General features: G+C 71.8%; 109 protein-coding genes, 1 pseudogene and 1 riboswitch (2 of these 111 running past the window's edge). Of the genes and pseudogenes, 57 read left to right on the top strand and 53 right to left on the bottom strand.

The features are described 5' to 3' along the window. The 3 genes in view from K2F47_RS35955 to K2F47_RS35945 are tightly spaced (at most 40 nt apart) and all read left to right on the top strand, a layout consistent with a single transcriptional unit that may run on beyond the window. Window positions 1-435, top strand: partial view of a response regulator transcription factor gene (locus K2F47_RS35955; protein ID WP_242910639.1) — the 3' portion only. 246 nt of this gene lie to the left of the window's left edge; 435 of the gene's 681 nt are visible here — the last part of the coding sequence; the start codon falls outside the window, past its left edge; the stop codon is at window positions 433-435. After that, a complete protein-coding gene (locus tag K2F47_RS35950; RefSeq protein ID WP_242910638.1) occupies window positions 428-1,573 on the top strand; it encodes a sensor histidine kinase in 1,146 nt (381 codons plus the stop codon). The genes K2F47_RS35955 and K2F47_RS35950 overlap by 8 nt, the downstream gene beginning before the upstream one ends. Before the next feature lie 40 nt (window positions 1,574-1,613). Next, window positions 1,614-2,777 (top strand): ABC transporter substrate-binding protein, encoded by a 1,164-nt coding sequence (locus K2F47_RS35945; RefSeq protein ID WP_242910637.1) that lies wholly within the window; start codon window positions 1,614-1,616, stop codon window positions 2,775-2,777. Here the strand turns inward: K2F47_RS35945 and K2F47_RS35940 are convergent. Next, entirely contained in the window at window positions 2,765-3,916 is a 1,152-nt protein-coding gene (locus K2F47_RS35940) for an MFS transporter (RefSeq protein WP_242910636.1), read from the bottom strand. The genes K2F47_RS35945 and K2F47_RS35940 overlap by 13 nt on opposite strands. Before the next feature lie 111 nt (window positions 3,917-4,027). Between K2F47_RS35940 and K2F47_RS35935 the strand changes: the two genes are divergently transcribed. After that, window positions 4,028-4,438, top strand: coding sequence for a MarR family winged helix-turn-helix transcriptional regulator (locus K2F47_RS35935; RefSeq protein WP_242910635.1), 411 nt, complete (start codon window positions 4,028-4,030; stop codon window positions 4,436-4,438). Window positions 4,439-4,441: 3 nt separating this feature from the next. Here K2F47_RS35935 and K2F47_RS35930 read toward each other — a convergent pair whose 3' ends face one another. Both K2F47_RS35930 and K2F47_RS35925 read right to left on the bottom strand, forming a co-directional pair. Further along, window positions 4,442-4,861 (bottom strand): nuclear transport factor 2 family protein, encoded by a 420-nt coding sequence (locus tag K2F47_RS35930; protein ID WP_242910634.1) that lies wholly within the window; start codon window positions 4,859-4,861, stop codon window positions 4,442-4,444. Continuing rightward, the gene (locus K2F47_RS35925) at window positions 4,858-5,796 is read right to left on the bottom strand and encodes a zinc-binding dehydrogenase (RefSeq protein WP_242910633.1); all 939 of its coding nucleotides are present in this window, start codon (window positions 5,794-5,796) and stop codon (window positions 4,858-4,860) included. The genes K2F47_RS35930 and K2F47_RS35925 overlap by 4 nt, the downstream gene beginning before the upstream one ends. A gap of 115 nt (window positions 5,797-5,911) precedes the next feature. Between K2F47_RS35925 and K2F47_RS35920 the strand changes: the two genes are divergently transcribed. Continuing rightward, entirely contained in the window at window positions 5,912-6,862 is a 951-nt protein-coding gene (locus K2F47_RS35920; RefSeq protein WP_242910632.1) for a LysR family transcriptional regulator, read from the top strand. Here K2F47_RS35920 and K2F47_RS35915 read toward each other — a convergent pair. Then, the gene (locus K2F47_RS35915; protein WP_242910631.1) at window positions 6,849-7,679 is read right to left on the bottom strand and encodes a helix-turn-helix transcriptional regulator; all 831 of its coding nucleotides are present in this window, start codon (window positions 7,677-7,679) and stop codon (window positions 6,849-6,851) included. The genes K2F47_RS35920 and K2F47_RS35915 overlap by 14 nt on opposite strands. Before the next feature lie 130 nt (window positions 7,680-7,809). On the opposite strand from K2F47_RS35915, the gene K2F47_RS35910 reads away from it, so the two are divergent. The 4 genes from K2F47_RS35910 to K2F47_RS35895 all read left to right on the top strand — a co-directional run bounded on the left by K2F47_RS35910 (window position 7,810) and on the right by K2F47_RS35895 (window position 10,361). Next, complete coding sequence (locus K2F47_RS35910; RefSeq protein ID WP_242910630.1) at window positions 7,810-8,250, top strand: nuclear transport factor 2 family protein; 441 nt, start codon at window positions 7,810-7,812, stop codon at window positions 8,248-8,250. Beyond that, window positions 8,250-9,113, top strand: coding sequence for a Rossmann-fold NAD(P)-binding domain-containing protein (locus tag K2F47_RS35905; RefSeq protein ID WP_242910629.1), 864 nt, complete (start codon window positions 8,250-8,252; stop codon window positions 9,111-9,113). The genes K2F47_RS35910 and K2F47_RS35905 overlap by 1 nt, the downstream gene beginning before the upstream one ends. Window positions 9,114-9,204: 91 nt before the next feature. Further along, window positions 9,205-9,840 (top strand): RNA polymerase sigma factor, encoded by a 636-nt coding sequence (locus K2F47_RS35900; protein ID WP_242910627.1) that lies wholly within the window; start codon window positions 9,205-9,207, stop codon window positions 9,838-9,840. Beyond that, entirely contained in the window at window positions 9,837-10,361 is a 525-nt protein-coding gene (locus K2F47_RS35895; RefSeq protein WP_242910626.1) for a hypothetical protein, read from the top strand. The genes K2F47_RS35900 and K2F47_RS35895 overlap by 4 nt, the downstream gene beginning before the upstream one ends. A 25-nt stretch (window positions 10,362-10,386) precedes the next feature. Here the strand turns inward: K2F47_RS35895 and K2F47_RS35890 are convergent, their stop codons facing one another. Beyond that, complete coding sequence (locus tag K2F47_RS35890; RefSeq protein WP_242910625.1) at window positions 10,387-10,983, bottom strand: beta/gamma crystallin family protein; 597 nt, start codon at window positions 10,981-10,983, stop codon at window positions 10,387-10,389. A 210-nt stretch (window positions 10,984-11,193) separates the two neighbouring features. Between K2F47_RS35890 and K2F47_RS35885 the strand changes: the two genes are divergently transcribed. Continuing rightward, window positions 11,194-11,721 (top strand): SigE family RNA polymerase sigma factor, encoded by a 528-nt coding sequence (locus K2F47_RS35885; protein WP_242910624.1) that lies wholly within the window; start codon window positions 11,194-11,196, stop codon window positions 11,719-11,721. A gap of 68 nt (window positions 11,722-11,789) precedes the next feature. On the opposite strand, the gene K2F47_RS35880 is transcribed toward K2F47_RS35885, so the two are convergent. Further along, window positions 11,790-12,734 (bottom strand): LysR family transcriptional regulator, encoded by a 945-nt coding sequence (locus K2F47_RS35880; protein ID WP_242910623.1) that lies wholly within the window; start codon window positions 12,732-12,734, stop codon window positions 11,790-11,792. 132 nt (window positions 12,735-12,866) lie between these two features. Between K2F47_RS35880 and K2F47_RS35875 the strand changes: the two genes are divergently transcribed. Then, on the top strand, window positions 12,867-14,132 hold the full coding sequence (locus K2F47_RS35875) for an MFS transporter (RefSeq protein ID WP_242910622.1): 1,266 nt from the start codon (window positions 12,867-12,869) through the stop codon (window positions 14,130-14,132). Window positions 14,133-14,140: 8 nt separating this feature from the next. Here the strand turns inward: K2F47_RS35875 and K2F47_RS35870 are convergent, their stop codons facing one another. From K2F47_RS35870 to K2F47_RS35850, 5 genes are all read right to left on the bottom strand, one after another. Beyond that, entirely contained in the window at window positions 14,141-14,746 is a 606-nt protein-coding gene (locus K2F47_RS35870) for a TetR/AcrR family transcriptional regulator (protein WP_242910621.1), read from the bottom strand. Window positions 14,747-14,883: 137 nt separating this feature from the next. Continuing rightward, complete coding sequence (locus tag K2F47_RS35865; protein ID WP_242910620.1) at window positions 14,884-15,309, bottom strand: hypothetical protein; 426 nt, start codon at window positions 15,307-15,309, stop codon at window positions 14,884-14,886. A 48-nt stretch (window positions 15,310-15,357) separates the two neighbouring features. Then, window positions 15,358-15,942 (bottom strand): isochorismatase family protein, encoded by a 585-nt coding sequence (locus K2F47_RS35860; RefSeq protein WP_242910619.1) that lies wholly within the window; start codon window positions 15,940-15,942, stop codon window positions 15,358-15,360. A gap of 53 nt (window positions 15,943-15,995) precedes the next feature. Next, on the bottom strand, window positions 15,996-16,748 hold the full coding sequence (locus tag K2F47_RS35855; RefSeq protein ID WP_242910618.1) for an SDR family oxidoreductase: 753 nt from the start codon (window positions 16,746-16,748) through the stop codon (window positions 15,996-15,998). A 14-nt stretch (window positions 16,749-16,762) separates the two neighbouring features. Next, window positions 16,763-17,269 (bottom strand): carboxymuconolactone decarboxylase family protein, encoded by a 507-nt coding sequence (locus K2F47_RS35850; protein WP_242910617.1) that lies wholly within the window; start codon window positions 17,267-17,269, stop codon window positions 16,763-16,765. A gap of 235 nt (window positions 17,270-17,504) precedes the next feature. Here K2F47_RS35850 and K2F47_RS35845 point away from each other — a divergent pair, with 235 nt between their 5' ends. Next, window positions 17,505-18,383, top strand: a complete 879-nt coding sequence (locus K2F47_RS35845) for an RNA polymerase sigma-70 factor (protein ID WP_242910706.1) — start codon at window positions 17,505-17,507, stop codon at window positions 18,381-18,383. Between the two features lie 71 nt (window positions 18,384-18,454). On the opposite strand, the gene K2F47_RS35840 is transcribed toward K2F47_RS35845, so the two are convergent. After that, window positions 18,455-19,426: an ArsR/SmtB family transcription factor gene (locus tag K2F47_RS35840; RefSeq protein ID WP_242910616.1), complete on the bottom strand. Its 972-nt coding sequence runs from the start codon at window positions 19,424-19,426 to the stop codon at window positions 18,455-18,457. Between the two features lie 58 nt (window positions 19,427-19,484). Here K2F47_RS35840 and K2F47_RS35835 point away from each other — a divergent pair, with 58 nt between their 5' ends. From K2F47_RS35835 to K2F47_RS35820, 4 genes are all read left to right on the top strand, one after another. Continuing rightward, a complete protein-coding gene (locus K2F47_RS35835) occupies window positions 19,485-20,663 on the top strand; it encodes an MFS transporter (RefSeq protein WP_242910615.1) in 1,179 nt (392 codons plus the stop codon). A 119-nt stretch (window positions 20,664-20,782) separates the two neighbouring features. Then, window positions 20,783-22,369 (top strand): ABC-F family ATP-binding cassette domain-containing protein, encoded by a 1,587-nt coding sequence (locus K2F47_RS35830; protein ID WP_242910614.1) that lies wholly within the window; start codon window positions 20,783-20,785, stop codon window positions 22,367-22,369. A gap of 147 nt (window positions 22,370-22,516) precedes the next feature. After that, window positions 22,517-23,722: an MFS transporter gene (locus tag K2F47_RS35825; RefSeq protein WP_242910613.1), complete on the top strand. Its 1,206-nt coding sequence runs from the start codon at window positions 22,517-22,519 to the stop codon at window positions 23,720-23,722. A 69-nt stretch (window positions 23,723-23,791) separates the two neighbouring features. Further along, window positions 23,792-24,292 (top strand): MarR family winged helix-turn-helix transcriptional regulator, encoded by a 501-nt coding sequence (locus tag K2F47_RS35820; RefSeq protein ID WP_242910611.1) that lies wholly within the window; start codon window positions 23,792-23,794, stop codon window positions 24,290-24,292. Between the two features lie 101 nt (window positions 24,293-24,393). Here the strand turns inward: K2F47_RS35820 and K2F47_RS35815 are convergent, their stop codons facing one another. Beyond that, entirely contained in the window at window positions 24,394-25,377 is a 984-nt protein-coding gene (locus K2F47_RS35815) for a helix-turn-helix transcriptional regulator (RefSeq protein WP_242910609.1), read from the bottom strand. Window positions 25,378-25,424: 47 nt separating this feature from the next. After that, entirely contained in the window at window positions 25,425-26,123 is a 699-nt protein-coding gene (locus K2F47_RS35810; protein WP_242910608.1) for an aspartate/glutamate racemase family protein, read from the bottom strand. A gap of 79 nt (window positions 26,124-26,202) precedes the next feature. Between K2F47_RS35810 and K2F47_RS35805 the strand changes: the two genes are divergently transcribed. Together K2F47_RS35805 and K2F47_RS35800 are read left to right on the top strand one after the other, a co-directional pair. Next, a complete protein-coding gene (locus K2F47_RS35805) occupies window positions 26,203-27,177 on the top strand; it encodes a LysR family transcriptional regulator (RefSeq protein ID WP_308198528.1) in 975 nt (324 codons plus the stop codon). Next, entirely contained in the window at window positions 27,174-27,629 is a 456-nt protein-coding gene (locus K2F47_RS35800) for a pyridoxamine 5'-phosphate oxidase family protein (RefSeq protein WP_242910606.1), read from the top strand. The genes K2F47_RS35805 and K2F47_RS35800 overlap by 4 nt, the downstream gene beginning before the upstream one ends. A gap of 24 nt (window positions 27,630-27,653) precedes the next feature. Here K2F47_RS35800 and K2F47_RS35795 read toward each other — a convergent pair whose 3' ends face one another. After that, window positions 27,654-29,930 (bottom strand): ATP-binding cassette domain-containing protein, encoded by a 2,277-nt coding sequence (locus K2F47_RS35795; protein WP_242910605.1) that lies wholly within the window; start codon window positions 29,928-29,930, stop codon window positions 27,654-27,656. Between the two features lie 75 nt (window positions 29,931-30,005). On the opposite strand from K2F47_RS35795, the gene K2F47_RS35790 reads away from it, so the two are divergent. Further along, window positions 30,006-30,791, top strand: coding sequence for a TetR/AcrR family transcriptional regulator C-terminal domain-containing protein (locus K2F47_RS35790; RefSeq protein ID WP_242910604.1), 786 nt, complete (start codon window positions 30,006-30,008; stop codon window positions 30,789-30,791). 104 nt (window positions 30,792-30,895) lie between these two features. Here the strand turns inward: K2F47_RS35790 and K2F47_RS35785 are convergent, their stop codons facing one another. Together K2F47_RS35785 and K2F47_RS35780 are read right to left on the bottom strand one after the other, a co-directional pair. Then, window positions 30,896-31,813 carry a branched-chain amino acid transaminase gene (locus K2F47_RS35785; RefSeq protein WP_242910603.1) on the bottom strand — a complete coding sequence of 306 codons (918 nt, stop codon included), beginning with the start codon at window positions 31,811-31,813 and terminating at the stop codon, window positions 30,896-30,898. Continuing rightward, the gene (locus tag K2F47_RS35780) at window positions 31,810-32,457 is read right to left on the bottom strand and encodes an O-methyltransferase (RefSeq protein WP_242910602.1); all 648 of its coding nucleotides are present in this window, start codon (window positions 32,455-32,457) and stop codon (window positions 31,810-31,812) included. Before K2F47_RS35780 ends, K2F47_RS35785 begins: the two co-directional genes overlap by 4 nt. A gap of 79 nt (window positions 32,458-32,536) precedes the next feature. Between K2F47_RS35780 and K2F47_RS35775 the strand changes: the two genes are divergently transcribed. Then, window positions 32,537-33,481, top strand: a complete 945-nt coding sequence (locus K2F47_RS35775) for a D-2-hydroxyacid dehydrogenase (RefSeq protein WP_242910601.1) — start codon at window positions 32,537-32,539, stop codon at window positions 33,479-33,481. Here the strand turns inward: K2F47_RS35775 and K2F47_RS35770 are convergent. From K2F47_RS35770 to K2F47_RS35745, 6 genes are all read right to left on the bottom strand, one after another. Beyond that, window positions 33,453-34,454, bottom strand: a complete 1,002-nt coding sequence (locus K2F47_RS35770; RefSeq protein WP_242910600.1) for a DMT family transporter — start codon at window positions 34,452-34,454, stop codon at window positions 33,453-33,455. The two genes, K2F47_RS35775 and K2F47_RS35770, sit on opposite strands and share 29 nt — an antisense overlap. Before the next feature lie 70 nt (window positions 34,455-34,524). After that, on the bottom strand, window positions 34,525-35,427 hold the full coding sequence (locus tag K2F47_RS35765; protein WP_242910599.1) for an iron-containing redox enzyme family protein: 903 nt from the start codon (window positions 35,425-35,427) through the stop codon (window positions 34,525-34,527). A gap of 113 nt (window positions 35,428-35,540) precedes the next feature. Beyond that, the gene (locus K2F47_RS35760; RefSeq protein ID WP_242910598.1) at window positions 35,541-36,671 is read right to left on the bottom strand and encodes a Glu/Leu/Phe/Val dehydrogenase dimerization domain-containing protein; all 1,131 of its coding nucleotides are present in this window, start codon (window positions 36,669-36,671) and stop codon (window positions 35,541-35,543) included. Window positions 36,672-36,971: 300 nt separating this feature from the next. Continuing rightward, window positions 36,972-38,339 (bottom strand): FAD-binding oxidoreductase, encoded by a 1,368-nt coding sequence (locus tag K2F47_RS35755; RefSeq protein WP_242910597.1) that lies wholly within the window; start codon window positions 38,337-38,339, stop codon window positions 36,972-36,974. A 217-nt stretch (window positions 38,340-38,556) separates the two neighbouring features. Beyond that, a complete protein-coding gene (locus K2F47_RS35750; RefSeq protein ID WP_242910596.1) occupies window positions 38,557-39,108 on the bottom strand; it encodes a cob(I)yrinic acid a,c-diamide adenosyltransferase in 552 nt (183 codons plus the stop codon). Beyond that, window positions 39,105-39,878, bottom strand: a complete 774-nt coding sequence (locus tag K2F47_RS35745; protein WP_242910705.1) for a helical backbone metal receptor — start codon at window positions 39,876-39,878, stop codon at window positions 39,105-39,107. Before K2F47_RS35745 ends, K2F47_RS35750 begins: the two co-directional genes overlap by 4 nt. A gap of 130 nt (window positions 39,879-40,008) precedes the next feature. Here K2F47_RS35745 and K2F47_RS35740 point away from each other — a divergent pair, with 130 nt between their 5' ends. Together K2F47_RS35740 and cobM are read left to right on the top strand one after the other, a co-directional pair. After that, complete coding sequence (locus K2F47_RS35740; RefSeq protein ID WP_242910595.1) at window positions 40,009-40,575, top strand: hypothetical protein; 567 nt, start codon at window positions 40,009-40,011, stop codon at window positions 40,573-40,575. Window positions 40,576-40,730: 155 nt separating this feature from the next. After that, window positions 40,731-41,483, top strand: coding sequence for a precorrin-4 C(11)-methyltransferase (gene cobM / locus K2F47_RS35735; protein ID WP_242910594.1), 753 nt, complete (start codon window positions 40,731-40,733; stop codon window positions 41,481-41,483). A 40-nt stretch (window positions 41,484-41,523) separates the two neighbouring features. On the opposite strand, the gene cobF is transcribed toward cobM, so the two are convergent. The 9 genes and pseudogenes from cobF to K2F47_RS35690 all read right to left on the bottom strand — a co-directional run. Continuing rightward, on the bottom strand, window positions 41,524-42,291 hold the full coding sequence (cobF, locus tag K2F47_RS35730; protein WP_242910593.1) for a precorrin-6A synthase (deacetylating): 768 nt from the start codon (window positions 42,289-42,291) through the stop codon (window positions 41,524-41,526). 43 nt (window positions 42,292-42,334) lie between these two features. Then, on the bottom strand, window positions 42,335-43,339 hold the full coding sequence (locus K2F47_RS35725; protein WP_242910592.1) for an LLM class flavin-dependent oxidoreductase: 1,005 nt from the start codon (window positions 43,337-43,339) through the stop codon (window positions 42,335-42,337). Window positions 43,340-43,421: 82 nt separating this feature from the next. After that, window positions 43,422-44,672 (bottom strand): preATP grasp domain-containing protein, encoded by a 1,251-nt coding sequence (locus K2F47_RS35720; RefSeq protein WP_308198526.1) that lies wholly within the window; start codon window positions 44,670-44,672, stop codon window positions 43,422-43,424. Next, on the bottom strand, window positions 44,669-45,685 hold the full coding sequence (locus K2F47_RS35715) for a cobalamin biosynthesis protein (RefSeq protein WP_242910591.1): 1,017 nt from the start codon (window positions 45,683-45,685) through the stop codon (window positions 44,669-44,671). Before K2F47_RS35715 ends, K2F47_RS35720 begins: the two co-directional genes overlap by 4 nt. Further along, window positions 45,682-47,541, bottom strand: coding sequence for a cobyric acid synthase (locus K2F47_RS35710; RefSeq protein ID WP_242910590.1), 1,860 nt, complete (start codon window positions 47,539-47,541; stop codon window positions 45,682-45,684). Before K2F47_RS35710 ends, K2F47_RS35715 begins: the two co-directional genes overlap by 4 nt. Window positions 47,542-47,792: 251 nt before the next feature. Continuing rightward, window positions 47,793-49,331 carry a precorrin-2 C(20)-methyltransferase gene (locus K2F47_RS35705; protein WP_242910589.1) on the bottom strand — a complete coding sequence of 513 codons (1,539 nt, stop codon included), beginning with the start codon at window positions 49,329-49,331 and terminating at the stop codon, window positions 47,793-47,795. Then, a complete protein-coding gene (locus K2F47_RS35700) occupies window positions 49,328-49,954 on the bottom strand; it encodes a precorrin-8X methylmutase (RefSeq protein ID WP_242910588.1) in 627 nt (208 codons plus the stop codon). Before K2F47_RS35700 ends, K2F47_RS35705 begins: the two co-directional genes overlap by 4 nt. Further along, complete coding sequence (locus K2F47_RS35695; protein ID WP_242910702.1) at window positions 49,951-50,790, bottom strand: ferredoxin-like domain-containing protein; 840 nt, start codon at window positions 50,788-50,790, stop codon at window positions 49,951-49,953. The genes K2F47_RS35700 and K2F47_RS35695 overlap by 4 nt, the downstream gene beginning before the upstream one ends. A gap of 192 nt (window positions 50,791-50,982) precedes the next feature. Continuing rightward, window positions 50,983-51,195 (bottom strand): annotated as a pseudogene (locus tag K2F47_RS35690) (ferredoxin-like domain-containing protein); the annotation flags it as partial. Between the two features lie 141 nt (window positions 51,196-51,336). On the opposite strand from K2F47_RS35690, the gene cobA reads away from it, so the two are divergent. Together cobA and K2F47_RS35680 are read left to right on the top strand one after the other, a co-directional pair. After that, window positions 51,337-52,503: a uroporphyrinogen-III C-methyltransferase gene (gene cobA / locus K2F47_RS35685; RefSeq protein ID WP_308198523.1), complete on the top strand. Its 1,167-nt coding sequence runs from the start codon at window positions 51,337-51,339 to the stop codon at window positions 52,501-52,503. After that, complete coding sequence (locus K2F47_RS35680) at window positions 52,496-53,851, top strand: cobyrinic acid a,c-diamide synthase CobB (RefSeq protein ID WP_242910586.1); 1,356 nt, start codon at window positions 52,496-52,498, stop codon at window positions 53,849-53,851. The genes cobA and K2F47_RS35680 overlap by 8 nt, the downstream gene beginning before the upstream one ends. Here the strand turns inward: K2F47_RS35680 and amcG are convergent. Genes amcG through amcH form a run of 7 tightly spaced genes read right to left on the bottom strand, consistent with a single transcriptional unit; the run spans window position 53,814 to window position 59,725 of the window. Next, window positions 53,814-54,365 carry a cispentacin moiety biosynthesis protein AmcG gene (amcG, locus tag K2F47_RS35675; protein WP_242910585.1) on the bottom strand — a complete coding sequence of 184 codons (552 nt, stop codon included), beginning with the start codon at window positions 54,363-54,365 and terminating at the stop codon, window positions 53,814-53,816. The two genes, K2F47_RS35680 and amcG, sit on opposite strands and share 38 nt — an antisense overlap. Then, window positions 54,362-55,504, bottom strand: a complete 1,143-nt coding sequence (amcF, locus tag K2F47_RS35670) for a cispentacin biosynthesis acyltransferase subunit AmcF (protein ID WP_504913498.1) — start codon at window positions 55,502-55,504, stop codon at window positions 54,362-54,364. Before amcF ends, amcG begins: the two co-directional genes overlap by 4 nt. Continuing rightward, a complete protein-coding gene (gene amcE / locus K2F47_RS35665; protein ID WP_242910583.1) occupies window positions 55,501-56,007 on the bottom strand; it encodes a cispentacin biosynthesis cyclizing decarboxylase AmcE in 507 nt (168 codons plus the stop codon). Before amcE ends, amcF begins: the two co-directional genes overlap by 4 nt. Further along, entirely contained in the window at window positions 56,000-56,488 is a 489-nt protein-coding gene (locus tag K2F47_RS35660) for an acyl-CoA thioesterase (protein WP_242910582.1), read from the bottom strand. The genes amcE and K2F47_RS35660 overlap by 8 nt, the downstream gene beginning before the upstream one ends. Beyond that, window positions 56,455-57,813: an amipurimycin biosynthesis protein AmcC gene (gene amcC / locus K2F47_RS35655; RefSeq protein WP_242910581.1), complete on the bottom strand. Its 1,359-nt coding sequence runs from the start codon at window positions 57,811-57,813 to the stop codon at window positions 56,455-56,457. The genes K2F47_RS35660 and amcC overlap by 34 nt, the downstream gene beginning before the upstream one ends. Window positions 57,814-57,856: 43 nt before the next feature. After that, window positions 57,857-58,123, bottom strand: a complete 267-nt coding sequence (gene amcB, locus K2F47_RS35650) for a cispentacin biosynthesis acyl carrier protein AmcB (RefSeq protein ID WP_242910579.1) — start codon at window positions 58,121-58,123, stop codon at window positions 57,857-57,859. A gap of 42 nt (window positions 58,124-58,165) precedes the next feature. Beyond that, window positions 58,166-59,725 carry an adenylate-forming 2-oxoglutaryl-ACP ligase AmcH gene (amcH, locus tag K2F47_RS35645; protein ID WP_242910578.1) on the bottom strand — a complete coding sequence of 520 codons (1,560 nt, stop codon included), beginning with the start codon at window positions 59,723-59,725 and terminating at the stop codon, window positions 58,166-58,168. Window positions 59,726-60,065: 340 nt separating this feature from the next. Here amcH and K2F47_RS35640 point away from each other — a divergent pair, with 340 nt between their 5' ends. Together K2F47_RS35640 and K2F47_RS35635 are read left to right on the top strand one after the other, a co-directional pair. Next, window positions 60,066-60,845, top strand: a complete 780-nt coding sequence (locus K2F47_RS35640; RefSeq protein WP_242910577.1) for a 2OG-Fe(II) oxygenase — start codon at window positions 60,066-60,068, stop codon at window positions 60,843-60,845. 30 nt (window positions 60,846-60,875) lie between these two features. Beyond that, window positions 60,876-62,069, top strand: a complete 1,194-nt coding sequence (locus K2F47_RS35635; RefSeq protein WP_242910576.1) for a cytochrome P450 — start codon at window positions 60,876-60,878, stop codon at window positions 62,067-62,069. A 9-nt stretch (window positions 62,070-62,078) separates the two neighbouring features. Here K2F47_RS35635 and K2F47_RS35630 read toward each other — a convergent pair whose 3' ends face one another. The 6 genes from K2F47_RS35630 to K2F47_RS35610 form a co-directional block, all read right to left on the bottom strand. Next, window positions 62,079-63,452, bottom strand: coding sequence for an MATE family efflux transporter (locus K2F47_RS35630; RefSeq protein ID WP_242910575.1), 1,374 nt, complete (start codon window positions 63,450-63,452; stop codon window positions 62,079-62,081). Further along, a complete protein-coding gene (locus K2F47_RS35625; protein WP_308198522.1) occupies window positions 63,449-64,471 on the bottom strand; it encodes an LLM class F420-dependent oxidoreductase in 1,023 nt (340 codons plus the stop codon). Before K2F47_RS35625 ends, K2F47_RS35630 begins: the two co-directional genes overlap by 4 nt. Before the next feature lie 34 nt (window positions 64,472-64,505). Continuing rightward, window positions 64,506-66,623, bottom strand: a complete 2,118-nt coding sequence (locus K2F47_RS35620; RefSeq protein WP_242910572.1) for a YcaO-like family protein — start codon at window positions 66,621-66,623, stop codon at window positions 64,506-64,508. Between the two features lie 118 nt (window positions 66,624-66,741). Beyond that, window positions 66,742-66,864 (bottom strand): hypothetical protein, encoded by a 123-nt coding sequence (locus tag K2F47_RS41120; RefSeq protein ID WP_272497912.1) that lies wholly within the window; start codon window positions 66,862-66,864, stop codon window positions 66,742-66,744. A gap of 334 nt (window positions 66,865-67,198) precedes the next feature. Next, complete coding sequence (locus K2F47_RS35615; RefSeq protein WP_242910571.1) at window positions 67,199-67,879, bottom strand: (2Fe-2S)-binding protein; 681 nt, start codon at window positions 67,877-67,879, stop codon at window positions 67,199-67,201. Window positions 67,880-68,247: 368 nt separating this feature from the next. Continuing rightward, window positions 68,248-68,447, bottom strand: a riboswitch (cobalamin riboswitch). Between the two features lie 171 nt (window positions 68,448-68,618). Beyond that, on the bottom strand, window positions 68,619-69,740 hold the full coding sequence (locus K2F47_RS35610) for a prenyltransferase/squalene oxidase repeat-containing protein (RefSeq protein ID WP_242910570.1): 1,122 nt from the start codon (window positions 69,738-69,740) through the stop codon (window positions 68,619-68,621). A gap of 1,194 nt (window positions 69,741-70,934) precedes the next feature. Between K2F47_RS35610 and K2F47_RS35605 the strand changes: the two genes are divergently transcribed. From K2F47_RS35605 to K2F47_RS35540, 14 genes are all read left to right on the top strand, one after another. After that, complete coding sequence (locus K2F47_RS35605; protein ID WP_242910569.1) at window positions 70,935-72,029, top strand: SIS domain-containing protein; 1,095 nt, start codon at window positions 70,935-70,937, stop codon at window positions 72,027-72,029. A gap of 100 nt (window positions 72,030-72,129) precedes the next feature. Beyond that, window positions 72,130-72,891 carry an SDR family NAD(P)-dependent oxidoreductase gene (locus K2F47_RS35600; protein WP_242910568.1) on the top strand — a complete coding sequence of 254 codons (762 nt, stop codon included), beginning with the start codon at window positions 72,130-72,132 and terminating at the stop codon, window positions 72,889-72,891. A 28-nt stretch (window positions 72,892-72,919) separates the two neighbouring features. Further along, entirely contained in the window at window positions 72,920-74,071 is a 1,152-nt protein-coding gene (locus K2F47_RS35595) for a pyridoxal phosphate-dependent aminotransferase (RefSeq protein WP_242910567.1), read from the top strand. Continuing rightward, window positions 74,068-74,799, top strand: coding sequence for a DUF554 domain-containing protein (locus K2F47_RS35590; protein WP_242910566.1), 732 nt, complete (start codon window positions 74,068-74,070; stop codon window positions 74,797-74,799). Before K2F47_RS35595 ends, K2F47_RS35590 begins: the two co-directional genes overlap by 4 nt. Before the next feature lie 131 nt (window positions 74,800-74,930). Further along, complete coding sequence (locus tag K2F47_RS35585; protein WP_242910565.1) at window positions 74,931-75,680, top strand: LuxR C-terminal-related transcriptional regulator; 750 nt, start codon at window positions 74,931-74,933, stop codon at window positions 75,678-75,680. A 200-nt stretch (window positions 75,681-75,880) separates the two neighbouring features. Beyond that, complete coding sequence (locus K2F47_RS35580; protein ID WP_242910564.1) at window positions 75,881-76,516, top strand: gamma carbonic anhydrase family protein; 636 nt, start codon at window positions 75,881-75,883, stop codon at window positions 76,514-76,516. Between the two features lie 13 nt (window positions 76,517-76,529). Then, window positions 76,530-78,527, top strand: a complete 1,998-nt coding sequence (locus K2F47_RS35575; protein ID WP_242910563.1) for an alkaline phosphatase family protein — start codon at window positions 76,530-76,532, stop codon at window positions 78,525-78,527. Continuing rightward, window positions 78,524-79,615 (top strand): class I SAM-dependent methyltransferase, encoded by a 1,092-nt coding sequence (locus K2F47_RS35570; RefSeq protein ID WP_242910562.1) that lies wholly within the window; start codon window positions 78,524-78,526, stop codon window positions 79,613-79,615. The genes K2F47_RS35575 and K2F47_RS35570 overlap by 4 nt, the downstream gene beginning before the upstream one ends. Next, a complete protein-coding gene (locus K2F47_RS35565) occupies window positions 79,612-81,012 on the top strand; it encodes an alkaline phosphatase family protein (protein ID WP_242910561.1) in 1,401 nt (466 codons plus the stop codon). Before K2F47_RS35570 ends, K2F47_RS35565 begins: the two co-directional genes overlap by 4 nt. Further along, the gene (locus K2F47_RS41605; RefSeq protein ID WP_242910560.1) at window positions 81,009-82,220 is read left to right on the top strand and encodes a peptidogalycan biosysnthesis protein; all 1,212 of its coding nucleotides are present in this window, start codon (window positions 81,009-81,011) and stop codon (window positions 82,218-82,220) included. The genes K2F47_RS35565 and K2F47_RS41605 overlap by 4 nt, the downstream gene beginning before the upstream one ends. Further along, window positions 82,217-84,838, top strand: coding sequence for an amino acid--tRNA ligase-related protein (locus K2F47_RS35555; RefSeq protein ID WP_242910559.1), 2,622 nt, complete (start codon window positions 82,217-82,219; stop codon window positions 84,836-84,838). Before K2F47_RS41605 ends, K2F47_RS35555 begins: the two co-directional genes overlap by 4 nt. Further along, window positions 84,835-85,356 carry a hypothetical protein gene (locus K2F47_RS35550; RefSeq protein WP_242910558.1) on the top strand — a complete coding sequence of 174 codons (522 nt, stop codon included), beginning with the start codon at window positions 84,835-84,837 and terminating at the stop codon, window positions 85,354-85,356. Before K2F47_RS35555 ends, K2F47_RS35550 begins: the two co-directional genes overlap by 4 nt. Before the next feature lie 51 nt (window positions 85,357-85,407). Next, entirely contained in the window at window positions 85,408-86,358 is a 951-nt protein-coding gene (locus K2F47_RS35545) for a GNAT family N-acetyltransferase (RefSeq protein WP_242910557.1), read from the top strand. Between the two features lie 8 nt (window positions 86,359-86,366). After that, complete coding sequence (locus tag K2F47_RS35540) at window positions 86,367-87,788, top strand: FAD-binding oxidoreductase (RefSeq protein WP_242910555.1); 1,422 nt, start codon at window positions 86,367-86,369, stop codon at window positions 87,786-87,788. A 55-nt stretch (window positions 87,789-87,843) separates the two neighbouring features. On the opposite strand, the gene K2F47_RS35535 is transcribed toward K2F47_RS35540, so the two are convergent. Further along, entirely contained in the window at window positions 87,844-88,500 is a 657-nt protein-coding gene (locus tag K2F47_RS35535) for a class I SAM-dependent methyltransferase (protein WP_242910554.1), read from the bottom strand. Between the two features lie 242 nt (window positions 88,501-88,742). Between K2F47_RS35535 and K2F47_RS35530 the strand changes: the two genes are divergently transcribed. The 9 genes from K2F47_RS35530 (at window position 88,743) to K2F47_RS35490 (ending at window position 98,055) form a co-directional block, all read left to right on the top strand. Continuing rightward, window positions 88,743-89,615 (top strand): alpha/beta fold hydrolase, encoded by an 873-nt coding sequence (locus K2F47_RS35530; protein ID WP_242910553.1) that lies wholly within the window; start codon window positions 88,743-88,745, stop codon window positions 89,613-89,615. Window positions 89,616-89,633: 18 nt separating this feature from the next. Further along, the gene (locus tag K2F47_RS35525; RefSeq protein ID WP_242910552.1) at window positions 89,634-91,184 is read left to right on the top strand and encodes a peptide ABC transporter substrate-binding protein; all 1,551 of its coding nucleotides are present in this window, start codon (window positions 89,634-89,636) and stop codon (window positions 91,182-91,184) included. Further along, window positions 91,181-91,354, top strand: a complete 174-nt coding sequence (locus tag K2F47_RS35520; RefSeq protein WP_242910551.1) for a hypothetical protein — start codon at window positions 91,181-91,183, stop codon at window positions 91,352-91,354. Before K2F47_RS35525 ends, K2F47_RS35520 begins: the two co-directional genes overlap by 4 nt. Window positions 91,355-91,388: 34 nt before the next feature. Then, complete coding sequence (locus K2F47_RS35515) at window positions 91,389-93,143, top strand: carbamoyltransferase family protein (protein WP_242910550.1); 1,755 nt, start codon at window positions 91,389-91,391, stop codon at window positions 93,141-93,143. Next, a complete protein-coding gene (locus K2F47_RS35510) occupies window positions 93,124-94,131 on the top strand; it encodes an SGNH/GDSL hydrolase family protein (RefSeq protein WP_242910548.1) in 1,008 nt (335 codons plus the stop codon). The genes K2F47_RS35515 and K2F47_RS35510 overlap by 20 nt, the downstream gene beginning before the upstream one ends. After that, window positions 94,128-94,295: a hypothetical protein gene (locus tag K2F47_RS35505; protein WP_242910547.1), complete on the top strand. Its 168-nt coding sequence runs from the start codon at window positions 94,128-94,130 to the stop codon at window positions 94,293-94,295. Before K2F47_RS35510 ends, K2F47_RS35505 begins: the two co-directional genes overlap by 4 nt. Before the next feature lie 19 nt (window positions 94,296-94,314). Then, entirely contained in the window at window positions 94,315-95,190 is an 876-nt protein-coding gene (locus K2F47_RS35500) for a lasso peptide biosynthesis protein (RefSeq protein ID WP_242910546.1), read from the top strand. Further along, the gene (locus K2F47_RS35495) at window positions 95,187-96,965 is read left to right on the top strand and encodes an asparagine synthase-related protein (RefSeq protein WP_242910545.1); all 1,779 of its coding nucleotides are present in this window, start codon (window positions 95,187-95,189) and stop codon (window positions 96,963-96,965) included. The genes K2F47_RS35500 and K2F47_RS35495 overlap by 4 nt, the downstream gene beginning before the upstream one ends. 64 nt (window positions 96,966-97,029) lie before the next feature. Continuing rightward, complete coding sequence (locus tag K2F47_RS35490) at window positions 97,030-98,055, top strand: NAD-dependent epimerase/dehydratase family protein (protein ID WP_242910544.1); 1,026 nt, start codon at window positions 97,030-97,032, stop codon at window positions 98,053-98,055. Here the strand turns inward: K2F47_RS35490 and K2F47_RS35485 are convergent. Both K2F47_RS35485 and sigK read right to left on the bottom strand, forming a co-directional pair. Next, window positions 98,036-98,755, bottom strand: coding sequence for an anti-sigma factor (locus K2F47_RS35485; RefSeq protein WP_242910543.1), 720 nt, complete (start codon window positions 98,753-98,755; stop codon window positions 98,036-98,038). The genes K2F47_RS35490 and K2F47_RS35485 overlap by 20 nt on opposite strands. Beyond that, window positions 98,752-99,330 carry an ECF RNA polymerase sigma factor SigK gene (gene sigK, locus K2F47_RS35480; protein WP_242910542.1) on the bottom strand — a complete coding sequence of 193 codons (579 nt, stop codon included), beginning with the start codon at window positions 99,328-99,330 and terminating at the stop codon, window positions 98,752-98,754. The genes K2F47_RS35485 and sigK overlap by 4 nt, the downstream gene beginning before the upstream one ends. A 128-nt stretch (window positions 99,331-99,458) precedes the next feature. Here sigK and K2F47_RS35475 point away from each other — a divergent pair, with 128 nt between their 5' ends. The 3 genes from K2F47_RS35475 (at window position 99,459) to K2F47_RS35465 (ending at window position 102,377) form a co-directional block, all read left to right on the top strand. After that, window positions 99,459-100,970: a molybdopterin-dependent oxidoreductase gene (locus K2F47_RS35475; RefSeq protein ID WP_242910541.1), complete on the top strand. Its 1,512-nt coding sequence runs from the start codon at window positions 99,459-99,461 to the stop codon at window positions 100,968-100,970. A 63-nt stretch (window positions 100,971-101,033) separates the two neighbouring features. Continuing rightward, the gene (locus K2F47_RS35470; RefSeq protein ID WP_242910539.1) at window positions 101,034-101,666 is read left to right on the top strand and encodes a fasciclin domain-containing protein; all 633 of its coding nucleotides are present in this window, start codon (window positions 101,034-101,036) and stop codon (window positions 101,664-101,666) included. Window positions 101,667-101,720: 54 nt separating this feature from the next. Continuing rightward, window positions 101,721-102,377, top strand: coding sequence for a carbonic anhydrase (locus K2F47_RS35465; protein ID WP_242910538.1), 657 nt, complete (start codon window positions 101,721-101,723; stop codon window positions 102,375-102,377). A 25-nt stretch (window positions 102,378-102,402) separates the two neighbouring features. Here K2F47_RS35465 and K2F47_RS35460 read toward each other — a convergent pair whose 3' ends face one another. Together K2F47_RS35460 and K2F47_RS35455 are read right to left on the bottom strand one after the other, a co-directional pair. Next, the gene (locus K2F47_RS35460) at window positions 102,403-103,584 is read right to left on the bottom strand and encodes a DUF1990 family protein (RefSeq protein WP_242910537.1); all 1,182 of its coding nucleotides are present in this window, start codon (window positions 103,582-103,584) and stop codon (window positions 102,403-102,405) included. Then, the gene (locus tag K2F47_RS35455; protein ID WP_242910536.1) at window positions 103,581-105,113 is read right to left on the bottom strand and encodes a DUF1990 family protein; all 1,533 of its coding nucleotides are present in this window, start codon (window positions 105,111-105,113) and stop codon (window positions 103,581-103,583) included. Before K2F47_RS35455 ends, K2F47_RS35460 begins: the two co-directional genes overlap by 4 nt. Window positions 105,114-105,272: 159 nt before the next feature. Here K2F47_RS35455 and K2F47_RS35450 point away from each other — a divergent pair, with 159 nt between their 5' ends. Genes K2F47_RS35450 through K2F47_RS35440 form a run of 3 tightly spaced genes read left to right on the top strand, consistent with a single transcriptional unit; the run spans window position 105,273 to window position 107,237 of the window. Further along, entirely contained in the window at window positions 105,273-106,331 is a 1,059-nt protein-coding gene (locus K2F47_RS35450) for an iron-containing redox enzyme family protein (RefSeq protein WP_242910535.1), read from the top strand. Then, window positions 106,328-107,017: a HemK2/MTQ2 family protein methyltransferase gene (locus K2F47_RS35445; protein WP_242910534.1), complete on the top strand. Its 690-nt coding sequence runs from the start codon at window positions 106,328-106,330 to the stop codon at window positions 107,015-107,017. Before K2F47_RS35450 ends, K2F47_RS35445 begins: the two co-directional genes overlap by 4 nt. After that, a complete protein-coding gene (locus K2F47_RS35440; protein ID WP_242910533.1) occupies window positions 106,992-107,237 on the top strand; it encodes a CDGSH iron-sulfur domain-containing protein in 246 nt (81 codons plus the stop codon). The genes K2F47_RS35445 and K2F47_RS35440 overlap by 26 nt, the downstream gene beginning before the upstream one ends. Window positions 107,238-107,259: 22 nt before the next feature. Here K2F47_RS35440 and K2F47_RS35435 read toward each other — a convergent pair whose 3' ends face one another. The 3 genes from K2F47_RS35435 to K2F47_RS35425 form a co-directional block, all read right to left on the bottom strand. Beyond that, window positions 107,260-108,210 (bottom strand): sigma-70 family RNA polymerase sigma factor, encoded by a 951-nt coding sequence (locus K2F47_RS35435; protein ID WP_242910532.1) that lies wholly within the window; start codon window positions 108,208-108,210, stop codon window positions 107,260-107,262. Window positions 108,211-108,220: 10 nt separating this feature from the next. After that, window positions 108,221-109,438 carry an NAD(P)/FAD-dependent oxidoreductase gene (locus K2F47_RS35430; RefSeq protein WP_242910531.1) on the bottom strand — a complete coding sequence of 406 codons (1,218 nt, stop codon included), beginning with the start codon at window positions 109,436-109,438 and terminating at the stop codon, window positions 108,221-108,223. A 131-nt stretch (window positions 109,439-109,569) separates the two neighbouring features. Further along, window positions 109,570-110,631, bottom strand: a complete 1,062-nt coding sequence (locus tag K2F47_RS35425) for an alcohol dehydrogenase catalytic domain-containing protein (RefSeq protein WP_242910530.1) — start codon at window positions 110,629-110,631, stop codon at window positions 109,570-109,572. Window positions 110,632-110,736: 105 nt separating this feature from the next. Between K2F47_RS35425 and K2F47_RS35420 the strand changes: the two genes are divergently transcribed. Continuing rightward, window positions 110,737-111,342 carry a CGNR zinc finger domain-containing protein gene (locus K2F47_RS35420; RefSeq protein ID WP_242910529.1) on the top strand — a complete coding sequence of 202 codons (606 nt, stop codon included), beginning with the start codon at window positions 110,737-110,739 and terminating at the stop codon, window positions 111,340-111,342. A gap of 79 nt (window positions 111,343-111,421) precedes the next feature. After that, a protein-coding gene (locus K2F47_RS35415; protein ID WP_242910528.1) for a hemerythrin domain-containing protein crosses the window boundary here: on the top strand, window positions 111,422-111,520 show its 5' end (the start). 546 nt of this gene lie beyond the right edge of the window; 99 of the gene's 645 nt are visible here — the first part of the coding sequence; it begins with the start codon at window positions 111,422-111,424; its stop codon lies beyond the right edge, outside the window.

Here is a 111,520-nt window from a genome sequence, read left to right as displayed (position 1 = left end):
CGGATCGACGACAAGGCGTCCGGATTCGAGCTCGGCGCCGACGACTACCTCACGAAACCGTTCGAGCTCCGGGAACTCGTCCTGCGGCTGAGGGCGCTGGACCGCCGCCGCGCCCACGCCCGGCCCCCGGTCAGCGAGATCGCGGGCATCCGGCTGGACCCCTTCCGCCGCGAGGTCTTCCGCGACGGACGCTACGTCGCGCTCACCCGCAAGCAGTTCGCCGTGCTCGAAGTCCTCGTCACCGCCGAGGGCGGGGTCGTCAGCGCCGAGGAGCTGCTGGAGCGGGCCTGGGACGGGAACGCCGACCCCTTCACCAACGCCGTCCGGATCACCGTCTCCGCGCTGCGCAAACGCCTCGGCGAACCGTGGATCATCGCCACGGTGCCCGGCGTCGGCTACCGGATCGACACCGAGCCCGGCAGCCCCGATGAATAGACGTCCGGGGCTCAGCGCCCGGCTGAAGCTCACGATCAGCTATGTCGGGTTCCTACTGATCGCCGGCGCCCTCCTGCTGGCCGTCGTGTGGGCGTTCCTGCTGCGCTACGTCCCGGACACCACGCACTACGGGCCCGGCGGGTTCAGCCCGAGCCGCACCGACCTCACGCGCGCCTTCACCCCCGCCGCCATCACGGCGATGCTCCTGCTGCTGGTCTTCGGCTCGCTGGGCGGGTGGGTCCTCGCCGGCCGGATGCTCTCCCCGCTCCAGCAGATCGCGGACGCGGCGCGCCGGGCCGCCAAGGGGTCGCTGTCCCACCGCATCCGCATGCGCGGCCCCCGGGACGAGTTCCGCGAACTCGCGGACGTCTTCGACACCATGCTCCAACAGCTCGAATCCCACGTCGCGCAGCAACGGCGCTTCGCCGCGAACGCCTCCCACGAACTCCGGACCCCGCTGGCGATCTCGCGGACGCTGCTGGACGTCGCCCGCAACGATCCCTCGCGCGACAACGGCGAACTCATCGAGCGCCTGCACACCGTCAACACGCGCGCGATCGACCTCACCGAGGCACTCCTGTTGCTCAGCCGGGGCGAGACCGGGAGCTTCAGCCGCGGGCCCGTCGATCTGTCGCTCGTCGCCGAAGAGGCCGCCGAAACGCTGCTTCCGCTCGCCGAACATCGGCAGATCTCCCTCACCGTCACCGGCGAGAAGGCGCCGACCGTCGGCTCGCCCGAACTGATCCTGCGGATGGTGACCAACCTCGTCCAGAACGCCATCGTCCACAACCTCCCGACCGGCGGCACCGTGCGGGTCCATACCGAATCGCGGTACGACGCGGGCGTGCTGAATGTCGAGAACACCGGGCCTTCTCTTCCGCCGGAACTCGTGCCGACGCTCACCGAGCCTTTCCAGCGCGGAACGGAACGAGCCCGCACCGACGAACACGCGGGCGTCGGCCTCGGATTGGCCATCGTCCACAGCGTCGTCCGAGCGCACTACGGGACGCTCACCCTCACGCCCCGTCCTGAGGGCGGTCTCCTCGTGATGGTTCGCCTTCCCAAGACGCCGCACGCGTCGCTCTCGTCCGGGGCCTCCAAATGGCTGGCCGGAGACCCGGTGCCCGCACCGGAATAGCCCAACTCGGGTTCGGAGGCGCGCGGTGTCGAGGATGTGATTGGATCGGCGTCCGCCGGGAGACGCCACCGAATCGTCAGACGGGAGACGCCAGCGCATGAGTACGTCACCATCCGGAGCGGGCCAGGCTGACGGATCGTCCATCCGGATCGGTGCCCTCGTTCCGCTGACCCGGCCCGGCTGGGTCGAGGCGGGCCGGCATCTGCTCGCGGGACTCGAACTGGCGGTCGGCGAGGTGAACGACGCCGGCGGGGTCGCCGGACGGCCGGTCGAGCTGGTGGTCCGCGATACCGCGGCCGACCCGGACAAGGCATCGGCGGCCGTAGAGGAACTCGCTCATCTGGGCGTGGTCGCGTTGGTGGGGGAGTACCACAGCGTCGTCGCCCGCGCCGTCGCCACCAAGGCCGACGCCCTCTCCCTGCCCTATCTCTGTTCGTCGGCGGTTCTCGACGCGCTCACCGAACAGCCGACGGAATGGGTCGCGCGTCTCGCTCCGGCGCAGTCCCGTGGCTGGCGCGTCTACGCGGATTTCCTGCTCGGCGCGGGGCACAGTCGCATCGCCGTGGCCACCGATTCGAGCGTTTACTGGACGGCCGGGACGCGCATTCTGCGCGACCACCTCGCTCCACACGGCGGCACGGTCATCGAACTCGACATGCGCGCGCTCACGCCCGCGGAACTGTGCGACGGGCTTGCCGGCAGCGGTGCGACGGCCCTTCTCCTTCTGGTCGGCAATCCGGAACCGGCGGTGCCGATCGTGACGGCCGTCCGCCGCGATCGGCGTCTCGCCGAGGTCGTGATCGGTGCTCCGGCCGGGCAACCGGAGTTCCCCGAATGGACGAGGCTGCTGGGCGGCGACGGCGCCGCGATCCCGTTCCTGCGCTATCTGCCCGAGCGTCTCGGCTCACTCGGTGCGCGAGTCGAGACGGCCCTCCAGGAACGGCTCGCCGAAACCCCTTCCTTCGTCGCCTTCGAGGGCTACGACGCGATCAGCGTCCTCGCCGGAATTCTGGGCGAGTACGGGACCGGCAGGCGGAGCGTCGCCGAGTCGTGGCCGCGCGTCTCGGTCGAGGGCACTCGCGGGCCGATCCGGTTCTCCCGCACGCCCGGAATCAGCGTCTGGCAATGGGCGTGGGCGCCGATCCACGTCGCCGATCGGGACCCTTCAGAACCCGATCGCTTCCGGATTCGTCACGCGGAGTGACCCGACCGGTCGCGGCGCATCGAGTAGAGCGCGACGGCCAGGCCCACGGCGGTGAGGGCGGCGGCGGCCGGGTAGATGGAACGCGGCCCCGGCCCGTCGATGATCCGTCCGCCGAGCCACCCGGCGGACGCGGCGGCCAGTTGGAAGCCGGAGGCGTTGACGGCGACGGCCAGGGTCGGGGCGGCCTGAGCGGTGGTCATCACCCGGGTCTGGAGGCCCGGAACGATCGCGAAGGCGAGGACGCCGAGCACGAACCACAGCACGGCGGACGGCGCCGCGTGGACGCTGGCCGTCCAGCCCACCGCGAGGACGCCCGCCAGCACGGCGAGCAGGCCGGCGAGCGAGGGCATGAGTGCCCGGTCGGCCAGCCACCCGCCCAGGAAGTTGCCCGCGACCGCGCCGGTCCCGTACACCAGCAGCAGGATCGGCAGCGCGCCGCCGGAGAAGCCGCTGACGTCGGTGGCCAACGGCGCCAGGAAGCTGAAGACGGTGACGGCCCCGAGGTTCCCCACGGCCGTCAGGACGATGGCGAGCACGACGTCCGGACGGGTGAACACGCGCAACTCGCCGAGCAGCGAGCCGACGCGGGGCGCGGGCCCGCCGGGGACGGACCGCAGCACGAGCACCAGGGCGACCGCGGTGAACACCGCGATCGCGGCGAAGGGCGCCCGCCAGCCGAGGTGGTGGCCGATGAGGGTGCCGAGCGGGGTACCGGCGACGATCCCCAGGTTCATCCCGAGCGTCAGCCGCGCCACCGTGGACGCCTGTCGGCCCGGCGCGGCGGTGGCGACGGCCGTGGAGATCGCGACGGCGAAGAAGGTGGCCACCACCAGCCCGGCGAGGAACCGCGAGACCAGCAGGACCGCGTAGCCGGGGGCCAGGGCGGACGCCGCGTTCCCGGCGATCGAGGTGCCCACGAGCCCGGTGACGAGCGGGCGGCGGGGCAGCCGCGCGGTCAGCGTCGTGACCACCGGCCCTCCGACGATCATGCCGAGCGCGTACGCGCTGACCAGCAGGCCCGCCGCCGGGATCGAGACCGACAGGCCGTCCGCCACGTCCGGCAGGATGCCCGCGATCACGAACTCTCCGGTGGTCAGGCCGAAGACCACGAGCATGAGCGAGAAGACCGGACGTGACATACCGCCGCCTAATAGTTCGAGTTCGAATGATGCGAGTCATAACTATCATGACTCGAAACACTGTCGCTAGACTCGGGGCATGCCGAACAGTCCTTCGCGGTGGTGGGGCCGGTGACGGAGCCGCAGGGGATCGACCGGGAGGTGTGCAAGCTCGTCCACCGGTTCGTCCAGCGGCTGGAGGCGCATGTGCGCCGCGCCGCCGACGACCTCGGCCTGACCCCCACGCAGGTGGTGGCGCTGCGGGAGCTCTCCGAGCCGATCACCGCGCGGGAGCTGGCCGACCGGATGGCGTGCGAGGCGTCCAACGCGACCTTCGTCATCGACCGGCTGGAGGAGCAGGGGCTGGTCGAGCGGCGGCCGCATCCGACCGACCGGCGCGCCAAGCGGATCGTGCTCACCCCCGCGGGCGAGCGGCGGAGGGGCGAGGTCCTGGAACGGCTCGGGACCTACTCGCCGCTGACCGCGCTCAGCGAGAGTCGGCAGGAGTCCTTGCGCGACCTGCTCCGCGACCTCGTCGTCTGACGCTCACACACGAGCGTCATGGTCCGGGAAGAGGACCGTGGCCGCATGCCGGGTGTCGGTGTACTCGACGACGGACGCGATGCGCCCGTCGCGGACGGTGAAGACGCCGGCGCAGCGGTTGTCATAGGCGGCGCCGTGGACGGTCCTGGCCCTGGACGTCCACTCGGCGACCACCCGGTCGCCCTCGGCGGTCGTGCCGACCAGTTCGATCTCCAGCGTGCCGGGGACCAGCAGCGGCTCCATGCCGCCCAGGAACTCGTCGACGATCGCGTCGCGGCCCCGCCACACCTTCGAGATGGGCAGGTCGCCGGGGTAGTGCCAGGTCGCGTCCTCGGCGAAGCTCGCGCGGACGACCTCGGCGTCGCCGTCGCGGACGGCCTCGACGTAGCGGACGACGACGGTGCGCGGGTCGGTGGTGGTCATGCTCGTGCTCCTTCGGTCATCAGGGTGAGGACGGCCTTGCCGCGCACGCGGCGATCGCGCAGGTCGGTGAGGGTCGTCGCGGCGCCGGCCCAGTCGGCGACGCGGCCGATCTCGGGATGCAGGCGGCCGCCCGCGGTCAGCCGGACGAGCTTGGCGAGGTCGTGGGCGAGGCGCGTGTCGGCGTCGAGGTAGTGGAAGTGGCGGACGGCGGCCGACTCGGGCCCGTCGAAGAAGTCGAAGAAGTCGAGCGTCACCGGGGTCCGGCTGGCCTGACCGAACCAGATGAGCGTGCCGCGCCCTGCCAGCCGCGCGAGGGCGCGGGGCAGGACCGGTCCGCCGACCGACTCCAGCACCAGGTCGTAGGGGCCGTGCGCGTCGGCCACGTCGTGGACGATCTCCGCCGCGCCCAGTTCGGTGAGCCGCGTCCCGCGGTCGGCGTCCCGGGTCACGGCGGTGACCTCGGCCCCGGCGGCCGCCGCGAGTTCGGTCACGAAGTGCCCCACGCCTCCGGACGCGCCGGTCAGCAGCATGCGCCGTCCGAGGACGGGACCGGCGGCGCGCAGCAGCCGCAGCGCCGTGAGCCCGGCCAGCGGCAGCGCCGCGCCCTGGATCGCGGAGACGGCGTCCGGCAGTTCCGCGAGAGCGCCGACCGGTACCGCGACGTACTCCGCCCAGCCGCCCGCCATGGGGTGGCCGATGACCCGCGTCCCGGCGACCGGGCCGCTCCCGTCGGCGGCCGGACGTACCACCAGCCCCGCGACGTCCTTGCCCGGCCGGTCACCCGGCGCGGGCCGCTCCAGCTTGAACGTCTCGCCCCGGTTGATCGAGAACGCCTCGACCCGCACGAGCGCCTCGTCCGGACGCGGCGCCGGTTCGGGGACCTCGGCGAACGCGACCGGTTCGGCGGGGTCGCCGGTCGGAACGAGTGCCTTCATCGTCGACTGCCTCCTCGGTGGGTGCCTCGCCTCCACCTCACCGGACGTCGCGCCCGCCCGGCCAACAACGCGACCGACCGGCCGACAACGGATCGTTGTCGCATATGGTCAGGGCGTGGATCTCGACCTGGCGCTGGTCCGCGCGTTCGCCGTGACCGCCGAGACGCTGCACTTCGGCCGCGCCGCCGAACGGCTGGGCACGAGCCAGCAGGCGCTGTCCAAACGCGTCGCGCGGCTGGAGGCGGTGCTGGCGGTCCGGCTGTTCGAGCGGCGGGGCGGCATCAGGTTGACCGAGGCGGGCGAGCGGTTCCTGCCGGTCGCGCGGGAGGCGCTCGCGGCGGGGGACCGCGCGGTCGCGGCCGTGACGGGCGCCGGGACGGTCGTCCGGATCGACACGTGGGGCCACCTCTACGCGCCGATGCGCACCATCGCCCCGGCGGTCCAAGAGTTGGGCGGGGTGCGGTTGGAGCCGGGCCCGGGACGGGACTGGCCGTCGGTGGCGGCGGCCTTGTCGCGCGGCGACACCGACCTGGGATTCGGCCGGGTGCATCCGCTGCCGGACGGGCGTGCCGCGGGCCTCGCCGAGCGGCTCGTCCGGCTGGAACCGGTGGACGCGGTGGTCGGCGCGTCCCACCCGCTGGCCCACGCCGACGAGCTGCGTCCGGCGGACCTGCGCGACAGCGCGCTCTGGTGCCCGGCCGAACTCGACCGCCTGGACTTCCTGCGCCGCTTCGCCGACGAGTTCCAGATCACGCGGCGGCAGGACGGACCCAACCTGGGCCTGGACCACCTCGTCCAGCACCTGCGCGCCGACGCCTCGTGTTTCACGCTGTTCCCCGCCGACGCGCCGCTGCCCGACCGCGCGGGGCTGCGCTCGATCCCGCTCGTCCGGCCGACGCCGCTGTACGCGTGGTCGCTGGCCTGGCGCGGGTCCCATCGCCGCCCGTGGCTCGACCCGCTCCTGCGCGGCTTCACCGAGCTGGGCCGCGCCGCCCGCTGGCTGGACTACGTCCCCGAGCGCGACTGGCTCCCCGGCACCGACCGCGCGAAACTCACGGACGCATAAGGTCGAGCGCGGCCGCGCTCGGGCTGCCCTGCTCCGCCGTGTAGAGGACGAGCCGCAGGTCGGTGCCGGGCAGCAGCAGCGTCTGGCAGTCCAGCGCGAGCGGGCCGAGCGTCGGGTGGCGCAGGTGCTTGCGCAGCGTCGGGACGGGGCGCACGTCGTGGTCGCGCCATCCGGCGGCGAAGTCCGGGCTGTGCGCGGCGAACGCGTTGACGAGCTCGCCCAGCACGCGGTCGGACGGGTGGCGGGCGCGGGCCGCGCGCAGTTGGGCAGCGGATTGCCGGGCGAACTCGCCCTCCGCCCCGGCGGGCGCCGAGCAGACGGTGCCGCCCAACCGGATGGACAGCCGCACCGTGTTGCGCTCCCCGGCGGGCAGCGAGCCGAAGTCGATGATCAGTGCCGCCGCCGCGTCGTTCCAGGCGAGGACGTCCTGCCGTGCGTCGACGACGTAGGCGGGCAGCGGCACGAGCCGGTCCAGCAGGCGCCGGGCGTCGTCCGGTACCGGCGTCCGGTCCGCCTCCCTGCCGACGGGGGCCTGCCCGGCCAGCCGCGCCAGATGCTCGCGTTCGGCGGCGGTGAGCCGCAGCGCCGTCCCGAGCGCGGCCAGCACCTGCGCGGACGGACGCCGCGCGCGGGCCTGCTCCAGCCGCTCGTAGTAGCTGGTCGACACCCCGGCCAGCGCCGCGACCTCCTCGCGGCGCAGCCCGGGGGTGCGCCGGGCGCGGCGTCCGGGCGGGTGGACGGCCGCGGCGGGCATCTGCTCCGGACGCAGCGCCTCCCGCCGGCGGCGCAGGAAGTCGGCCAGTTCACCGCTGCTCACCCGCCCAGGCTGGCACAGGCCGCCCGGCTTAGCCACGGACCGGTGGTCCGGGGCTGGGCCGGCCGTTCCCGGGCGACGGTCGCGGGGCGAGCCTGGCCTGGTCGTCATCTACCGAAACCGGAGGGCCATCGTGCCGCGCACCCCTGAGGAAACGTTCCGCCTGCTGCTGGATCTGCTGCTGGCCAAGGACATGGACGCCATCGCCGACCTGTGGGCACCGGAGGGCACCGGCGAGTTCCCGTTCGCCATAGGGACCTCGCCACGGCACCTGGCCGGACGGGAGGAGATCCGCGGCTACCTGTCCGGATACCCGGAACGCATGGACGTGCGGGCGATACCGGCGGTCACCGTGCATCGCACCGGACGTCCGGACACGATCGTGGTGGAGTTCAGTGTCGACGGGCGCACGGTGCGCACCGGCGAGCCCTACCGGCTGGACTACATCTCGGTCATCACCGTCCAGGACGGACTGATCACCCGCTACCGGGACTACTGGAACCCGCTGGCCGCCGCCGCGGCGGCGGGGACGCTGCCCGAGCTGCTCGGCCTCCCGCGCCCGGAGGCCTTCTGATGGCGGGCGTGCTGGTCACCGGCGGCACCGGGAAGACCGGGAGCGTGCTGGCCGAGGTGCTGCGCGGCGGCGGAGTGCCGATCAGGGTGGCGAGCCGCCACCCGTCCGCCGGCGATCCGGACGCGGTCCGGTTCGACTGGGCCGACCCCGCCACCCACGCCGACGCGCTGCGCGGGATAGACCGGGTCTACCTGGTGCCCCCGGTGAACACCGTGGATCCGATGCCGCGGGTGGGGCCGTTCCTGGACGAGGCGGAACGGCTCGGTGTGCGCCGCGTGGTGCTTCTCGGCTCCGCGATCGACCTGCCGGACGCCCCCGGCCCGCTGGAGCTGGCCGCGCGGGTGCGGGCCAGGCCCGGGTGGGCGGTGCTGCGCCCGTCCGGGTTCATGCAGAACTTCACGGGCGCGCATCCGGTGGCCGAGCGCATCCGGCGGGACGGAGAGATCCGCACCGCCGCGGGTGACGGACGGCTCGGCTGGATCGACGCGCGCGACATCGCCGCCGCCGCGTCCGCCCTGCTGACGGGCCCGCCCGACCCCGCGGACCGGCGTGACCACCTGCTGACCGGCCCGGCGGCGCTGAGCTACCGGGACGCGGCGGCGATCATCACCGCCCGCACCGGCCGTCCGATCCGGGTGCGGCACATCGGCGTGGACGAGCTGGCGGGGAACTACCGCGCCGCCGGCATTCCGGCCGCGTTCGCCGCCGCGCTCGCCGGGGTGGACGCGGGGATCAGGGCCGGCCGGGAGGACCTGGTCAGCACGGCGGTCCTCGACCTGACCGGCCGTCCGCCCCGGTCGTTCGCCGAGTTCGTCCGAGACCACGCGGAGGAGTGGGCGGGCCCGGCGGCACCCGGGCGGTGACCCCATGGCGCCCGGGCGGTGACCCCATCCGGACACCTCCTCGCACCCCCCATGGGCGGAACCTTGGGGAGGTAGGCGGACATAGGAGGATGTGAACATCTCCGTCGACGGTTCCGAGCCCGGGAGCCCACACGACCGGCCGCGCACCGACGCGGCGCTGTGGTCCGCCGCGGCCGACGGTGACGGTGACGCGTTCGGCATGCTGTTCGAGCGGCATTCGGACGCGGTCTACAACCACTGCTTCCGCCGCACCGCCGACTGGGCCGTGGCCGAGGACCTCACCTCGCTCGTGTTCCTCCAGGCGTGGCGGCGCCGCCGCGCGGTCGCGATGACCGGCGAGTCGGTGCTGCCGTGGTTGCTGGCGGTGGCCAACAACCTGCTGCGCAACGCCGACCGGATGAGCCGGCGGCAACGGCGGCTCATGGCGCGGCTGCGCCCCGCCGCCACGCCGGCGAGCGACCCCGGCATCGAGGAGGACCTGGCCGCCCGGGTCGACGACGAGCGCACCATGCGCCGCATCCGGGACGGGCTCGGCCGCCTGCCGCCCGCCGAGCGCGAGGTGCTGGCGCTGGTCGCGTGGTCGGGGCTGTCCTACGCCGATGTCGCCGTCGTGCTGAAGGTCCCGGTCGGCACGGTCAAGTCCAGACTCGCGCGGGCCAGGACGCGGCTGCGCCAGATGCTTCCCGACGACGCCCTCGAAGGCATTCAGGAGAACGGACTGCGATGAACGACTCCCTGGACGAGCCCCGCCTTCCGCGGCCGCGGCCGATGCCGCCGCACCGGCGCGCGGCCCGCGCCGAGCTGCTGGCCCGCGCGATCACCCGCCGTCCCTGGTCGTGGCGGCGGCGGACGGTGGTCGCGGTGCCGCTCGCCGGCGCCGTCGCGCTCGGCACCATCGGCGCCTTCGCCTTCGTCGCCCACCAGGAGCCCGCGGCGCAACGGAACACGATTCGTTGCTACAGCACCAGTAAATGGGACGACGACGGCTTCTACAGCGAGGTCGCCAAGGCGGTCCCCGCAGGAGAAGTCGCCGGGTCCGCGGTGATCGGCGATGTGCTCGACGCCTGCGCGACGCTGTTCCGGCAGGGATTCCTGCGGGAGGGAGATTCCCGCCTGCACGAGGATACCGACGGCGCGGCGACCCGTCCGGTGCCGAGGCTGGCCGCGTGCGTTCTGCCGTCCGGTCAGGTCGCGGTGTTCCCGAACGCCACGTGCCGCCAGCAGGAACTGCCGGACCTCGCCGAATAGCGACACTCGGGCATAGGGCGGCGAGTCAGATCCACTTGATGGAGGACGTCCTGTCGTTCATGGCATTTCCGATGTAGGAGGTGGTGTTCCGGTAGCCGGTGCTGATGCCCTGGAAATTGATGTCCTCCCAGTGGTCGCTCTGGCATTTGGCATAGGTCCGGAACGAGGAGATCTGGTCGTTCCACCATCCGCTGACGCTGGCGGCCTGCCATTCCACGTCGTTCGAGTCGTTGCAGCCGCTGGAGGCCTCCCACGTCAGGGACGTGCCCTGGAAGTCCTTGTGCTCGAAGGAGATCTCGATGACGGTCGAGGCGATTCCCGCCGCGCGGCCCTTCGGCGTCGCGAGGGCGTTCAGGCGGACGTTGAAGCCCTTGTCGACCACGGCCGAGCGGGCGTTCTCGGGAGCATCGGCGATCGTTCCGTTGGTGGCGTCGTTGATCGCTTCGGTAAAGGTGGCATAGCAGCTCACGCGACCGGATTCGGTCAGGTGGACGACGCAGTGCCGGACGGGGGACGACGCCGCGCCGGACCCCGGCGGCGGTGCCGCGCTCGCCGCCGTCCAGGGGAGGAAGGCGCTGGCGGCGGCCGCGATGGTGGCGGCGGTGGGCAGGAAGGCGCGCATCGGTCGATCGACCTCCGGGAATCGGGTCGGCTGTTCACCTGATCTTGTGCTGGAACGCAAGCAGTAGGGGTTTACCACGATGGCCGCACCGCCGAACGCTCAGTAGCTTTCGGCTATCCGCAAAAGCGGCCGTTGAACGGCCTCGCCGTCTACACGCGCCACCCGCCGCCGTCCGCTGCATCGGCGGCCCGAGATCTTTGGATGTGCCCCGTGGACCCGAACCCCGACGATGGCTTCTCCACCTACGTCAGGCAGGTCAGACCCGAATTGCGGCGGAGGGCCTTCTTACTCTGCGGCGACTGGTTCGAGGCCGACGACCTGACTCAGCAGACCCTGGTCAAGGTGTTCCTCCAGTGGCCGCGCCTGGACAACCGCGAAAAGCTGACCGGCTTCACCCGCACGGTCATGGTCCGCACCTACATCAGCGAGCGCCGGGCCGCCCGCTGGACGCGCGAGATCCTCGCCGACCGCGACCCCGAGCCCGCGACCTGTGATCAGGGGTATTGCGACCACCAGCCATTGCTGTCCGCGCTGGACAGGCTCGCCCACCGGCAGCGCGCGGCCATTGTGCTGCGCTTCTGGGACCAGCTCAGCGTGCGCGAGATCGCGGACGTCCTCGGCTGCGCGCCGACGACGGTGCGCAGCCAGACCTCCCGCGCCCTGGCCACCCTCCGCTCCCTTCTGCGACGCGATTCCTCGTCCCGTGGCGGCGGGAGTCAGGGCCTGGTTCGGCAATGACCTGTTCATGAGCGATTCCCCGTCTCCGCCACGGTGAGACGACGAAAATATCCCCGATATCCGCGCCGCTAGGCCGCGTTTTCGACCAGCGTCCATGACGGCGCCCATATCTCGCCGTCGCGGAGGCCGGGCCGCCTGGTGCACAGGTGGTCGCGCAGGACCGCGAGCGCCGGGTGCGGGTTGTCGCGATGCCACACCAGGGAGTGCGGGTAGACCGGGGTCGGGTCCCGCAGGGCGACGCGCCGCAGGCCGTGGTCGGCGGGCCAGACGAGCCGCGTCCGCTCGCCGACGAAGGTCGCCAGCGTGCGCGAGTCGGCGATGGTGTCCAGCAGCGGCTCGGTGCCGAAGTCGGGGCCGGTGACCTCGATGGTGAGCCCGAACGCGGCGGCGAGGTCGTCGTAGTAGGCGGCCCACTCGGTTCCGGGGACGATCCCGGGCATCCAGATCCGGCGCCCGGCGAGGCTCGCGGGCGCGACCGCGCGGGCGGCGGCGAGCTCGTGGGACGGGCCGGTCAGCAGCTGGATCGGCTCGTCGGAGACCCGGACGGCGCCGATGCCGTCGGGGAGCTGCCGGCCCGGCATCGTGACGGCGCGGAAGGTCGCGTCGATCGTCCCGGACCGGACGGCGTCGACGGCCGCGTCGGCGTCGAAGAGGGTCACGACGTCGAGCTCGACCTCGGGGTGCGCGCGGTGGAAGTCACGCAGCAGCCCGGCGGGGGCGAGCCGGCGTCCGATCACGTCGACGCGCAGCGCCCGGCGGCCGGGCCGGACGGAGGCGACGGCCCGCTCCTCGGCCCGCAGGAGATCGCGCGCGTGGGGCAGGAACGCCTGCCCGTCGATGGTGAGCGCCGCCCCGCGCGCGGTGCGGGTGAACAGCCGGACGCCGAGGGCCTTCTCCAGCGTCGCGACCCGCTTGGAGACGCCCTGCTGGGTGATCGACAGTTCGGCGGCGGCGTCCTGGAACCGTCCCGCGTCGGCGACGGCCACGAAGGCGCGCACGGCATCGAGATCCACGCCTCCATCGTAGGGGTACAACCAATGGTTGTGCTCACGGGCCGATCGGTTGTTTGATCTCGCGGTCCGCCACTCGCTTGGATGCCGGTGGTCGGCGGGTGGTCGTTCGGATCGGTGCGAGGTGCGTCGGGCATGACGGGTGGGCGGACGCTCGGGTGGCGGTTCGCGTGGCTGTGGGGGGCGTACGCGGTCAGCGCCTACGGCACGGGGTTCGGGTTCGGCGCGTTCCCGCTGATCGCGGTGCTCGTGCTGGACTCCGGGCCGACCCAGGTGGCGGTCCTCGCCGCCGCCGGACGGGCGGTCGGCGCCCTGCTCGCCGTGCCGCTCGGCCCCTGGGTCGAGTTCCACCGCAAGCGGCCCGTCATGATCGCGATGGACCTGGTCCGGTTCACGGCGATGATGAGCGTGCCCGCCGCGTTCGCGCTCGGCCGGCTCGCCTTCGTCCAGCTCCTCGTGGTGTCGGTCGTGGTCGCGGCGGCCGACATCGCCTTCAAGGCGGCCTGCGGCGCGTACCTGAAGGCGCTCGTGCCGCCGGGGGACCTGCTCGTCGCGAACGGCCGGTTCGAGTCCACGACCTGGAGCGCGACCGTGGTCGGACCGCCGCTCGGCGGCGCCGCGATCGGCGTCTTCGGCCCGGTGGCGACCGTGGTGGCCGACGCGGTGAGCTACCTGCTCTCGGCGCTCGGCCTCCGTGCCATCGGCGGCGGCGAGCCGCGCCCGGCGCGCGCCGAGCGGTCCCGCCTGCGCGCCGGTGACCTGGTCGAGGGCTGGCGGCACATCCTGCGGCATCCGGTGCTGCGTCCGCTGCTGTTCAACACCGTCCTGGCCAACGGCCTGATCATGGCGACCGAGCCGCTGATGGCCGTGCTCCTGCTCGGACGGCTCGGCTTCGCGCCCTGGCAGTACGGCCTGGCGTTCGCGGCGCCCTGCGTCGGCGGCCTCCTCGGCGCGCGCATGGCGCACCGGCTCGCGGCGCGGTTCGGGCGGCACCGGGTGCTGCTGGCCGCCGGGACGCTGCGCGCGTGCTGGCCGGCCGGGCTGGCGTTCGTCGGGCCCGGCGCCCCCGGGATCGTGCTCGTCATGGTCCTCCAGTTCGGCCTGGTGACCTGCTGCGGACTGTTCAACCCGCTGGTGGCGACGAGCCGGCTCGACCACACCGCACCGGACCGGGTCGCCCGGACCCTGACCGCGTGGTCGGTCAGCAGCAGCGCCGCGATCGCGGCGCTGACCGCCCTGTGGGGCCTGCTCGCCGCGCTCACCAGCCCCCGGACCGCGATCGCGGCCGCCGGAGTGCTCCTGCTGGCCACGCCGCTGCTGCTCCCGCGCCGCGACTCCGCCGCCGCCCAGGAGGCGAGCGAACCGGCCGCGCCCGACGACCGGGTCGTCTCGCGGCGGTAGGGCCCTCGTCAGGTCGCATCCGCGTCCGGGATGGCGGGGTGGATGCCGCCGAGCGCGATGCCGAGGAGACGGTCGGCCTCCGCCGCGCCGTCCGGCCGCCGCTCGGTGATCAGGCAGATGCCGGTGACCAGCATGAGCAGATCCATGATCACGATGTCGGACCGGACGGCGCGGGCCGCGCGGGCGCGGGCCAGCAGGCCCTCGCCCGCCGTCACGATCTTGTCGTGCACCGAGGCGCCGCACACGTCGTGGCCACCGGGTATCAGGGAGGCGGCGAGGCCCCGGCTGGACGCGGCGTGGCGGGCGACCGCGCGCAGCCACGCGTCCAGCGCGCCCGCCGGGTCGGGGGCGGTCGCGAGGTCGCGGGCGGCGGCGCACAGGTCCTCGGCGGCGTCCTGGAAGACCGCGTCCAGCAGCGCCCGCCGGGACGAGAAGTGCCGGTGCAGGGTCGCCGACCCGACGCCGGCGCGGCGGGCGATCTCCTCCAGCGACGCCTCGGCGCCGTGTTCGGCGACGGCCGAGACGGCCGCGCCGAGGATCCGGTCGCGGTTGCGGCGCGCGTCGGCGCGCATCCGCCGCCCGGCCCGGGTCGAGGTGACGCTGCCGTCAGCCATGGGGACCTCCATCGTGAGATTTCCAAACGGGGCGGCCCTCCATAACGTACTCACCGCCAAGCGGCGCGATGCCCCGCTTGGCGGTTTCGATACTTAAATACTTAAATGCCGATGTATGGCTGAATTGCCGTCCCTGGTCAGTCGGCGGCGCGGGACCGGCCGGGGGACCACACCCGTGCCACCATGACGGCGCCCGCGCCGAACAGCGCCACGCCGAGGGGCACGTGGACCGCGACGTCGCCGCTGGCGCCGACGAGAAACTGGACGCTGACCAGCAGGGCCATCGACACGGTGACGACCAGGTGGCGCGCCGACCCGTGGCCCACCCGCCACACCAGGAGCGCGGCGATGAACCGTACGGCCACCGCGAACGAGACGACGGCGGCGGTGGTGTGGTGCAACTGGTGGGGACCCTCGTTCGAGAGGAGTTGGCCGGCCGTGATTCCCTGCGTCAACAACGCGGCGGCCAGGAACAGCGTTGACGCCTTCAGCAGGCCGAAGAACCGGGGAGCTGAGGTGTGCTCCGTGTGCGCCGGAGAACTCAGCTGGTTCGACGATGACACGGCATCGCTCCTTGATGGTTGTCCTGGGACGGTCGGCGCCGCGAGGGGTCAGACACGGGTCTTGGCCAGCAGGTCGATGATCTCGGCGGTGGTGGCGCTCTCACCGAGCAGCGGGAAGATCCGTTCGATGCTGTTGCGATGTGCCTCCACGCGCAGATCGGTCATGGCGTCGGTCGCCAGCGTGACGTTGTAGCCGTGTTCGTAGGCGGCGCGGGCGGTGGAGTCCACGCCGATGCTGGTGGCGATCCCGGCCAGCACGACCTGGGTGACGCCGCGGCGGCGCAGTTGCAGGTCGAGATCGGTGCCGTAGAACGCGTTGAAGGAGCGTTTGGTCACGGTGATGTCGTCGGGGTGGCCGGCCAGGTCGTCGACGATGGCGTCCCAGCCCGCGGGCAGGGAGCCGGGCGGGCGCGGGGTCTCGGTGCGTCCCGGAGCCGCGTCCGAGCCGTCCGCCCGCGCCGTGACCCGGACCAGGACGACCGGAGCCTCGTGGGAGCGGAAGGCGTCGGCCAATGCGACCGCACGGGCCACGACCTCGGCGCCGGTGAGGGGAGTCGCGGGACGGGCCACGATGGCGTTCTGCAGGTCGATGAGGACGAGCGCGGTCGTGGAGTCGATCGTGGTGACGGGCATGAACAGCTCTCTTTCCGAAGTGAGGTTGTGGGGGAGACCGTGACACGGCCGGGTCAGGGCTGGGCGTCGAGCCACTCCCGGAAGGTGGGGCCGGCGAGGACGGCGTGCGGGCCGGGCAGGAACCCGCCCTCGGCGGCGATCTCGGCGTCGGGCATGCCCGAGCCGTCGACGCCGACGACCTTGACGCCTCGGCGGGCGCCGAGGAGCGCCGCCGCCTCCGCCATGGTCTCCGTGCGGGGCCCGGCGACCTCGGGGATCGGTGCTCCCGGAGCGGGCTCGCCTGGTTCGAGGGCCAGGTCGACCAGGACCTCGGCCACGGTGCGGCAGGCCACGAGTTGGGTCGGCAACGCCGGAACATAGGCGACTTCACCCTGCCGCCAGTCCAGGAACTGCCCGACGAATTCGTGGAACTGCGCGGCCCGGAGAATGCGAACGGGGAGCGGGCCGGACAGGAGGAGTTCCTCGTGCGCCTTCTTGGCGGCGACGAACCCGGCGGTCGCCTTGTCGGCACCGATGATGGACGCCATGACGATCCGCGCGGCCCCCGCCTTCTCACCGTGCTCGTGCAGGTTGGCGGCCGACGTCGTGAAGAACTCCGTGGCGGCGTCCTGATCTGAGGCGTGCCACGAGGCGACGTCGATGACGATCTCGGTCCCGGCGAGCGCCTCGGCCAGACCCTCACCGGTGATGATGTCCACGCCGGTGGCCCTGGACATCGGAACGACCTGGTGCCCTCGTTCGGTGAGGACGTCGACGACGTGGCGTCCCAACCGGCCGGTCGCTCCCGCCACTGCGAATCTGCTCATTTCTGCTGCCCTTCTCACGCGCTGTAATTCTGGCCGGGAGGCATACCGGGGATCGGCTTGGCGATGAGCGCCGCGGGGGTGAAGAAGCCGATGTGGGCGATCGCCATGATGAGCGTCCAGAGCGCCCTGTCGTCGTAATGCTCGGCTGCCTTGGCGTGCAGCTCGTCCGGGACGCGCTCCCCGGACGGGGACGGCGTGAGGACCGCCTCCACCAGTTCCAGCGCGACTCGTTCGGCATCGCTGTAGTAGGCGGCGTCCTGCCACGTCGCCACGGCGGTGATGCGCTCCTCCGGTTCCCCCATCTCGCGGAGGTTGGCGGTTTCCCGAATGGTGAAGTACGTGCTTCCCAGAATCTGTCCCGCGCGGAGATGCATCAGGCTGACGGTGACCCGTGGAACAACGCCGTTCTGAATGACCTTGTGCAGGGGCCCTGCGATCTCGACCATTTCGGGGAGGAACTGGACGGGTTCCGGCATGCGCGACCGCCGGCCCTCCTGCTCGGCCTGGGTGTGTGCGGGCATGGTCTTCCTTCTCTCGGGTTCGACTCATGGCGTCCTGACGAACACGAGACGCCGGCGCCCCCAGGGCCGTAACAGCGTGGCCCTGTGACGTAGGCCACCGGGACCAGGTGTTACAAAGCGGAGAGGGCCGGCGTCTCGTGCGTGAGCCAGGGGTACGAGCGAACAGGAGTCGGGCATGGACGAGCGCAGCGAACGATCCACGGACGCGGCCGGGCCACGCGACCGTGCCGACGGCATGGACGCGGCCACCGAGGCGTTCGTCGCGCACCGTAACCTGCTGTTCACCGTCGCCTACGAGATGCTCGGCTCGGCCACCGACGCCGAAGACGTCCTCCAGGAGAGTTGGCTGCGGTGGGTGGACGTCGATCTGGCCACTGTCCGGGAGCGGCGGGCATACCTGGTGCGGATCGTCACCCGCAAGTCGCTCGACCGGCTACGCGCGCTCGGCCGGCGCAAGGAGTCCTACGTCGGCCCCTGGCTGCCCGAACCGCTGCTGACCACGCCCGACGTGGCCGAGGACGTCGAGCTCGCCGACAGTGTCTCGATGGCGATGCTGCTGGTCCTGGAGACGCTCCAGCCCACCGAACGGGCGGTGTTCGTGCTGCACGAGGTGTTCGGTCTCGAATACCAGGAGATCGCCGAAGCCGTCGACAAGAGTCCCGCCGCGGTCCGCCAGCTCGCCTACCGCGCCCGCGCCCACGTCGCCGCGCGCCGTCCCCGCGGCGTCGCCTCCCCGGCCGAGACCCGAACCGCGCTCCAGGCGTTCCAGCGAGCGGTCGAAACCGGCGACCTGCAGAACCTGCTCGACATCCTCGCACCGGACGTCGTCGCCCTCAGCGACGGAGGCGGGGTCAAGCACGCCCTGCTGCGTCCCGTCGTGGGTGCCGACAACGTCGCGCGTCTCCTCGCCGTCGGCTGGTGGAGGCGCGACGCCGAGAGGTCGGTCGAGCTCGTCCAGATCAACGGCGGCCCGGGGCTGCTCGTCCGCGTCAACGGGGAGGTCGACGGAGTGGTGGCGGTGCGCCTGGAGAACGGCTACGTCACCGGCGCCTACCACGTCCGCAACCCCGAGAAGCTGTCCCGCGTGGAACGGGAGACCCCCGTGAGCCGCTGAACGCCCCGGGGCGCCGCCGGCCGGGCCCCGGTGGTCCTGTGCTGACCGTGGCGTCCCGGGTGGGGGCGCGGTCAGGTGTCCCGCTGGGCCGTGACCAGGACGTCCCCGGCGGCCGTGCGGTAGTAGAGGACCGAGCGGCCCGTCCGCCGCCGTGCGACCAGGCGCGCGTCGAGCAGCAGCCGCAGGTGGCGGCCCACCGACCCGAGGCCCTGCCCGGTCAGCGCGACGAGCTGGGTCGTGCTCTTCGGCGTGTCGAGCAGGACCAGGACGCGCGCGCGTCCCGCGCCGAGCAGCCGGCCGAGCGCCTCGGGCACCGGGCCCTCCGCCCCGGCCAGCGTGCCCGAACAGGGGTAGATGAGCGCGAAGCGGCGCCACGCCGCGTCCCAGGCGGTCCAGCCGTACCGGGGCGTGACCGGGACGAACATCAGCCGGGCGCCCGTCACCGCGCGCGGCGGGTAGTCGTGGGTGTTGACCTGGAGGCGGCTCCCGCCGAGCCAGCGCATGCCGGGGCGCAGGCCGTCCAGGAGCCCGGCCCAGCCGTCCCGGCTGAGCTGCGCGGTGCGCGCCAGGACGTCGGCCTCGATGATCCGGCGCCGCCGCGGCCAGTCCGGCAGGACGGCGTGCGTCCACACCCACTCCAGCAGCCCGGCGGTGCGTTCGGGGAGGTCGTCGCGGTGCAGCTCGGGAGGCAGCGGACCGCCGAGCGACACCGTCAGGTGCTCGCGCGCGACGTCCGGCGGCGTCTCGCGGATGGGGCGCAGCTCCTCGGCGAAGCTCGTCTCGCCCTCGTGGACGGGCGGGGGAGTGAGGTAGTCGGCGTTCCAGGTCGGGCCGAGCGCCGCCCGGATCGTCAGCGCGGTCAGCGGATCATCGGCCAGCCGCCTCCGGTAGGCGGGCAGGTGGCGGTCGAGCCACGCGCGCTCGGCCGGATGCGCCGCGCTGGCGCGTTCCAGCGCCTTCAGCGTCGCGAGGGTCTCCGCCAGCGGGGACACCAGGAACCGGCTGCCCGCGAGCGTGTCGGTATTGATCTCCCACAAACCCATGTTTCGCCCCCGCGCGAAACTCTACCGGCGCTCGCGCCGTGCCCCGGAGACTCCCTGCATGCGCACGTACCGTGAACTCTTCCGGACTCCGGAGTTCGGGCCGCTGTTCCTGACGTCGTCCGCGCAGGTCGCGGCGCAGACGGTGAGCGGCCTCGCCCTCGGCGTCATGATCTACTCCTCGACCGGGTCGCCGCTGCTGTCGTCGCTGGCGATGTTCGGGCAGCCCCTCGCCCAGCTCATCGGCGCGACCACGCTGCTGTCGGCGGCCGACCGGCTGCCCCCGCGCGCGGCGCTGGCCGGGCTGGCGCTGCTGTTCGGCCTCGGCACCGCGGCGCAGGCGGTCCCGGGGATGCCGGTGTGGGGCGTGTTCGCGCTGGTCGTCGTCCTGGGAGTGGCGGCCTCGCTGGGCGGCGGCGTGCGTTACGGGCTGCTCAACGAGGTGCTGCCCCGGGAGGGATTCGTGCTCGGCCGCTCGGTGCTGAACATGGCGGCCGGGGCGATGCAGATCATCGGGTTCGCGCTCGGCGGCGCGCTGGTGGCCACGCTGTCGGCGCGCGGGACGCTGCTGACCGGCGCGGGCCTGTACCTGGTCGGGGCGGTGGTCGCCCGGTTCGGGCTGACGGGCCGCCCGCCGCGCGCGTCCGGACGGCCGTCGGCCGCCGAGACCTGGCGCAACAACGCGAAGTTGTGGTCGTCGCCGCCGCGCCGCTATGTCTACCTCGCGCTCTGGGTGCCGAACGGGCTGATCGTCGGCTGCGAGTCGCTGTTCGTCCCCTACGATCCGGCGCACGCGGGCGTGCTGTTCGCGTTCGCGGCGGTGGGCATGCTGGCGGGGGACGCGATCACCGGGCGGTTCGTCCCGCCCCGGTGGCGGGTCAGGCTCGACGCGCCGCTGCGGCTGCTGCTCGCCGCGCCGTTCCTGGTCTTCGCGCTGGACCCGGCGCTGCCCGTCGTTCTCGCGGCCGTGACCATCGGCACGTTCGGCTACTCGGCGACGCTGCTGCTCCAGGACCGGCTGATGGCCCTCACCCCCGACGACCTCAGCGGGCACGCGCTCGGGCTGCACTCCTCCGGCATGCTCGCCATGCAGGGCGTGGGCGCGGCGCTCGCGGGCGCCGTGGCGGAGTGGACGACGGCGTCGACGGCGATCGCGGTGATGGCCGCCGCGTCCGTCGCGGTGACCCTCGCGCTGGCGCCCGGGCTGCGCGCCCGCCCGCCCGTCACCAACCCCGCGTAGCGCGGGGTTGGTGACGGATGTGGCAGACTCGATGACATGTCCACGCCCCGGATCTCCTAGCTCAGGAACACGCTTCCACGCCACACGTGTGTCCCTGAGTCATTCCGGAGCGTCATCCCATGCTTGCCTTCCGTGGCGTCGACGTGCGCGTCGGCCCCCGCCTCCTGCTGGCGGACGTCACCGCCCACATCGCCCCCGGCGACCGTATCGGCCTGGTCGGCCGCAACGGCGCGGGGAAGAGCACCCTCATGCGCGTCCTGGCGGGCGAGATCGCGCCCGCCGCCGGGACCGTCACGCGCACCGGCCCCGTCGGGTACCTGCCGCAGGACCCGGCGGCGGCCGACCCGTCCGTCTCCGTCCACGACCGTGTCCTGTCCGCCCGCGGCATGGACGAGGCCGTTCGCGCGCTGCGGGCCGCCGAGGCCGCGCTCGGCGAGGGGGACGAGCGAGCGATGCGCCGCTACGTCCGCGCCGAGGCGGAGTTCCAGGCGCGCGGCGGATATGCCGCCGAGGCCGAGGCCGCGCGGATCGCCGCCGGTCTCGGCCTTCCCGCACCCGCGCTCGCGCGGCCGATCGGCGCGCTGTCCGGTGGGCAGCGGCGCCGGGTGGAGCTGGCGCGCGTCCTGTTCGGCGAGCGCGGCACCCTCCTGCTGGACGAGCCCACCAACCACCTGGACGCCGACTCCCTGGCCTGGCTGCGCGGCTTCCTCGCCTCCCACCGCGAGGGCCTGATGGTGATCAGCCACGACACCGCGTTGCTGGAGGAGGCCGTCAACCGGGTCTGGCACCTCGATCCCGAGCGGACGGAGATCGAGGTGCACAACACCGGCTGGCGCACCTACCTCGCCGACCGGGACGCCGCCGACCGGCGCCGCGCCCGGCTGCGCGCCGCCGCCGAGCGCAAGGCCGCCGCGCTGCACGCCCAAGCCGACCGGATGCGCGCGAACTCCGCGACCGCCGTCCGGGCCAAGGACATGGCGCGGCGCGCCGACCGGATGCTCGCCGGCGCGGCGCCCGTGCGGCGCGCCGAGCGGGTCGCACGGTTCCGGCTGCCCGAGCCCGCGCCCAGCGGCCGGACGCCGCTCGGCGCCGTCTCCCTCACCAAGTCCTACGGCGGCGCGCCCGTCCTGACCGGCATCGACCTGGCCGTGGACCGGGGCGCGCGGCTGGTCGTCCTCGGGTTGAACGGCGCGGGGAAGACGACGCTGCTGCGGATTCTGGCCGGGCACGAGCGGCCCGACTCCGGACGCGTCGTCCACGGCCACGGGCTGCGGCTGGGCTACTTCGCGCAGGAGCACGACACGCTGGACCCGGCGCGGACCGTCCGGGAGAACCTCGCCGACGCCGCGCCGCACCTGGCCGAGGGGGACGCGCGCCGCGTCCTCGGGTCGTTCCTGTTCACCGGCGACGACGCGGACAAGCCCGCGGGGGTGCTGTCGGGCGGCGAGCGGACCCGGCTGGCGCTGGCCTCGCTCGTCAGCTCCGGCGCCAACGTCCTGCTGCTGGACGAGCCGACCAACAACCTCGACCCCGCGTCCCGCGCGGAGGTCCTCGCGGCGGTCGGCGGGTACCGGGGCGCGGTCGTGATGGTCACGCACGACGAGGAGGCGGTCGAGGCGCTGCGTCCCGGCCGCGTGCTCCTGCTGCCCGACGGCGTCGAGGACCACTGGAACCCCGGCTACGCCGACCTGGTGGCCCTGTCCTGAGGGGCCGCGTCCGCCCGGCCTTTCCCAGGATTGGCAACAGAAGTTGTCGACTCTCCGCCGGAATCCGCACCATCGGGCCCGGAGGCGCTCCGCCTCCGGCGCCCGCGTGGCGCGCCCGCCCCCCAGCGAGGAGTACTTCGTATGCCGATGAGCGTCGAGACCACGGACGAGAAGCGGACGGCCGCTCGCGGGAGGCTGCCGCTCGGCGTCTACCTGCTCGCGTTCTGCCTGTTCGCGATGGGCAGCGCGGAGTTCCTGCTCGCCGGGGTGCTCCCGGCGATCGCCGACGACATGGAGGTCTCGCTGTCCTCGGCGGGCGCGCTGATCTCGGCGTTCGCCGCCGCCGTCGTCGTCGGCGGGCCGCCGCTCGCCATCGTGACGCTGCGCTGGCCGCGGCGGACGACGCTGGTGGCCACCCAGGCCGTCTTCGCCGTGTCCGTCACGGTCGGGCTGCTCACCGGCAGCTACGCGGTGCTGCTGGCCACCCGGTTCGTCTGCGGCCTCGCCTACGCGGGGTTCTGGGCGGTCGCGGCGGTCACCGCGATCGGGCTCGTCCCGGCCGACCGCACCGCGCGCGCCTCCGGGGTCGTCGTCAGCGGGCTCAGCCTGGCGATGATCGCCGGGGGTCCGGCGGGCGCGCTGCTCAGCTACTTCACCGGATGGCGGGGCGGGTTCTGGGGCGTGGTCGTCCTCACCGCCGCCGGGGCGGTCCTGACCCTGCTGACGCTGCCCGTGACCAGCGCGGGCACCGAGCCCAGCGTGCGGCGCGAGCTCCGCACGATGCGGCGGCCGCGGCTGTGGGTCGTGTTCGCCGCCACGATCCTGAGCACCGCCTCCTACATGATCTCGTTCAACTACCTCGCGGTGTTCCTGACCGACGTCACCGGCCTTCCCGAGGTCTGGGTGCCCGCGATCCTCACGCTGTTCGGCGTCGGCGCCTTCGCCGGCCTGTCGATCGGGGGGCGAATCTCCGACCGGCGGCCCTCTCACGCGCTGCTGGCCGGGGCGGCCGGGATTCTGGCCTGCTCCCTCCTGCTCGGGACGTTCGCCGAGCACGCGGTCGCGGTCGTCCCGCTCGTCCTGCTCCTCGGGGTCGCCGGGTTCGTGCTGAACCCGGCGATCTACGGGCGGGTCTTCGGGATCGCGTCCGAGGCGCCGACGCTCGCCGGGGCCACCACCGTCTCGGCGTTCCAGCTCGGCATCAGCCTCGTCCCCGTGTTCGCCGGGATCGCCCTCGACGCGGGCGCCTCGATCACCTCGGTCACCTGGATCGGCGCCGGGCTGGCGGCCGCGACGGCGCTGACCGCCCTGCTGGACCGGACGCTCGCGCGCCGCCCCGACCGGCCGGCCTGAGCTCCGTTGTCTCAGCCCGCAAGTTGGCTCCGGTTGATAATCTCAACGTTGAGGTACCGGAGGTGGGCGATGGCGGACGCCGTGGACGAGATCCTGGCCCAGTGGGGACGCGAGCGGCCCGACCTGGACGTGCGGCCGATGGGCGTCATCGGCCGCATCTCCCGGCTCCAGCTCGTCCTGCACCGGGAGCTGAAGGACTTCTTCGCCGGGCAGGGGCTGGAGACCTGGGAGTTCGACGTCCTGGCCACGCTGCGCCGCTCGGGCGAGCCCTACGAGCTGACGGCGGGGGCGCTGCTGAAGGCCGCGATGGTCACCTCCGGGGCGATCACCAACCGGATCGACCGGCTGGAGGCGCGGGAACTGGTCGAGCGCCGCCGCACCGCCGACGACCGCCGCTCGGTGCGGATCCGGCTGACACCGCGCGGGCTGTCCCTGGTCAACGAGGTGGTCGGGTTGCACGCCGCCAACGAGGCCCGGCTGCTGGAGGCCCTGGACCCCGCCGACCGCGACCACCTCGCCGGACTGCTGCGGACGCTCCTGGAGTCGCTGGGCGACACGTCCCCGCGCTGACCGCCGAGACCGCGACGATCCCGCACCGGCTCCAGACGGAGTCGTTCACCCTTCCGGGATGGTTCCGCAGCAGATCTATCGCCCCGAGCATCCCGGTCCCGTTACTCCTCCACCCCCGTGAACGCCGCCACGGCGCGGGACGCGCGTCCCGCGATGGCGGCGAGGTGCGGTGCCAGTTCCGGCGGGTCGAGGAGGGTGTAGTCGACGGTCAGCAGGGCGATCCGCGAGGCGAGGAACCACAGCGAGTCCGACCGGGTGTGCAGCAGGCACGTCCGGTCGTCGACCGGTTCCAGGAACCCGTGCCAGGCGGTGACGTGCTCGGCCGCCTCGGCGGCGGACACGTGCAGCCGCAGCCGGGCGCGGATCGTGCCGGAGCCGCCCGCCAGCGAGTCCATCGCCCAGGACGCCGCGTCCAGACCGCCGGGAAGCTCGCGCGGCACGCCGCGGACGCCGGTGCGGTGCGGCTCGCCGATCCGGTCGACGCGGAACGTCCGCCAGTCCTCGCGGTCCTCGTCGAAGGCGACCAGATACCAGCGGCGGCCCGCCGCCACCAGCCGGTGCGGCTGCGCCAGCCGGCGGCCCTCCGTGCCGTCCGCGCGGGTGTAGGCGAACCGGATCCGCTCGTGCGCCACGCAGGCGGCGGCGAGGGTGGCCAGCAGGTCGGGGTCGACCCGCGCGGCGCCGTCCTGTATCGGGAGGGCGACGGAGGCTTGCGACAGCGACGTCACGCGATGCCGCAGCCGCTGCGGGAGGACCTGCTCCAGCTTGGCCAGGGCCCGCAGGGCGGTCTCCTCGATGCCGGTGGCGGCGATCGCGGTGGCGGTGCGCAGGCCGAGCGCGACGGCGACGGCCTCCTCGTCGTCCAGCAGCAGCGGCGGCATCGCCGTCCCGGCGGTGAGGCGGTAGCCGCCGGTGTTGCCGTGCGTGGCGTGGACGGGGTAGCCGAGCTCGCGCAGCCGTTCCACGTCCCGCCTGATCGTGCGGGGGGTGACGGCCAGCCGCTCGGCCAGCTCGGTCCCCGACCACTCGCGCGGGGCCTGGAGCAGGGACAGCAGCCGCAGCAGCCGTCCGGAGGGATCACGCATACCTCCCATCCTGCCGCCCCATTAGGACGTCCAGCGACCTGATGGCCTCACATGGCGGTCCCGCAGGCCGTGTCGAGCGCGTGCTGGACGTGGATGCGCGTCGAGTCGAAGACCGGGACCGGGCTGTCCTCGGGGCCGACGAGCAGCGTGATCTCGGTGCAGCCGAGAACGACGCCCTCGGCGCCGCGCCGCGCGAGGTCGGCGATCACCCGCCGGAACGCGGCGGGGGAGGAGTCCTCCACCCGGTTCAGCGTGAGTTCCTCATAGATCACCCGGTGCACCAGCTCGCGGCCCTCCTCGTCCGGGACCAGGACCTCCACACCGCGTTCGCGCATGCGGGAGCGGTAGAAGTCCATCTCCATCGTGAACCGGGTGCCGAGGAGCCCGACGGTCTTCATCCCGGACGCGCGGATCCGGTCGGCCGTGCTGTCGACGATGTGCAGGAACGGCACGCCGATGCCCGCCTCGATCGTCCCGGCGACCCGGTGCATCGTGTTGGTGCACAGCAGCACCATCGCCGCCCCCGCGCGCTCCAGGTCCCGGGCCGCCTCGGTGAGCAGGCGTCCGGCGGCGTCCCAGTCGCCGGCGCGTTGCAGCGCCTCGATCTCCGCGAAGTCCACGGTGAGCAGCACGCTCCGCGCGCAGTGGTGGCCGCCGAGCCGGCGGCGGGTCTCCTCGTTGAGCAGGCGGTAGTACTCGGCCGACGACTCCCAGCTCATGCCGCCGATCAGGCCAATCGTTCGCATGCCCCCATGGTGCGGCGGCTGCCTGACCGTCCGGTAGCCGTGAGGTTCTTGGCCGACCCCCAAGCGATACTTATGTCTCATAAACGTCCGGCGGCTGCTCGTCTTCCGCGAGATCGCGCGATGCGGGTCGATCGCGGGCGCGGCCCGGGCGCTCGGCTGGACGCAGCCCGCCGTCAGCCAGCACCTTCGGGCCCTGGAGCGGCAGGCGGGCATGCCGCTGGTGGTGCGCCGCCCCCGCGGCGTCCAGCTCACCGAGGCGGGCCGGGTGCTGCTGCGGCACGCCGAGGCCATCGCCGCGCGGCTGCACGCCGCCGACGACGACATCGGCGCGCTGGCCGAGCTGCGCGCCGGAACGGTCCGGCTGGCGGCCTTCCCCTCGGCCGGCGCCACCCTCGTCCCCGCCGCGATGAGCCTGCTGAAGCGGACCCATCCCGGCATCGACGTCCGGCTGCGGCAGGCGGAACCGCCGGAGGCGCTCGACCTGCTGATGGACGGTCAGGTCGACCTCGCCATCGTCTTCACCCACGAGGGCCACGAGGCGGCCGCCCCGTCGGGGCTGGAGCACGTCCCGATCGGAGCGGACCCGCTGCGGCTCGTCCTGCCGGACTCGCACCCGCACGCGGCCGACCTTTCTTCCGAGGTGAACCTGCGGGCGTTCGCGGGGGAGCGCTGGATCTCGGGCTGTGAGCGATGCACCGACCACCTGCTCCGTGCCTGCGAGGACGCCGGGTTCGCGCCGGACGTGCGGCACAGCACCGACGACTATGTGGTCGCCCAGGCGCTGATCGCGCGGGGCCTCGGGATCGGGCTGCTGCCGGGGCTCGCGCTCACCGCGTTCCGGCACCCCGAGGTCGCCGTCGCCGCCGTCGCCGGGCTCCGGCCCCGGCGCCTGTACCTGGTCCACCATCCCGAGGCCGACCAGATTCCCGCCGTCGGCCGCGCCGTCCACGCCGTCCGGCGGTCGGCCCCCGGCGGGCCCCCCGGTCCGAGCACGACCGGCGACCGTGCATCCTTGTGGATCACACCGGCTGACCAGGAGGATGACCCAGGATGATCCCGCCCGCACGGACGAGCGACCAGCGCAAGCACGACACCCTGCACCGGCTCGACCACGACGTCGACACGTGGGTGAGCACCGCGGACCCGGACGAGGGGACCCCGTACCTGGTGCCGCTGTCGTTCCTGTGGGACGGCACGACGGTGCTGATCGCGACCCCGGCCGACAGCCCGACCGGGCGGAACCTGAGGGCCACCGGCCGGGTGCGCCTCGGGCTCGGGCCGACCCGCGACGTGGTCCTCATCGAGGGCGCCGCGGAGCCGCTCACCGCCGCCGAGCTGCCCGAGGGCGTCGGCGACGCGTTCGCGGCCAAGACCGGCTTCGACCCGCGCGAACTCACCACGCCCTACCTGTACTTCCGCGTCACCCCGCGGCGGATCCAGGCGTGGCGGGAGGTCAACGAGCTGAAGGGCCGCGACCTCATGCGCGACGGCGCCTGGCTCGGCTGAGCCGAGCCAGGCCGCCGGCCGCGGTCAGGCGACGTACTCGCGCAGGTGGCGGGCGGTGAGCGAGTCGCTCTTGGCCACCAGCTCGGCGGGCGTCCCGGTGAAGACGATCTCACCGCCGTCGTGGCCCGCGCCCGGCCCGAGGTCGATGATCCAGTCGGCGTGCGCCATGACGGCCTGGTGGTGCTCGATGACGACGACGGTGTTCCCGGCGTCCACGAGCCGGTCGAGCAGGGCCAGGAGCTGGTCGACGTCGGCCAGGTGCAGGCCGGTGGTCGGCTCGTCCAGCACGTAGGTGGCAGCCTTCTCCGCCATGTGGATCGCCAGCTTGAGCCGCTGCCGCTCGCCGCCCGACAGCGTGTTCAGCGGCTGCCCGAGCCCGAGGTAGCCGAGGCCGACGTCGGCGAGGCGGTCCAGGACGGCGCGGGCCTGCCCGGTGCTGAAGAACTCGCGGGCCTCGGCGACCGGCATCGCCAGCACCTCACTGATGTCCTTGCCGCGCAGCTTGTAGGTGAGCACCTCGGGCGTGTAGCGCTTGCCGTCGCACTCCTCGCAGACCGACGCGACCCCGGCCATCATCGCCAGGTCGGTGTAGGTGACGCCGATGCCCTTGCAGGTGGGGCAGGCGCCCGCCGAGTTCGCGCTGAACAGCGCCGCCTTCACGCCGTTGGCCTTGGCGAACGCGGTGCGGACCGGGTCGAGCAGGCCGGTGTAGGTGGCGGGGTTGCTGCGCCGCGAGCCGCGGATCGCGGACTGGTCGACGACCACGACGCCGTCGCGGCCGGGCAGCGACCCGTGGATCAGCGAGCTCTTGCCCGACCCGGCGACGCCCGTGACGACGGTGAGGACGCCGAGCGGGATGTCGACGTCCACCTCCTTGAGGTTGTGCTGGTTCGCGCCGGTGATGGACAGGTGCCCGGTGGGCTCGCGGACGTCCTCGCGCAGCCGGGCGCGATGGTCGAGGTGGCGTCCGGTGAGGGTGCCGGACGAGCGGAGCCCCGCGACGTCGCCGGTGAAGCACACCCGGCCGCCCGCCGCGCCCGCGCCGGGCCCGAGGTCGACGACATGGTCGGCGATCTCGATGGTCTCGGGCTTGTGCTCGACGACCAGGACCGTGTTGCCCTTGTCGCGCAGTTGCAGGAGCAGGTCGTTCATCCGGCGGATGTCGTGCGGGTGCAGGCCGACGGTCGGCTCGTCGAAGACGTAGGTGACGTCGGTGAGGCTGGAGCCCAGGTGCCGGACCATCTTCACCCGCTGCGACTCGCCGCCCGACAGGCTCGTGGACTCGCGGTCGAGGCTGAGGTAGCCGAGGCCGATCTCGACGAGGGCCTCCAGGATGTCGCGCAGCGCCGCCAGCACCGGCGCGACGGACGGGTCGTCGATCTCGCGGACGAACGCGGCGAGGTCGCTGATCTGCATGGCCGAGCACTCGGCGATGTTGCGCCCGGCGATCCGGCTGGAGAGCGCCGCCGGGGCGAGCCGCGTCCCCTCACACGCCCGGCACGTGCTGAAGGTGACGGCGCGGTCGACGAACGCACGGATGTGCGGCTGGAGCGACTCCTTGTCCTTGTTCAGGTAGAGCCGCTGCACCTTTACCACCAGGCCCTCGTAGGTGGTGTTGAGGCCGCTGCTCATGACCTTCGTCGCGGGCTTGTAGAGGAAGTCCTCCCACTGCTGCTCGGTGTAGTCGCGCAGTTTGGCGTCGGGGTCGACGAACCCGGATTCGGCGAGCACCTTCCAGTACCAGTTGCCGACCGCGAAGTTCGGGACGGTCACGGCGCCCTCGTTGAGCGAGCGGTCGCGGTCGACCAGCTCGTCCACGTCGATCTGGGTGGCGCGGCCGAGGCCCTCGCACTCGGGGCACATGCCCTCGGCGTTGTTGAAGCTGAACGCGCTGGACGTGCCGATATGGGGGTCGCCGAGGCGGCTGAAGACGATCCGCAGCATCGTGTGCGCGTCGGTCGCCGTCCCGACCGTGGAGCGCGAGTTGGCGCCCATCCGCTCCTGGTCGACGATGATCGCGGCGCTGAGGTTGCGCAGCGCGTCCACGTCCGGACGGCCGAGGGTGGGCATGAACGACTGGACGAACGCGGTGTAGGTCTCGTTGATCAGCCGCTGCGACTCGGCCGCGATCGTGCCGAACACCAGCGACGACTTGCCCGAGCCCGACACCCCCGTGAACACGGTGAGGCGCCGCTTCGGGATGTCCAGGCTGACGTCGGCGAGGTTGTTCTCCCGGGCGCCGCGGACCTCGATGACATCGTGGCTGTCGGCGGCCGTCCGGGTCGTCGGCTGGGTCATCATCTTCCTTCGGCTTGATAAGCTTAGGCTGTAAGGAGTTGGCAGTGCCGCATCAGTTTATGGCATAAGGAGTCCACTTTGGTCGTCTTCGCCGGGCAGGGCGACGCGCGCCGCACGATGGACCTGCTGTGGCGTCCGGGCGCCGAGCCCGGCCCGCGTCCGGGCCCGAGACCCGGCCTGAGCGTGGAGGTCATCGTGGCGGCGGCGATCGCCGTCGCCGACGCCGAGGGCATGGCGGCGTTGTCGATGCGCGCGGTGGGGGAGCGGCTCGGTCGGACGGCCATGGCCCTGTACACCTACGTCCCGGGGAAGAGCGAGCTGGTCGACCTGATGTACGACCGCGCCCTCGCAGAACTACCGGACGCCTACGACACTTCGGCGGGCTGGCGCCCGGCGGTCATGGCCTGGGCGGAGGACTCCTGGGCCTTCTACCTGCGCCATCCGTGGATGCTCCAGGTCTCGCAGGCCAGGCCGGTGCTCGGCCCGAACGAGTACCGCGCGCTGGAGACGCTGCTCGGCGTCCTGTCCGGCACGGGCCTCGGCGCCCGCGACACCCGGCGCGCGGTGGCGGCGCTGTCGCAGGTGGTGCGCGGCTCGGCCCAGACCCTCACCGAGTCGCGGCAGGTCATCGACTCGACCGGGACCTCGGAGGCGGACTGGTGGTACGCGCGCACCGACGTCCTGACGGAGGTCGCCCCCGACTTCGCCCACCGCTACCCCGCGCTGGTGCGCCTCGAAACCGAGAGCCCCCCGTTCACCCCCGACGGCGAGTGCGCCACCTACCTCGAACTCGCCTCCCGCGAGGCGTTCGAGGGCGGCCTGACCCTGGTCCTGGACGGCCTGGAAGCCGCAATCACCCGTTAGAAGCAGGCATGACGAACCCGCCGCCATGAGCCGCAACACCCGAACAAAACGAGGCGGCGCTGGAAGGCTGGGGGGACGAACGCCTGTTCGGTGGTGGGGGTTAGTCAGACCGGGGTCATCCAGCCTCGGGGGTCGGGGGCGCGGCCGCGCACGATGTCCATCATCGTCTGCTGGAGCGACTGGGTGACCGGGCCGAAGGCGCCGCCGCCGATCTTGCGGCCGTCGATCTCCGGGATCGGGAGCAGCTCGGACGCCGTTCCCGTGCTGAAGACCTCGGTGGCGCCGAGCAGGTCGTCGGTGCCGAGATCGCGCTCGACCACCTCGTAGCCCAGGTCCGCGGCCAGGCGCATGACGGTGTCGCGGGTGATGCCGGGCAGGAGCGAGCGGGACGCGGGCGGGGTGGAGACGACGGAGCCGTGGACGGCGAAGATGTTCTCGCCGGTCGCCTCGCACACCATGCCGTCCTCGTCGATGAAGATCGCCTGTGCGAAGCCGCGCTGTTTGGCCTCGGAGTAGGCGACCACGCTCAGCAGGTAGTGCCCGCACGCCTTGGCCTTGTACAGGCCGGCGTGCGCCTTGGGCCTGCGGTGGCTGGAGAAGGTGGCGGTGGTGCCCTCCTCGCGGTTGCGGTCGGAGTAGCCCGACCAGGCGAAGGCGAGCACCGCCGTGTGGGGCTCGTTGAGCCAGTGCGCGAAGATGATGTTGGGTTCGCCGACGTACACCAGCGGCCGCACGTAGGCGTCGGCGAGGCCGTTGGCCTTGATCGTGCCGCGGGCCGCCTCGACGAGCGTCTCCTCGGTGTGCTCGATCGGGATGGACAGGGCCGCGGCCGAGTCGCGCAGCCGCCGCATGTGCTCGCCCACACGGAACATGGCCTGACCGCCGTCGTCCTGGCGGTAGCAGCGGATGCCGTCGAACGCGCCGAAGCCGTAGTGGAGGGTGTGGGTCAGCAGATCGGCGCGTGCGGTGTCCGAGCGCACGAGCTCGCCGTCCAGCCAGAGGGTCTCGGCTGCTTCGATCACGAGGGCTCCCCGGGGGCGTGGTCTCGGACGGTGATCTCGACGCCGGCGCCGACCGGGAGGGTGTGGGAGCAGGCGCCCGGCACGTCGCGGACGTGCTCGACATAGGCGCGCATCTGCTCGGCGGTGGCCTCGGGCTGGAGGATGTTGTCCGCCACGACCACCCCGCCCGGTGCGAGCCGGGGCCAGACGAGGTCGAACTCGCGGATGTAGAGGTCCTTCCAGTGGTCGATGAGCACCACGTCGAAGGGACCGGGCAGGGCGGGGACGATCTCGGCGGCGTCGCCGTGCTCGATCCGCACCAGCCCCGCGAACCCGGCGTCGGCGATGTTGCGCCGCAGCTCGACGACCTTGCCGGCGTCGGCCTCGATCGTGACGAGCGAGCCGCCGGTGTCCGCGACGGCGTCGGCCAGCCAGATCGTGGAGTACCCGACCGACCCGCCGATCTCGACCACCCGCTGTGCCCGGCCGCGCCGGACGAGCACGTTGAGCAGCCGGCCGACGTCGGGTCCGACGTCGAGCATCAACCTGGGCGCGGCGGCACGGGTGTGCCGGGCGCCGCGCGCGTTCAGCGTGTCCAGTTCGGGCCGCTCACGGGCGGAACGTTCTTCGAGGCGGGCCAGCACACGGCCCGCGTCGGTCGCCATGACCATTCGCTCACCTTCTCTCGGCTCCCCGGCCGGAGCGCTGTGGCCGCCGGACCGGAACTGTCCTAGCCTGACCGCCATGAGGATGTGCATCATGCATCCGCGGCTCGGTGACGAGCTCCGCGACCACCTCGACGGCCGGCTGCCCGGGGTGACGGTCGACGTCGTCCACGACGATCGCGGCGACCCCCCGGAGTTCGACCGCTACGACGTCCTGGTCGCCAACGCGTTCCCGCCGGGGCTGCTGGCCCGCGGCGCCCGGCTGCGCTGGCTCCAGCTCACCAGCGTCGGCACCGACCAGCTCGCCGCCGGACGGCCGCGCCCCGAGCTGACCGTCACGACCGCGGGCGGGATCCCGGCGCGGGCGGTCGCCGAGTTCGCCCTGATGGGCATGCTCGCCCTGGCCAAGGAGGCCCCGGCGCTGGTGCGCGGGCACGACGCCCGCGATTGGCGGCTGCCCGACGCGCGGCTGCTGGCCGGAGGCACGCTGGTGCAGGTCGGCCTCGGCCGGGTGGGCAGCGAGGTCGCCCGCCGGGCGCGCGCCTTCGACATGCGCGTGGTAGGGGTGAACAGTACGGGACGGGAGTCCGCCGCGGCCGACCTGACCGTCCCGCCCGCCGCCCTGCCGGACGTGGCCCGGGACGCCGACCATCTCGTCGTGGCGGTGCCCGGCGGCGCGGGAACGCGCGGCCTGGTCGGCGCCCGTGTCGTGGCGGCGCTGCCCGCGACCGCCTGCCTGGTCAACGTCGCGCGGCCCGAGGTCGTGGACACCGGCGCGGTCGTCGCGGCGCTGCGCGGCGGACGGCTGCGCGGCGCGCTGCTGGACGTGCACGACCACGAGCCCCTCCCTTCCGACAGTCCGCTGTGGAGCACCGACGGCCTGTGGGTCACTCCGCACGCCGCGTTCTGCTATCCCGGCGAGGCCGCCGACCTCGCCGACCTGGTCGCCGACAACCTGCGCCGGCTGCGGGCGGGCGAACCGCTGCGCAACGAGGTCACCGGTCCGGCTCCCGCTCGCCGCTGAACCGTCCCTCGCCCCCGAACCGGCCGTCCCGCGTGGGGCCCGAGGCGACCGCCTCGGGGGAGCCGGCCGGTTCGGCGTCCTCCTCGCCGCGCGGCGAGCGTTCCCAGGTCGCCAGCACGACGCCGACCAGCGTCACCGCCGAGCCGAAGATCTGCCAGCCGCTCAGCGACTCGTCGAAGACCGGGACGGCGAGCATGGCCCCGAAGACCGGGACCAGGTAGAGGAACACGTTGGTCTTGGCCACCCCGACCTGGCGGAAGCAGTAGTACCAGGCGATGATGTTGTAGACGAACCCGATGACACCGCCGTAGGCGACGCCGAGCCAGCTCGCCGCGGACGCCTCGGTGAGGGTCTCCGGCGAGCCGATCAGGCCCGGCGCCGCCAGCAGCACCAGCGGCACCGTCCCGATCATGCAGCTCCAGGTCGCGACGGCCGGCGGCGGCAGCCGCCGCATCGCGAACTTGCTGATGATCGCGTAGACCGCGAACAGCAGCACCGCGACCATCATGAGGATCTCGCCCCGCCAGTCGTCGGAGCTCTTCTCGCTCGCGCGGTCGGTGGGCAGGATCCGCATCAGCCACAGCATGCCGACCCAGCCCGCCGCGATCCCGACGATCTGCCGCACCGCGATCCGCTCCCGCAGCACCAGCCAGGCCAGCGCGAGCGAGGCGGCCGGGATGACCATTTCGATCAGCCCCGCCTCGGACGCCGGGATCAGTTCCAGCGACCTGAAGAACAGGATGTTGTAGATGCAGATCCCGACTAACCCCGTACCGATCAGCCAGGGCACGTCCCGCCGCTCGGGGCGCGGCCAGCGCCCCAGGAGCGGGAGGAGGACGACCAGCGCCAGCAAATAGCGCATGGCGTTGGCCTCCGCCGGAGTGAAACTGTCCAGCGCGTACCGCCCGGCGATCAGGTTGCCGGCCGCCGTGGCCGGCACCGAGACGAGCAGAACGAGCATCTTCCAGTTCACGGCGGCGTCCTCGGCGATGGAGTGGCTCGGCGATGGGGTTGGAACCTGCGATCCCGGCGGGGGCGGCCGGTCAGGTGCCGGCGGACCCCGAATTCAAAGTCTCCCAGGCCGGGTGGCGCTTCAGGATAATCTCCCGGTAAAGGCCCCACTGATACATTCGGCGCGCCTGGATGGAACGCCATACCGCCAGCCGGATCCGGTGCTGGAGATCGCCGGTGACCGCGTACTTGCGCAGCAGGTTCGTGGCCTCCTCGGCGTGCTGGTCGTCGCCGCCGTAGTCGTTCTCGAGCCGCTCGTCGCCGGCGTGGATGCGGAATACCTCCAGCGCCTCGTCGTCGAGGTCGAACTGGGCACTGAGCGCACGTGCGATCTGCCGGAACCGGTTGGGAATGGTCAGCTCGATGGCGAAGCTGCCGGCCGCCAGCCCTTCGAGCCAGTGGTAGTCGCGTACCAGGTGCTGGCGGTACTCGACGTACACGAGGGTCTCGGGGTAGGGCTCGGTGAACTCCATCTCCTCATCGCTGACGCCCAGCGCGTTGCCGAGCTTGCGTACGGTCACGGGGTGCTCGCGGGCCGGGTTGAACTCGCCGAGCTCCTCGGCGAGATTGGCGCCCATGAACTGCCGGGCGTCATAGAAATAGGTCGCGTTCGCGCAGATCTGCGCGATGACGGAGGGGAAGATCCGGGCGTCGATGTACCACTGCTTGACCCATTCACGGACGCCCTCGAGCGGCACCTGCTGCGCGATGAGGCGTTCGTAGAACGGTCCGATGTTGGCCGCCGCCGAGTTCATCACCTCGTCGGTCAGCTCCTTGACGAACTGCTCGGGCGGCAGCGCGACCGGCACCGGGTCGGTCAGCCGGGTCGACGGCGTGCCGATGGGAGCGTGGTCGAGCTCGTGCTGCAACTCTCCTTCGTGACGGTCGCGAACCTGGCGGACGGTCTCGCGCTGCTGGTGGGCTTCAAGCGTCATGGGTGTACTCCCCCTGCTCTTGCGCGGTCACTTGCCTGTCTGGTGTCTGCCTTTGTTCTGTCGTTCGTGGCCCTGTGGGACGCCGGTACGGCCGAGTGCCGACCCGGGGCCGGCTAGGGCGTTGGGACGGCGACGGCCTCCTGGCGCGCGGCGACCCGTTCGGTGCTCACCCGCGCGGCCGCCTGCGGAAGGGACAGCCCGTCGGCGGCCGCCCGGTCGCTGACCGCCGCGTAGGCCGCCCGGATGCGGTCGCGCACCTCCTGGTGGAGGACGGCGGCCAGGGCGTCGGCGTCCTTGGCGGCCTGGCCGTTACCGGTGAGGACGACCCCGGTGGTGATCGCCCCGCCCGCGTTGGCGATGATCCCCGGGAGGACCGTCGTCCCTCGCGCCTCGAAGGCGGCGAGCGCCGCGGGTGTACTGGGATGGTTGGCGCCCTCGGCGATCAACCGCGCCGAGATCCGCGGCACGTCGCTCTCGTGCACCGCGTGGGCGCAGGCGGCGAGCACGAGGATGTCCGCCGGGACGTCGAGCAGCCGGTCCGGGTCCGCGTCGGTGGTGAGCCCCGGAGGCAGTGCGGCCCGGTCGACGACGCCGGTGGGGTCGGTCGCCGCCACCAGTTCGGCCAGGGGCAGCCCGGCCGGATGGCTGATCACGCCGAGCTGGTCGGAGACCGCGACGACACGATGGCCCCGGGCGTCCAGGTGGACCGCCGCCGCGCGTCCGACCGTTCCGAATCCCTGGACGGCGACGGTCGAGGCCGGAGCGTCGAGCGGCCCGGCCGCCGTGATGGACTCGGCGATCCCGTATCCGGTGATCTGGGAGCAGCGTTCCCACAGCTCCGTCCATGAACAGGGCAGTTGCGCGGCGTCGCCGGACTTGGCGACCTCGTACCCGGCGGCCTCGAAGATGAGCCCCCGGTCCCGGTAGCCGATGCCCTGGTCCGTGCCACCGTAGACGCCGCCCTTGAGCAGCGGGGCCATGTGCGTGCCGAAGGCGCGCAGCCGCCTGTCACGTTCCTCGCCGGGCGGCAGGTCGCTCACGATGCCGCCCTTCGCGCCGCCGATCGGCAGATTCGCCAGCGCCAGCTTCCGTGTCATCTGGCGGGCGAGCCCCGCCAGTTCGGTGGGGGTGACATCGGGCGTCATGCGCACCCCGCCCATCGCCTTTCCCTCGACCAGGGTGTCGACGATTACATATGCTTCTAACCCCGAATTACTGTCGCGCAGGTTGGCAACGATAGTCATTCAGCCTCCGTAGCGTGACGAAAAGACTTCCCCGAGTGACCAGTTGCCTTTCGCAAGGCACGACAGAGTCTTATCCAGGCAGTTTCCCGTGTCAAGATACTTCGCGTTAGGTGACGGCCTGGCCGTAGCTTGAATATGGGTCGAACCGATATGCATTCTCGCTGGTCAAGCCGCTCACGGTGAAGCGGTTAAGGTGATCTTGGAACGCGCTTATACGGCCGCCATATGCGGTCGTCGAGTGGAACGTGATGGTGTGCTGATCTGGCGATTTCAGCTCGGTCGCGACATGGCGCCTGAGGTTTAGAAAACTTTACCCGGGTTGAGGATTCCCGCAGGATCGAAGGCGTGTTTGACCGCGCGGTGCAGCGCGAGTGAGTCGGGGCCGAGCTCGCGTCCGATCCACCGCCGCTTGAGCGCGCCCACGCCGTGCTCTCCGGTCAGAGTGCCGCCGAGATCGAGCGCGGTGGTGAACACTTCGTCGGCCGCCGCCCACACCGCCTCCGGCACCTCGGGCGGCCCGGCCTCACCGCGGTCGAACACGAAGACCGGGTGCAGGTTGCCGTCACCGGCGTGCGCCACGGTCATGACCGTGACACCGTGCCGCTCCGCCGCCGCCTCGATCGCCTCGAACATCTCGGCCAGCCTGGAGCGCGGGACGCACACGTCCTCGACGAGGCACGCGCCCAGCCGCTCCGCCGCCGGGTAGGCGAGACGGCGCAGCTCCAGCAGCGCCACGGCCTCCTGCGGATCGCTTGAGACATCGGTATGGCTCGCCCCGGCCCGCTCGCAGCACCGGGCGATCTCGGCGGCCGGGCCCCGCGGATCGGCGGCATCGGACTGCGCGATCAGCACCGCGCCGGTGTCCGGTTCGAGACCGATGCGCTTCCATTCGTCGATCGCGCGCAGGGTCGCCCGGTCGATCAGCTCCAGCAGACTGGGCTGCACCCCGGCCGCGACGATGTCCGCGACCGCCTCGGCGGCCCGGCGCGCGGACGCGAACAGCGCCAGGACCGTCGCCGGTTCGGGCGGGACCGGACGCAGCCGCAGCGTCGCGGCCGTGATGACCCCCAGGGTCCCCTCGGAACCGACGAACAGGCCCGTCAGGTCGTACCCGGTGACGCCCTTCATCGTGCGCCCGCCGGTCTGGATCACCCGGCCGTCCGCGAGCACGGCCTCCAGGCCGAGCACCGAGTCGCGGGTCACCCCGTACTTCACGCAGCGCAGCCCGCCGGCGTTGGTCGCGAGGTTCCCGCCGATCGTGGAGATCTCATGGCTGGACGGGTCGGGCGCGTACATCAGGCCATGGGCGCGCGCCGCCCGGTCGAGATCGGCCGTGATCACCCCCGGCTCGACGACGGCGAGCGCGTTCGCCGGATCGAGCTCCCGGACGGCGTTCATCTCGCTGAGCGCGAGCACCACGCATCCGTCCACCGCGAGGGCCCCGCCGGCCAGGCCGGTGCCCGCACCGCGCGGCACGACCGGGACGCGATGCTGGTCGGCCCACCGGAGAGTGGCGACCACGTCCTTCACTTCCCGGGCGCGGACGACGGCACCCGGGACTCCCGGCTCCAGAAATGTCCGGTCGCGTGCATATGACGCCGCCACCTCGGGATCGACGACCACGCGTCCCGCGGGCAGTTGTCTGGCCAGTGCCTCGAAATCCGTCATGTGTCCTCCGCCTTGACGGTCGTCCGCTGTAGCGCGGCACTTGACAGATCCTGGGTTCAAATGGACGGCGGCGTCCAGCCCGCGGCGACTCGCAAGCGGCCCGGAATGCCGCTCGGTCAAGATCCAGGCTTTACCAGTAGGGTTAGTCCAATTGTTCCATTGCCACCGCCACGGCCGTGAATGCCGCGCCTTGTCGTCGAACCCGAACGAATACTCCCTAGCCCCTGGGTGCCCAGGGGACCTCCGGCGCCCCGGCGCGGTGGTTGACATAGCGCGCGACGACGAACAGGAGATCGGCCAGCCGGTTCAGGTAGGCGGCCACGTCCGGGTTGACCGGGCCCTTGTGGCGGAGGGTGGCGACCCGGCGTTCGGCGCGCCGGCAGACGGCCCGCGCGACGTGCAGGTGGGCCGCGGGCACCGAGCCGGAGGGGAGGATGAAGTTGCGCAACTCGGGGAGCTCCGGCTCCAGCCTGTCGATCGCCGCCTCGAGGTCCGTCACGTCCTCGCCGCTCAGGCGGGGGAGGGAGGCGCCGGGCCCGTCCGTATCGGGGGCCATGAGCTCGCTGCCGACCACGAACAGCCGGTTCTGGACGACGCCGAGGATCTCGTTCACGGGCTCCGGTACGCCCTGGGCGATGGCGAGCCCGATGACGGCGTTGCACTCGTCGACCGAGCCGATGGCCTCGATGCGGGCCGAGTCCTTGTCCAGGCGCTTGCCTCCCCAGATTCCGGTCCGTCCGGAGTCGCCTTTCCGGGTGTATATCTTCATCGGCGCCCTTCGTGTGGGATGGGTTCGAGTTGTTCGCGCAGCATGGCTACCGCGTCGACCAAAGAGGGCCCGTACCAGGTGAGAAGGCGCCCGCTCACGAGCCGGCTCTTCTCTCCGAACTGCTCGGGCCCGTCACTTGTATTGAAAGGATAGGGCTCGTCGGGCAGAATGATCAGGTCGGCGCCCGCCGCCCTGATGTCTTCCAGGGGCAGGGCCGGATAGCGGCCCGGTAGATCATGGAAGACGTTCGCTATCGCCAGCCGGCGCAGCAGGTCGGTACCGAAGTTCCGGCTTCCGGCCACCATCCACGGGTCCCGCCAAACGCAGATCACCGCACGCGCATGCGGATTCGGCACCGGGCGGGAGAGCGTGTCCGATGCCGATTCGAGCCATTGCGGGATCGGGCGGTCCAACGCCACGGCGAACAACCGCCGCAGCGACGACAGGGCTTGTTCCACGCTCTCGACCACGGTGACCCAGACCGGAATACCGGCCTCGCGCAGGCGCCGCACGTCCAGTTCCCGGTTCTCCTCCTTGTTGGCGACGACCAGGTCCGGAGCCAGTTCTTTGATGCGCGCGACGTTCGGGTTCTTGGTCCCGCGCACCCGCTCGACGTCCAGGTCGGGCGGATGGGTGCACCATTCCGTCGCACCCGCGAGCAGACCGGGAGCGCTCACTGCGATGGCCTCGGTCAACGACGGGACCAGCGAGACCACCCGGCGGGGCGGTCGGCGGAGGGGAACCGGGGCGCCCATGTCGTCCATGATCATTCCGGTCGCCACGCCGCCATCGTAACGCATCGCCCGCTGAATCGTCGGGGCGATTTCCCACACACGGCGATCAAGGTTTTACTGAAGTTTTACCTGCCCTTTCGAGAGGGCAAGGGCAAGGCGGCCACAATTGGTCACCGGCGAGCAATACGTCGCATCGATGACGCATTCTTTGTCCATGGTGAAAACAAGACCGACGAAAGTCCGCCAACGGCCGGCGCTATTCCTGGCCTCCGGGCTCGCCGCGGCCCTGCTCACCGCCGGGGTCGCGGGAACCACATCGGCGAACGCCGCCGAGAAGACCGGCGAAACGGCCACCGTCCAAGTCACCGTCATCGGAACATCCGGCACCATCTTCTCCGGCTCGGTCACCACGGAGGCGCACGACCTCACAACGGCCGCCGGCGGAACGCACAAGTGCGACGGCACCAACAACGGCCAGAACCCCCAGCCCGGCCCGACCGTGACCGGCGCACTCGATGACGCGGCCACAGGCAACGGCTTTACGTGGGACGGCCCCTGGTACAGCTTTTTCGACGACTACCAGGTGAAACGTATCGCCACGGAATCCAACACCAACCAGGTCTACTGGCAGTACTGGCTCAACGGGCAGCACATCCTGATCGGCGGCTGCCAGCAGCAGGTCGAGACGGGCGACCAGATCACCTGGAAGCTCGTGCCGGAGAGCACGCACTGACCGGTACCGGAAAGACCATTCCCGCCAACCAGCCTTGAGGCTCCTGGACCAGGGCGGCCCCGGATTTCCGTGGCCGCCCTGGTCGGCGTCGCGGTGCCGACCTGGCCGTACGATCGGGCGGACAAGGCGGCGACACCGGACGGCTGGAGGCGATCATGACGGTGTGGTTCATCGGCGCGGGCCCCGGGGCGGCCGATCTCATCACCCTACGCGGGCAGCGCACGATCGCGAACTCCCCGGTCTGCCTCTACGCGGGCGCGCTGGTTCCGGACGAGCTGCTTGAGCTCTGCCCGCCCGGCGCCCACCTGGTGAACACGGCGGAGCTGACGCTGGACCAGATCCTCGCGGAGCTGGAGGCGGCGCACGCCGCGGACCTCGACGTGGCCCGGCTGCACTCCGGCGACCCCTCGGTCTTCAGCGCCATGGCCGAGCAGATGCGGCGCCTCGACGCCGCCGGCATCCCGTACGAGGTGGTACCGGGGGTCCCGGCGTTCGCGGCGGCGGCCGCGTCGCTGCGCCGCGAGCTCACCGTGCCGGGCGTCGGTCAAACGGTGATCCTCACCCGTACGTCGGCGCGCGCCACGCCCGTGCCGGAGAAGGAGCGGCTCTCCGTCCTCGGTGCGAGCAGAGCCACGATGGTGCTGCATCTCGCGGTGCAGCGCATCGAAGTGGTCGTGGACGAGCTGATCCCCAACTACGGCGTCGACTGCCCGGTCGCAGTCGTCGCCTACGCCAGCCGGGAGAACGAGGTCATCCTGCGGGGCTCGCTCGGCGACATCGCGGCCCAGGTGCGCGCGGCGGGCATCCGGCGCACCGCCGTGATCGTGGTCGGCGACGTGCTGACCGCCTCCGGCTTTCCCGACACGCACCTGTACTCGGCCGCCAGGTGCCGCCAGAACCCTGCCTGAGGCGGCTCGCCGTCAGAACCCGACCTGAGGCCGCTCGCCGTCAGGAACCGGCCCTGCGCCGCAGCAGGTAGGTGTCCATGATCCAGCCCTTGCGCTCGCGCGCCTCGGCGCGGACGGCGGGGATCTCCATCCGGGCCTCGTGCAGCGGGCCCGCGATGAGGATCTCGTCCGGGGTGCCGAGATAGGCACCCCAGTAGATGTCGAGGTCCTTGTCCTCCAGTGTGGTGAACGCGCAGCGCGCGTCCAGCATGACCACCACGTCGTCGACGCCGTCGGGGAATCCCTCGGCCTCAAGCCGGCGTCCCGTGGTGATCAGCACGGACCTGCCGATCTGGTTGATGCTCGTGCGGTGCCGCGCGACCAGCGTGGAGACGCTGCTGATCCCGGGGACGACGTCGTACTCGAACGCCACCCGCCCACGCCGCCGCACCTCCTCGATCACGGCGATCGTGTTGTCGTAGAGGGTCGGGTCCCCCCAGGCGAGGATCGCGCCGACGCCGTCCTCGGGCAGCTCGTCCCGGAACATCCGCTCGTACAGGTCGGCGCGCCGCCGGTGCCAGTCGGCCACGGTCGCGACGTAGTCGGCGGGGGTGCGGTCGCGATCGACGTCGGTCACGGTGACGACCCGGTAGTCGTCGCGGCTCATGAACCGGTCCAGGATCGCCTGGCGCGCGTCCACCAGCTCGCGTTTGCTCCCGCCCTTGTCGAGGAAGAAGAACACCTCCGCCTCGTTGAGCCGCTCGATCGCCTCAACGGTCATCTGCTTCGGATCGCCGGCGCCGATGCCGATGACCAGTACCTTGCGCATACGGAGGAACCTCGCTTCTCGGGCGGTCGGGTAGGGGTCTCGGTCAATCCTCGTGGACGTTCAGGCCGCGGGCGCCCTCACGTACCCGGGGGATGAGCTCACGTCCGATGAACCGGGTGTCGTCGAACGGGTCGAGGCCGCTGACACGAAAGCCGGTCACGCCGAGCCGGACGTAGTCGAGGAGTGCCTCGGCCACCGTCTCCGGGCTGCCTACCAGGGCGTTCAGCGTACCGCCCCAGGGTCCCGCCGCCACCATCCAGAGGGCGCGGTCGTGCAGCTCTCCCGCCTCGGCCGCCTGGCGCAACCTGGCGGCGCCGGTGTTGGCGACCAGGTCGCCCGGTTTGCCCGGGGGGCCCAGGCGTTCGACGTGCCGGCGGGCCCGGTCCCAGGCCTCCTCGTCGGTGTCCCCGAGGATCAGGGTGAACCGGACGCCGAACCGCGGTGCGTCGCCGCCGAGGTCCGTGGCGATCTTCCGGACCTTGGAGACCAGCTCCACGGTTCCGGAATGCGGCTCGCCGAAGAAGAAGTGGTAGTCGCCGTATCTGGCGGCGGTGCCCAGCGCGCCGGGGGAGGAGCCGGAGATGTAGATCGGCACGCCCGGCTGCTGGAGGGGCTTGACGTAGGGTTCGTAGCCCTCGAATTCGTAGTACTTCCCTTTGTGGGAGATCGGGTCGGTCGATGTCCATGCGGCTTTCACTATCCCGACGTACTCGTCGGATCGGACGTACCGCTCGTCCTTGCTCAGGAAGTCCCCTTCGCGACGCTGGTCGGCGTCGCTGTGCCCGGCGACGATGTTGAGGTCGATCCGGCCTTCGGTGAAGTGGTCCACCGACGCGAACAGCCGCGCGGCGAGGGTGGGATACATGAGACCCGGGCGATGAGCGATGAGGAATCTGATGCGCTCACTGTGGTGGGCGGCGTAGGCGGCCACCTGGGTCGGATCGGGGCTCCCGGCGCCATAGCCGATGAGAACCGAATCGTAGTCGGCTTTCTCGTGGACCAGGGTCGCCTCGCGTACATGGTCCAGGTCGAAGGTGTTGTCGCTCACGCCGAACGACCTCGATGTCCCGATGTATCCGACGAAGGTCACATCCACTGGTCGCCTCCTTTCGTCGAGGTTCGAAGGGGCCTCACAACGAAGCGTCGGTGATCGCGGACTCCAGATCGGCCAGGGCGGTTCGCGACGTGCCGATCGCACAATACGGAAAGGCGCCGGCGCCGCCCGGGCCCTGGCCGGTCAGGACGACGCCTTTCCGGGCCTCCGGGTCAAAGGAGACCCCTGCGGTCGCGAGGCGGTCATGCGCGTCCTTGAAGGAGCGGGCTTGAAAATATCCCGCCGCGATGGCGCGTTCCCGGAGATAGTCGGGCGCCACCAGCGTGGTCAGCATGCCCTGCAAATGGGTGAGGCCGCTGAGCCGGCCGTTGAACTCGGTGAAGAGGGTCCGTCCGTCCGGGGTGCGGATCCCGTCGATGCTCATCATGCCCCGGTAGCCGAGCGACCTGACGAGGTCGGCCAGCCGCAGCGTCTTTCGATGGAAAACGGCGACCGGGGCCCCGTGGTCGTCTGTTCGGAACCACTCGAAGCCGCTCACTCGGGGTTCCATTCTCATCTCCACGAGCGCGTCCATGCGCACCCCGTCGTCGGTGATCCCGATTTCGGCGGCGTAGGTGGTGGAGTTCCGGTGGTACTCCTCGATCACGACCGGATGCCCGCCGTCGGAGGTGAGGAAGGACCACTTGGAGGCGAGGACATCGGCCACCTCGTGAGGCGAGGCGACGGTGAGCAGTTCCTGCGCGCCGATGGCCCTGAGACCGGGCTCCGCGGAGATCACGAAATTGCCGTAGCCGCCCGTATGGAAGTCTCGCTTGACGATGACCGACGAGCCCCGCGAGATGCGGCGCGAGACGGCCTCCTCGGCGTCGGAGAATGCCCGGACGACATCGCCGGCGGGGATGGGCAGGCCATGTCCGGTGGCGAACACGCGAAAGAAGCTCTTGCTGTTCAGGTAATCCGCGCCGCCCTGCTCGATGAACGCCCGACCGGGAACGGAGGCGCCCAGTCCGAGGCGTTCGGCGAGAGCACAGGTACGGCGGTCCTGATGGTAGGCCGTGAAACTCGTGCACTTATCAGCGGCCTTGGAGAGGCGCGCCATGAAATCTTCGTCGCGGAGGCGGTCGAAGGTCAGCATGTCGAAACCGAGGCGCCCCGGCGGAGGGACGAGGATCGTGATGTCGTCGGGGCTGAAACCGAGCAGCGCGGTCACATACCGCACGAACAGGTCGTCGGGACGGCTGCTCAGCACGAAGACGCCCCGGGGCCGGGCGAGCCAGAGCAGCAGCCCCCGATGGCCGCGGATCGCCTGCCAGTCCGCCGGGGTCACCGGGTCGGGGAAGACGTCCTCGCTGACGATGTTCTCGAAAAAGAGTGTGCCCACGAGCTACCTTTCTTCGTCCGGCCGTGAGCCGGGGAGCACAGCGCGATACCCAGCGCCGCGGCCGTCGCCAGCGCGGAGACGGCTCTGCTGATCCGTACGGACGTGAGCGCCTCCCGCCCTTCCGGCTCGGCCCCTTCACCGAAGGCCACGATGAGGGTGCCCGGCTTGTTCCCCTGCTCCGGCTTCGCGAGCCGGATACCGAGGCTTCCGGCGAACGTCGCGAACAACTGCCCCGAATTGGGGCTGGAGTCGATGCCGGCGTCCCGGCGCCATATCCGCAGCGCCGCACCCGCCGAGCCGCCCGTCAGCGGTGAGCAGGCGACGGCCATCGCGGCCCCCAACCGCGCCGGGACGTAGTTGACCAGATCGTCCAAGCGGGCCGATGCCCATCCGAACCGCAGATACTTCTCGCTGCGGAAGCCGATCCGGTTGTCCAGGACATTGATCGCCCGGTAGAGGAGCAGGCCGGGAATGCCCGCGGTGACGCCCCAGAACAGGGGGGCGACCTCGGCGTCGCACAGGCACTCGGAGACGGCGAAGATGACCACGCGGGGCAGTTCGGCGTCCGTGAGGGGGTCGGCGCTGACAAAGAACATCTGCGGAAAGGCCTTGCGCGCGGCGGCCGTGTCACCGGCCGCCAAAGGTTCGGCGATGCCGGCCGCGGCCCGTCGCGCGCCCTCGCCGCACAGGACCGTCCAGGTCGCGGCCCCGGTCGCCAGCACCTCCAGGAGCGGGTGCCTGCGCACCAGCCGCTGGATCAGGTAGGCCCCCGCGCCGAGCGGTACCGTCATCGCCAGCAGGTATCCCGCCCCGGCCCCGCGGTCGTCGCGGTAGAGCCTCGACTCGACGACGCGTGAGACCTCCCCGAAGCCGGCCACCGGATGGAAGCGTCGCGGGTCGGCGAAGATCTTGTCGGCGAGGATGCCGAGGCCGATGCCGGCGGCTCGCTGCCATGTCATCCGAGTGCGATCCTTTCGACCTGCCGCATGTCGAGGTGCGCGGACAGGCTCTCGGCCAGCCCGTCGAAGGTCCGTTCCAGATCCGCATGCGGTTCACTGCGGATGCCGAGGACCGCTTCGAGTGCCTTGGCGTTCTCGAAGACGCCGTGAAAGTACACGGCCAGGACGTTCTCGCGCACAAAGGCGAGCCCGCCGGGGATGATCTCCCGATCGGAGGTGGTACGGGTGCGTCCGTGCCTGATCTCGTAACCGTCGACCGTGATTCCGGAGAGCCGCTGCCAGGGGCCGGTAAGGCGACCGAAGGTGAAGCTCCCGGTGCGCTGGATCTTCTCCTCCTCATAGACCGTGTCCAGGGTGAGCAGGCCGAGCCCCTGCCCCGTGCCTTCGACATCGGCGTCGTCCTTGAACGACATGCCGGCCAACTGGAGGCCGCCGCATATGGCGAGTATCCGCCCGCCCGACGCGGCGTATCCGCGAATCACGTCCGCGAGTCCGGTGTCCCTCAGCCAGCGAGCGGAGGCGGGAACATCCTTGCTTCCCGGAAGCACGACGAGTTCGGCACCGGCGAGGTCGCCGGGATCGCGGGCCCAGACGATGTCGGTGGTGCCCGACGTGGAGACCGGGGTGAACTCGTCGAAGTTCGACATGTGCGGATAGGCGACGACGGCCATACGTTTCTGACGCTTCGCAGAAGTGCGGCTCAGACTGTAGGAGTCCTCTTCGGGAAGGGTGTACGGAAGCTCGGGGACGACGCCCAGGGTGGGCAACGACGTGACCCGCTCGAGGTATCGCCGGCTCGCGTCGAGCATTCTGGGATTTCCGTTGGCCCAGAAGCGGTTGAGGATGAAGCCCTTGACCAGCGCCCGGTCGTCCTCGGGCAGCAGGTGCCAGGTGCCGTAGCAGTGCGCGACTCCGCCGCCCCGGCCCGCGTCGCTCACGAGCAGGACCGGGGCCTCGGCCTCGCGGGCGATCCGCATGTTGACGAGGTCGTTGCGGTACTGGCCGGGTTCGGCGGGGCTGCCCGCCCCCTCGATGATGACGAGATCGTGCTCGTCCATCAGGCCGTGCAGGGCGTCGCTGACGAGGCGCCAGGCGGGTGGTTTCCGCAGCCTCCAGGGAAGCGCGGAGAGCCGGTCGTCGTAATGGCCGAGCATCAGGACGTGGCTGCCGCCGCTCTGGGGTTTGATGAGCACCGGATTCATGCGGACATCGGGGCGTCGCCGGGCCGCCAGCGCCTGGATGTACTGCGCGACGCCGATCTCGCCGCCGTCGACCACGCGGGCGTTGTTGGAGATGTTCTGGCCCTTGAACGGCGCCACCCTGAGCCCGAGGTCGGCGAAGTATCTCGCGAACGCCGTCACCAGATAGGTCTTGCCCGCCGCGCTGTGCGTCCCGGTGATCACCAGGGCGCGGCACCGGGGCTCGGTCGTTCCGTGCCGTGGGGAACGGCGATGTAAAGGGGAACCCCGGGACGTATCGCGGCCCTCCTCCTCGGTTTCGAGGTTGGGAGACCGATTGCCCAGAACCAGCAGGGCTCCGCCGTTGCCTATGTCTCCCGGATGCCGTTCGCCGAGCAGTTCCCCGGTCATGGTGTCGGTGAGAACGGCCGGTTCCGAGTCGTCCGCGGGCAGGTAGCTCAACCCGTCCCGGTCCATCGCCAGAAAGCCGTCCGCCTCGGCCCTCAGGGCTCCGGCTTCCGTTTCCACGTCCGCCATGTCGCGTATCGCGAGCACGAGAGGTGTCTCCACCGCTCGCACGAGGCCGAGCAACTCGTCCGCGCGCTTCGCCAGGTCCGGTACCGGCGGCAGCAGCAGAAGGGTCAGGTCGCCGCCATTGGCGACCGCCCGGTCCGGCACCTTCCGCCATCGCCGACCGCCGAGGTCGGAGAGCGTGCCGAGGGTGCCCTTTCGGCTGCTCCAGTCCTGCTCGCCGAACCGCGCGTACGTTCGGTCCTCGGCGTGCACGTGCGACTGGATGTCCCAATCCGCCAGATAGGCCACGAGGTGGGCGGCGACGGTCTCGATGATCTGCGCATCGGCTCCGGTGATCGCGAGTCGAGGAGTTCTGAGGATCACGGATTTCCACCCCGGTCAGGCGAGCCGCGCGGTCATGGTTCCTGGCGTTCCGGATAGTGCCGCGGGGTGAACACCACCTCGGCGCCGCCGCGGGTCTGGACGCGGGTCATGGACGAGCCGATGAGCAGCAGCGTGCGCATGTCCACCTCGGACGGCACCAGCTCCGCCAACGGGACCGTGCGCACGCGTTCCCCCGGGCCTCCGACGTCGCGTCCGAGGACGACCGGGGTGGACGGCGCCCGATGCTTCAGCAGCAGGTCGCGGGCGGCCTCGACCTGCCACGTCCGCGACTTCGACCCGGGGTTGTAGATCGCTATCGCGAAGTCCGCCCGGGCCGCCGCCGCCAGCCGCTCCTCGATGATCTTCCAGGGTTTGAGCCGGTCCGACAGCGAGATCACGCAGTAGTCGTGCCCCAGCGGGGCGCCCGCCCGGCTGGCGACCGCGTTGGCGGCGGTGAGGCCGGGGAGCACCCGCACGGGGACCTCGGCGTAGTCCGGCTCGGAGGCCACTTCGAGCACCGCCGAGGCCATGGCGAACACGCCGGGGTCCCCGGACGAGACCACGGCGACCCTCGCCCCGCGTTTGGCCAGGTCCAGCGCGAAGGCCGCACGCTGGGCCTCCACCCGATTGTCCGAGGCGTGCCTGCGCTGGCGGGGATTCGGCGGCACCCTGTCGAGGTAGGTCGTGTATCCGACGAGCTCGTCGGCCCGCGCGAGGGCCGCCTGGGCCTCGGGCGTGAGCCATTCGCGTCCCGCGGGCCCGAGGCCGACCACCACCACGTCGCCGGTCACCCGTTCCGCCGTCCCGGCCGGAGCGGCGGCCTTTCGCTTCGGATTCGCCGCGTTGAGCGGACTCGGCAGCAGGGCCAGGGAGAAATAGGGCACCGAGTCGGGTTCGACGTCCGCGAGCGGTTCGACGCGCTGTTCGGTGTGGGTGGCCCGCTCGACGTACCAGCTCTCGTCCAGCCGTCCGGCCGCCGCGAGCGCCTCGCGCACGCCGGGGAAGGTCCGCCCGAGCTTCAGCACGGCGGCTGAGTCGGTCCGCGTCAGCCACTGTCCGAGGACGTCGGGCGGCAGGGTGCCGGGAAGCACCGTGAGCACCTCGTTCGCCTCGACGAGCGGCCGCCCGAGCTCGGCGGCCGCCGCGTTCATGGACGTCACGCCCGGGACCACGTCGGTCGGGTACCGGTGCGCGAGGCGCTTGTGCAGATGCATGTAGGAGCCGTAGAAGAACGGGTCGCCCTCGGCGAGCACCACCACGTCCCGGCCCGCGTCCAGGTGCGCCGCCAGGCGCTCGGCGGCCTCCTCGTAGAACTCTTCGAGGGCACCGCGGTAGCCCCCGGGATGATCGGTCGACTCCACCGTGACGGGGTAGACCAGGGCCTCCTCGATCTGCCCCTCCCGCAGGTAGGGCACCGCGATCTTCCGGGCGATGCTCCTGCCGTGTCTGGCACTGTGGTAGGCGACGACGTCGGCCTCGCCGATCAGCCGCGCGGCCTTCAGCGTCACCAACTCGGGATCGCCGGGGCCGAGGCCCACCCCGCTCAGCCTGCCGGTCGCCGGCGCGGTCACTCGTCCTCACTCGCGATCGCGTTCACCGCGGCCACGGTCATCGCACTGCCGCCCCGCCGTCCTCGGACGGTGAGGTGGTCGAGGCCGCTCGGGTGTTCGGCGAGCGCCTGTTTGGACTCGGCGGCACCGATGAAGCCGACCGGAAGCCCGAGGACGGCGGCGGGCCGGTCGGCGCCCTCGTCGATCAGTTCGAGCAGGCGGAAGAGCGCGGTCGGAGCGTTGCCCACCGCGACGACGGCACCGCCGAGCCGGTCCCGCCAGAGTTCGAGGGCGGCCGCGGTGCGGGTGGTGCCGAGCTCGGCGGCCAGGCCCGGGACGCGCGGGTCGCCCAGCGTGCAGACGATCTCGTTTCCGGCGGGCAGCCGCTTCCGGGTGATCCCGCTGGCGACCATGTGGGTGTCGCAGAGCACCGGTGCCCCGGCCCTGAGCGCGGCGCGCGCCGAGGCGACCACGCCTGGGGAGTGGCTCACGCTCTCGGCGAGGTCCACCATGCCGCAGGCGTGGACCATGCGCACCACCACCCGGCCGACGTCGGGCGGGAAGCGGGAGAGGTCGGCCTCGGCGCGGATGGTCGCGAAGGACCGCCGGTAGATCTCCTGGCCGTCCTTGAGATAGTCGATCAATCTGTGATCCTTCTGGCCTGGGCGATGGCGGCCGGGAGCTCGGTCAGGTCATGGGCGCGCGGCGAGGTCAGGTTCCCGCCGCTCAGTTCGTAGCGGCCGTCGCCGGTCGCGAGCACTTCGACGGTGCTCCCCGCGGGCCTGCCGCAGCGACGTTCGCAAGCCGCCCAGTGCACGGGCAGGACGCCGGATTTGGCCCCCTCGGAGGCCTGGGTGAGCCGGGCGGCGTCGGCACGGACATCGCTCAAGGCCTTGCCGCATCCCGGACGGCCGGCGCACGCGGTCACGTGCAGCCATTCGGAGGCCGGGTCGGTCGGGAGCCCCGCCTGGCCGAGCAGTCGCCGTGCGCGCGCCACCGCGGCGTCGTCCAGGTTCTCCAGGACGACGGTGCGCCAGGGCGTGATGGTGGCCGTGCCCCCACCGAGATCGTCCAGGAGTTCGGCCTGCGCCGGTGCCAGGGTTCCCAGCGGGACCACGACGCCGAGCGAGTACCCGCCGGTGTGCTCCCGGAGGGGACCGATCAACGCCGCCGGCCGGGACGGGGGGGCGAGCGGAGCGGGGGAGGCCGGGGCCGTCAAGCCGAACTCCTCACCCAGGCGGCGGACGATCGCGGCCGCGCCGCCCGGCAGCCCGCTCAACCGCCAGGCGTCGGAAGACCGCGCGTGCCGCTCTCGGAGAAACGTTCTCGCCGCCGCGATCAGAACGGGCACGGCCTGCTCGACGGGGAAACGCAGACCGGTGTCCCGACCGGTAATGACCAGGCCCGCCACGGTGTCCGAAACCGGGAAAAGGCAAAGGTCCGCGTTGATCGACAATACGCTGCCGCTGCCGTCGTCCAACGCGAAAAGGAAACGGCCGGATAGTTCGGCTAGACCCGGTTCCGCGACGAGTCGCCGGTCGAGCTGCGATATCACCGGCCGGATTTCCCACCGGCCCGGCGGGCAGCGTCCCTGCAAGGGTGCCGCCACGATGTTCCGCGCCCGCTCATGGGAGGCGGACGGCAGTAGCCCCGCGGTGGACAGCTTGCGGACGACTTCGTCGAGTTCGCGTTCCCGCAGGGCCCTCAGCTGGACGTTCGCACGTGACGTCAGTTCGAGGCGACCGTTTCCGTGCACGGCCGAGATGGCGGCGAGCGCCCGGAGTCCACCCTCGGGGAGGACGCCGCCGGGGAGCCGTATCCGGACCAGGAGCCCGTCCTCGGCCCGGTGCGGCCGGAGGGCGCCAGGGCAGGAGTCCGCGCGCATGCCGTCTGTCGGGGGAAAGATCGACACGAGATTCACCCTACATGGCCGATTTATCATTGCCCATGGTTGAACAGGGTGAGGTTCCCTGCGGGATCTTGACTGTTGACCTTGCCGTGACGGCCGATCTACGTTACCTGCCCAATGCGGATCTGGCCGGTGAATCGGGTGGTGAGTATGCGGTCCGTGGCTTGGATTGATGGCTTGCAGGCGCTTCTCTCAGGTCGACCGGTGGTCGTTTTCGGAGGTGGAGCCGAGGTTTTGCCGGACCTGTCGCGGCTGCTGATCGCCGGCGCGAGCGTCCGGCTCGTGGCGCCGGACGTCTGCCCGGCGATCGAGGCGCTGGCCACATCCGGACGGATCAGCTGGGAGGCCCGGGAATGGCAGGCCGCGGACCTGGAGGACGCCTGGCTGGCGATCGCTCGCACACCCGATCCGGCGGAGAACACCGCGATCACGGAGGCCGCGACCAAGCGGCGGCTGTTCTGCTTGGCGAACACGCACGAGCCGGAACGGAGTCCGCGCCGACGGGCGGCGGGACCGCCGCTGCCCGATATCGCGCTGGTCGGCGCGGGCCCCGGTGACCCGGGGCTCATCACTGTCCGGGGCAAGGAGTTCCTCCAGGCGGCCGACGTGGTCGTCATCGACAGGCTCGCACCGCTAGAACTGCTCGCCGACCTGGAGGCCGGCGTGGAGGTCGTGGACGCGGCGAAGATCCCCTACGGTCGGTCCGCCGTCCAGCGGAACCTCAACGAGGTGATGATCGAACGGGCTCGCGCCGGCAGGTTCGTGGTGCGGCTGAAGGGCGGCGACCCCTACGTCTTCGGCCGCGGGTTCGAGGAGGTCGCCGCCTGCGCCGAGGCGGGGCTGCGGGTGACCGTGGTGCCGGGGATCAGCAGCGCCCTGGCGGTCCCCGCGCTGGCGGGGACTCCCGTCACGCACCGGGGGATGACCCATGAACTGACGATCGTGTCCGGCCACCTTGCCCCCGACGCCCCCGGGACGCTGGTCGACTGGGCGGCGCTCAGCAGACTGCGCGGGACGCTGGTGGTGCTGATGGGGGTGGCGCACATCGAAGAGATCGCGAACGCCCTGACGCGAGGAGGGAAGGACCCGTGCACCCCGGCGCTGCTCGTCCAGGAAGGGGCGACCTGCCGCCAGCGGGTGGTGCGCTCGACGCTGGGACGGCTGGCGGCGGACTGCGCCGAGCACAAGGTGGAGCCCCCCTCGGTCTTCGTCATCGGGGAGGTCGCCGGTCTGCCGAGCGCCGGGAGCACCGCCGAGCTCGCCGCGACCGAGGCCGATGACTGACCGGCTGGTCGTCGCGGCGCCGGCCTCCGGGAGCGGCAAGACCACGGTCGCCACCGGCCTGATGGCCGCGCTGCGGGCGCGAGGAAGGCGGGTGGCCCCCTTCAAGGTCGGGCCGGACTACATCGACCCCGGCTACCACACTCTCGCCACGGGCGTACGCGGCCGGAACCTGGACCCCGTCATGGTCGGGGAGCAGCGCATTCCGGCGTTGTTCGCGCACGGCGCGGCCGGGGCCGACATCGCCGTCGTCGAGGGCGTGATGGGCATGTTCGACGGCGGGAACGCGCATGACGACTTCGGCTCGACCGCGCATGTCGCGCGGCTGCTCGACGCTCCCGTCGTGCTCGTGGTGGACGCCTGGGGGCAGACCCGCAGCATCGGGGCCGTGCTGACCGGTTTCCGCGACTTCGACCCCGAGGTGCGCGTCGCCGGCGTCGTCGCCAACCGGATCGGATCCGCCGTCCATGCGCGCATCCTGGCCGACACCTCCGCGGAGGTGGGGGTGCCGTTCCTCGGCGCACTTCCGCGCACCTCGGAGATCGTCCTGCCCTCCCGGCACCTCGGCCTGGTCACGGCGGCCGAACACGGCGCGGCGGCCACCGACGCGATCGGCCTGATGGCGGCGCTGGTGGCGGAGCACGTCGACCTGGCGGCCGTGGCCGGGCTGGCCGCCACCGCCCCGCCCCTCGGCGTGGAACCGTGGAGCCCCGCCGCCGAGGTCGTGCCGGTGCCCGGCGAGCCCGTCATCGCCGTCGCCGGTGGGAAGGCGTTCACGTTCGGCTATGCCGAGCATCTCGAACTGCTCACCGCGGCCGGGGCGCGGGTGCGGGTCTTCGATCCGCTGTACGACGAGCGGCTGCCCACTGGAACATCGGGTGTGGTGCTGCCGGGAGGATTCCCCGAGCAGCACGCGGAGGAGCTGTCGGCGAACGCTTCGCTGCGCCGGGACGTCCTTGAGTTCGCGAAGGGCGGTGGTGCCGTCCATGCGGAATGCGGAGGGCTCCTCTATCTGGTGCGAAGCCTGGACGGCCACCGGATGTGCGGCGTTCTGGACGCGGAGGCGTCGATGTCCGGAAGGCTAAGGCTCGGCTATCGGGAGGCGGTCGCGACGGAGGAGTCGGTGTTCGCCGGTGGCAAGGGCGCCCGGGTCGGCCACGAATTCCACCACACCGTGATATCCCCGCCGCACGGGGCCGTCCCCGCCTGGTCATGGCGAGCTCCGGACGGCTCCCTGGAGAAGGAGGGATTCGTCCAGGACGGGGTGCACGCCTCCTATCTCCATCTGCATCCGGCGGGCAATCCCGACATGGTCACGGCCTTTGTGCGCCGGTGCGCGGCCTCCCGGTGACGACGACGCTCTGGACGGTGTGTCGCGGTGGTCCGGGGAAGTGGCCGCTGACCACCACAGAGGAGGCATGGCCCTGGGCCAGCCAGGCTCCGGCGAGCGCGATCGCGGCCGTGAGCCCCAGCTCGGGCCGCATGGACAGGGTCAGGCTGGGTCCTTTGAAACCGTGCGTGATCGCGGCCAGGACTCCCGCCGAGCCGGGATTCGCCCCGGAGAAGCGAAGCGGCGACGGCCTCCCCGTGGGGACCCGGCGTGCGATCTCCCTCATCGTTCTCATGGTGCATTCGTCGCTCATGGTGATGAGGCCCACGCCCTCGGGATCGGCGTCCAGATCCGCGGGGCAGTTCGCGATCGCGCGGTCGACGGATTCCTCCACCAACCAGGAAAGGGGATCGGCGTAGAACGAGACCCTCCCCTTTTTGCGGAGACCGGACAGGTCGTCGATTGAGGCCTCGCCGGAGGCGAGGAGTGCCACCTCGGCGTGATTCCACGCATCGTGGCCGGACAGGTGCTTCATGTGCGGGCTCTCTCAAAGAGAAGGCAGGTGTTGAAGCCGCCGAAACCGAGCGTGACGCTCAGCCCGTAGTCGCCCGCGACCGGCGCCGGTCGGCCAACGGGCACGGGCAACGAGAGCGACGGCGGGACGTCGGTGAGGCCGCGGACCGGGGGGACCTGCCCGGTCCGAAGGGCTTGCACCACGGCGATCGCCTCCAGCGCGCCGGTCGCCCCGAGCGTGTGCCCGAGGGCTCCCTTCGTCGCGAACATCACGGGCGGGGCCTCCACGCCGCCGAAGATCCGCGAGTAGACCCTTGCCTCCAGCTCGTCGTTCGTCGGAGTACCCGAGCCGTGCGCGTTGATCACTGCGATGTCGTCGTGCGAGACCCCGCCGCTGCGCAGAGCGCGCCCGACGGCCAGCTCCAGCGACCGCCCCGAGGCGTCCGGGGCCACCGACCCCGTGCCGTCGTTGGAGGACCCGGCGCCCGCCAGGAGACCGTGTACGCGCGCCCCGCGAGCCGTCGCCGACCGGACGGACTCCACCACCATGAAGCCGGAACCCTCCCCGAGGAGGGTTCCGTCATGCGAGGCGTCGAAGGCGCGCAGGCCGGTCGGGGACATGGTGCCGAGCAGGGAGTGCCCGAGGCGCTTGGCATCGGTCAGCACGTCGGCACCGCCGCAGACGCAGATCTCCGCGGCGCCGCCGCGAATCAGCTCCAGGCCCATGAGAAGGGTGTCGGCCCCCGCTGAACAGGCCGTCGTCACCACGAGCGGGTGGCGGGCGAACCCGGCGCGGTCGGCGATCTCCAGGGCCCAGGCGCTGAGGGACGAGGTGGCGGGGTCGTCGAGATGCGCCCCGTAGCTGGTCCCGAGGATCGGCTGGATCGCGGACGCGTCCGCCGCCAGCCCGGCGTCCAGCAGCGCGCGGCGCAGCGCCTCCTCGGCCATCGTCCGCTGGCGGACGGCGGGCGGTGCGGAGAACGGCACGGTGGTGACGGCGGCGGCACCGGTGTTGCGCAGCGCGTACGGGGACGGGGTCTCGGCCAGGCCCGACGCGCCGTCGAGCAGCCTGGCCCAGACCTCGTCCAGGTCGTGCCCCAGTGCGGTGGTCCAGGCCATGCCGGTGACGCAGGCTCTGGCGGCACCGGGGCGGTCTCTCACCACAGCGGATCGCCCAGGTCGCCGACCTTCACCCGCACCAGCGTCGCCTTGAACATCGCGACCGGCTCATCGCTCACATAGGCGCGGCCGGAGAAATGGAAGGTGGTGTTCCCGATGCGATCGCTGGTCACCCGGAACACGATCTGGTCGCCGGGGACGACGATGCGGGTGAACCGCGACTTCATCGCCCCGATGAGCGTCAGCTCGTCCTCGTCGAGCGGGGACGTGCTCAGCTGGTAGAGGACGATGCCGGACTGGGCGAACGCCTGCGACATGTGGCTGGCGGGGTAGATGGCCCGCTCCGGGAAATGCCCGGCGATCGCGTCCAACTGCCCGGAGACCGACAACAGGCTGTGCAGGAACCGTCCCGGCTCGTGGTCGAGCACCCGGTCCAGGTAGATCATCGGATGGCGGTGCCGCAGCCAGGTCTTGAGCTCGGTGAAACCTATGGTCTTCGGCTCGCGGTCGGGCTGGTCCGGCGATATCTCGCTCGTCTCAGTCATGGTGATCGCCTCTACTGTCCGCGACGGAGGAAAGGACCAACCTCATGCTGGGCGGCATCACGGCGGGTTTCCCTGTTTCGGTGTCCACGACGGCGAGGACGAGTTCGGCACGGGCGAGCAGCGGCGGATCGCCTTTCGGGCCCCCTGGTCCTTCGACCGTTCCCTCGACCAGGCAGAAGGCGGAGCCGATGCGCGAGAGGCGGGCGGTCACCTCGACGGTGTCGAGGAAGCGCGCGGGCGCGGTGTATTTGACCCGCAGTTCCGCCACGACCAGGTCCAGGTCGTGCTCGCGGAATGCCGACAGGCCGATATCGAGCCGGTCGAGCCCGCGCAGGGTGGCGGTCTCGATCAGGGACGGGTAGCGGGCGAAATGCACCACCCCGGAGTCGTCGGTGTCGCAGTGCTCGATCACGTGCTGGAAGCGGAACAGTTCGGAAGGCTGTCGGGTCAGCCGGCCTGGATCAGTTTCTGGAATGCCCATGTCCCCTCGCGGATACATCTGGCGATGCGCTCGACGTGGTCTTCGTCCGTGATGAGCGGCGGGGCGACGCGCATGGTGGGATATATGTAGGGGAGCCGGTGAGAGCGGCGGCCCGCCCCTGCCATGAACTCGACATAGACGCCGCTCCGGACCAGGCTCTCCCGAAGCGCGGGCAGCCTGGCGGCCGCCGGTTCCGTCAGTTCGACGCCCTGCATCAACCCGCTGCCGCGGACCTCCGAATAGATGTCGGGGAAGGGTTCGACGACCTCCTTCTCCAACAGCACTCGAAGACGTTCTCCGGTGGTCACCGACCTTTCCAGGAGGTTCTCCTCCACGATGTGCCGCAGGCCCTTTCGGATCACCGCGCAGGTGAGGGGGCGCAGGTCGGAGGTCGCCACCGCGCCCGAGGCCCGCACGCCGAGCGAGCGGCGCGCGATGACCAGCGAGGTCGAGAGCAGGCCCATGCCCAGGCTCTTGCCGATGACCGTGATGTCGGTCGGGACCGGTCCCGCTCCGTCGCGCATGGCGAAGAAGGAGCCCGTTCTGGCGAAGGTGAGGACCTCGTCGGCCACGAGCAGCGCACCGCGGGACGCGGCCAGCGCGGCGAGTTCCCGCAGGTATCCCTCCGGTGGTTCGAGGATGCCCGCGTCGCCCTGGATCGGTTCGACGAACACCGCCAGCAGGCGGTCGCCGATGCCTTCCATGTAGTCGCGGAGGATTTCCGGCTCCCCGAAGGGGATGTGCTCGAATCGGATGCCGAAAGGGCCGTCGGGCGCGGGGGAGGGGAGGCCCACCCGGTAGTGGCGGCGGTTCAGCGCCGGGACCAGCCCACTGGTCCAGCCGTGCCACGCGCCCTCGAAGGCGAGGATCGTGTCCCGGGACTCGCCGCCGGGACGGTGTCTGAGCCGCCGCCGGTCGAACCGCGACTCCAGGACCAACCGCAGCGCCAACTCCATGCCCTCGGAGCCGGAATTGCGGCCGCTGACGTGGTATTCGCCGGGCGGAAAGGCATTCGACCAGAGCCCTCCCTCACCGAGCACGTCGACCAGCAGACGCGAGCGTTCCTCCGAGACGACCTCGTCCGTCACGTGCCCGAGGCGGCTCGCGCTCGCCAGCGCGTCGAAGGCCGTCCTGCTCCCGGCGCCGAGGCAGGCGCTTCCGTATCCGCCGCTGGCGTCCAGGACGGAGAACACCCGTCCCGCGTTCTCGCCATCTAGCTCCATGAACTCCTGGTGGAGGCCGGCGGCTCCGAGGCACGCGAAGGGCATCTTGGCCCCCGCGTAGTGGTCCATGTGGAGACGCGCGCCGTCGGCGAGCAGTTCCAACCGGGCATCGCGACCCTCATTTCCACCCTGGGCGGTCACGGCATCACGCATCCGATGTCGCGGATTCCTTGCGCAGCCGGCGGATCAGCTCGCTCAGGCTGCGGATGCTCGTGAAGTTCTCCGGAACGAAATCCTCGTCCGAGATCGTCACACCGAAACGGTTCTCGCATTCGACGCGAAGTTCGGTGAAGCCGAGCGAGTCCAGGCCGACGGTCGCCCGGAGCCCGTCGTCCAGCCCGATCTCCTCCGGCCTCACGTCAACGAAGAGCTCGTCGATGAGTACGTTCTTGATGGTGCCTTCAATGTCCATGGGAGCCGCTCCTTGTCGCTCATAACGTGGAAACGCGTGCCGTCATTTGTGGATCGCTCCGGAGTGAACGGGATGGATTCGGATGCGGTCGGGGCGCTCGCTCGGGGTGAGGAGCGGCGCCAGGCGGCGGCGGATCGCGCGCTCCGACTGCGGAAACTCGTGGTGCACGTAAATATCGAGGTCGAGCGAACGGCCGTCCTGAACCGACGGGACGGCCCGGATCACGCCCGCGAGCGACTCGGTGATCTGCCGGACCGACGCCAGGGACACCTTCTCGTCGCGGATGATGGCGAAGTCGGAAAGGCGGCCGCGGAGGAACAGATAGCCGTCGTCGAGATGTCCCAGGTCTCCGGTGGCGACCGTGCCGGGCGCGACAAGCCCACCCCGTCCGGGCGCCGAGGCCGCTCCGAGGCGCTCGCGATAGACCGTGTCCGACCTCACCAGGAGTTCTTGCTCCCGTTCTCCTCTGCCGACATCGCGCACCATCAGTTGGACGCCGTTCAAGGGCCGTCCTGCCGAGGTCAGCCGGTGGGGAGGCTCGCGGTGGGCGGCCAGCGTCGTCACCCTCGGACCCGCTTCGGTGAGCCCGTAGGTCAGGTAGAGCTCCAATAAGGGATTCCGGCGGAGCAGCGCCGTGGTCCTCTCCGGAGCGAGGGCCTGACCGCCGACGGTGAGCACCCTCAGCCCCTTCGGAAGGCCGCCGTCGGAACCGAGCAGGGTGTCGACAAGTAATGGCGTGAGCGACGAGGCGGTGATTCCGTAGCCGGAGATGCTCTCGTTGTAGCGGGCCGGGGTGAACGGCGGCCCGGTCACCACGAGTTCCGCCCCGATCCGTACCGCTGCGAGGACCTGGGCCACCAGGGCGAACGAATAGTAGATCGGGAGACTGACGAGTATCCGGTCTTCGCTGCGAAGCCCGATGGAATCCGCGTGCCGCTCCGCGTTGCGGAGGAGAGCGTCGAAATCATGCAGGCAGCCGCTGGTGAAGCCGGACGTCCCGGAGGTGAGCAGAGCGACCTGCCCGGGGCTGTGGCAGCGGCGGGCGTGCGTCGAGAAGGTGAGCAGGTCGAGGCCCGCGAAGCGGACGTGCTCGCGTTCACCGAAGTCACCCGGCGTGATGCGCGGCCGGATCACAGCAGAGATTCCCAGCTTCGCGGCCACGTTCCGCACGCGGGCCGACGGCATGGACGGCGGGGCGAGCAGCGGGACATGGCCCGCTTCGAGGACGGCGAAGAAGCACCGCAGCAGCCGCAGGCCGTTCGGCAAAGCGATCATGATGATCGAGCCCGGAGGCAGGGACAGCGCTCGGAGTTCGCCCGCCAGTTCCGTCACCCGACACGTGTCGCCGTCCTCCCGCTCATCGTCGAGGAACAGCACGGAGGCCAGGTAGGCGTCAATGTCAGCGCCTCGCAGGGACAGGGCGGCCATCCGCGTCTCCTCGCTCCGCCGTCGATACCGCAGGAATGCACCGGCTGAATCATGAATATCATTTGGCCGGTCGGCGTTCGAGGGGCGGCGGATCCGCGCAGGTCTCGGCTTCACGGGCGGCGGACGGACGCGGACCAGGCAAGAAGGGTTACGCGAGTACAGCCGGTGCACCACCGATCCGGAAGGACGTGATCGGGGCCCTTGACGCGGCTGTAGATGACCATGACAGTGGGTGTGGAGATGTGCGGCGGCAAACGGAGGAAGCCGTTGAGAGTCCGGTGCGCTCCCACCCCCGTGTCCGGGGCGCGGACCCCGAGTGAGGACCGACCGGCGTGATCCTTCTATTGGCCCCCTTGGACACCGATCCGCCGAGCGCCCGCGTGAGAGGCGCGGAGTGCCGTCTGGCCGTTCCGGCCCAGTGACGGGGCCTGTGCCCTCCGGCGTCGCCGGTTCGGAATCCACTGAACGTTCGGGCAGCCGGGTCGACGTATGGTGCCGCAGAAAGGAGCTACTCGTGACTTTCGTCGAAAAGATCCGAGACACCAGCGTCGACGAGGCGAAGGCCGACGACATCTCGGATGTCGTGCACGGTTCACTGGGTGCCCTCCGCATGGAGGACTTCTTCTCCCACGCTGATTGTCGAAGCTTCGTCTCGGCGCTGAGTCCGACGATGTTCGAGCAGTACGATCCGGACTATTACCAGACCGAGGCCTTCCGGATCGGGCCGTCGCTGACCGAGCACCGGTCGAGCATCGAGGAGTACCCGCCCGCCGCCGAAAAGGCGTGGCAGACCTGGCACGACGGCGCGTTCCCGGTAGATCTGCACTCCATCTTCCGCAGCAAGGTCCAGCGAATATGGAACGGACGGCTGCGTGGGGCGAGTTGCCGCGGAAAGCCCGCCTTCTGGGGAATGATCCGCCGGATGGCGGCCGGCACGCTGGTGCACTGGGACGACATCCGGGAGGAGTTCCCCGGCTATGTCCTCGACGAGGCGCTCTCCGACCAGATCAGCGTCAACGTCTTTCTGGAGGGCCCGGCGGAAGGCGGGGAACTGCTGGTGTGGTCACGTGCCCGGCATTCGTCGGACGAGGCCGCCCGGATCAGTTACGGCTACGACCGCGCCCGGGTCGTCCCCGAACCGCCGGATGTGACGCTGCTGCCGCGGACCGGTGACGCGGTGATGTTCTCCCCGCTCAAATACCACCTGGTGGAGCCGGTGACCAAGGGCGACCGGCTGGTGTTCTCCGTGTTCATGGCGATCGCCGAGGACGGCGATCTGGTCGTGTGGGCGTAGCGAACGAGCAGGTCCACTGAAAGGGCACCCATGACTCTCCGCGCCAGTACCTGGGGCGTTTCCGAGCGGCAGTTCTGGCTGCACGGTCGGCTGCCGGAGCGGCTCGTCGAGTACGACCCGGACCTCGACGGCTGGAACGTCTACGGCCACCCGGAGACGGTGCGGGTCGCGAGCGACTCCGACTCCTTCTCCTCTGACGTCGACCGCATCCTGCCCGAGCACATGAGGATGCGCTCCGAAGGCCTCCTCGGAAAGGAGGACCCTCCGGCGCACACGAGGCTGCGCAACTTCGTCAGGAATGCGTTCACCCCGAAGGTGGTCGCCGACCTCGAACCCCGCATCGCGGAGCTGACGAACGAACTCCTCGACACGGTGGCCGACCAGGATCGCCTGGAGCTGGTGGCCGACCTCGCCCATCCGCTTCCGGTCACGGTGATCGCCGAACTCCTCGGGTTGCCCGAGAGCGACCGCGGCCTCGTCATGCACTGGGGCGAGGAGATGCTGCGGGTGACGGCGACGTCGCTCGTCGACAAGAGCGAGGAGCAGGCCCGCGCCATGGAGGCCACCCGCGTCCTGGTCGACGACCTCACCGCCTACCTCGGCGAACACGTCGCCGAGCGGCGGCGCCGACCGCGCGAGGACCTGCTCACCAGGCTCGTCGAGGCCGAGGTGGACGGCGAGCGGCTGACCACCGAGCAGATCCGGAACCTCTCGCGGGCGCTGCTGATCGCCGGGCACCTCACCACGACGATGCTGCTCGGCAACACCGTGCTCTGCCTGGACGCGCATCCGCGGCACCTCGCCCGCGCCCGAGCGGACGGCTCCGCCCTGCCGCCGATCATCGAGGAGTCGCTGCGCCTCCTCAGCCCGTCGGTGGCGCTCAGGCGCGTCACCACCCGTGACGTCGAGATCGGTGGCGTGACGGTGCCCGCGAACCGCCTGGTCAAGGCGTGGATCGCGGTGGCCAACCGGGATCCGCGGGTGTTCCCCGACCCGGAGGCCTTCGACCCCGCCCGGGACCCCAACCCCCACCTCGCCTTCAGCCGCGGCGCCCATTTCTGTCTCGGCGCCCCGCTGGCCCGCCTGGAGGGACGGGTCGCGCTGGGCGTTCTGCTGGCCCGCTTCCCGAACCTGAGAATCGACCCGGAACGTCCACCCGAGTTCATTCCGAACCCGGGCGTCATCGGCCTCCGCAAACTCCCGCTGCTCCTGACTCCCTCCTGAGCCCGGTGCTCATCGCTGTTCGGCTTCCGGTGCCGGGGTGGCCGTCGGCCGTGCGCGGACGGGCGTCCGCGCACCCCGTCTGTAGCGGCGGCCTAGCAGCAACGAGTACAGCGCTCCGAACGCCATCCAGGCGAGGTACAGGCCGGGCAGGCCGAGGCCGAGGTACACGCCCAGCAGCCAGGCGAGCGGGATGAGCGCGGCGTAGTCGCCGGTCACGGAGGCGAGCATGACGGAGCGGGTGTCTCCCGCCGCGCGCAGCACGGCGCCGTAGGCCATGGCCGCCAGCAGCGTCACCATGCTCAGCAGCGCCACGGGCGTCGCCGACCAGGCGCGGTCGGCGACTGCGCCGTCGGAGGTGATCAGGGAGATCAGCGGGCTTCCGGCGAGGAGCACGGCGGCGGAGGGGACCAGGAGCAGGACGCCCAGCAGGCGCAGCCCCGCGCGGCGCCACGCCTCGGCGCGGTCCTGGTGGCCGGCGCCGAGCGCCTGGCCGGCCAGGATCGTGATGGCGGTGGAGGCGCTGGTCAGGATCGTGAACAGCAGCAGGACGAGGTTGTCGACGATGCGGTAGGCCGCCAGGTCGTCGGTGCCCATGCGGGCGGCGAACCCGGCCAGCAGCGCCTCGTTGAGGTAGCCGACCCCCATCGCGATCATCTCCGGCCAGCCGATCCGCCACAGGCCCCGGGTGATCTGGACGGTCTGGGCGGGGCCGTCCGGCGGCCGGGGAAGCCTGGCGCGGCCGTACCAGAGCAGGTAGGCGGTTCCGGCGGCGGTGGCGGCCAGGGTGGCGGCCGCCGCGCCGGTGACGCCGAGATCCGCGCCGAAGATCAGCAGCAGGCCGAGCGGCAGGTTGACGGCGTTGACCAGCAGGGCCGTGTACATCGAGACCCGCGCCGCGCCGGTGCCCGCGCACGCGCCCTGCAAGGTGAAGGAGACGGCGGCGAACGGCACGGCGAAGGCCAGGACGCGCAGGTAGTCCGTGCCCGGACCGATCAGCTCGTCCGCGCCGCCCAGGACGGTCAGCAGCGGCGTGGCGGCCACGTACAGCAGGGCGCCCACGGCGGTCCCGGCGACCGCGGACGTGAGGACGCCGGTCCGCACGACCCGCGCGAGGTCGCCGGTGCGTCCCGCGCCGTGGTGCTGGGCCGCCTGCACCTGGACGGCGGTGGCCCAGCCGCGCACGATGACCAGCGCCACCAGGTAGATCGGCGCGGCCAGCGCGAACGCCCCCAGCGCCCGCGTCGACAGCCGCGCCAGCATGACCGTGTCCACGATGTTGAGCACGATCTGGGTGAGCCCCGCGACCATCAGCGGGTAGGCCAGCCGCCAGATCGGCCGCATCCCGGCCGACGCGGGCTCCGGCCCGTGACGCGATGCCGTCACAGGGCGGCCTGGGCGGCTTCCAGCAGTTCGGTGTCGCGATCGAGCAGTATCAGCGTGTCCACCCGCGAATCCTTCCAGGCCAGGATCCGTTCGACGATGAGCGGGAGCGGCCCGGCCAGGGCGACCTGGTCGAGCAGCTCGTCCGGGACCGCGGCGACGGCGTCGGCCTTGCGCCCGTCGGCATGGCGGGCGCGGATGTCATGGGCCGCGCCCGCGTACCCCATCTGGCAGGCCACGTCGAAGTAGGTGTTGCGCACGCCCGCGCCCGCCGCGCCGATCAGGTGCGCGAACAGCGGCCGCAACTGGTCGCGGCCCTCCTCGGCGGTGTCGGCGCGCGCCACGTACAGGATCGGAGCGATCTTGACGTCGGCGGGGTCGCGCCCGGCCCGTGCGATGCCCTCGTCCAGGGGACGGGTCAGCGCCGCCTCGTGCTCGGGGGCGTACATGCCCGACAGCCAGCCGTCGGCGATCTCGCCCACCAGCGCCACGTTGCGGGGGCCGATCGCGCCCAGGTACAGCGGGATACGCGGGCGCAGCGGCTCCATCTCCGAGCGGACCGGACGGGCTCCTCCGGTGGCTCCGGGCCCCTGGTAGGGGACCTGGTAGATCTCACCGTCGTGCCGGACCCGCTCCTCCCGGGCGACCGCCCTGCGGACGATCGCGACGTACTCGCGGGTGCGCCGCAGCGGCCGCGTGTAGGGCTGGCCGTGCCAGCCCTCGACGATCCACGGCACCGACAGTCCCAGGCCCAGCTGGAAGCGCCCGTTGGACAGCCGGTCCAGGGTCATCGCGGTCATCGCCGTGGCGGCCGGGGTCCGCGCGGGGATCTGCATGATCGCGGTGCCGAGCTTGATGCGCTCGGTGCGGGCGGCCAGGTAGCCGAGGACGCTGACGGCGTCCGGGCCGTACTCCTCCACGCTCCACACCGAGTCCACACCGATCGCCTCGGCACGCTCGACGACCGGCAACACCTCCTCCATGGGTTCTCCGCCGTATCCCAGTGCCAGCCCAAGACGCACGCGTTCATCCTTCCCTCAAGCAGTCCATGCCGCGTCAGGAGAACGGCAAAGGATCACGGACAAGACGGTCTTCGGTGAGCGGGCCCGGTACCCAGCCGTGGGCGGCCGGCTCCCGGTACAGCCGCTCACCGCCCAGGAAGGGGAACGCGGCCGGGGCGTTGCAGTACAGCCCCGGCACCATGACCCGCACCACCCGCAGCCCCGCCGAGCGCACGTCGGGCGTGGTCAGCTCGACCATCACGGCGCGCAGCCCCTGGGCGGTCAGCATCCGCAGACAGGCGTCCACTCCCCGGACGGTGCCGGACGGCGCGGGGCTCAATCCGCCCGGAGTTCGCAGCCGGTCCAGCCGGCCGTCCTGCATCCGCGGGTCGAGATAGACCTGCGGATGCAGCCGGAGGTCGTTGACGTCCCGCCAGTCGGCGCGGAAGTCCTTCAGGTAGCGGCGGTCCTTCCGGTACGCCCGGTACGGGCGGTGGTCGATACGCCCGGAGTGGACCGCACGCCAGAAGGCGCCCTTCCCGTCGGCCAGCTCCAGGCCGGTCTCATGCATGCCGATGGCCTCGGTGAACGCCTTGGCCGCCGCCTCCTCGGCCGAGGCGCGGCAGGCCGAGCCGAAGGCGACCAGCCGCCGCGCGCGGTCCTCGATGAACACCGCGGCGACCAGCGCCTGGAACGTCGAGGGGACGCGCAGGAACCGCACCGACAGTCCGCCGTCCTCGGCTTCCTGGAGCGCGGCGCCCAGCGGACCCGCGCGCGTGTCCACCTCCAGCGGTGCGGCGGGGGCGCCGCTGGACCACCACAGCGTGACCGCGTCGCGTTCGAGCACCTCCTCCAGCGCCGCACGCTGCGCCTGGTGCAGGCTCGTGCCCGTCGCCGTGCCCGCCAGGATCGGATAGTTGGTGGGCGGCTCGCTCCGGCGTGGGCCCCGGAAGTAGTTGACATAGGTCAGCGACGCGGGCACCAGGACCTCCGCGCCGTCGCCGAGATCACGGCCGGGCGTCCAGGTGATCTTCAGATCGCCGGTCATCGGCACGAACGGGAAGCCGCGCTGGGCGTACTGCGCCGGTGAGTACAGGGCGAACTCGCGCGGGTCGACGGCCGGCCGACGCGCGTGCACCAGATCGTCGTAGGACGCAGTCGGCAGGTCGTCCGGCACGACGTTGGCGCAGTACCGTTCGGCGGCCTCGCCGAGCGCCGCCCACCGCGCCCGATCATGGCCCCCACCGGGAGCTTCAGTGTAGGCCTCATCGGGGGACGGGCCGTGACCGACGAGGGCCGCGCCGCCGGTGGTGGTGTCGACCACCCAGGGCGTCAGCCGCGGGTGCACCGACAGCTGGGCGGTGTAGGAGACGCAGGCGGTGACGGTGCCCGGGCGCGGCCGGTCGCGGGTGAGGCTGCTGATCAGCCCCAGCCTGCCGTCCACCAGCCGTCGCGCGACCTGCTCCATGCCGTCCTCATGACCCTCCTCGCCGGCGTGGACGGCGGCCGGCGCCTGCCCGGTCACGAGCGGCGGCGCGGAGGAGGTGTGCCCGAGGGGCAGCGGCAGGACCGGGTGGTAGGTGAGGGAGGCGGTCGGCGGTGCCAGGTCGACAGCGATCTGGTGCCCGCGGCTCGGCACGGGCCGTCCGGCCAGATGGGCGAGCGCGTCGGTCACCAGCAACCCGGCGACGAGCGCCTCGCCGTCCGGTGATCCGGGTGTCCCAGGCGGCCACGGACGGGGGCCGTTTCCATCGCCGTTCACGGCCTCTTCGCCGGCGCTGCCGGCCGCGTCGGCCCACTGGGCCATGAGCTGTTCGGGAGACCGGGCGGCCGCCAGCCGCCGCGTCCGCGAGTCCAGGTAGGTCGTGGTCGGCGCCCCGTCGCCGGACCGGTCGCCGTCGCGCGAGTCGGACGCGGTGAAGGGGCCGATGTAGAACCGGCCGCCCTCAGCATGGCAGCGATGCCAGGGCACCCCGGCCTCGGCGCACCAGCGGTCTATTTTCTGCCAACGTGCGTCGGGCAGCCGTACCGCGCAGCAGATGACCAGGTCGATCTCGCTGAGCAGGGCACGGTCCAGCGTGCCCCGCACCACCTCGGCCGCGGGCTCCAGAAGCCCCGCCACCAGGGCTCCCAGCGGAGTGTCGCCTTCGACCTGCACGATCGGGCGTTTCAACGGCCGTTTCCTCATTTCCCGGGGCATCCGTCGTCGATATGCGGACTTTCCTATGAGCATTCACCGGTCGCGGCGTGCGACGGGGAGGCGGCTGCGGCGCCGCCTCCCCGTCTATGGATCAGCTCTCGCTCTGCTCGTCCTGCTCGTCCTCACGCCACTCGAACGGAGCGTCCACAGCCGGGGTGTGGGACTTCAGGCCCTTCTGGGGCTCGTCCGGCTCGGCGAAACCGTGGTGCGCCATGTGCATCCTCCTTCGTGGTGGCCCACGCGGCAGGCAAGACCTCGCCCGCTTTGCGAGCTTCTCTACCTGTCGCCGACATTAGGCATATCAGTCAAGCAGAGTCAATGCGCATTTGGCCGATTGCGTCGCCCTCCACCGATCAACCTGCGACTTTAAGATGAATTTACTCGCTGGCAATATCGTCACTTCGCCGCAAAGCGGTCACCTGCGGACACTAGTCGTCACGAATCGCACGCGTGACATATTGCAGCACCATAAAGACAACCGTAAATAGTGCTGCCGACGACCGGAACCGCAGTCGGCGCTCCGGCCCACCCCGCTCCGTCCACGACCATCACCGGTCCCGCCGAGCCAGGGCGCAGTCGTGGCATTTCTCCCCGCCGGGAACGCGGTAGTACAGGCAGCAGCTGCGGCGCCGAAACCCCAGTTCCGGACCGGTGATGTGTCCGGTGCCCACCAGCCGCCCGGTGTTCAGCAGGGCGGTGGTGAGCTCCCGTACCGCCTCCCGCAGCGCGGGCCTGGCCGCCACCAGGGCCCGCGCGGCCTCCACCAGCGCGGAGGCGGCGTTGCCGTCCAGCAGCCCGGAGGCGACCTTGACGCGCAGCCCGGCGGCCAGCGCCCGCAGATGGTCGTCCATCACCGCTCGATACAGCGCCTCGGCCAGCCGCGCCCCCTCACCGACGCGCAGGCCGACGGGGTCGGGCAGCCGCAGGACGGCGCCGTCGTCGGCGCGTTGCAGCCCGGTCAGGTCGATGACGATGCCGTGGATGACCGCGCAGGCCAGCATCGGCGACCACAGGCGTGCCGCATGCCCCAGCTGCACGACGGAGGCGGCGATCCGCGGTTCGCCGGTGCCGTACCGTTCGGCGCGCGCGGCGATCAGGTCGGTCATCCCCTGGGCGTAGGCGTCCTGGGCCGGCCGCCAGCCCTCACCCGGGCCGCCCACGGTGACGGCGAAGAACGAGCCGAAGGCGGCGGCCTCGGCCAGTGCCGCGGCGGCGGTCACAGCGGGCACGAAAGTCACCTCAAGGGATCCAATCTACTGAGATGCGTTACCGAAAAGACGTCGACATCAGTTATTCAGGGCATGGGACCTGCACCTGAGAACCGTTCCGATCCCAGGCGTGACGACCCTATTCTTGACATCAAGGTTCCGGGCGATCACCTTCCCCTCTTGACTCATATGTCGGGGATGTGATCTCGGACGCGGTGGCACTCTGCGCAGCACCGGCGCGGCCGCGCGGATGGGCGGAGGCGGCGGCCGACACGTCATCGCCGCGGGAAGTAGGTGGCTCGGTAACGCCGGTCGTCACCCGGCACGGCACCGGGTCCGGCGAACCCACGGGCATACCGCCCTCCTCTCTGGGGAAATCCGCCCCAGTTCCTTGAGGAGGCGACCGCGTGAGTCTCCTGGCTCTCGGGTCAACGCTCGTCCCCGCCTTCCCACCCGCTCGCACGGGCAGTGGCGCCATCGGGATCCGCTCGCCGATCACAGTGGCGGGACCGCGCCGGATTCACACCGGCTTCCTCGTTCCGCCGTCGCCTACACCACTCATGGTGGCACAGGTCGCACTTGCAATAAAGTCGCAATAACGGGGGGACGGCCGGTCGAGCAGCCGCCCGCTACGTTCGCGCCCTGCTCGGTGGCGCCGATCGCGCCACCGAGCAGGGCCGCTTCCCTGTTCCGACCGCACACCCGACCACCGGCCCGTCGCAGGCGGTCACCGCCAAGAGGACGAGCTCGGTCGTCAGAGCTACTTGCCGATGTCTCCGAGCGCGACGCCGGCGAGGACCAGGAGCGCCTGCGGGTTGGCCCGGCGCCACTGGTCGCGTTTCGCGGGGGTGATGCCGTTCTGCTGTGCCTCGGTGAAGGCCGCCTTGTTGTAGGCGATGGCCCCGACGTCACCGGACGCCTTGCCGGCGTTGCCGGGGGTCAGTTGCAGCGTCCTGACCCAGCGGCCCGCCTTGGCGGCACCCGCGTTGAGCGCGCGCGCCTTCGTCTTGCTCACCAGACCCGACTGGCCGACGGCGCGAAGCGCCTGCCCGGCCAGGCCGGTGCTGTTGGTGTTGGGACTGGCGGTCGGCCCTGATCCCTTGAAGGAGCCGTCCGCGGCCTGCTGCCCCAGCAGCCACAGCGCGCCCTTGCGGGCGGCGGGACCCGCCGCCTTGTTCCCCGATTTGTATGCGGTGAGGAGGGACTGCACCGCTATCCCGGTCGTGTCGGGATCCAGGATCGGGTTGGTGGCCTGGTCGCAGGTGGGCGCCGCCGTGTCGGGGAAGAGGCGGAAGCCACCGGCGGCGCACTGCTGTTTGATGAGGAATTTCACCGCGTCGCTGGGGACGCCTCCGGACCGCGCGAGCCCCAGGATGTTGAGCGACTGCCCGAAGCTATTGCTGTAGTCGGTGGTGCCCTTGTCCTGGAACCGGCCCTTGTTGACGCCGGACTTCGTCATGAGGGCCAGCGATTCGGCGCGCAGGTCGAAACCCCCGAAGTTCCGCGGGTTCGACTTGGTCGCGGTGGCGAGGTAGAGCAGTTTGCCGGTCGGACCGGAAAAGCGGACGCCGGGCTGGCCCGAGTCGTCGAGACTGTTGTACGAGCGCACGTGCGCGGCGATGTAGGCGGTCGACTTCTTGGCGATCTGCGGTTTCACGCCGGTCGCTTTGAGGGCGATGACCGTGTCGGCGGTCAGTCCCCAGTCGGTGAAGTTGAACTGGTCGTTGAAGATACCGCCCTTGGCGTCGAGTTGGGTCGCCTGCCATCGGGCGGCCCTCACCGCCGAGGGATGCGACGCGGCTTGTGCGGGCACAGTCAGGCCGGTGAAGGCGACGGCTCCCACGGTGAGAGGAACAAACATGTGGCGGACGGCGATGTGCATGAAATCACGCCCTTCGCTTCGAATCGTGGACAGCCGCCTCAGCACCGCCCGGCACGGCGGCCCGGCGGCCGGGACTCCGTTCTGCGGACCACGGCGGCGGAAATGGGTGGCGCGCGCGAATTTGTCCAGCAAAGCCTATTACCGCCGCGGAGTCAGCCGCCATGTCCGGATCTGGACGAGCCGGCTTCCGATTTTCCCCACCGGCCTGGAGCGCGTGAATACCGCTCCGTGCGACGACGCGCGCGCCGAGGCCCCTCACTGGCGCGGCGGCCTTGGCAACGGCACTGGCCGAGACCGGGGCCGGGGCTTGATCACCAGCCGATGATCACATCGGGAAGTGGGCGGTTCCAGGTCCAGGAACAAGTACTGGCTCTTTGTTGACGATGAGGTGAGCGGGGCCGAAGGAGCCGCTGTTCTCGGGGATGTCGGTATGGAGCGGAACAGAGACGATCATTACGAGATCAACGCCGGCGCTCCCCGGCACGGCCTCGAAGGCTCGGCAGGGCCGGGGCTGCGCCCGGGCCGGGCCAGGGCTGCCGGGGGCCCGGGCGGCCGCGGTCCATGGGCGTGGCTCGGCGTAGCCGGGAGCGCCGGACGCGCGGGGAGCACCCACCCTGCATTAGTTGCTGCATCAACCAACTTGATGCGGCACGGCCGTTTCCAGGGAAAGCGCGAGTCCCTTTAGACGTCGTTGCGGCCGGGGCGGCGGGAGTGCCGCAGGTCAGTCCAGTTGAGAGGGTCCTAGGGCGGGGGCGCGGGGCCGGTTGTCGTTGGAACGATCGAATTCAAGGCGGCCGGATTGAGGTCTTCGCAAAAAATCTTGCCCGCCCGTTCCCAAAAGTTGGAGCGGTTCATGGTTCGGTGTGTCGACTGAGGCGCGATTGCACTCCGATTGCCTTCTGTCTGGATTCAGGGGAGTTGCCGGCGAGGCTGCTGTTACGTGGATCACAGGCGGCTGCGTCAGGCGCCCCAAGATCTCTTCTGAGCTGCAAATTCTGGGTCGGCTCTCCGGTGCGGCCGCGCCGCCGGGTGATCAAGGTGCCGCAGCGGCCTTGATTGTCCAAAGGGGCCCTGCTTACTCTTGCCCCGACGGGGAGGATCGGTCCCTGTAAGACCACGGAGTGGGCCGATGGATTTCCCGTGTGCAGCTGGGCACGAATCTCGTGATGTCCCAACCACGCTGGAGTGTGCGCCATGGAAAGTCGCCTGGAACGTTACGGCCGGTTCATCTCCAAAGAATACTTCGCGGGCTTCCTCAAGCCCGAGGAGTACGCGATCGACGACGTCAAGCCCGACCTACGCGCACGGATTAAGAGTGGAACGTTCAAGCGCATCGTGTTCACCGGCATGGGCTGCTCGGCCATTGTGTCGGACATCATCCGCGGCTACTTCGCCGAGATCGGCTCCCCGATCGAGGTCTTCGTGGTCAACGACTACGAATTCCCTTTCCTGCTTCCCTCCAGCATCGTCGACGACGACGCGACCCTGATCATCATCAGCTCCTACAGCGGCCATTCGCAGGAGCCGCTGCGCGCCTTCGAGTCGCTGTCGCACGCCCGTGACCGCGTCCTGCTGCTGACCTCGGGCGGGCAGCTCGCCGAGGCCGGGCGGAAGGCGGACGTCTCCATCGCCTACTGGCGGCTCAGCGAGCCCGACCGCGAGTACCCGCTGTTCCACGTCACGCAGTACTTCGCGATCCTCCTCCACATGTTCCACGCGCTGGGCCTGCTGGAGGACGACGAGCAGGCCGTCCTGTCGCGGCTGCCGGAGGTGCTGACCGGGGACGCCGCGCAGCGGGAGCGGGCGCGCGCCATCGCGTTGTCGGCCCGGGACTCCAACATCGCGATGATCGGCTCGCCGAAGTGGCACGAGAGCCTGATGAAGCTGGCCAAGATGCACTTCAACGAGATCGCGATGACGCCCGCGACCAGGAACTACTTCCACGAGTTCTGCCACAGCGAGATCGCCACGCTCTCCGACCCGGTCCGCGCGCACACGGTGCTGATCTTCGCCGACGGCGAGGAGGACGACTACACGCAGCGGAAGATGGACAACCTGGTCGGGCTGCTCACCGCCGACGTTCCGCAGAATCGGAACGTGACCGTCCACAAGATCGACATTCCGGGGGAGGGGTTCCTCCAGAAGTACTTCTGGGCCCTCAACCTCGTCCAGCTGATCACGCTCGACCTGGGGAACTACTACGACGTGCAGTCCCGCGACCTGATCTCCGAGGCCGCCGGCAACCCCTGGTACCACAGCACGACCATTCTCGCCGAGGCGAACGCCTGACACGCCCCCGCCCGACCGTCCGCCGGCCCCGGCACGGGGCCGGCGGACGGGACGGCAGCCCACAAATTCCTTGGACAGCACCTTCGACAATGGCGGTCCAATGCTGAAGACATTTGCCCTTGACGGAAAGGTCGCCCTGGTCACCGGGGGGACGCGGGGGATCGGACGGGCACTGGTCATGGGGCTCGCCCAGGCGGGCGCGCGGGTGGCGTTCACCGGTTCCCGGGACGAGACGGTCTCCGCCGCGGACGCCGAGTTGCGCGCCGCCGGCGTCGCGGCGAAAGGCCTGGTGTGGGACGCCGCGTCCAACGAGCCGCCCACGCGCCTGGTCGGCGAGGTCGATTCCGAATTCGGCGGGCTGGACATTCTGGTGAACTGCGCGGGCACTATCCAGCGGCACCCGGCCGAGCGGTTTCCCGACGACGCCTGGGACGAGATCATCAACGTCAATCTCAGCTCCGCGTTCCGGCTCAGCCGGGAGGCGGGCACCCTGATGCTCGACCGGGGCGCCGGGAAGATCGTCAACATCGCCTCGGTCCTCGCCTACTCCGGCGGCAGGAACGTCGTCGCCTACGCCGTGAGCAAAGGCGGGCTCGTCCAGCTCACCCGCGCCCTCGCCACCGAGTGGGCGCCGCGCGGCGTCAATGTCAACGCCATCGCGTCCGGCTACATCCGCACGGACCTGACGCGCGAACTACAGGAGGACGAGACCAGGGAACGCGGCCTGATGGCGCGGGTTCCCGCAGGCCGCTGGGGGCGGCCCGACGACCTGGTGGGAGCCACGGTGTTCCTGGCGTCGGAGTCCGCCGACTTCGTCCACGGAGCCGTGATCCCCGTGGACGGCGGATGGAGCGCCGCCTGATGCGCTCTGTTGAACTAGGGGGGAGATAATGCGGATCGCCAAGCGATTCCAAGGCCGCGGCCAGTCGCCGATCCGGGCGATGACGGTGCGGTGCGAGGCCGTGGGCGGGGTCAATCTCGGCCAGGGCCTGTGCCGGGTGCCACCGCCGGACGACCTGCTGAAGACGGCCGCGAAGTCGTTCGTGTCGTTCGACCATTCCTACAGCTACGCCGAGGGCGACACCGGCTTCCGCGCCGCCCTCGCCGAGGCGCTGGACCGCCACCAGGGAATGGACGTCGATCCGGACCGGCAGATCGTCGCCACGGTCGGCGCGACGGGCGCGTTCAACGCGACCCTGGCGGCGTTCCTCGATCCGGGCGACGGAATGCTCGTGCTCGAACCGTTCTACGGCTACCACGTGGCGTGCATGCGGTTCTTCGGCGTCGTCCCGCAGCCGGTCGCGCTGCGGGCCCCGTCGTTCACCATCGAACGCGAGGCGCTCGAGGCGGCCGTGACGGAGACGACCCGCGCGATCGTCGTCTGCACGCCCTCGAACCCGACCGGCCGCCGCTTCACCGCGGACGAGCTGGCCGCCGTCGTCGAGGTGGCGCGCGAGCACGACCTGCTCATCGTCACGGACGAGATCTACGAGCACATCTACTACACCGAGGGCCCGCACCTGTCCCCGGCGCGGGTCGGCGACGCCGCCGACCGCACGGTGATGATCTCGGGCCTGTCCAAGTCGTACAGCGTCCCGGGCTGGCGCCTCGGGTACACGGTCGCGCCGCCGGAGCTGACCGCCGCCATCCGCACGGCGGCCGACACCCTCACGGTGTGCGCGCCGACGCCGCTCCAGCAGGCGGCCTGCCACGCGCTGCGCTTCCCCGACACCTACTACGAGGACCTGCGCACCCTCTACCGGAGGAAGCGCGACCGCCTGGCCGAGGCGTTCGCGGACTGCGGCGCGGAGGTCGATCTCCCGGAAGGCGCCTACTACCTGTTCGTGAACTGCGCCGGCCTCGGTGTCAAGACCGGGCACGAGGCGGCCGATCTGCTGCTGGACAGGGCGGGGGTCGCGACCATCCCCGGTGAGGCCTTCTACGTCGACGACCCGGGAGTACCCTACGTCCGGGCCTGCTTCTCGCTGGAGGACGACCTTCTGGAGGAGGCGGCCCGCAGGCTGCGGGAGAGGGTCCCGTGACGGGGCTGGGAACGGTGCTCGACGTCGTGTCCATCGCGGTCGGCACGGCGGCCGGCGTCGTACTCGGCGACCGCGTCTCCAAGAAGCTGCGCGAGCTCGTGCTCGGCGCGATCGGCCTGTTCATCATCATCCTGGGCGTCCAGCAGGCGACCCAGGCGCTGACCGGCGGGTTCGCCAAGGAGATTGGCGACCTGGCGTCGCTGATCGTGCTCGGCTCGCTCGTGGTGGGCGGGATGGTGGGCGGATTCGTCGATATCGAATGGCAGCTCAAACGGCTCGGAGTGTTCTTCGAGCGCCGTTTCTCCAGCGCCGGGGAAGGGACGTTCCTCACCGGTTTCCTGGCGGCGACGCTGCTGTTCTGCATTGGTCCGATGGCCGTTCTCGGCGCCTTTGAGGACGGCCTCACGGGAAACTTCCAGATCCTGGCCGTGAAATCCCTCATGGACGGGTTCGCCGCGCTGGCCCTGGCGTCCGGCCTCGGCTGGGGTGTCGGTTTCTCGCTGCTTCCCATGGGGGCCTACCAGGGCGGGCTGACAATTCTCGCGAAACTGGTCGGAAGCGGAATCGATCCCGTGGTGGTGAGCTGCATGTCGGCCATCGGCGGGGTCCTCGTGCTCGGTGTGGGTGTGCGGATGCTGGAGCTGAAAGAGATCCCGGTGGCCAATCTGCTGCCGGCGATCGTGGTGGGGCCTTCGGTCACCGCCGTGATTCTTCTGGCGCAGGGCTGATTCCCGGCGGGGCCGGTTCCCGCACGTCCCCGCAGCCGGGGGGACGGCCCGCGAAACCGCGAAGAGCGGAAGCGGAAGCGGAAGGGAGAGTGGCCGTGCGATCTGACGGACGTGGCGACCCTCGCTCGCCCATGTGGGATACCGGAGCGGACGGGCGCATCGCAGTGGAGCTGCACACCGACAATCCGCTGTCGCTCCTCGGCCTGACCGCGGTCCTGGAGAAGACGCCCGGCATCGACGTGGTGGCCACGTCCCTCGGGGACCGGCGGCTGAGCGCGGCCGAGGCCACCACGTCGGGCCGGGTGGTGGTGGTCGCCGCGTCCTCGGGAGCGGCGGGGCTCGCGCTGGCCCGGCGGCTGCTGCTCGGCCGTCCCGCCGCCGGCCCGGCGGAGGCCGTCGCCCCCGCCGAGCAGGCCGGCCCCGCCTCGCCGCCCCCCTCGCCGGGGTGGCCGAGGGTCGTCCTCATGCTCGACTGCGGCGGCGACCTGCCGCTGGTGGAGGCCAGCCGCCTCCAGCTCCGCGGCGTGCTGTGCCTGCGCGAGGGGCTGAACACCATCGAAGCCGACCTGCGCTGCGTCGAGGCGGGCGGCGTCACGGTGTCGCCGTGCGTGGCCGGACAGATGTTCCTGGGCCTCGCGCGGGCGTGCGCCGCCCGTCCGGCCGCCGGCGTCCCGCGCCGGCTCGACCGGTTGAGCATGCGCGAGCGCCAGGTGTACGAACTGCTGGTGCGCGGCCATTCGACCAAGGAGGTCGCGCGGGTTCTGACCGTCACGGAAGTGACGATCAGGTCCCATGTGCGGCGCATTCTGGCCAAGCTCGAAATGCGGAACCGCGCCGAACTGGTCGTCCCGCCGGACGACGAGCCCTTCGCGCCGCGCTAGGGCCGCGAGACCCGTTGGCGGCGGCGGAGCCGCCGTCCGTGCACGTCACACGCTGATGATCTTTGGCCTGCGCGCGCTGCGTTGAAAAACGTTGAAGAAGGTTGAAAAACGTTGAAATGCCTGCTCGTCAGTTGTTGGTGAAGTCCAGGGGATGTTTCTATGACGACCGGGGATTGCAGGACCGGGGGGAGTCGGTGAGCGTGTCCGCAAAAGGAAACGTGGACGGGACGGATTCTCGGACGAGATCCATCCGAGGGCGCTCTCCCAAGATCAGCTCCGAAGCCTGGATCGCCCCGACCGCGGTGCTCACCGGCGGGGTCGAGGTGGCGCCCGGGGCGGTCGTCATGGACGGCGCGGTCGTCACCGCCGAATCCGCGCCGGTGACCATCGGACCGAACTCGATCGTCATGGAGAACGCGGTGGTGCGCGGCGCCGGACGGCACCCCACCACGATCGGATCGCACACGCTGCTCGGCCCGTCCACCCATGTCAGCGGCGCCGTGATCGGCTCGGAATGCCTGATCGCCACGCACGCCAGCGTCTTCAACGGCTCGGTGCTGGCCGACGGCGTCCTCGTGGCGATCGGCGCGATCGTGCACGTCGGCACCGTCCTCGGCGAGGGCGCGGCCGTGCCGATGCAGCACATCGCGGTCGGCGACCCCGTGCGGATCTTCCCGCCCGACGGCGCGTCCGAGGTGCACCGGCTGGTCGAGCAGGTCGGCTTCACCCGCACGGTGTTCGACCACGACACCAACGACCTGACCTTCCGCCAGAGCATGGCCTGGCTGTGCGCGACCTACTCCGGCGCGCTGCGCCGCAACGGAGACGACTCGTGAACGCTTCCGACTCGTGAGGACGAACGTGGGGAACCTCTTCCTGCTCGGCATCGACGGACTGCCCCCGGCGGCCCTGCGCCGGTTCGTGGGCGAGGGCATCATGCCCAACTGCGCCAAGCTGATGGCCGAGGCCGCCCGGCTCGACGTCATCCCGACCCTCCCCGCGGTGACCGCCCCCGGATGGCTGACCATCGCGTCCGGCGCGCACCCCGCCACCCTCGGGATCAGCAACCTGCTGCTCCCCACCCCCGGCGAGGCCCCCGACCGCATCCGCAACGGGTTCTCCCGGACGCTGTCGAACGCCGAGTACCTATGGGAGGTGCTGGCCGACGAGGGCCTGCCCGCGACCGTCGTCAAGTACCCCGGGAGCTGGCCCCCGAAGGACGGCCTCGACAGCGTCGTCCAGGTCGACGGCGCGGGCGGCTACGCCGACATCACCTGCGTCTTCGAAGACCTCTCCTCGACGTGCTACTACAGCGGCGTGCAGCCGCCCGAGGCCGCGGCCGACGGCTGCTGCTCGGTGCCGCGCGGCTACGAGGACCACTGGCGCATCGACGACCCGGGCACGTCCGGCTGGACGCCCGCCACCCCGCGCGACCCGCTCAACTGGACGGGCCTCCCCGACGGCGCCGAACCCGCCTTCGAGACGGTGCTCACGCTGTCCCCGGCGGGGCAGCGGTCCCGGCTGCTGCTGCACGCGCTCGCGCTCGGCGGCCCCGACGGCCCCCGGCTGATCATCAGCCCGACCAAGGACGCGCGCGACGCCGTCGCCGACCTCGCCCCCGGGCAGTGGTCGGACTGGGTGCACGGCGAGTCGGCCCGGGGCCCCCACGCCTACCGCTTCAAGCTGCTCGAACTCGACCCGCGGGAGCGCGTGCTGCGGCTCTACCGGGGCGAGGGGCACCGCACCACCGGCTTCGCCCGCCCGGAGCACATCGGCGAGGAGCTCGTCACGGCCGCCGGGCCGGTCGCCGAATGGACCGGCACGTTCGACTTCATGAACGGCCTGATCGACCTCGACACGCAGCTGGAGATCTACGACCGGCACACCGCCTGGCTGGAGAGCGTCATCACCCATCTCGCGGGGCGGCGTCCCGCGCGCGGGTTCTTCGTCCACTGGCACGTCGTCGAGTACGCCCACCACATCGCGGGCGCGTCCCTCGACCCCGAGCACCCCTTCCACGAGCGCGACCGCGACCAGCACCTCGACTTCCTGCGGGAGACCTACCGGCTGCTCGACCGGCTCATCGGGACGGCCGTCGCCGCGACCCCGCAACGGGACGCGTTCGCGCTGGTCAGCGACCATGGCCACGACACCGTCCACACCCTGTTCTTCCTCAACGACTTCCTGCGGGAGCGGGGCTGGCTGACCACCGCGCCGGACGGGGAGATCGACTGGACGCGCACCCGCGCCTACGGCCTGTTCCCCGGCATGATCTTCCTCAACACCGCGGGACGCTGGCCCGGCGGGAGCGTCCCCGCCGAGGAGGCCGCCGCGCTGCGCGTCGAGCTGACCTCGGCGCTGCGCGGGCTCACCGACCCGCGGACCGGACGGCCGGTCGTCACCGCCGTCCTCGGTGAGACCGAGATGCGCGCCTTCGGGCAGGCCGGGGAGACCGCCCCCGACCTGTTCTTCACCATGGACAAGGGCTACGAGCCCGCCACCAGAATCCGCACGGACGAGCACGAGCCTGATCACGAGCACGAGCCCGGTCACGAGCACGGGCCTGATCACGAGCACGGGGGCGGGCTGTTCGAGTTGACCGTCCCCGGAAGCGAACTGACCAGCGGCCACGGGTCGTTCCACCCGGCCTCGCCGTCGGCGATGACCCTGGCCCTGATCCGCCACCCGTCGTTGACCGGCGGCGCCGTGGCCCGCCACCCGGTCTCGATGGTGGATCTCGCTCCCACCTTCGCCGAGTTGATGGGGGTGCGTCCACCGCGACGGTGTGACGGCCGGCCGCTGAACTTCTCCGCCCTTGGCGTCGAACACGAGGCAGGCACATCATGAAGTCCGAGGAGACCCTGTTCACCGCGGCGATCGAGTCCGCGGACATCTTCAACAACGCCGTGCGAGAGGTGGCGCAGACCTCGGGGCTGATGACGGCGCTGACCCACTTCCGCGCGGTGGACGACATCGTCCGCACGATGGGGTTCCGCCCCGAGCGCGCCGACCAGGTCCTCCACCTGCTGAAGGTGCTCGTGGCGACCGGCGCCGTCGAGCAGCGCCAGCACGGCGGCGTCCCGGTGTTCCGCGCCAAGCGGCAGCAGACCGCCTCGGCCCCGGAACGCTACGCCCCCAAGTACGACAAGCTCGACTTCTGGTACGGGGAGGGCCACGCCGAGCTGATCCGCAACGGGAACAAGGCGATGCTGGGCGACGACCTGTCGTTCCTGCGCACCCCCGACGCGGCCATCAAGTTCAACGGCGAGTACGAGACGGCCTGGCGCACCAACCTCCAGAACCCGCTGTACGACTTCGGCCGGATGCTGGCCGTCCGGGAGATGACCGCCCGCGGCAACCGCTTCCTCGACCTGGCCTGCGGGCCCGGCTTCGGCGCCGTCCGGCTGGCCGAGTTCAGCGAGTCGGCGTGCACGGTGCTCGGCGTGGACAAGTCCACCGACTTCCTGGAGATCGCCCGCACCAACCTGTACCCGGGCGCGCAGGTGTCGTTCATCGAACGCGACCTCAACACCGGACTGCCGCCGCTGATGCCCGGGTCGTTCGACGGCGTCCTGTTCAACGGCGCCTTCCACTTCATCGAGGACAAGCCCGCCCGGCTCCGGGAGATCTGGCGGGCGCTGCGCCCCGGCGGCGTGTTCGCGCTGGGCCACTGCTTCAGCTACAGCGGCTTCGCCGACCAGGCCATGCACGACTTCTACTTCTCGCTGCTGAAGGACAAGGCCTACATCCTGCCGTGGAGCACGCTCAAGGACCTGGTGAGCGAGGCCGGGTTCACCATCTACAAGGAGTTCCACCGCGGCAGCCACAGCCACCTGATCGCCGAGCGCCCGCTGAACGAGGTGGCGGACACGGCCGAGACGACGCTGGCCGACATCGCGGGCAAGTTCAAGGTCCACGGCGGAGTCGCGCAATGAGTCGCGTCCTGGTCGTCGGGCTGGACTGCATGGTGCCGGACGTGCTGCGCCCACCGGCGGACGAGCTGATGCCGACGGTGGCCGGGGTGGCCGCGCGCGGTGTCGGCGGCGTCCTGGTCAGCACCCTGCCGCCCATCACCGTCCCCGCCTGGACCAGCATGCTCACCGGGCGCGACCCCGGCGAGCTGGGCGTCTACGGTTTCCGCAACCGGCGCAGCTTCGCCTACGGCGATCTGGTGCAGGCCAACGCGACGATGGTGCGGGCCCCGCGCGTCTGGGACCGGCTCACCGCGGCGGGACGTCCCAGCGTCGTGGTCGGGGTGCCGCAGACCTCGCCGCCGCCGCCGATCGAGGGCGCGCTGGTCAGCGGGTTCGAGGGTCCGGTCTCCGCCGGCGCCCCCTTCACGCATCCGGCGTCGCTGGCCGACGAGGTCGGCTCGGTGGTGGGGGAGTACCTGTTCGACGTGCCGGAGTTCCGGTCGGCCGCGCTCACGGACGTGCTGAGCACCGTCTACGAGATGACCGAGCGCCGGTTCACGCTCATGCGCCACCTCGTCACCACCCGCGAGTGGGACCTGGCGATGGTGCACGAGATCGGGCCGGACCGCATGCACCACTGCTTCTGGCACTTCCACGACCCCCGCCACCCCTCCCACCAGGAGGGTTCCGAGCACCAGAACGCCATCGCCGACTACTACCGGTTCCTGGACGGGCAGGTCGCCTCGCTGCTGGAGGCCGTCGGTCCCGACTGCGCGGTGCTGATCGCGTCCGACCACGGCGCGACCGCCATGCACGGCGGCCTGTGCGTCAACGAGATCCTGCGCGAGGCCGGGCTGCTCGTCCTGCGCGAGGACCCGGTCGGCCCGACCCCGCTCACCCCCGACCTCGTCGACTGGACGCGGACGCGGGTGTGGGCCGAGGGCGGCTACTACTCGCGGATCTTCTTCAACGTCGCCGGCCGCGAGCCGCAGGGGCAGGTGGCGCGTTCGGACGTCCCGGCGCTGGCCGACGAGGTGCGGGCGCTGCTGTCGGTGGTGGACCTGGGCGCGGAGGGCGTCGTCCACAACGAGGTGCGCACCCCGCAGGAGCTGTATCGGCGGGTCCGCGGCATCCCGCCCGACCTGCTGGTGTTCTTCGGCGAGGAGAAGTGGCGCGGCATCGGCAGCGTCGGGTTCGGGCAGAGCTGGATCAAGGCCAACGACACCGGCGTCGACGAGGCCAACCACTCCCGGGACGGCATGTACGCCCTCGCCGCGCCCGGCCGCCTCGCGCCCGCCGAGTCGCGGGACGCCTCCATCCTCGACGTGACCCCGACGCTGCTCGACCTGCTCGGGCTGGAAGGCGAGCCCGACCTGCAAGGCACGAGTTTCCTCGCCGGGCGGAAGACCGGCCCGTGAGCGGGGCCCGGACGTCGGAGCGGCGGGTGTGGACGCGGCTGTCGGCCGCGCGGTCCCCGTTGCAGAGCCCCGCGTGGTACGACGCGGCGGGGTGGGGCGGGCGCGTCCGCCTGCTGACCGGCCCGGCGGGCCGCGCGGCGGTGCCCGCCTGGACGGTCGAGCGCGCCGACCGGCCGCACTACTTCCACGATCCGATCGAGATCCTCAGCGGGGAGCGGGAGCGGACGTTCACCGCCGACGTGCCCGAACTGACCGAGGGGGTGCGCCGCGCCACCGGACGCGCGTCGGTGCTGGTGACGGTGAGCCCGTACGGGTACCGCGGCGGCGCCTTCACCGGCGACCCCTCTTCCGCGGCGGGAGCGGACGCCGGCGAGATGGCGGGGCTGGTCGGGCGGCTGCTGGAGCACGCCGCCGGGACCGGCGCGTCCATGCTGTTCGCGCACTACCTGTTCGACGAGGACGACGCCGCCTTCATCCGGGCGCTCACCGACGCAGGCGGGATCCGGCTGCTGGCCGGCGCCGACGCCGTCCTGGACGTCGAGTGGGACGACATGGACGGCTACCACCGCGCGCTCGGCTCGTCGCGACGGTCCCTGCGGCAGGGCCGCAACATCCCCGACCTGCGCAACCTGCACTGGGCGGAGCGGGAGGACAAGGGGCTGACCGCCGAGCACCGGGACGTGGTGCCGCTGCTGCACGCCACCAGCGCCGGGTTCGACCCGCGCGCGCCCGTCCCGGAGGACATGGTCCGCGCCATCGCCGAGGGCGCGCTGCCCCGCACCCTGCTCACCGTGGCCCAGCCCGGACGTCCCGCGCGCAGCGCCGCCCTCGTGCTGCGCCGTGCGGACACCCTGTACGCCAAGTTCTTCGGCAGCGCGGCCCCGCGTGAGGACTACTTCCCCCTCGCCTACGCGCGGCTCATCCGCTACGCGATCGAGCACGGCTACCGCCGCATCGAGTACGGGGGCGGCTCCCACCAGGCCAAGCTGCTGCGCGGCGCGCGGCTGCGGCCCGCCTGGGGGGTGCTGTTCGTCCTGGATCCGGCGCTGCGGGGACGCGTCGAGTCGTTCGCCCGCACGATCAGCGCCCGCAAACGGGCGCACTTCGCCGGCCTCGCCCGCCAGTGGCAGGTCGACTCACTGCCGGTGCATCCGGCCTTCTCCGACCAGCCCGCTCTTTCGCCCCCACGGATGGGAGGACCCGAATGAGTTGCAGCACCAGGGACCGCAGATTCCCCGCGCAACGAGTGCCCTACGAGCGCTGGCAGGCGGCGACCACCGTCAACCTGGTCGCCGACCACCTGCGCGGCTACGACCCGTGGACCATGGCGTTCATGGAGGGCAAGCCGGAGTGGGCCGAGCTGCGGGAGCGCCTGCTGTCGGCCGGCCCGGACGACCTCGCCGACCTCGTCGCCAAGGGGAGGCAGGAGAGCCTGGCCTTCCTCGTGATGATGATGACCGGCGCGTGCAACGCCGACTGCCCCATCTGCTTCACCGACCGGCGCGCCAAGCGCGGCGAGACGACCGCCGAGCAGCGGGACGCGGTGCTCCGCCAGGCCGCCGAACTCGGCGCCGGGTACGTCTACGTGCCAGGTGAGGGCGAGCCCACCATCGACCGCGGCTGGTGGCGGTTCCTCGACAGCTGCAAGGAGCACGGGCTGGAGGCGATCGTCTTCACCAACGGGCTGGTGTTCTCCGACCCGTTCACCTCCCGCAAGTACTGGGACTGCGAGCCCGAGGACGTGGTCGCCCGCCTCGACGGCTACCCCGTCTCGTTCTACATGAAGATGTGGAGCACCGAGCCCGACCTGGTCGGGACGATGATGGGCATCGACGCGTCCAAGTACCGCTTCACCGACTACAACGGCGTCCAGGTCCCCGTCGGCATGGCGCGGCTCATGGACGAGTTCCCCCGCGACCGGCTCGGCGTCGAGGTCGTCGTGGAGCACCGCAACGCCGACGAGGTCGCCGACACGATCGTCCCGTTCGCCGAGGAGCACGGGCTGGCGCAGATCATCGAGATCATCCAGCACAACGGGCGCACGCTCGGGAACGCCAGCTACGACCCCACTCCCGAGCAGGCGGCGCGGGTCGAGGGGCTGCTGAGCCCCACGAGCTGCTCGATGGGCACCTGCAAGGCCGTGGTGACCTCGCGCGGCTACCTCTCGCCGCGGATCGCGATCCTGGAGTCGCAGCTCCCGTCGCCGGCCCGGCACGTGGACGACGGCGACCTGTGGGACCTGCTGCACAGCACCGACTACATCGTCCAGCGCAGGTACGAGACGAGCTGCCTGTGCGAGACGGAGCCGGTGTCGCTGGCCCAGGAGCACAAGCCGACGGTGCGCGGGCCGCGCAGCGTCGTGCCGCCTGCCCTGGTGCGGACCACGGCCGACGCCTCCACCGTTCCCGGGGACGCCGACCTCGCCACGGCCGGGAAGGGAGAGGCCGTGAATGGCACCGGGCTCCCGTTCCAGGCCACCGCCACCGTCGCGTCGGTGTGCGCGGGCGAGACCGCGCACGGCGACGAGGTCCGGGTCGTGGGACGCGCGACGACCGCCGGGCCGTCCCTGCTGACGCTCGCCGACGGCCCCGAGACCGTGACGGTGACCGGCGCCGACGCGCCCGAAGGCGCCTGGGTCGGCGTCACCGGGCAGTGGGACGCGGCGGCCTGCGCGCTGCGGGCGTCCGAGGTCACCGTCATCAAGCAGGCGCTGCGCCCGGCGAGCGGCCCGATCGCCGCCGAGTTCGCCTGGATGCGCGACCCGGGCCGGCTTCAGGCCGTCATCGACCGCGCGCAGATGATGAACCTGCTGCGCACCCGCCTGTCGGACCGGGGCTTCGTCGAGGCCGTCACCCCGTTCCTCCAGGCCCAGGCGGAGATGGGGCACGTCGAGCAGGCCATGACCGAGCCGATCGGAGGCCGCCGGTTCCACCTGCGCACCGACCCCGAGGAGTACCTCAAGCGCTACCTCACCGCGGGCCTGCCGGCGGTGTTTGAACTGTCCACCAACGTGCGCGCCGAAACCCCCGACGACGGGCACCTGGTCGAGTTCTACTCGCTGGAGTACTACCGCCGGCTGATGACCTTCGAGGAGTCGCTCACGCTCTCCGACGAGCTGGTCAGGGAGTGCCTGCGGCGGTTCGGCGGCGACGGGCTCCGCTGGGAGGGAGCGCCGGTGCGGGTCAACCGCCCGTTCCCGCGCGTGACCTACTCGGAGCTGTTCAAGAGCACCTTCGGCGTCGACATCCTGGCCGAGGACACCCGCAGCGCCGCCGGGCTCGCCGACGCGCTGCGCGCCGCCGGATGCGAGATCAAGCTGCCCGACCCGCTGGTGCCGTGGCGGCGCGCCTGGCTGGAGGAGGCGATGGACGCGCACGTCCTGCCCGGCCTGCGCCAGCCGCTGTGGGTCACGCACTTCCCCGCCGACCTCGCGCTGCACACCAGGCTCGACCCGTCCGACGAGCGGGTCGCGCTGCGCTCCGAGCTGTACTTCCCGGGAGGGCTGGAGCTGGCCCACGCCTACGAGAACCTCGTGGATGGCCCCGAGCTGCGCGCCCGCTACGACGCGCGGCGCAGCCACCGCGTCGCCAGCGGCATGCCGCACGTCGCGACCAACGAGGCGCTGATGATCAGCGCGGAGGCGGGCATGCCGCCGATGTCGGGCGCGGCGATCGGCGTGGACCGGATCCTGATGGTCGCGCTCGGCCGCGACGCCCTCGGCGCCGGGCTGCTGTTCGCCCGCGAGGGGTTCACGCAGATCAAGGCGCCGGCCTCGGTGTGCGGCACCGACGGCGGCTGCGGCAGCTGCGGCGGGGGGTGCCATTGACCGCCGCCGTCTACCTCGTCGAGGCACCGGACGCGGCCGACGTCCTGCGGGACGGCGCCGCGCATCCGGTGCTCGGCGGGCTCATCGACCTCGGCACCTCCGTCCGCCTCACCCCCGGCTCGGCGCTGTCCGGGCCGGGGGCGGACGGAGCCGGCACGTTGCGGGACGCGATCGCCGCCGTCTGCGCGGACCTGGAGCCCAAGCTCACCGTCCTGCGCCGGTCCGGGACGCTCACCGCCGACCTGCGCGGCGAGCTGGAGACGCGCGGCGCCGAGCACCCCGTGGTCGTCGTGCTGTTCCTGCCCGGCGACGCGGCGCTCGTGGTCGCGGCCGGCCCGGACCTGCCCGCGATGGGCGCGCTGCCCGACGGCGACCTCGCCGCGCTGCGCGCCAGTCTGCTGACCGTCCTCGGAGAGCCCTCCGGTGGGGACGACTTCTTCAGCGAACCGCACTTCGCCTTCGACGACGAAAGGGAGCGCGACCTCAATGACCGGCTCCGCCAGCTCTACGGGGAGTGAGCAGCCGCCCATGGCGCCCCACCGCGCGGACCGCGCCGGAGGCGGTGCCGGGTGAGGATCGACGAACTGGCGGGGCTGCGGATCGCCGTGGTCGACGCGGACGAGGCGGTCCGCACCGACTGGGACGCGTGCCGTCCCACCGGCGACGTCCCGTCCGGCGAGGGCATCGACCTGGTCCGCGTCCTGGACCCGCCGCCCGGACGCTGGCCCGACCTGGCCGCGTCCGGGCTGCTGCCGAGGCCGGACCGGGTCACCTGGCTCGCCGCCACCGGCGCCGACGACGCCGGGTTCCTCGCCGGGATGTCGGCCAAGGAGCGGCAGGGCATCACGCTGGCCCGGCGGCGCGCCGCCAAGGCCGGCCTCACCCTGTCGCACGAACCGCTCACCCCCGAGGCACTGGACACCTTTCTCGACCTCTACGAAGAGTCGGTCGGTGAGATGCCCAACGGCCTCGCGGTCGCGCGCAACCACCGCGACACCATCGTGGCCGGGATCGAGCGGTTCTTCATCGTCGGCGCCTACCGGGACGGCGTGATGCAGGGCGCCGCGATCGGGGAGTGCTGCGCCGACATCGGTGTGGCGCGGCTGCGCTTCTCGGCGGTCACCGCGGAGCACCGGAGGATCAGCCTGTCCCGGGTGCTGTACCTGGAGGCGGTGCGGGTCGTGCGCGAGGCGGGCTACGCGAAGGTCACGCTGGGCAACGACCCGAACCTCTACGGGCACCTGGTGATGCCCGGCCTGTTCGCGTTCAAGGCGCGGCTGGGGTTCCGTCCGGTGCCCTCCACGACCGTGAACGCCGGCGACGGCCAGGACGTCGCCGACAGGGTGCTGTCCATGCGCGCCCTGGCCGACCCCAGCTTCGCCCTCACCTACCGGGACTTCCGCGACCGCAGCGGTCGCGAGCTGCGTTTCGACTTCTACAGCGTGGACGGGCAGGCCGACACGGGGCTGTTCACCACCTGCATGCCCGCCGACGTTCACATACATCGCGTGGAAGGATGAGCCGACCCATGGCCCCTGACATCAACTGGACCCCGCTCGCGGAGTCGCTGGCCGGGGAACTCATCCTTCCCGAGCAGGCCGCCTACGAATGGACGCGCAAACCGTTCATCGCCCGCTTCGACGACATCGAGCCCGCCGTCGTCGTCATGTGCGCCACCCCGCAGGACGTGGCCGAGGCGCTCAGCTTCGCCCGCCGCCACGACCTGGAGATCGCGCTGCGCAGCGGCGGGCACTGCTTCGCGGGCTACTCCTCCACCCGCGGCATGCTGATCAACGTCACCCCCATGAACGACATCACCGTGGACGCCGGGACCGCGAAGGTCGGCGCCGGCACGCGGATCGGCGCGATGACGCACGCGCTGATCGACCACGGCGCGGTCGTCCCGTCCGGGTCGTGCCCGTCGGTGGGGGTCGGCGGCACGACCCTCGGCGGCGGCATCGGCATCCTCGGCCGGCTGTTCGGGCTGAGCTGCGACCACGTCACCGAGGCGGAGGTGGTGCTGGCCGACGGCCGCACCATCGTCACCGACCACGAGCGCGACCCCGACCTGCTGTGGGCGCTGCGCGGCGCGGGCGGCGGCAACTTCGGCGTCGTCACCTCGCTCACCTTCCGCACCCACCCCGCGCCCAGGATGACCAACTTCTTCTACGAGTGGGACTTCGAGGACGCCGCCGAGGTGCTCAAGACCTGGCAGCGGTGGGCCCCGGCGGCGCCGGAGGAGATGACCGCGGGCCTCGGCTTCACGGCGATGGAGGACCTGGCCGAGCCCCCGATCGTCGAACTGTTCGGCGCGATGGCGGGCACCGAGTCCGACACGCTCAAGCTGCTGGACGATTTCGTCGAGCGGATCGGCAGGCCGCCCGCCAAGACCCAGTGCCAGGAGATGTCCTACCGCGAGACCGCGTTCTACCAGGCGGGCCTGCTCAGCGCCGTCAACAACGAGGTGCTGGAGACGCCGACCGGGGTGATCGAGCGGCAGGGCTGCCGGTTCACCAAGTCGGAGTTCTTCGCGCGCCCCGTCCCCGATGAGGCGATCGAGCGGCTGTGCGCGGTGTTCCCCGTCGGCCGCACGCCCGGGGAGGTCCGCGGGCTGGAGATCGCGCCGTGGGGGTTTGGGTACGCGAGGGTGGACGCGCGGGCCAGCGCGTTCGCGCATCGCGACGTCTCCTTCAGCCTCAAGCACGCCATCATGGTGCCGCCGAACGCTGCGGACGGCACCAAGCAGGACGCGCACCGGTGGATCACCGGGTCGTGGGAGACCGTCCACCCGTGGGGCACCGGACGGGTCTACCCGAATTTCCCCGACCCGGATCTGAGCGACTGGGGGAGCGCCTATTACGGGGAGAACTTCGCGCGGTTGAGGCAGATCAAGGCGGCCTACGACCCGGGCAACACGTTCCGCTTCCAGCAGTCGATTCCGGTCGGCTGACATGCCGCCCGGAACGGAGAACCGCGGCCGCGCGGCGGCCGTCCGCGGGCGGGTGTCAGTGCGCGGTGGTGCCGGGCGCGGCGCGGCGCGCGAAGAGGTACGCGCGGTCGGTGGCGACCTCGACGCCCGGGTAGGCGCACCGTTCGACCTTGGCCTCCACGGCGAAACCGGCCGCCTCCAGCAGCGCGGCGATCTCCGCGGGCTCGAACAGGTAGCCGTCCAGGGAGACGGTGTGGCCGAACCACTCGTCCACGTGCAGCCGCCGGTCCCCGATGTGGAAGGCGAGCAGCAGCAGTCCGCCGGGCCGCAGCACCCTGCGGAACTCGCTGAACGCCGCGGGCAGCAGGTCGGGCGGCAAGTGGATGATCGAGTAGAGGGACAGCAGGCCCGCCCAGCGTCCGTCCGCGACCGGCAGGGCGGTGATCGAGCCCTCGCGGAACTCCAGCCCCGGGTACAGGCGGCCGGCCAACTCGACCATCCGGGGGGACAGGTCGACGCCGGTGACCGGGAGGCCGAGGTCGGCGACGAACCGGGTCGTGTGCCCGGGCCCGCAGCCGAGGTCGCCGATCTCGGGCTCGCCGGCGTCCGGGCCCAGGGCCCCGACCTGGTGGGCGAACGCCTCGATGAGCGCCCGGTCGAGCGGTTTGCCGCGCAGTTCGCCGGCGAACTTCTCGGCGTATTCCTCGGCGACCGCGTCATAGGCGGACCGCACCGTTTCGTAAATTGCGGAACCGCCGTTCACAGCCGGATTTCCGGTGTTTTCCGTGTCGCTTTCCAGGTCCATCGGACGGTCTGCTTCCCATCGCATTCACGATCGTCTGGGCCGGGCCAGTCTATCGGCGCGGCCGGTCGCGTCAATGACGCCGCCTCGGCCGCCCCACCGGAAATTCGTGGTCATTGTCAATGGTCCGCGCGACCGCAACCGACGTCGAGTGGGAACGAGTGGAACAGGTGATGGAAGAACATCGCGTCGTGGTGGGCGGCCGTGCCCTGTGGGTCGTGGAGGCCGGCGACCGCGCCGGCACGCCGGTGATCATGTACCACGGCACCCCGGGCGCCCCGCTGTTCTGGGACGAGTGGCGGGACAGGGCCGCGGCGCGCGGGGTGCGGCTGGTGTGCTACGCCCGTCCCGGATACACCGGGTCGTCGCCGGCCCCGGGCCGCACTGTCGCCGACGGGGCGGCCGACTGCGCCGCCGTCGCGGACGCCCTGGGCATCGACCGCTTCGCCACCTGGGGCGTCTCGGGCGGCGGCCCGCACGCGCTGGCGGCCGCGGCGCTGCTGCCGGGCCGGGTGTTCGCGGTGGCGACGGTCGGCGGCCTCGCGCCCTGGGACGCCGAGGACCTCGACGTCCTGGACGGGATGCTGGAGGACAACGCGGCCGAGGTGCAGGCCGCCAGGGCGGGGGACGCCGCGCTCCGGGAACTGCTGGAGCCGACGCGGGCCGCGATGGCGGCGGGCGACCGCGGCGCCCTGCTCGGCCAGCTCGACGCGTTCCTGGACGACCGCGACCTGGAAGTGGCGCGGGCCGGGTTCGGCGAGGTGCTCGTCGACGGCATCCGGCTCGGTCTGCGCGACGGCCTCGACGGCTGGATCCAGGACGATCTCGCCTTCGCCGGGCCGTGGGGGTTCGACCCGTCCGAGATCGCCTGCCCGGCCGGGGTGTGGCACGGCGGGCAGGACTCCATGGTCCCGGTCGCGCACGCCCACTGGCTCGCGGCGCACCTCAAGGACGCGCACGTCGTCGTGCCCGGCGACGCCGGGCACCTGGCGATGGTGGCCTACCGCATGGACGAGGTCCATGAGTGGCTGTTGCGGTTCCGCTGACCTCGGGGGAGAGACGACATGACTGAGAACGACGACCGGCGCGCGGACGCGGCGGACGTGGGACGGGCCGGAAGCCTGGTCGAGGGCTGGGCCGAGGACGTCACCACCTTCAATCCCGTCCTGGCCCAGGACACCTTCAGCCAGCTCGCCGCCGGGCTCTGCTTCGAACCGCTGGTCACCTCCGACGCCGCGGGCGCGCTCGTGCCCGCGCTCGCCGAGGACGTGCCGCAGGTCGAGCCCGACGGCCGCACCTACGTCTTCACCCTGAAGGACGGCCTGCGCTGGTCCGACGGGAGCCCCCTCACCTCGCGCGACGTCGTGTTCACCTACGGGCTGCTGGGCGAGGGGATCGGCCGTCTGGAGGAGGTGTCCGCCCCCGACGACCGGCATGTGGTGCTGCGCACGACGAAACCGCACGCGCCCTTCCTGGTGACGCACGGCCAGTACGGCATCCTGCCCGCCCACGTGCTGGGCGACGTCGCCGCCGACCGGCTCGCGGACGCGCCGTTCAACGCCCTCCCCGACGTGGTCAGCGGCGTGTTCGCGCCCGTCCGGCGCACGGCGGGGGAGGAGATCGTCTTCCGCCGCAACCGGTCGTTCCACCGGGGCCCCTGCCGGTTGGAGGAGTTCGTCTACCGGGTCTTCCCGGACGGCGCGGCGGTCGCCGACGGGCTCGCCTCGGGCGAGGTCGACGTCGGCCTGATCGACCCGTTCCGGATGGCGGAGCTGGAGGCGGTGCCCGCGCTGGACGTCGTGGAGATCGACCTGCCGACCTTCAACTTCTACGCCCACCAGCTCGATCTGGAGAAGCCGGCGGGCCGGATCTTCGCGGACCGGGCGGTGCGGCGGGCGCTGCTGCTCGCGCTGGACCGGGAGGAGATCGTCAAGACCGCCGCGCACGGCCAGGCCGTCGTCGCGGGGTCGATGATGCCGCCGACGTCGTGGGCCTACGACCCCGCCGCGAAACCGGAGTACCCCTACGACCCCGAGCGGGCGGCGCAGCTGCTCGACGCGTCCGGCTGGCGGCGCGGTGCCGGCGGGGTGCGGGAGCGGGACGGGCGGCCGCTACGGTTCGAGCTGCTGGCCGGGTCCAACACCAGGGTCTGGGTCGACACCGCCGAGGCGATGCGCGACGCCTGGCGGCGGCTCGGCGCCGACGTCGCGCTGACGCTGCTCGACTTCCCCGACCTGCTGACCCGCGTCGCCGAGCGGCGCGACTTCGACGTGTGCATGCTCGCCTACACGTGGGGGCAGGACCCGGACCAGTCCGAGCTGTTCTCCTCGGCGGCCGCGACGGACGGCTTCAACTGCTTCGGCCTGAGCGACCCGGACGTGGACGAGGTGCTGGCCGCCGCCGTCGCCACGTTCGACCGGGACGAACGCGTCCGGCTGTACCGCGACTACCAGCGGCTCATGCAGGAGCTCGTACCGGCGCCCGCGCTCTTCTTCATGAAGGGCCTCTACGGGATCAACAGGCGCGTCAGCGGCTACCGCGTCGGCACCTACAACCAGTTCGGCGCCCGCCCCTGGATGGCGGACGTCTCGACGCGGCAAGGGGGAGGCCGATGAACACGCTGCGGCGCGCGGTCGCGATCGTCGTCTACTGCGCGCTCGTGCCGGTGGGAGTGGCGATCCGGCTGATCGCCGACCCGCTGCGCGTGCGCCGCGCCCCCGCGCGGTCCAACTGGCGGCGCGTGCCCCAGGAGCCGGTCTCGCTGGAGCGGGCACGGCGGCTATGAACGGTCCACACACTCCCGGCGGCGAGGAACAGAGATGGTGATTCTCGGGATATCGGCGTTCTTCCACGATTCCGCCGCCGCGCTGCTGGTCGACGGGGAACTCGTCGCCGCCGCCGAGGAGGAGCGCTTCTCGCGGCGCAAGCACGACCGGGACTTTCCGGCGAGGGCGATCGCGTTCTGCCTCGAAACGGCGGGTGTGGACGCCCGCGACGTCGACTACGTCGCCTTCTACGAACGTCCCGGGCTCAAGGCGGAACGGGCCCTGACCACGATCCTCGCGGAGGCGCCCGCCACGTTCGGTCCCTTCACCCGGTTCCTCGCGGAGGGCGGGGACCGGCTGAACGTCCGGCGGCTGATCAGCGACGCGGTCGGGATCGAGGCCGACCGCGTGCTCTTCGTGGACCACCACCTGTCCCACGCGGCGTCCTCGTTCTTCGCCTCGCCTTTCGAATCCGCGGCGACGTTGACGGTCGACGGTGTGGGGGAGTGGGCCACCAGCAGCGTCGGCGAGGGCGCGGCGTCGTGGGACGGAGAAGGTCGCAACCGCCTGGAACTCAAAGAGACACTGAACTTCCCGCATTCCCTCGGGCTGCTGTACTCCGCGTTCACCGAATTCCTGGGTTTCCGCGTGAACGACGGCGAGTACAAGGTGATGGGCCTCGCCGCGTACGGAACACCGAGGTACCGGGAGGCGATCTCCAAGGTCGCCCGCCTGTACGACGACGGCAGCCTCTGGCTCGACATGCGCTACTTCCGCTACCACCGGTCCACCCGCACCGGATTCCACCCTCGGCTGGCCGACCTCCTCGGCGTCCCGCCGTGCCCGCGGGACGTCGAGTTGGAGCCGGACGAGCCGGGCCGCCGCGGTGAGCTGGCCCGGCGGTACGCCGACATCGCCGCCTCGCTCCAGCGCTTCACCGAGGACGCGGTGGTGGCCATGGCCCGCCGCGCCGTCGAGGTCAGCGGGCAGCGGCGGCTGTGCATGGCCGGGGGCGTCGCGCTCAACGGCGTCGCGAACTTCCAGGTGCTGGAGCGCGCGGGCGTGGAGGAGCTGTTCATCCCGTCCGTGCCGGGCGACTCGGGCGGTTCGCTCGGGGCGGCGCTGTACGTCCACCACGTGCTGCTCGGCGGGCCGCGCCGGTTCGTCATGCGGCACGCGAGCTGGGGCGCCCGGCACGACGACGACGCCGTGGCGCGGGCGGTGGAGCGGGCCGGGCTGGCCTCCGAACGCCACGACGACCCCGCCGCGATCACGAAGATCACCGCCGATCTGCTCGCGAACGGCGGCGTCGGGGGCTGGTTCCAGGGACGCTTCGAGTTCGGGCCCCGCGCGCTCGGCAACCGCAGCATCCTCGCCGATCCGCGCGGCGCGTCGATGAAGGACCTCATCAACCGGAAGGTGAAGTTCCGGGAGCCGTTCCGCCCGTTCGCCCCGGCGATGCTGCACGACCGCGCCCCCGGCTATGTCGCCGCGCCCGGGGCGGAGCAGTGGCCGACCCGGTTCATGCTGCTGGTGATGCCGCTGGCGGAGGAGTTCGCCGCGTCCGCGCCCGCCGTGGACCATTTCGGCACCGGCCGGATCCAGACCGTGTCGGCGGAGGAGAATCCGCTGTTCCACTCGGTCATCGAGCAGTTCCAGGACAGGACCGGACTCGGGTGCGTTCTGAACACCTCGTTCAATCTGCGGGGCGAGCCGATCGTGGCCACTCCGCAGGAGGCGATCTCCACCTTCGAACGCAGCGGACTCGACTTCTTGATCATGGAGGGTCATGTCATTTCGCGACCTTGAGGCGGGTCACCGGAAACGCCGATACACGCTGGTCCCGCAGTTCGAGGACTACGACGGCAACGAACTGCACCTGCGCCCCTACATGACGCTCGGCTCCCGGCCCGGGATCACCGGCGAGGTGTTCAGCACCGACGCGGAGGGGTTCCGGGTGTCGACCTCGCCGCAGGGGCCCGTCGACACCCGGAGCTGGCCCGAGTCCGGAGGCGGGATCGCCCTCGGAGGATCGTATGTTTTCGGGGTGGGGGCGACCAGTGACGAGGCGACCCTGCCTTCGCGGCTCGCCCACCTGTCCGGCAAGCCGTGGCTCAATCTCGGCGTCTACGCGGGCAACTCCCTCCAGGAACTGATCGCCGCTGTTCCCTTTTTCGAGCGCGCCGACACGGTGCTCGTCTGCTCGGGCATCAACAACGTCTTCGCGTCGCTGCAATCGCTGGGGACCAACGAGCTGTACGGGCCGCTGTTCTTCGAAGGCGCCCTGGCCGCGCTGGGCAGGGTCCCGGTTCCCGACCTGGTCGCGGGGCAGGCCGCCGGTGCCGCGCCACTCGGCACCGCCGGTGACACCCGTCCCGAGCCCAAGTCGCTGACCACCGCCGACCTGGCGGCCCGCCTGGACGGGGCGCTGCGGCGCCAGCTCCGCGACCTGGCCGTGGTCGCGGGCGCCGTCCGGGACGGGGCGCGCCTGCTGTTCTGCCTGCAACCCTTCGCCGACCCGGTGCTGCGCGACCCGACCCCCGAGGAACGCGAGCTGTACGACCTGGCCCAGGAACGCCAGGCGGCCTGGACCACGGCACGCGACTACGCCGCCGCGCACTGGGAGTCCTACACCGAACGCGTCGCGGCGGGCTGTGAACGGCTCGGCGTCGACTTCTTCGCGCTCCCGGCCCGCGCCTTCTCCGGATTCTCCTTCTACGACCGCGTCCATATGACCGACAACGGCTACCGGCAGGCCGCCGACATGGTATGGGGGAAATTGTGCTCAAACCGATGATCCGTGGCCTGGCCCGCGTCGTGGTCCTGCTTCCGGGAGGGTCGCGAAAGGGACCCGGCACCGAGACCCCGAAACCCGACGGCGGCGCCGGTGCCCGGCCGGAGAAAGAGCAGCCCGGAAAGGACGCCGCCGTCCCGGAAGAGAACACCTATCCGCTCTGGTAGGACGGAGAGTACGCGATATATGAACGGGAAGGGGAAGGGCGCCACCGTGCTTGAGGCCGTCGATTCGGCGCCGTTTCCGCACCATGTCGAGTGCCCCGCCGGGTTGAATCCCGTCCCGCGGTCCGCCCCGCCCGACCCGGCGGACGGCACGGCGCTGCGTTCCGCGCCGGACGTCCACTGGGCGTGGTGGGACGACGAGCTCGTCGCCCTCGACCTGGCCTCCGACCGGTTCGTCGCGCTGGACTCCGCCGCCTCCGGCGCGGTGTCCGAAGCGCTGACCTCGGAGGCCCCGCCGTCCTCGCCCTCGGCGCGGCGCATCCTCGACGGATTGTGCGCCCGGGGCCTGCTCGTCACGGCGGCTTCGACCGACCCCGGCTGGGAGCCCGTGCGGCCGACGCGTCCGGGCGGGGTGTCGTCCTTCGCCCCTCAACCGCTTAAGGGTCTGAGCACGCACTCGGCGCCGCCGCCCACCCCGGCGACGCTGGCCCTCGCGGCGCGGCTGCTCGCCGACAGCGAGGGGCGCCTCCGGCGGCACGGCCTGCTGACGCCCCCGCGGGACGCGCGCCGTCCCCGGCTGCCCGAGCAGGCGGGCGATCCCGGCTCGGACGAGCTGGTCCGGGCGCGCACCCTGGTCAGAGCACACCTGGTGGTCCGCGGGTTGCTCGCTCGTCCGAGCAACCCCTTGTCAGCCGCGGCGGCCTTGGCCCGGCACGCGTGGCGGATGGGGCTTCCGGCCCACCTCGTCCTGGGAGTGCAGAAGTATCCGTTCCACACGCGGGTGTTCGTGGAGCTGCACCGGGTCGTCCTCGACGACGCGCAGGAAGTCGTCGACGCGCTGGCCCCGATCCTGGTGATCGGCCCGGAGACCGCCGGCGCCGGAGAGGTGAGCCCATGAGCGCCCTCGTTGGGTTCCACGGTCTTCGCGGCGACGCGGCACCGGCGCAGCGCCTGCGGGAGCTGGCGGGCGAGGATGGGCCGCGGGCTGCGGGCGACGGCTGGATGATCGCCGCCGTCGGCGGCGGGACGCTGCCCGGCGACGACGCGCCGGTGGAGATCCGCGCCGGGGACGTCACGCGCGGGCTCCTGTCCGGCAGACTCTTCGACAGCGCGGACGGCCGCCGTGATCACAGGTGCCGCGACCCCCTCCCGCTGGACTGGGCGGCGCCGCGAGGAGAGCTGGCGCGGCGGCGGTGGGGACGGTACGCCGCGGCGGCCGTCCGGCCCGACGGCGCCCTCGTCCTCATCCGCGACCCGATAGGCCTCCTCCCGCTGTTCTACGCCCCGCATGGCACGGGTCACGTCTTCGCCACCCGTATGGAACTCCTCGTAGAGCTGCTGGGGCGGCGACCGGGGTTCGACTGGGAGCATCTGGGCTCCTTCATGACGCGAGGCCCCGGCCCCACTGATCGGACGGCGTTCCAAGGCGTCGCGCAGCTCTCTCCAGGTGAGGTCGTCCAGATAGCGGACGGACGCACGACGTCGGAGCCGCTGTGGGATCCGGTGGCCGCGTGCGCGGACGGTGACGCGCCCAGTCCCGACGAGGTCCGGCACGCGCTGCTGGACTGCACGCGGGCCTGGCTCGCGGAGGCGGAGTCGGTGGCGCTGGACCTGTCCGGCGGGCTCGACTCCTCCAGCGTGTGCTGGGCGGCACGCAACAGCGTCGCGGACGAGGCGGCGCTGCACGGGCGCTTCGTCCGCTTCCCGCTCGGCGCCTCGGTCGACGAACGCCCCGCCGCCGAACGCGTCGCGCGGTTCCTCAGGACACCGCTCACGATCGTGGACGCCGCCGACCGCCTCCCGCTGGCCCCCACGAAGGGCCGCTTGCCCCGCGCCGACGCGCCGCAGCTCCAGTACGCCGAGGCCCGGCTGAACGAGGTCCTCGCCGAGGAGGCGGGCCCTGGCGCCGAGGCGCTCAGCGGCGGTGCCGGCGACCAGCTCTTCCTCATGCGGTCGACGCCCGGCTACCACGCCGACCACCTGCTGGGCGGCGGCCTGGGCGCGGGCCATGTGCTGGGCGGGCTGCGGGAGTTGTGGCGGGAGAGCACGCTGGCCGAACGGTCCCTGCCCGCCCTGCTCGCCGAGGTGGGAACGGAGACGGCGCGGAGAATCCGGGGCGGCACCGCCATCCCCGACGGCATGCTGGACGCGCCGCGCCCGGCCTGGCTGGCGCCGGACTCCCCGCCGAGCCCGCTCCGGCTGCCCGACGGCATCGACGGGCTCTCGGCGGCCAGGGCGTTCCAGCTGACGGGAATCCTGTACTGGGGTGACGCGGTGGACCGGGAGCACCGCAACCCGCACCGTCCCAGCGTCTACCCCATGCTGTCGCAGCCGCTCGTCGAACTCGCCCTCCGCGCCCCCATGCGGTCGCTGGTCGGCCACCGCGGCGACCGGCTGCTGCTGCGCGACGCGATGGCCGGAACGCTGCCGCGCGCCGTCGTCGACGGGCGGAGCAAGGGCTCCTACGCGGGCATGTACCAGCACTCCCTGCGGCTGCACCGCGACCTGTGCCGCGAACTGATCCTCGACGGGAGATGCGTCGCGAACGGCCTGGTCGACCCGGGGCCCGCCCTCGAAGACCTGCAACGCACCGCGCTCGGTTTCACCCGAGGCCCCAACTGGCCCTTGTACAGCCTGCTTTCCGTGGAGATGTGGTGCCAGACCTGGAACTGAACCGCGCATGCGGTGACGGCGAGGAGACCCCTGTGCTCTGCGACGGCGACACGGCGGGCGCGCGATGACGCGGCTGCTGGTGCTGGGCGGCACCGCCTTCGTCGGACGGGCCGTCGTGGACGCCGCGCTTCGGCGCGGCTGGAAGGTGACCACGTTCAGCAGGGGCGTCACCGGACCGCCCCCGTCCGGCGCCGAAGCGCTCACCGGGGACCGGACCGACCCGGACGGCCTGCGCGCGCTCGCCGGACGCGAGTGGGACCTGGTGATCGACACCTGGCGGGACGACGCCGCGGCCGTCACCGCCGCCGCGCGGGCGCTGGAGCCCTCGGTCGGCCGGTACGCCTACGTGTCGAGCCTGGCAGTGTACGCGTGGCCGCCGCCCGCCGAGTTCACCGAGGACGCCCCGCTGCTCGATCCCGACTCCGGCTCGTCCGGCGGGATCTTCGGCTCGTACGCGCTGGCCAAGGCGGGCGGGGAGCACGCCGTCCGCGCCGCGTTCGGTGACCGCGCCCTGCTCGCCCGCACCGGCCTCATCCTGGGCCCCCACGAGTACGCGGGCCGCCTCCCGTGGTGGCTGCTGCGCGTGGCGCGGGGCGGCCGGGTGGCGGCGCCCCGGCCCTCCGACCTGCCCCTCCAGTACATCGACACCCGCGACCTGGCCGAATGGCTCCTGGACGCCGAGGAGAACGGCCTCGCCGGGGATTTCAACGTGCTCTCCGACGTCGGGCACGCCACCATGGCGTCGCTCCTGGCCGCCTGCCGCGCCGTGACGGGCGGCGGCGCCGATCTGACGTGGGTCGACGGCGACGTCCTGCTCGCCCACGGGGTGCGTCCGTGGATGGAGCTGCCGATCTGGATCCCGCCGGGCAACGTCCTGGAACCCAGCTACCGCGTGGACTCCACCAAGGCGAAGGCCGCCGGCCTGCACTGCCGCCCTGTGCACGACACGGTCGCCGACACCTGGCGGTGGCTGCGATCCGAACCCGACCACGGCCGCAGGGCGGGCCAGGACAAACCCTGGATGACCCCCGAGAAGGAGGCCGAAGTGCTCGTGGCCTGGGATCGGTTGCTCAGGTCAGCGGGAGGGTGAGGAAGGGGGCGGTGGACGGCCGGGCGGATCCGCCAGCGGGTTCGACGGTCATACCGACCTGCTGCGCGGTTCCGAGCCCGGAGGCGATGATCGGCTGTGACGGCCCGTCCGCAGGTGGCCGTAGGACGCCGCCCGAGCGCGGAGCGGCGGAGGCGGCCAGGAACCAGAGCTGGTAGGTCCGCGCCGGCGGCAGCCGCCTGAGCCGGGACGTGGTGATCACCGCCTGGTCGAGCGACCGGGACGACACGACGGTGACCGTGGCGCCGTCCCGCGTCCGGGCGGTGGACGTCCGGGCGTCGGGCGCCGTCATCACGGCGGCGATCCGCCGGTCGGCCTCCCGCGCGCGTTCGGCGGTGCCGTGCAGGTGGACCGCCGTGATCCCGCAGGCGAGGGCGAGCACGAGGCACGCGGCGGCGGCGAGCCAGCTCAGCCCGCGTCTCGGTGCGGGCGGCAGCCGGCGGGCGAGGCGCGGCGGCGACTGCCGCGTCCGGCCGATCTCGGCGAGGACCCGGTCGCGCAGCGCGGGCGGCGGCTGCCGGGACGCGGCCAGCGCCAGCCGGGCGGTGGCCTCCCGCAGCCCGGCGACCTCCTGCGCGCAGGAGGAGCAGCCGGACAGATGGCGTTCGAACCGGCGCCGCTCGGCGTCCGGCAGCGCGTCCAGGGCGTGGGCGGCGGCGAGGTGGTGCGGATCGTGGGTCATGACTGGACTCCCAGGCAGTCGCGCAGCCGGATCAGCCCGTCGCGCATCCGCGTCTTGACGGCGGCGAGCCCGACGCCCAGCAGCTCGGACACCTCCCGGTAGGTGTAACCGCCGTAGTAGGCCAGCGTGATCGACTCGCGCTGCGTCGGGGTGAGGCCGCGCAGGCAGCGGCGCACCTGCTGGTGCTCCAGCCGCGTGCCGACCTGCTCGGCGACCACGTCGTAGTCCGGATCGGGCACGCCCGCCCGCTCCTCGCGGACCCGGCCGGCCTGCGCGGAGCGGACCCGGTCGATCGCGCGGCGGTGCGCCATCGTCAGCGCCCACGCCGTGGCGCTGCCCCGGTCCGGCCGGTAGTGCGACGCCTTGCGCCACACCTCGACCAGCACCTCCTGGGCGACCTCCTCGGCCTGGGCCGGGTCGCGGACGACGCGCAGCGCCGTCCCGTACACCGGCCCGCACAGCCGCTCGTACACCTGCTCGAACGCGTCCCGGTCGCCCCGGGCGACTTGGGAAAGCAGCTCGCCCAGGTCCGGGACGCCGGACGGCGCGGCACGGCCGCTCGACGGATCAGTCATCTCCACACCCGGTATTCGGCGCCGGAGCCGGCGCGGATGGGGTGAACCTCGTCCGGAAAGATTCGCACCATCCGCTCGCCGCGCGGCACCGAACACCCAGTGTGACAGGCGATGGAGTAACCGGGCCGGTGCGGTGGGTCACCGCCGCGCTGCACGGCCTGCTGGCCGCGGCCGCCGCGCTGGGGAGCGCCGAGCTGGCGGCCGGTGCCATCGGACGGGCGACCGCGTCCCCGATCCTCGCCGTCGGCGCGGGCTTCATCGACCTCACCCCCGTCCGGCTGAAGGACTTCGCGATCCGCACCTTCGGCGACGACGACAAGGCCGTCCTGCTGGCCGGGCTCGGCTGCGGGACCGCCATGGCGGCGGTCGCGGTCGGGCTGCTGAGCCGCGGGCGGCCGCTCCGAGGGGCGGCGGGGCTGGCCGCGTTCGGGATCGTCGGCGTGGTCGCGGCCCTGACCCGTCCGGCGGCGGACCTGGTCGACGCGGTCCCGGCCGTCGTCGGCGCCGCGTGCGGCATGGCCGCGCTGACCCTGCTGGCGGCACGCTCCCGCGAGGGCGCCGGACCGGCCCGGGTGGACGACCGGCGGCGTGCGCTGCTGACCGGCGCCGGAGTCGCGGCCGCGGCGGCGGTGAGCGGTGCCGGGGGGCGGGCGCTGCTGCGGCGCGGGAACGTCTCCGCCGTCCGGGCCCGGCTGCGACTGCCGCCCCCGGTGAGCCCGGCCGCGCCGGTCCCGCCGGGCGCGCAGGTGCGGGTCCCGGGCATGACCTCGTTCCGGACGTCCAACGCCGCCTTCTACCGGGTCGACACCGCCCTCGTCCTGCCCCAGGTCGATCCCCGGGACTGGACGCTGCGGATCCACGGGATGGTCGCCCGCCCGATCGAGTTGACCTTCGACGACCTGCTGCGCCAGGCGCTGGTCGAACGCGACATCACGCTCGCGTGCGTGTCGAACCAGGTCGGCGGCGACCTGGCCGGGAGCGCCCGCTGGCTCGGCGCGCCGCTCGCGGCCGTGCTCCGCCGCGCCGGGGTACGGGCGGGGGCCGACCAGATCCTGTCCCGCTCGTCCGACGGCATGACCCTCGGCACTCCGCTGGAGGCGGTGCTGGACGGGCGTGACGCGCTGCTGGCCGTGGGGATGAACGGCGAGCCGCTGCCGGTCGCGCACGGTTTTCCCGCCCGCATGGTGGTGCCCGGCCTCTACGGCTACGTGTCGGCGACCAAGTGGGTCGTCGATCTCAAGGTGACCCGGTTCGCTACCGACCAGGCGTACTGGACCAAGCGCGGCTACGCCGAACACGCGCCCGTCAAGACGTTCTCCCGCATCGACGTCCCCAAGCCGTTCGCGCGCCTCAAGGCCGGGCCCGTCGCCGTGGCCGGCACCGCCTGGGCCCAGCACCGCGGCATCGACGCCGTCGAGTGGCAGGTCGACGACGGGCCCTGGCGTCCGGCGCGGCTCGCCCCGGTGCCCGGAATCGACACCTGGCGGCAGTGGCTCGCCGAATGGGACGCCTCCCCGGGCTCGCACACCCTCCGCGTCCGCGCCGTCGACGGGACCGGGACGACCCAGCCCGAGCACCGGACACCCCCGTTCCCGGACGGGGCCACCGGCTGGCACTCGGTGGTGGTCACCGTGACCTGAGCCGAGCGGCCGACCCCGCATTCAGCCGAGACCGACAGTTCATCCGATCCAGAGGAGCCCACCATGAAGCGCACACGAATCACCGCCGGCGTCCTGTCCGCGGCCGTCCTGACCGTGGGACTCGCCGCCTGCTCCGGCGACGACGACAACGCCTCCAGCACCGCCTCGCCCAGCGCGGCGGCGCCCTCCGCCACCGGTGCGGCGGCACCCGCGATGGACAAGCCGTTCGGACCGGCGTGCACCGCCGTCCCCGCCTCCGGCAAGGGCAGCTTCGGCGGCATGGCCGCCGACCCGGTCGCGACGGCCGCGTCCAACAACCCCGTGCTGTCCACGCTGGTCGGCGCGGTCAAGCAGGCGGGGCTCGTCGACACCCTCAACTCCGCCCAGCACATCACCGTGTTCGCGCCGACCAACGACGCCTTCGCCAAGATCCCCAAGGGCACGCTCGGCAAGGTGATGGCCGACAAGGAGACGCTGAAGGGCATCCTGACCTACCACGTCGTCGGCCAGAAGATCGCGCCGGGCGGCCTGCCGTCCGGCAGCTTCACGACCCTGCAAGGCGCCACGCTCAGCACCAGCGGCTCGGGAGACTCCTTCACCGTCGGCACCGGCAAGGCGAACGTGGTGTGCGGGAACATCCAGACCGCCAACGCCACCGTCTACATCATCGACTCCGTCCTGATGCCGCCCAAGTAGCCCGAGCGGACCCTGATGGAACGGGGCAGGGGGCCGCGGCCGTAGGCTTCGGCCATGACCGACATCGAGGCCATGTCCCCGAAGGCCGCTTTCGAGTTGCTGCTGGCCGGCAACAGAAGGTTCGTGGCGGGTACCCCCGAGCATCCGAACCAGGACGCGGCGCGCCGCACCGAGGTCGCCGCGTCCCAGCGCCCGTTCGCCGTGCTGTTCGGGTGCTCGGACTCCCGGCTGGCCGCCGAGATCATCTTCGACCGCGGTCTGGGCGACCTGTTCGTGGTGCGCACCGCCGGCCACGTGATGGGGCCGGAGGTGCTTGGCAGCATCGAGTTCGGCGTCGGCGAGCTGGGAGCCCCGCTGGTCGTGGTGCTGGGCCACGAGGGGTGCGGTGCGGTCGGCGCCGCGTGCGCCGCGCTGGAGAACGGGGTGCCCCCGTCCGGGTATGTGCGGGACGTCGTCGAGCGGGTGACGCCCAGCGTGCTGGCCGCGCGGGCCGCCGGCAGCGTGCGGGCGGAGGACATCCTGGCCGAGCACATCCGGTACACCGTCGACCTGCTGCTGGATCGCTCCCGCCTGCTGTCCGAGCGGGTCGCCGCCGGGCAGGCCGCCGTCGCGGGCCTGTGCTACGGGCTGGCCGACGGCACCGCACGCCTCTTCGCGGCCCACGGCCAGGACCTGCCCGTTGCCGATCCCCGTAGTCGCGTGCACAACTGACCCGGGTTGCGGGGTCCGGTGACGGTCACTGTGCCGCGGGCTGTCCCTGGCGGAACACCTTCTCGCTCGTCGCCGTCCGGAGCCGCTCCAGGACGGTGAGCTGGTCGTCCGCGCGCGCCTGGAGCTTTCGCAGATGCTCGGTGTCGAGGGCAGGCTCCTGTTCGGCGACGGCGAGCAGGGTGCGCCATCCGGCGCGTTTGCCGTGGACCGCAAGGGTCAGGGCTTCGAGCTCCACCACGTCGCTCAGCGGGGAGCGGCGGAGCAGGCTGCCGTTGAGTTTGAGCCGCCCCGCCTTCTCGGCCGTCCACACCGCGACGCTCTTGTAGCGGCGGGCCGGCAACCCGAGCGACTTCAGGATCGCCAGCAGGGCGCCCCGGTCGGCGGCGATGTCGTCGGCCAGCCGGCGGAGCTGCTCGGCGTCGTCCGAGCCGCGATGCCCTCGCGCGAGCCGGTAGGCCAGGCCCACACCGCCCGCCGCTGCGGCGAGATGGTCGTTGAGATAGATGCCCAGAAGCTGCCGGGAACGGGTTTCCTCCATCCGTGGCCGATACCCGGAGGCAGCCGGGCAAACGCGCGGGGCGCCGAGTGCGGCGGCGGTCAAGGCCTTCATTCTCCGGCACGCCCGCTTGTAGAACTTCAGCTGCATATATCGCCCGAAGAACAGGAAGCCGAGCCGGACGATCGGGTGGGGTGTGGGCGCGGCTTGCGAGAAAACATGGATATGGAATTCCACCTCACCGGTGTCGAGCCATTTACGCACCTCCTGGTCCATCTGACCCCGTTCCAGGTGCCCCTCCAGGGTCTGGTAGTTCCAGCCCCACACCCGCACGGGGCGCCCGTCCCGCTCGATGGTCGTGTCGACGACGTCGCCGACCCGTAGGCCGAGGTGGAAGCGCAGCCCGTAGAACCGGGCTTCGAGCAGCATGTCCCGGCCCGGCTCGGGCGGGCCCGAGCGGCAGATCTCGCGGATGATGCGCGGATCGGCGTACTGGTAGCCCCGGACGAGGCGGCGGGCGATCTCCCAGCTTCCTCCGGGGACCGGGGGACCCGGCGGTTCCGGCGGCAGTTGCTGCCGGTAGTCGTCGAGATTCCAACCCGGCTCGGGCCTCGTCATGTCGTGCTGCCGGGGATCGAAGTTGAGACGACACCGGTGCAGGTCGGCGTGGCGTCGGCGCATGCGCTGCCGGGCGCGTTCCTTCCGCGTCATGACGATGGCCTTTCCGGCCGGTGATCGGCGCCATGGCGGGCGACGCGCTGGACGGCCGAGTAACTGGAGCCGCGGGCCCGCTGGAGGAGCCCTTCCGGGTGCAGTTCCCGGATGGGATGGCGGGCGGGATTGAAGCGCATGGGTTCGAGGTCGTCGCTGCGCGCCGGCCCGATGAGCCTTAGTTCGCCGAAGGGCTCCCACGGGCCGAACTCGGTCGCCACCACCAGATCCAGGAGCAGCGGCCGCTCGTCCACGGCGCGCGCGAGAGTCGTGAGATCGGCCGGGGCGATGCGTGTGCGGCGGGCGACCGCGCCCAGCAGGACGCGACGGTCACCGACCCGGTACGTCAGGAGGGAGCCGTAGAACGCGGGACTCCACCTGGTCATCGGCCGCAGCAGGTGACGGCCGGGCACGGTCTGCCCGGTCGCGGCCAGGAGCAACTCGGCAGTGGAATGGTCACCGGTGAGGTCCGCCTGCGGTTGCGGCCAGCGCAGCGCGAGGCCCAGCACGTCCGGCAGCGGGGGCGGCAACCCCACCGCGCGCGAAAGCCGCGCTCTTCCCCGGAGTTCGGTGTGGTCGTCGAGGAACGGCACTCCCCGGTGCTGGGAGGTGCCGTGCAGGCGCAAAAGGGCATCGAAGACCAGGCCCCTCGGGTGCAGGGGCCGGTTTCGCAAGCGCGCCGCCAAGGCGAAACTCCGCGCGAACGCCGCGTCCACCGCACGGGTGATCGACTGGTTTCCGCTCCGGGCCCTGAACATGTCGCTTCGTTCTGTCTGGATTTCGACGTCGCCGACTACCTCGCCTTCCGCGATCTCGGCGACCCGCCTACAGAAATGCGCCCACATGTGCGATTGCATTTCCTTCGCGATGCCCACCTTCTCGTAGAGCAGGTCCGCCAACCGGTCGCCGCTGCGCGCCCAGGACTCGATCGTGAACACCAGGTCGCCCTCGCGGGCGTCGCCGACCCGGAACTCGATCTCACCGGCCTCCATATGGCCGCGCAGGGTGGCGAACCGGAACGACACAGGCGTCCGTTCCACCACCCGGACCGGGCAGTTCCACGGCCCCGGCATGTGGACCACGTACTCGTCCCCGACCTCCAGCCGCCGGGAGCCTCCCGAGGTCTTGTCGAAAACGGCGATCTCCACCGGGGAGGCGGCGTTGAGATCACCGCCCAGCCGTTGGATCAGCTGGGCGGCGCTGATGGGGCTGCCGGAGATCTGGACGACGTAGCGTCGCTGGTAGGTGAGTCCGACGCCCTGTCGCACGTGCTGCGTCTGCGCTCCGCTGCGCTGCGGGATCCGTTCGGCCTCCGACAGTATCCCCGTGCGGATTCGGCGCCGTCTCACTTGGCGGGAGCGCCGCAGCCACCGCCACGACGCGATTCCCATCCCCACGGGCCAGCGCAGCGCACGCACGCGCCGCCGCCAACGTACTCGCACGACATCCCCCGATGTTCGCCGCGTGATCGCATCGCCGTCTGCCCGCGCGCTCCGCCATACCCTCGCCGACCAGCCCAAACCGGTCACAGCCCAGGAACGGAACTGCGCCCGTCACCTCGGCGCCGACAGCCGACCCGCCCCGGTCCCTCCATCGGTCTAGTGCGACAAACGTGGGAAAAGAGCGACGTATGGGACGTGTCTTAACGGGTACCGGAAACCGGACAATCTCAAGGTCACGGAGGGAACATGACCGTAGGACACGTGCCGGGCCGGTTCGCCGAGGGGGCCCCGGAGCGGGGGAGGGCTCCGGCGCCGCCCCCTTCCCGCGGCCTGCTCTCGCGCACGGTGGCCGACACGCTGACGGCGGGCCCACCGGGCTCGTTCGTCCGCTCGCCCGACCTGTTCGCCGCCGTGGTGGCGGCCGATCCCTTCGGCGACGATCTTCAGCTGGCCCTGTACATGTGCTACGAGCTGCACTACCGCGGGTTCGCCGGGGTCGACGCGGACTGGGAGTGGGACGCGGGGCTCCTCCGGCTGCGCGGCGAGATGGAGGCGGTCTTCCTGGACGCGCTGCGCCGGGAGACCGTCCCCGGCACCGACGTGGAGGAGGCTCTGGAGGGCCTGCTGACCGAGCCGGTCGACGGGGAGGGCGTCAGCCACCATCTGCGGGACAACGGCGCGGGCTGGCAACTGCTGGAGCACGCGGCCCTGCGGTCGGTCTACCACCTCAAGGAGGCCGACCCGCACGCGTTCGTGGTGCCGCGCCTGCGGGGGCAGGCGAAGACGGCGCTGGTGGCGGTGGAGCACGACGAGTTCGGCGGCGGCCGTCCCGAGATGATCCACCAGGGCCTTTACGCCGACCTGCTGGACGACCTGGGGCTGGACCCGTCCTACGGCGCCTACGTGGACGCGGCGCCGGCGGCGATGCTGGCGACGGTGAACATGATGTCGCTGTTCGGGCTGCGGCGGTCGCTGCGCGGCGCACTGGTGGGCCACTTCGCGGCGGCGGAGATCACGACGGCGCCGTCCGCGCGGCGGATGGCGGCGGCGCTGGAGCGGCTCGGCGGCGGCCCGCGGGCCCGCCTGTTCTACACGGAGCACATCGAGGCCGACGCCGTCCACGAGCAGGTACTGCGCCACGACGTGATCGGCGGGCTGCTCGCCGACGAGCCCGAGCTGGCCGCCGACGTGGTCCTCGGCGTGCGGGCCACGGTCCTGCTGGAGGACCGCCTTGGCGCCCACCTGCTGGAATCCTGGAGATCAGGCCGCTCGGCGCTGCGCCGGCAAGTGACGGAGAACCGATGATGCTGCTGCGCCCGCCGGGCGTCTACCGCCCGCAGTCCGATACGCGGCTGCTGACGGCGGCACTGCGCGGCGCCGCCGTTCCGCCGGGCTCCCGTGTGCTGGAACTGGGCACCGGAACGGGCGCGGTCGCGGTGGCGGCCGCGAGAAGGGGCTGCCAGGTCGTCGCGGTGGACGTGTCGCCCTGGGCGGTCCTCACGGCGCGGATCAACGCGCGAGTGCGGGGCCTGCCGATGCGAGTGCTGCGCGGAGACCTGTTCGCGCCGGTGGCCGGGAAGACGTTCGACGTGATTCTCGCCAACCCCCCGTACGTCCCCGGCAACATCGACCCGGCGGCGGTGCGAGGCCGGGCACGCGCCTGGGAGGCGGGCCCGGAGGGCCGGACGCTGCTGGACCGTATCTGCCAGGCGGCCCCGCACCACCTGACACCCTCGGGAACCCTTCTCATGGTGCATTCGGCACTGAACGGGGTGGAGCCCACGCTGGTGGCGCTGCGCCAGGCGGGCCTGCGGGCCTCGGTGGTGGCGCGGCACCGCGAACCGTTCGGCCCGGTGCTGCGGGGACGCGCCGAGTCGCTGACGGCCCGGGGCCTCCTGTCCCCCGGGCAGGGCCACGAGGAGCTGGTCGTCATACGCGCCGACCGAGCCGCGCGGGGAGGGGGGCATGAGCATGGCAGCCGGGCGGCCTGAGCCGCGGCCCGCCCCGGAGCGGCGGCGGGTGCGGATCGTCCCGGGCGGGCCGATGATGGTCGAGGGCCCCGTCGAGATCGTCCTGGACGACGGCTCGACGGTCGTCTCCGACCGCTTCCAGGTGGCGCTGTGCACCTGCCGCCGCAGCGCCGCCTACCCCTTCTGCGACACCAGCCATCGGCGTCGCGCCCGTCGCCGCCGTCCTACCGGCGAGGAGTGAACCGCGACCCCGGAGTCCGGACTCACCACCGGCTGATGAGCAGCGTGCCTTGACCGTGCCGCCGCCAGGCCTCGGTGAGGCGGAGGAGGCGGCCGGGGGCGGCGATGCCGCGCACGGTCGTGATCCTGCCGCCGGTGAGGTCGAACGTCACGGCGCCGATGACCTGGTCGCCGAGCACGAACAGGATGGCGGGGGCCCCGTTGACGGACGCGTAGTGGACGGCGGGCGTGCCCCCGGCGAACCGCCGTTTCGCGGGAGTGGGGGTGAAACCGGCCAGTGCGACGGCGGCGATGCGCTGCGGAGTGTCGTACCGCAGCAGGGACGCGGTCAGGCCGGCGCCGTCGGAGATCGCGGTCGCGTCGTCGGTGAGCAGCGCCACCAGCCGGTCGGTGCGGCCCGAGGAGGCGGCGCCGAGGAACTCCTCGACGACCCTGCGGGCGGTCACCGGATCGACGTCGCCGCCGCGCGGCGCGGCGGCGACGCGGCGGCGGGCCCGGTGGAGGTGCTGCTGGCTCGCGGACTCGGTGATGTCCAGGATTTCGGCGATCTCGGCTTGGCTGTAGGAGAACGCCTCGCGCAGGACGTAGACCGCCCGCTCGACGGGCGACAGGCGCTCCATGAGCGTCAGCACGGCCAGCGAGACCGATTCGCGCTGCTCGACGGGGTCGGCCGGGCCGAGCATCGGGTCGCCGTCCAGCACCGGCTCGGGCAGCCAGGCGCCGGCGGTGCGTTCGCGGCGGGCCCGCGCCGAGCGGAGCCGGTCCAGGCACAGGTTGGTGACGACCTTGGTCAGCCAGGCCTCCGGCACCTTGATCCGCTGCCGGTCCGCCGTCTGCCAGCGCAGGAACGCGTCCTGCACGGCGTCCTCGGCGTCGGTGGCCGAGCCCAGCAGCCGGTAGGCGAGTGCGGCCAGCCGGTTCCGGCTGGCCTCGAACCGGCCGGTGTCGAAATGATCGGCGGCGGTGCCCTCCACGCGGGCCAACCTAGGCGGCAACGCGACCGCCCTCCCGGTGGGCGGCCGTGGTCTCGGCGCTCGCCTCCGGCGCGGCGGCCAGCCGGTGCCTGCGCCTGGGCAGGCCGAAGGTCGGGTGCGAGGTGCCCCACAGCGACATCGTGACGATGCCCGCCTTGATCCGCGCGGCCTTCCGGCCGCCGATGTACTTCGGCTTCGCCCGCCCCTGGTCGTCGACCATGTGCAGGATCGCGTCCCGCCGCCCGAGGCTGATGTGGTTGTAGATGTAGGCCGGCTTTGTGTCGGCGATCGCGCGGCCGGTCAGGCGTCCCACGATCGCCTCGATGGCCTGCCTGCCGGTGCAGCCGGCCGAGGCGCAGGACATCGGCAGCGGCCGGCCGTTCTCGCCGATGGCGTAGGCGCTGTCACCGACGGCGTAGACGGTCGGGTGCGAGACCGAGCGCATCGCGCGATCGACGATGATCCGCCCGTTCTCGGCGACCTCCAGCCCGCCGGCGGCGGCGATGGGATCGACCGCGAACCCGGCCGTCCACACGGTCGCCTCCGACGCCAGGACGGTGCCGTCGGCGGTCAGCACCCGGGCTTCCTCGACCGCTTCGACGCTGGTGTGCTCCACGACGGTGAGGCCCAGCCGGTCGCAGGCCCGCCGCAGGTGCCCGCGGGCCCCGGCGGAGAGCCGGGCGCCCAGCGCGCCGCGTGCGACCAGCGTCACCGACAGGCCGGGCCGGGACTCGGCGATCTCGGTGGCGGTCTCGATGCCGGTCAACCCGTCGCCGACGACCACCACGCGCCCGCCTTCGGACAGGCCGTCGAGGCGATCGCGCAGGCGCAGCGCCGAGGGCCTGGCGGCGATGTCGAAGGCGTGCTCGGCCGCGCCCGGAACGCCGCGGTCGGCACCGCGGCTGCCGAGGGCGTACAGGAGCGTGTCGTAGCCGAGCTGGCCGCCCCCGCCGGCGTCGGCCACGGCGACGAGCCGGCGGTCGGGATCGACGGCGGTGACACGGGCCACGCGCAGCCGAATCCCCGTCCCCGCGAAGACGTCGGCGAGTTTCGGAGCCTCGATCTCCCGGCCGGCCGCCAGCTGGTGCAGCCGCAGCCGCTGGACGAACTCCGGCACGGCGTTGACCACGGTGATCTCGGTGTCCGCCGGGGACAGCCGGCGGGCCAGGATGCCGGCCGCGTACGCCCCGGCGTAGCCGGCGCCGAGGACGACGATGCGGTGCTTCATGTGCTGCTCCTGTCGGTCGCTCGCTCTCGATGACCTGAGCGGAGCAGCGCCCCGATTGCTGACAGGAACGGGTGTTGCACAGGCCACATAGGGCCGCGATCATCGACCGTTCGGCCGGCGTGCCCGTGCGCTCAGAACCGGTCGATGACGACGACTCCGGTCGGGCCGTAGGAGTGCAGGGATTCCAGCACCTCGCTCACCTCGTCGAGGCTCACCGTGCGGGACACGATCCGGCCGGGGTTGAGGCGACCGGCTTCGATCATGTTCAGCATCGTGCCGAAGCGCTGGCCCTGCATGCCGAAGGCGCTCAGGAACTCCAGCTCCTTGACCATCATGACGTCGATCGGCAGCGCGACCTCGCCCTTCTCCGCGCGCGTGGTGTGGCCGAGCTGGAGATGACGCCCGCGTGTGCGCAGGGACATGACGGAGTTGCGGCAGGCGGCGGCGATGCCGACGGCGTCGACCGAGACGTGCGCGCCGCCGCGAGTGATCGTCTTCACCGCGTCGACGGGGTCGTCGTGCGCCGCGTTGACGGCGTGCGTCGCACCCAAGGCGCGTGCCGCCTCCAGCTTCTGGTCGGAGACGTCCACCGCGATCACGTTGGCGCCCGTCGCCGCGGCGATCTCCACCGCCGACAGTCCCATGCCGCCGCCGGCGCCGTAGACCGCGACCCATTCCCCGCCGCGGACCCGCGCCTGGTCGACGATGCCGTGGAAGGCGGTCATGTAGCGGCAGGCCAGGCTGGCGACCTCGACGAAGCCGACCGATTCCGGCACCGCGACAAGGTTGACGTCGGCGAAGCGCACCATGACCAGTTCCGCGAAGGCGCCCCAGTAGGACACGCCGGGCACGAGCGATTCCACGTGGTCGCACACGTGCTGGTTGCCGCTCCGGCACATCTCGCACGACCCCTCGCCCGGGTTCATCGGGAACAGGACGCGGTCGCCGCTCCTCCAGCCCCTCACCTCGCTCCCGACCTCTTCGATGGTGCCCGCGAACTCGTGGCCGAGCACGAACGGGGGGTGGATCTCCGGGCCTCCCGTCCAGAAGTCGCCCGCCCACAGGGCCCAGTCGGTCCGGCAGATGCCGTTCGCGCCGACGCGCACGATCGCGCCGTCCGGGGGGCACTCGGGATCCGGCACTTCACGGACGACGAGCGGCTTGTTGAGCTCTTCGATGACTGCGGCGCGCATGGACGCGTCCTTCCGATCGATGCTACTTGTGTCCACCGGTTTAGGCGGTAGACAGGGAAGCTACCTGTCCGGTTCGGCCATGGTCAACCGCATAGAGTGGTGGACATGAGCGATGAAGGCGGTCGGCGCACGGGCGGACGGCGCACCAAGGCCGACTTTCGGTTCGACGACGCGCGGCTGTGCTTCGGCTTCGCCGGGACGCTCGCCGATCGCGGCAAGGCCGTGCCCTTCGAACGGTTGGCGGGTCCGGCCGATCTGAGCCGTTGGTGCGTGGAGAGCGGCTGCACCGGCGTGGCGCCGGTCTGCACCGAGGCCGACCTGGCTCGGGCGAAGGAACTGCGGGAGGCGATCCAGCGGGTGGGGGAGGCCATGGCGGCCGGTATTCCACCCGGCTCCGCGGACGTCACCGTCATCAACCGCGCGGCCGCGGAACCCGCTTCGGCGCCGGAGCTCTCAGCCGATGCGCTCTCGGTCCGCTGGCACGGTGACGGGGTGGAGGCGGTGCTCTCGATGGTGGCGCGGGATCTGATCGCGCTGTGCGATTCGGAGTACCGCGGCCGTGTCCGCATCTGCGGGAATCCCGATTGCGGCGTGCCGTTCGTCGACACGTCCCGTGCGGGTGCCCGTCGCTGGTGCTCGATGAAGACCTGCGGGGCGCTCGCGAAGAAGCGGGCCTATCGAGCCAGGCTGCGCGCGGACGGCACCGGCTGAGTCCCCGTTTCCGGTGTGAGATGCGTCTCGAAGGAGGGGGTGGACGTCACATCCGGGGCGTCCACCCCCTCTTGTCTGTATGGAGACTTTCGCGATCCCGGCGCGGGAGACGGCCGACTTCGCCTACGTCCACGCGGCGCATGACGCCTTCCGGCGCGACATGGAGCGGCTCGCGGCG

It is taken from the genome of Actinomadura terrae, from assembly GCF_022751215.1.
Classification (GTDB): Bacteria; Actinomycetota; Actinomycetes; order Streptosporangiales; family Streptosporangiaceae; genus Spirillospora; species Spirillospora terrae.
The sequence above is the reverse complement of the archived record's forward strand: the minus strand, read 5'-3'. Positions and strand labels throughout refer to the sequence as shown.

Bases quoted from the DNA above. Each gene is read 5' to 3' on its own strand.
- K2F47_RS35610 (WP_242910570.1), bottom strand. From the start codon at position 69,740: ATGCACATCGCCGTCCGCCACATGTTTGTTCCTCTCACCGTGGGAGCC.
- K2F47_RS35870 (WP_242910621.1), bottom strand. From the start codon at position 14,746: ATGGCTGACGGCAGCGTCACCTCGACCCGGGCCGGGCGGCGGATGCGC.
- K2F47_RS35840 (WP_242910616.1), bottom strand. From the start codon at position 19,426: ATGGGTTTGTGGGAGATCAATACCGACACGCTCGCGGGCAGCCGGTTC.
- K2F47_RS35810 (WP_242910608.1), bottom strand. From the start codon at position 26,123: ATGCGAACGATTGGCCTGATCGGCGGCATGAGCTGGGAGTCGTCGGCC.
- K2F47_RS35510 (WP_242910548.1), top strand. From the start codon at position 93,124: ATGTCATTTCGCGACCTTGAGGCGGGTCACCGGAAACGCCGATACACG.
- K2F47_RS35895 (WP_242910626.1), top strand. From the start codon at position 9,837: ATGAACGACTCCCTGGACGAGCCCCGCCTTCCGCGGCCGCGGCCGATG.
- K2F47_RS35570 (WP_242910562.1), top strand. From the start codon at position 78,524: ATGAAGTCCGAGGAGACCCTGTTCACCGCGGCGATCGAGTCCGCGGAC.
- K2F47_RS41120 (WP_272497912.1), bottom strand. From the start codon at position 66,864: ATGGCGCACCACGGTTTCGCCGAGCCGGACGAGCCCCAGAAGGGCCTG.
- amcE (WP_242910583.1), bottom strand. From the start codon at position 56,007: ATGACTGAGACGAGCGAGATATCGCCGGACCAGCCCGACCGCGAGCCG.
- K2F47_RS35430 (WP_242910531.1), bottom strand. From the start codon at position 109,438: ATGAAGCACCGCATCGTCGTCCTCGGCGCCGGCTACGCCGGGGCGTAC.
- sigK (WP_242910542.1), bottom strand. From the start codon at position 99,330: ATGACTGATCCGTCGAGCGGCCGTGCCGCGCCGTCCGGCGTCCCGGAC.
- K2F47_RS35495 (WP_242910545.1), top strand. From the start codon at position 95,187: ATGAGCGCCCTCGTTGGGTTCCACGGTCTTCGCGGCGACGCGGCACCG.
- K2F47_RS35460 (WP_242910537.1), bottom strand. From the start codon at position 103,584: ATGACGCGGAAGGAACGCGCCCGGCAGCGCATGCGCCGACGCCACGCC.
- K2F47_RS35775 (WP_242910601.1), top strand. From the start codon at position 32,537: ATGAGGATGTGCATCATGCATCCGCGGCTCGGTGACGAGCTCCGCGAC.
- K2F47_RS35830 (WP_242910614.1), top strand. From the start codon at position 20,783: ATGCTTGCCTTCCGTGGCGTCGACGTGCGCGTCGGCCCCCGCCTCCTG.
- amcB (WP_242910579.1), bottom strand. From the start codon at position 58,123: ATGGACATTGAAGGCACCATCAAGAACGTACTCATCGACGAGCTCTTC.
- K2F47_RS35930 (WP_242910634.1), bottom strand. From the start codon at position 4,861: ATGACCACCACCGACCCGCGCACCGTCGTCGTCCGCTACGTCGAGGCC.
- K2F47_RS35745 (WP_242910705.1), bottom strand. From the start codon at position 39,878: ATGATCATGGACGACATGGGCGCCCCGGTTCCCCTCCGCCGACCGCCC.
- K2F47_RS35925 (WP_242910633.1), bottom strand. From the start codon at position 5,796: ATGAAGGCACTCGTTCCGACCGGCGACCCCGCCGAACCGGTCGCGTTC.
- K2F47_RS35940 (WP_242910636.1), bottom strand. From the start codon at position 3,916: ATGTCACGTCCGGTCTTCTCGCTCATGCTCGTGGTCTTCGGCCTGACC.
- K2F47_RS35845 (WP_242910706.1), top strand. From the start codon at position 17,505: ATGGACGCGGCCACCGAGGCGTTCGTCGCGCACCGTAACCTGCTGTTC.
- K2F47_RS35715 (WP_242910591.1), bottom strand. From the start codon at position 45,685: ATGACATGGCAGCGAGCCGCCGGCATCGGCCTCGGCATCCTCGCCGAC.
- K2F47_RS35815 (WP_242910609.1), bottom strand. From the start codon at position 25,377: ATGCGTGATCCCTCCGGACGGCTGCTGCGGCTGCTGTCCCTGCTCCAG.
- K2F47_RS35485 (WP_242910543.1), bottom strand. From the start codon at position 98,755: ATGACCCACGATCCGCACCACCTCGCCGCCGCCCACGCCCTGGACGCG.
- K2F47_RS35850 (WP_242910617.1), bottom strand. From the start codon at position 17,269: ATGCCCGCACACACCCAGGCCGAGCAGGAGGGCCGGCGGTCGCGCATG.
- K2F47_RS35420 (WP_242910529.1), top strand. From the start codon at position 110,737: ATGAGCGATGAAGGCGGTCGGCGCACGGGCGGACGGCGCACCAAGGCC.
- K2F47_RS35760 (WP_242910598.1), bottom strand. From the start codon at position 36,671: ATGACTATCGTTGCCAACCTGCGCGACAGTAATTCGGGGTTAGAAGCA.
- cobM (WP_242910594.1), top strand. From the start codon at position 40,731: ATGACGGTGTGGTTCATCGGCGCGGGCCCCGGGGCGGCCGATCTCATC.
- K2F47_RS35860 (WP_242910619.1), bottom strand. From the start codon at position 15,942: ATGCCCGTCACCACGATCGACTCCACGACCGCGCTCGTCCTCATCGAC.
- amcG (WP_242910585.1), bottom strand. From the start codon at position 54,365: ATGAAGCACCTGTCCGGCCACGATGCGTGGAATCACGCCGAGGTGGCA.
- K2F47_RS35440 (WP_242910533.1), top strand. From the start codon at position 106,992: ATGAGCATGGCAGCCGGGCGGCCTGAGCCGCGGCCCGCCCCGGAGCGG.
- K2F47_RS35950 (WP_242910638.1), top strand. From the start codon at position 428: ATGAATAGACGTCCGGGGCTCAGCGCCCGGCTGAAGCTCACGATCAGC.
- K2F47_RS35750 (WP_242910596.1), bottom strand. From the start codon at position 39,108: ATGAAGATATACACCCGGAAAGGCGACTCCGGACGGACCGGAATCTGG.
- K2F47_RS35515 (WP_242910550.1), top strand. From the start codon at position 91,389: ATGGTGATTCTCGGGATATCGGCGTTCTTCCACGATTCCGCCGCCGCG.
- K2F47_RS35875 (WP_242910622.1), top strand. From the start codon at position 12,867: ATGACGGGTGGGCGGACGCTCGGGTGGCGGTTCGCGTGGCTGTGGGGG.
- cobF (WP_242910593.1), bottom strand. From the start codon at position 42,291: ATGCGCAAGGTACTGGTCATCGGCATCGGCGCCGGCGATCCGAAGCAG.
- K2F47_RS35890 (WP_242910625.1), bottom strand. From the start codon at position 10,983: ATGCGCGCCTTCCTGCCCACCGCCGCCACCATCGCGGCCGCCGCCAGC.
- K2F47_RS35855 (WP_242910618.1), bottom strand. From the start codon at position 16,748: ATGAGCAGATTCGCAGTGGCGGGAGCGACCGGCCGGTTGGGACGCCAC.
- K2F47_RS35800 (WP_242910606.1), top strand. From the start codon at position 27,174: ATGATCCCGCCCGCACGGACGAGCGACCAGCGCAAGCACGACACCCTG.
- K2F47_RS35465 (WP_242910538.1), top strand. From the start codon at position 101,721: ATGACCGACATCGAGGCCATGTCCCCGAAGGCCGCTTTCGAGTTGCTG.
- K2F47_RS35825 (WP_242910613.1), top strand. From the start codon at position 22,517: ATGAGCGTCGAGACCACGGACGAGAAGCGGACGGCCGCTCGCGGGAGG.
- K2F47_RS35820 (WP_242910611.1), top strand. From the start codon at position 23,792: ATGGCGGACGCCGTGGACGAGATCCTGGCCCAGTGGGGACGCGAGCGG.
- K2F47_RS35470 (WP_242910539.1), top strand. From the start codon at position 101,034: ATGAAGCGCACACGAATCACCGCCGGCGTCCTGTCCGCGGCCGTCCTG.
- K2F47_RS35595 (WP_242910567.1), top strand. From the start codon at position 72,920: ATGCGGATCGCCAAGCGATTCCAAGGCCGCGGCCAGTCGCCGATCCGG.
- K2F47_RS35540 (WP_242910555.1), top strand. From the start codon at position 86,367: ATGGCCCCTGACATCAACTGGACCCCGCTCGCGGAGTCGCTGGCCGGG.
- K2F47_RS35780 (WP_242910602.1), bottom strand. From the start codon at position 32,457: ATGGCGACCGACGCGGGCCGTGTGCTGGCCCGCCTCGAAGAACGTTCC.
- K2F47_RS35530 (WP_242910553.1), top strand. From the start codon at position 88,743: ATGGAAGAACATCGCGTCGTGGTGGGCGGCCGTGCCCTGTGGGTCGTG.
- K2F47_RS35680 (WP_242910586.1), top strand. From the start codon at position 52,496: ATGACTGACCGGCTGGTCGTCGCGGCGCCGGCCTCCGGGAGCGGCAAG.
- K2F47_RS35450 (WP_242910535.1), top strand. From the start codon at position 105,273: ATGACCGTAGGACACGTGCCGGGCCGGTTCGCCGAGGGGGCCCCGGAG.
- K2F47_RS35755 (WP_242910597.1), bottom strand. From the start codon at position 38,339: ATGACGGATTTCGAGGCACTGGCCAGACAACTGCCCGCGGGACGCGTG.
- K2F47_RS35635 (WP_242910576.1), top strand. From the start codon at position 60,876: ATGACTCTCCGCGCCAGTACCTGGGGCGTTTCCGAGCGGCAGTTCTGG.
- K2F47_RS35425 (WP_242910530.1), bottom strand. From the start codon at position 110,631: ATGCGCGCCGCAGTCATCGAAGAGCTCAACAAGCCGCTCGTCGTCCGT.
- K2F47_RS35765 (WP_242910599.1), bottom strand. From the start codon at position 35,427: ATGACGCTTGAAGCCCACCAGCAGCGCGAGACCGTCCGCCAGGTTCGC.
- K2F47_RS35795 (WP_242910605.1), bottom strand. From the start codon at position 29,930: ATGATGACCCAGCCGACGACCCGGACGGCCGCCGACAGCCACGATGTC.
- K2F47_RS35490 (WP_242910544.1), top strand. From the start codon at position 97,030: ATGACGCGGCTGCTGGTGCTGGGCGGCACCGCCTTCGTCGGACGGGCC.
- K2F47_RS35585 (WP_242910565.1), top strand. From the start codon at position 74,931: ATGTGGGATACCGGAGCGGACGGGCGCATCGCAGTGGAGCTGCACACC.
- K2F47_RS35905 (WP_242910629.1), top strand. From the start codon at position 8,250: ATGGCGGGCGTGCTGGTCACCGGCGGCACCGGGAAGACCGGGAGCGTG.
- K2F47_RS35555 (WP_242910559.1), top strand. From the start codon at position 82,217: ATGAGTTGCAGCACCAGGGACCGCAGATTCCCCGCGCAACGAGTGCCC.
- K2F47_RS35835 (WP_242910615.1), top strand. From the start codon at position 19,485: ATGCGCACGTACCGTGAACTCTTCCGGACTCCGGAGTTCGGGCCGCTG.
- K2F47_RS35445 (WP_242910534.1), top strand. From the start codon at position 106,328: ATGATGCTGCTGCGCCCGCCGGGCGTCTACCGCCCGCAGTCCGATACG.
- cobA (WP_308198523.1), top strand. From the start codon at position 51,337: ATGCGGATCTGGCCGGTGAATCGGGTGGTGAGTATGCGGTCCGTGGCT.
- K2F47_RS35660 (WP_242910582.1), bottom strand. From the start codon at position 56,488: ATGGGCATTCCAGAAACTGATCCAGGCCGGCTGACCCGACAGCCTTCC.
- K2F47_RS35520 (WP_242910551.1), top strand. From the start codon at position 91,181: ATGAACACGCTGCGGCGCGCGGTCGCGATCGTCGTCTACTGCGCGCTC.
- K2F47_RS35505 (WP_242910547.1), top strand. From the start codon at position 94,128: ATGATCCGTGGCCTGGCCCGCGTCGTGGTCCTGCTTCCGGGAGGGTCG.
- K2F47_RS35605 (WP_242910569.1), top strand. From the start codon at position 70,935: ATGGAAAGTCGCCTGGAACGTTACGGCCGGTTCATCTCCAAAGAATAC.
- K2F47_RS35500 (WP_242910546.1), top strand. From the start codon at position 94,315: ATGAACGGGAAGGGGAAGGGCGCCACCGTGCTTGAGGCCGTCGATTCG.
- K2F47_RS35600 (WP_242910568.1), top strand. From the start codon at position 72,130: ATGCTGAAGACATTTGCCCTTGACGGAAAGGTCGCCCTGGTCACCGGG.
- K2F47_RS35565 (WP_242910561.1), top strand. From the start codon at position 79,612: ATGAGTCGCGTCCTGGTCGTCGGGCTGGACTGCATGGTGCCGGACGTG.
- K2F47_RS35525 (WP_242910552.1), top strand. From the start codon at position 89,634: ATGACTGAGAACGACGACCGGCGCGCGGACGCGGCGGACGTGGGACGG.